60 protein-coding genes and 1 tRNA gene are annotated in these 86188 nt (G+C 48.6%); 25 read left to right on the top strand and 36 right to left on the bottom strand.

Translation table 11 applies throughout. From position 1 onward, the window contains the following. Window positions 1–184 (top strand): hypothetical protein (locus tag DXT99_RS27395; protein ID WP_220273428.1); only part of this gene is annotated, 184 nt, incomplete at its 5' end. Window positions 185–952: 768 nt separating this feature from the next. Here DXT99_RS27395 and DXT99_RS21305 read toward each other — a convergent pair. Genes DXT99_RS21305 through DXT99_RS21290 form a run of 4 tightly spaced genes read right to left on the bottom strand, consistent with a single transcriptional unit; the run spans window position 953 to window position 5286 of the window. Continuing rightward, window positions 953–2236: an adenylosuccinate synthase gene (locus DXT99_RS21305; protein ID WP_115567614.1), complete on the bottom strand. Its 1284-nt coding sequence runs from the start codon at window positions 2234–2236 to the stop codon at window positions 953–955. 8 nt (window positions 2237–2244) lie between these two features. Further along, window positions 2245–2595, bottom strand: a complete 351-nt coding sequence (locus DXT99_RS21300) for an STAS domain-containing protein (protein ID WP_115567613.1) — start codon at window positions 2593–2595, stop codon at window positions 2245–2247. After that, the gene (locus DXT99_RS21295) at window positions 2567–3067 is read right to left on the bottom strand and encodes a Fur family transcriptional regulator (protein WP_115567612.1); all 501 of its coding nucleotides are present in this window, start codon (window positions 3065–3067) and stop codon (window positions 2567–2569) included. Before DXT99_RS21295 ends, DXT99_RS21300 begins: the two co-directional genes overlap by 29 nt. A 23-nt stretch (window positions 3068–3090) precedes the next feature. After that, on the bottom strand, window positions 3091–5286 hold the full coding sequence (locus DXT99_RS21290; RefSeq protein ID WP_115567611.1) for a RelA/SpoT family protein: 2196 nt from the start codon (window positions 5284–5286) through the stop codon (window positions 3091–3093). A gap of 264 nt (window positions 5287–5550) precedes the next feature. Here DXT99_RS21290 and DXT99_RS21285 point away from each other — a divergent pair. The 4 genes from DXT99_RS21285 to clpX all read left to right on the top strand — a co-directional run bounded on the left by DXT99_RS21285 (window position 5551) and on the right by clpX (window position 9559). Beyond that, window positions 5551–5632: transfer RNA gene (locus tag DXT99_RS21285), tRNA-Leu, on the top strand. 240 nt (window positions 5633–5872) lie between these two features. Next, window positions 5873–7198 carry a trigger factor gene (gene tig, locus DXT99_RS21280; protein WP_115567610.1) on the top strand — a complete coding sequence of 442 codons (1326 nt, stop codon included), beginning with the start codon at window positions 5873–5875 and terminating at the stop codon, window positions 7196–7198. A gap of 86 nt (window positions 7199–7284) precedes the next feature. Beyond that, a complete protein-coding gene (locus DXT99_RS21275) occupies window positions 7285–7983 on the top strand; it encodes a ClpP family protease (protein WP_115567609.1) in 699 nt (232 codons plus the stop codon). Window positions 7984–8335: 352 nt separating this feature from the next. Then, window positions 8336–9559 (top strand): ATP-dependent Clp protease ATP-binding subunit ClpX, encoded by a 1224-nt coding sequence (gene clpX / locus DXT99_RS21270; protein ID WP_115567608.1) that lies wholly within the window; start codon window positions 8336–8338, stop codon window positions 9557–9559. A 151-nt stretch (window positions 9560–9710) separates the two neighbouring features. On the opposite strand, the gene DXT99_RS27770 is transcribed toward clpX, so the two are convergent. From DXT99_RS27770 to DXT99_RS21250, 5 genes are all read right to left on the bottom strand, one after another. Continuing rightward, window positions 9711–9842 (bottom strand): hypothetical protein, encoded by a 132-nt coding sequence (locus DXT99_RS27770; RefSeq protein WP_262511375.1) that lies wholly within the window; start codon window positions 9840–9842, stop codon window positions 9711–9713. 143 nt (window positions 9843–9985) lie between these two features. After that, on the bottom strand, window positions 9986–11113 hold the full coding sequence (lpxB, locus tag DXT99_RS21265; RefSeq protein ID WP_115567607.1) for a lipid-A-disaccharide synthase: 1128 nt from the start codon (window positions 11111–11113) through the stop codon (window positions 9986–9988). 86 nt (window positions 11114–11199) lie between these two features. Further along, a complete protein-coding gene (locus DXT99_RS21260) occupies window positions 11200–11622 on the bottom strand; it encodes a 6-pyruvoyl trahydropterin synthase family protein (RefSeq protein ID WP_115567606.1) in 423 nt (140 codons plus the stop codon). Beyond that, the gene (locus DXT99_RS21255; RefSeq protein ID WP_115567605.1) at window positions 11623–12630 is read right to left on the bottom strand and encodes a FecCD family ABC transporter permease; all 1008 of its coding nucleotides are present in this window, start codon (window positions 12628–12630) and stop codon (window positions 11623–11625) included. It abuts the gene before it with no gap. Beyond that, on the bottom strand, window positions 12627–13532 hold the full coding sequence (locus DXT99_RS21250) for an ABC transporter substrate-binding protein (protein ID WP_246000914.1): 906 nt from the start codon (window positions 13530–13532) through the stop codon (window positions 12627–12629). The genes DXT99_RS21255 and DXT99_RS21250 overlap by 4 nt, the downstream gene beginning before the upstream one ends. Before the next feature lie 98 nt (window positions 13533–13630). On the opposite strand from DXT99_RS21250, the gene rfaD reads away from it, so the two are divergent. Then, window positions 13631–14596, top strand: coding sequence for an ADP-glyceromanno-heptose 6-epimerase (rfaD, locus tag DXT99_RS21245; protein ID WP_115567604.1), 966 nt, complete (start codon window positions 13631–13633; stop codon window positions 14594–14596). Between the two features lie 273 nt (window positions 14597–14869). Here the strand turns inward: rfaD and DXT99_RS21240 are convergent, their stop codons facing one another. From DXT99_RS21240 to DXT99_RS21155, 18 genes are all read right to left on the bottom strand, one after another. After that, window positions 14870–18358 (bottom strand): hypothetical protein, encoded by a 3489-nt coding sequence (locus tag DXT99_RS21240; protein ID WP_147294270.1) that lies wholly within the window; start codon window positions 18356–18358, stop codon window positions 14870–14872. Between the two features lies 1 nt (window position 18359). Continuing rightward, window positions 18360–22061: a sensor histidine kinase gene (locus tag DXT99_RS21235; protein WP_246000906.1), complete on the bottom strand. Its 3702-nt coding sequence runs from the start codon at window positions 22059–22061 to the stop codon at window positions 18360–18362. 446 nt (window positions 22062–22507) lie between these two features. Continuing rightward, complete coding sequence (locus DXT99_RS21230) at window positions 22508–22774, bottom strand: hypothetical protein (RefSeq protein WP_181885210.1); 267 nt, start codon at window positions 22772–22774, stop codon at window positions 22508–22510. Between the two features lie 32 nt (window positions 22775–22806). Continuing rightward, window positions 22807–23367 (bottom strand): DUF420 domain-containing protein, encoded by a 561-nt coding sequence (locus tag DXT99_RS21225; protein ID WP_115567602.1) that lies wholly within the window; start codon window positions 23365–23367, stop codon window positions 22807–22809. Then, entirely contained in the window at window positions 23345–24007 is a 663-nt protein-coding gene (locus tag DXT99_RS21220) for an SCO family protein (RefSeq protein ID WP_115567601.1), read from the bottom strand. The genes DXT99_RS21225 and DXT99_RS21220 overlap by 23 nt, the downstream gene beginning before the upstream one ends. Window positions 24008–24019: 12 nt before the next feature. Then, on the bottom strand, window positions 24020–24361 hold the full coding sequence (locus DXT99_RS21215; RefSeq protein WP_115567600.1) for a cytochrome C oxidase subunit IV family protein: 342 nt from the start codon (window positions 24359–24361) through the stop codon (window positions 24020–24022). 84 nt (window positions 24362–24445) lie between these two features. Next, window positions 24446–25195, bottom strand: a complete 750-nt coding sequence (locus DXT99_RS21210; protein WP_115567599.1) for a cytochrome c oxidase subunit 3 — start codon at window positions 25193–25195, stop codon at window positions 24446–24448. 23 nt (window positions 25196–25218) lie between these two features. After that, complete coding sequence (locus tag DXT99_RS21205) at window positions 25219–25803, bottom strand: cytochrome c oxidase subunit 3 (protein WP_115567598.1); 585 nt, start codon at window positions 25801–25803, stop codon at window positions 25219–25221. Window positions 25804–25814: 11 nt separating this feature from the next. Beyond that, window positions 25815–26711, bottom strand: a complete 897-nt coding sequence (cyoE, locus tag DXT99_RS21200; RefSeq protein WP_115567597.1) for a heme o synthase — start codon at window positions 26709–26711, stop codon at window positions 25815–25817. Then, the gene (locus DXT99_RS21195; RefSeq protein ID WP_115567596.1) at window positions 26711–27787 is read right to left on the bottom strand and encodes a COX15/CtaA family protein; all 1077 of its coding nucleotides are present in this window, start codon (window positions 27785–27787) and stop codon (window positions 26711–26713) included. The genes cyoE and DXT99_RS21195 overlap by 1 nt, the downstream gene beginning before the upstream one ends. An 8-nt stretch (window positions 27788–27795) precedes the next feature. Then, window positions 27796–29622 (bottom strand): cytochrome c oxidase subunit I, encoded by a 1827-nt coding sequence (locus tag DXT99_RS21190; RefSeq protein WP_115567595.1) that lies wholly within the window; start codon window positions 29620–29622, stop codon window positions 27796–27798. Between the two features lie 19 nt (window positions 29623–29641). Further along, the gene (locus DXT99_RS21185; protein ID WP_115567594.1) at window positions 29642–30712 is read right to left on the bottom strand and encodes a cytochrome c oxidase subunit II; all 1071 of its coding nucleotides are present in this window, start codon (window positions 30710–30712) and stop codon (window positions 29642–29644) included. Between the two features lie 27 nt (window positions 30713–30739). Continuing rightward, window positions 30740–32011, bottom strand: a complete 1272-nt coding sequence (locus DXT99_RS21180) for a quinol:cytochrome C oxidoreductase (RefSeq protein WP_115567593.1) — start codon at window positions 32009–32011, stop codon at window positions 30740–30742. A gap of 24 nt (window positions 32012–32035) precedes the next feature. After that, entirely contained in the window at window positions 32036–32722 is a 687-nt protein-coding gene (locus DXT99_RS21175) for a c-type cytochrome (RefSeq protein WP_115567592.1), read from the bottom strand. Then, the gene (locus DXT99_RS21170) at window positions 32722–33246 is read right to left on the bottom strand and encodes a DUF3341 domain-containing protein (RefSeq protein ID WP_115567591.1); all 525 of its coding nucleotides are present in this window, start codon (window positions 33244–33246) and stop codon (window positions 32722–32724) included. Before DXT99_RS21170 ends, DXT99_RS21175 begins: the two co-directional genes overlap by 1 nt. Next, a complete protein-coding gene (gene nrfD, locus DXT99_RS21165; RefSeq protein ID WP_115567590.1) occupies window positions 33239–34669 on the bottom strand; it encodes an NrfD/PsrC family molybdoenzyme membrane anchor subunit in 1431 nt (476 codons plus the stop codon). The genes DXT99_RS21170 and nrfD overlap by 8 nt, the downstream gene beginning before the upstream one ends. A 19-nt stretch (window positions 34670–34688) precedes the next feature. Continuing rightward, entirely contained in the window at window positions 34689–37682 is a 2994-nt protein-coding gene (locus DXT99_RS21160; protein ID WP_115567589.1) for a TAT-variant-translocated molybdopterin oxidoreductase, read from the bottom strand. A gap of 45 nt (window positions 37683–37727) precedes the next feature. Then, on the bottom strand, window positions 37728–39065 hold the full coding sequence (locus tag DXT99_RS21155) for a c-type cytochrome (RefSeq protein ID WP_115567588.1): 1338 nt from the start codon (window positions 39063–39065) through the stop codon (window positions 37728–37730). 552 nt (window positions 39066–39617) lie between these two features. Here DXT99_RS21155 and rpsF point away from each other — a divergent pair. The 7 genes from rpsF (at window position 39618) to DXT99_RS21120 (ending at window position 48053) form a co-directional block, all read left to right on the top strand. After that, window positions 39618–39986: a 30S ribosomal protein S6 gene (gene rpsF, locus DXT99_RS21150; protein WP_115567618.1), complete on the top strand. Its 369-nt coding sequence runs from the start codon at window positions 39618–39620 to the stop codon at window positions 39984–39986. Continuing rightward, on the top strand, window positions 39986–40237 hold the full coding sequence (gene rpsR, locus DXT99_RS21145; RefSeq protein WP_115567587.1) for a 30S ribosomal protein S18: 252 nt from the start codon (window positions 39986–39988) through the stop codon (window positions 40235–40237). Before rpsF ends, rpsR begins: the two co-directional genes overlap by 1 nt. Before the next feature lie 12 nt (window positions 40238–40249). Beyond that, window positions 40250–40693 (top strand): 50S ribosomal protein L9, encoded by a 444-nt coding sequence (rplI, locus tag DXT99_RS21140; protein ID WP_115567586.1) that lies wholly within the window; start codon window positions 40250–40252, stop codon window positions 40691–40693. Between the two features lie 116 nt (window positions 40694–40809). Continuing rightward, the gene (locus DXT99_RS21135; RefSeq protein WP_115567585.1) at window positions 40810–41787 is read left to right on the top strand and encodes a GSCFA domain-containing protein; all 978 of its coding nucleotides are present in this window, start codon (window positions 40810–40812) and stop codon (window positions 41785–41787) included. Window positions 41788–41863: 76 nt separating this feature from the next. Continuing rightward, window positions 41864–42223 carry a hypothetical protein gene (locus tag DXT99_RS21130; RefSeq protein WP_115567584.1) on the top strand — a complete coding sequence of 120 codons (360 nt, stop codon included), beginning with the start codon at window positions 41864–41866 and terminating at the stop codon, window positions 42221–42223. A gap of 111 nt (window positions 42224–42334) precedes the next feature. Next, a complete protein-coding gene (locus DXT99_RS21125; protein WP_115567583.1) occupies window positions 42335–44398 on the top strand; it encodes a thioredoxin domain-containing protein in 2064 nt (687 codons plus the stop codon). Between the two features lie 358 nt (window positions 44399–44756). Then, window positions 44757–48053, top strand: a complete 3297-nt coding sequence (locus tag DXT99_RS21120) for an amidohydrolase family protein (protein WP_246000905.1) — start codon at window positions 44757–44759, stop codon at window positions 48051–48053. A gap of 203 nt (window positions 48054–48256) precedes the next feature. Here the strand turns inward: DXT99_RS21120 and DXT99_RS21115 are convergent, their stop codons facing one another. Together DXT99_RS21115 and DXT99_RS21110 are read right to left on the bottom strand one after the other, a co-directional pair. Further along, entirely contained in the window at window positions 48257–49414 is a 1158-nt protein-coding gene (locus DXT99_RS21115; protein ID WP_115567581.1) for an MFS transporter, read from the bottom strand. A 242-nt stretch (window positions 49415–49656) separates the two neighbouring features. Continuing rightward, a complete protein-coding gene (locus DXT99_RS21110; RefSeq protein ID WP_115567617.1) occupies window positions 49657–50844 on the bottom strand; it encodes a serine hydrolase domain-containing protein in 1188 nt (395 codons plus the stop codon). A gap of 124 nt (window positions 50845–50968) precedes the next feature. Between DXT99_RS21110 and DXT99_RS21105 the strand changes: the two genes are divergently transcribed. Beyond that, window positions 50969–51565, top strand: a complete 597-nt coding sequence (locus tag DXT99_RS21105) for a DsbA family oxidoreductase (RefSeq protein WP_115567616.1) — start codon at window positions 50969–50971, stop codon at window positions 51563–51565. 20 nt (window positions 51566–51585) lie between these two features. Here the strand turns inward: DXT99_RS21105 and DXT99_RS21100 are convergent, their stop codons facing one another. From DXT99_RS21100 to DXT99_RS21090, 3 genes are all read right to left on the bottom strand, one after another. Then, window positions 51586–52404 (bottom strand): tellurite resistance TerB family protein, encoded by an 819-nt coding sequence (locus DXT99_RS21100; RefSeq protein WP_115567580.1) that lies wholly within the window; start codon window positions 52402–52404, stop codon window positions 51586–51588. Window positions 52405–52470: 66 nt separating this feature from the next. Further along, window positions 52471–53418 (bottom strand): NAD(P)-dependent alcohol dehydrogenase, encoded by a 948-nt coding sequence (locus tag DXT99_RS21095; RefSeq protein ID WP_115567579.1) that lies wholly within the window; start codon window positions 53416–53418, stop codon window positions 52471–52473. A 497-nt stretch (window positions 53419–53915) separates the two neighbouring features. After that, window positions 53916–60833 (bottom strand): PKD-like domain-containing protein, encoded by a 6918-nt coding sequence (locus tag DXT99_RS21090; protein ID WP_115567578.1) that lies wholly within the window; start codon window positions 60831–60833, stop codon window positions 53916–53918. A 523-nt stretch (window positions 60834–61356) separates the two neighbouring features. Between DXT99_RS21090 and DXT99_RS21085 the strand changes: the two genes are divergently transcribed. After that, window positions 61357–62133, top strand: a complete 777-nt coding sequence (locus DXT99_RS21085) for a PepSY domain-containing protein (RefSeq protein ID WP_115567577.1) — start codon at window positions 61357–61359, stop codon at window positions 62131–62133. Window positions 62134–62297: 164 nt separating this feature from the next. Then, window positions 62298–64886, top strand: a complete 2589-nt coding sequence (locus DXT99_RS21080) for a M14 family metallopeptidase (protein WP_115567576.1) — start codon at window positions 62298–62300, stop codon at window positions 64884–64886. 81 nt (window positions 64887–64967) lie between these two features. Here DXT99_RS21080 and DXT99_RS21075 read toward each other — a convergent pair whose 3' ends face one another. After that, window positions 64968–65909 carry a PorP/SprF family type IX secretion system membrane protein gene (locus DXT99_RS21075; protein WP_115567575.1) on the bottom strand — a complete coding sequence of 314 codons (942 nt, stop codon included), beginning with the start codon at window positions 65907–65909 and terminating at the stop codon, window positions 64968–64970. Window positions 65910–65939: 30 nt separating this feature from the next. Further along, entirely contained in the window at window positions 65940–67259 is a 1320-nt protein-coding gene (locus tag DXT99_RS21070) for a T9SS type B sorting domain-containing protein (RefSeq protein ID WP_115567574.1), read from the bottom strand. A 557-nt stretch (window positions 67260–67816) separates the two neighbouring features. On the opposite strand from DXT99_RS21070, the gene DXT99_RS21065 reads away from it, so the two are divergent. The 7 genes from DXT99_RS21065 to DXT99_RS21035 all read left to right on the top strand — a co-directional run bounded on the left by DXT99_RS21065 (window position 67817) and on the right by DXT99_RS21035 (window position 79046). Continuing rightward, window positions 67817–68356: a hypothetical protein gene (locus tag DXT99_RS21065; protein ID WP_115567573.1), complete on the top strand. Its 540-nt coding sequence runs from the start codon at window positions 67817–67819 to the stop codon at window positions 68354–68356. Window positions 68357–68380: 24 nt separating this feature from the next. After that, window positions 68381–68806, top strand: coding sequence for a DUF2721 domain-containing protein (locus DXT99_RS21060; RefSeq protein ID WP_115567572.1), 426 nt, complete (start codon window positions 68381–68383; stop codon window positions 68804–68806). 285 nt (window positions 68807–69091) lie between these two features. Next, the gene (locus tag DXT99_RS21055) at window positions 69092–71716 is read left to right on the top strand and encodes a gliding motility-associated C-terminal domain-containing protein (protein ID WP_115567571.1); all 2625 of its coding nucleotides are present in this window, start codon (window positions 69092–69094) and stop codon (window positions 71714–71716) included. A 6-nt stretch (window positions 71717–71722) separates the two neighbouring features. Further along, window positions 71723–72733 (top strand): PorP/SprF family type IX secretion system membrane protein, encoded by a 1011-nt coding sequence (locus DXT99_RS21050; protein WP_115567570.1) that lies wholly within the window; start codon window positions 71723–71725, stop codon window positions 72731–72733. Window positions 72734–73272: 539 nt separating this feature from the next. After that, on the top strand, window positions 73273–76485 hold the full coding sequence (locus DXT99_RS21045) for a gliding motility-associated C-terminal domain-containing protein (RefSeq protein WP_115567569.1): 3213 nt from the start codon (window positions 73273–73275) through the stop codon (window positions 76483–76485). 5 nt (window positions 76486–76490) lie between these two features. Next, window positions 76491–77495 carry a PorP/SprF family type IX secretion system membrane protein gene (locus DXT99_RS21040; RefSeq protein ID WP_115567568.1) on the top strand — a complete coding sequence of 335 codons (1005 nt, stop codon included), beginning with the start codon at window positions 76491–76493 and terminating at the stop codon, window positions 77493–77495. A gap of 339 nt (window positions 77496–77834) precedes the next feature. After that, window positions 77835–79046 (top strand): S-adenosylmethionine:tRNA ribosyltransferase-isomerase, encoded by a 1212-nt coding sequence (locus DXT99_RS21035; RefSeq protein WP_181885209.1) that lies wholly within the window; start codon window positions 77835–77837, stop codon window positions 79044–79046. A 160-nt stretch (window positions 79047–79206) separates the two neighbouring features. Here the strand turns inward: DXT99_RS21035 and DXT99_RS21030 are convergent, their stop codons facing one another. After that, a complete protein-coding gene (locus DXT99_RS21030) occupies window positions 79207–80607 on the bottom strand; it encodes a M20/M25/M40 family metallo-hydrolase (RefSeq protein WP_394851338.1) in 1401 nt (466 codons plus the stop codon). A gap of 183 nt (window positions 80608–80790) precedes the next feature. Next, window positions 80791–81765 (bottom strand): DUF1028 domain-containing protein, encoded by a 975-nt coding sequence (locus DXT99_RS21025; protein WP_115567566.1) that lies wholly within the window; start codon window positions 81763–81765, stop codon window positions 80791–80793. Between the two features lie 265 nt (window positions 81766–82030). Between DXT99_RS21025 and DXT99_RS21020 the strand changes: the two genes are divergently transcribed. Both DXT99_RS21020 and DXT99_RS21015 read left to right on the top strand, forming a co-directional pair. Further along, window positions 82031–82855 (top strand): NYN domain-containing protein, encoded by an 825-nt coding sequence (locus DXT99_RS21020; RefSeq protein ID WP_115567565.1) that lies wholly within the window; start codon window positions 82031–82033, stop codon window positions 82853–82855. A 340-nt stretch (window positions 82856–83195) separates the two neighbouring features. Beyond that, entirely contained in the window at window positions 83196–85985 is a 2790-nt protein-coding gene (locus DXT99_RS21015) for an outer membrane beta-barrel protein (RefSeq protein WP_115567564.1), read from the top strand. Window positions 85986–86188 lie beyond the last annotated feature (203 nt).

Below are 86188 nucleotides of genomic sequence, written 5' to 3'. Positions count from 1 at the left end.
ATTGACGCAGTTGATTTCTCAATCACCCGCGCGGATTACCTTAAATTTCTGTCTCAATCAATCTCTCAAAGAACGTAGTGAAAAGAACATCTTTCTTTTCCTTGTGGCAGTACAACTGCCGGTGTTTCTCTCTTGTTTCCCGCAAGGCCTATCACCTTGTTTCTGGAAGCGGATGCAAAGGTAAGAACTTTTTCTCAATCCGCAATGGAAAAGAAGATTTATTTTCCCGCCTCTTTTTCCTTCTCAATCTCCCGGCCTCCTTCTGAAGCGGGTTGCAAAGGTACGAAACACTTTCCTTTCCGCAATACCCGAAGAGAAGTTTTTTCTTTCTGCCTTCTTTAGTTCGTGGAGCCTGTGTTAGCAGCCCTCTCACTGACCGCCTCCTTCCGAAACGGGATGCAAAGGTAAGAAGCTTTTCTGGCTTTGCAAGCAGTGAGGACAACTTTTTTTTCTCTGCGCCTTCACTCCCACTCTCTCTTTCCCGTCCCTGCCGAACGGGGATGCAAAAGTAGGAATTTCTTATTAATCCGCAAGCACTGCCTGGTGAATTTAGCACCAGACTATCACAAGTACCTGAGGCTTTGAGGGAAAATATTTATATAGATTTCAGGCTTAATCAACCTGCTGCCTTTCCTTATCTCTTTAGGCACTGGCGCTGATACTGTATATCAAGAGACAATGCCGGCGTATGCTTTAGTTTCTTTATTGTTTTAACTTCAGTATTGTTTTAACTTCAGTGTCCGCGGCATGGGCACTGGAGGATAACACCCTCACAGGCTTTTGAAATACCACTTATCAAGAGATTTCTGTTAGGTCTTTCTTTAACCCTACCTCCGTGTCGGAAGAATTTTATACACTCTTTCTGCCTATAATGTTACACTTCACCAGAAAAAAATAAGGTCCAGGCAACATTGCCTGGACCTTATTTTACATGCTAATCGCTTTCTGCGCCTTAAGCTGTTACTGCGTCACGCTTCAGAGTACTTTTTCTATCCGGGCCAACTGATACTATCGTAATCGGCACCTGCAGGTGTTCTTCCAGGAAAGTCAGGTAATTCTTGAATGGCTCAGGTAGCTCTTCTACAGAATCAATCTTATTCAGATCCACTTTCCAGCCTGGCAGCTCTTCGTAAACCGGCTCCAGTTTTACTGTATCTAAATTGTGCGGCACCTGATCTGTTACTTCTCCTGACTCCAGTTTATAATGCGTGCAGACTTTTATCGTCTCAAATTCTGTCAGCACGTCTGCTTTCATCATGTTCAACTGCGTTACGCCATTCAACATGATAGAGTACTTCAGGCTTGGCAGATCTACCCAACCACAACGGCGTGGACGACCAGTGGTGGAACCGAACTCCCGTCCAGCCTGACGAATCTCCTCCCCTACCTCATCTAACAACTCTGTTGGGAAAGGACCGCTGCCTACGCGGGTACAATAAGCTTTGAATATGCCGTATACGTCGCCGATATGCCGTGGCGCCACACCTAAACCGGTGCAGGCACCTGCCACCAGTGTAGTCGAGGAAGTCACAAACGGGTATGTGCCAAAATCAACATCCAGCAAAGCTCCCTGAGCTCCTTCCGCTAAGATTTTCTTTCCGTCCCGGATGGCATTGTTGATCATATATTCAGAATCTACCAGTTGTAGCGTACGCAGGTAATCTACAGCCTCAAAGAAAGCCTTTTCCTGTTCTCCAACTTCAAGCTCCTCTCCATAGAATTTCACAATGCTGCGGTGGCGCTCTAACAGTCTGTTATAATCCTCCTGGAAATCATCTGAAAGAATATCTCCTACCCTCAAACCTACACGCCCGATTTTATCCTGATAAGTAGGGCCTATACCTTTTAATGTAGAGCCAATCTTACCGCTACCTAAAGCTTCTTCTGATACCCTGTCCAGTACTCTGTGAGATGGCAGGATAAGGGATGCCTTTTTAGAGATAAACAGGTTTTTCGCTGCGTCTACGCCTCTGTCGGTTAGCTTCTGCATTTCGGTGCGGAACACGATAGGGTCCAGCACCACCCCATTACCGATGATATTCTGAATATGCGGATGGAAGATACCGGAAGGAATCTGGTGCAGCACGTGCTTTGTACCTTCAAACTCTAATGTATGCCCTGCATTCGGACCGCCCTGGAAACGGGCTACGATGTCATAGGTCGGGGCCAGTACGTCAACGATTTTTCCTTTTCCTTCGTCGCCCCACTGCAGACCTATTAATATATCAACTGCCATTTAAGTATTTAATAAATTGATTCTTTTAAGAATTGCGCCGCAAAGTTATCATTTTCTGCGATAGTGAAAATCGCATTTAGCTTTGTCACGATTAAAAGCTTGCGGATGTGGTCGGATGGTTTGATGAGCACGAGCTCGCCGCCACGGTTTCGGAACTTAGTGAGCAGCGATACCAATACGCCCATACCACTGCTGTCCATGAAGCGCACATTGGAAAGATCGATGGCGCAAAGCAGCGACACAAGCGGTTTCCCGCCATCTATGTCGTCAATCATGCGCTGCGTATCCGGGCCGGCTATCAGGTCTCCTTCCAGCCTAACGAATAAGATGTCATCTTTGAGCTCTGTCTGATACTTCATGTTGCTTTTCCTCTGTCGCTTTTTTGGCGCGGCAATCGCCGCAGATACCGTATAGGTTAAGGGAATGATGCAAGATATGAAAATTTAGCAGGTCCCCTACCATGGTCTGTATATTATGGATACGCGGATCGCAGAACTCCACCACCTTGTGGCAATCCGTGCAAATTACATGGTCGTGCTGCCGGAAACCGTATGATTTCTCGTACTGCGCCAGGTTACGGCCAAACTGGTGCTTGCTCACCAGGTCGTTCTCCACCAGCAGGTCCAGTGTATTGTATACGGTGGCGCGGCTGACGCGGTAATTCTTGTTTTTCATGCTGATGTAGAGCGATTCCACATCAAAATGCCCGTCGCGGGAGTAGATTTCTTCTAAGATAGCATAGCGCTCTGGCGTTTTACGCAGGCCTTTGCTTTCTAAATATGCCGTGAAGATTTTTTTTACTTCTTCGAACTTTACTGTATTTAATGCCATATCTGTTTTAATAATAGCCTCACTTAATCGAAACGCTCAACGGTGAGCACTCCGTTCACTTTGCCCATGCGCTGCATCAGCATATCGAGGTGGCCGGTATCGTTTACGAAAACCATAATGTTCCCCTCAAAAATCCCATCATTGGAGTCGATGGTGATGGAGCGCATGTTTACTTTTAAGCTGGTGGAGATAACCTTTGTCAGGTCGTTTACCAGGCCCACCCGGTCTGTACCCTTGATACGGATACCCGCCAGGAAAGCAAGTTCCTTCTGGTCTGTCCACTTCGCCTTGATAATGCGGTTACCATAATTAGACATCAGTTCGATGCCCCGATTACAGTTTGTACGGTGAATTTCGATGCCTCCGTCTTCGGTCTGGAAACCAAACACATCGTCGCCCGGTATCGGGTTGCAGCATTTGGCCGCAGTATAATTTTCCATGTTCGCGGTATTCTCCCCAATCACTAACATGTCGGAATTGATACCCCTGATCTTCTGCACCTCCTTATCAAAAGACTTCGGCTCCAGCATAGAAGCCCCCTTCTCGGCAGTAGCCGTAAAAATAACTTCTTTGATACTCTTTATATCTATAAACCCAGTGGCAACTCTATAGTATAAATCCTGCACCGAAGGCACGTTAAAGTAAGCCTGCAGTTTATTGATATTGTTTTGTGTGGCTGCTATCTCCAGTTGCTCCAGGCGGTTCTCCAGCATCACCCTGCCCAGTTCTGCCTTGCTTTTGCGCTCTTCGCGCAAGGCTTCCTTAATCCGGGAACGTGCTTTGGAAGTAACGGCATACTGCAGCCACTCCTCGTTGGGCTTCTGCTTTTGCGAGGTCAGGATCTCTACCTGGTCACCGTTCTTCAGCTTATAACTCAGCGGCACCAGCTTCTGGTTTACCTTAGCGCCCAGGCACTGCAAGCCAATGTCCGTGTGAATCTCAAAAGCAAAATCAAGCGCTGTTGCCTTATCCGGAAGTATAATCAGTTCTCCCTTCGGTGTAAACACAAACACCTCCTCCACAAACAGGTTCTTGCGGAACTCATCCATGAACTCGAGAGCGTCGGAGTTATTCGCTTCCAGCATATCACGCACCTTGTTAATCCACATCTCAAGGCCTGACTCACCGGAGGCGACACCCTCTGTTTTATACTTCCAGTGGGCAGCATAGCCTCTCTCGGCAATTTCATCCATTCGCTTGGTCCGAATCTGCACCTCTACCCATTGCCCCGACCTACTCATCACCGTGGTATGCAACGACTCGTAGCCATTTGCCTTCGGTGTGTTCACCCAGTCGCGCAGGCGGTCAGGGTTCGGCTGGTAAAAGTCTGTTATAATAGAGTACACCTGCCAGCAGGCTGCCTTCTCGTTTTCTAAAGGCACATCTAAAATTATGCGGATAGCAAAGAGGTCGTAAATCTCATCAAAGGTGATGTTCTGCTTCTTTATCTTCTTCAGGATAGAGTAGATAGACTTCGGCCTGCCCTTGATCATGAACTTAAACCCATACTTGCGCAACTCCTCCTCTATGGGGTGCAAAAAGTCTTTTATAAACTTGTTGCGGGCACTGCGCGTCTGCCGGATTTTATTTGAGATGTCCTTATAAGTATCGGTGTCGGTATACTTGAGGTACAGGTCCTCCAGTTCCATTTTAAAGGTATACAAACCAAGGCGGTGCGCCAGCGGGGCGTACAGGTACATGGTTTCGGATGCAATTTTGAGCTGCTTGTGGCGGGGCATGCTGTCGAGGGTACGCATGTTGTGCAGGCGGTCAGCCAGTTTGATGAGTATCACCCGCACATCGTCGCTCAGCGTGAGCAGCATTTTACGGAAGTTCTCCGCCTGCTGTGAGGTACCGTAGTCGAACACACCTGAAATCTTGGTAAGCCCTTCTATGATCTTGGCCACACTCGGACCAAACTCCCGTTCCACATCCGAAATCTCCATCTCGGTGTCCTCCACCACATCGTGCAGCAGCGCCGCCACAATGGAGGTGGTACCTAACCCGATTTCCTCAACCGCGATCTGTGCCACCGCCAGGGGGTGTAAAATATAAGGCTCCCCGGATTTACGGCGCATGCCACCATGCGCTTCCAGCGAAGTATTAAAAGCTTTCTTTATGATCTTGGCATCGTTGTCCTTCAGGAAAGGCTTGGCGTACCGAAGTAATCTTCTATAATGTCTTAAGATCTCCTTGCGTTCTGCTTCTGGATCGTTCATGTTAAAAAGTCTGGGAACAAATAAGTTGATACCCTAAAAAGAGCACACTTACCTCCTGTATTTTATTTATACAATACTGTAGCTGCTTTATAGGTTCAAATATAGCTGAATATAAAATGCAACCAATAACCTGCTGCAGCAAAGGCCCCGGAGTGATCCGGGGATACGTAAGTTAAAAAATATTTAAGAAAATTTTATGCCAGGTATTGCATTTAAAAAATCAGGTAGTAACTTTGCACCACTATTACAAACAAGCACAATCAAGCGGATGTGGCGAAATTGGTAGACGCACTAGACTTAGGATCTAGCGCTGCGAGGCATGGGGGTTCGAGTCCCTCCATCCGCACAAAACTCAAACCCTCAACAGCCATGTTGGGGGTTTGTTTTTAGAGCTTGTTTGGGTTTTATTTTTGCAGGCGAGAATGGTTCAGGCAAGGTTCTGCGGAAGCGTTTTTGGAGTCACATAGCAGCGCTACGTGGCGAGAAAAAGGCGAACGCAGGTTCTTGCTTAAACCGTTCGTAGCTTAAAATATAAAGCCCATACAAGCTCTTGGTAGATATTTCAAAAAATTAAAACTTATAAGCCTTGAATATTACATTAAACCAAACCGACAGCACCAACGCACAACTGAAGGTGGTACTGGAAGAGGCCGACTACGCTCCGAAGGTAGACCAGCAGGTAAAAGAATACAGCAAGAAAGCTCAGATAAAGGGCTTCAGACCTGGTAAAGTGCCTGCAGGGCTTGTAAAGAAAATGTATGGCAAGAGCATCCTGGTAGAGCAAATCAACAAGACGCTACAAGAAGAGATCTCCAAATACATCCGTGAAAACGATGTAAAGCTGCTAGGTGAGCCGCTTCCGGAGCCAAGCCAGGAGCAAATTGACTGGGATACGCAGAAAGAGTTTGAGTTTAACTATGCGGTAGGCCTGCTTCCTGACTTTAACCTTCCGCTGGATAAAAGCGTAGAGGGTTACACCATTGAAGTAGACGAGAAGACACTTGACGAAGCATATACCAACCTGAAGCGCCAGTTCGGCAAAACAGTCAACCCTGAAACATCTGAGCAAGGCGATTTTATCTCCGGCGAGTTAAAAGCTGTAGAAGGTGAGTTTCTGTCTAAAACACTTATCCCTACAAACCGTGTGGTAGAAGGACAGGAGCAGTTTGTAGGTGTGAAGGAAGGTGATGTAATCCGCTTCGACATCCGTAAGACTTTCGGCGACGACGATTCGGCACTGGCACACGTAACAGGCCTGAGCAAGGATGAGGTGGCTGACCTGAATGGCGAGTTTGAGTTTACAGTAGATAAAATCAACCGTACGGAGGAGGCCGAGTTAAACCAAGAACTTTTTGACAAGCTTTTCGGTAAAGACGAAGTAACAACAGAAGAGGCCTATCACGAAAAGATCCGCGAGACCATCAAGGAGAACTACGAGCGTGAGGCTGACAACCTGTTGTATCGCAACATCATCGATACCCTGACAGATAACGTGGAGGTAGAACTACCAACTGAGTTTTTCAAGCGTTGGCTACTGGTAACAAACGAAGGCAAACTAACACAGGAGCAGATAGAAGAGAACTTCGACAAGTACCTGCGTGAGCTGAAGTGGTCGATGATTAAAAACAAGGTGGTAGAGGAGAACGAACTGAAAGTAAGCAACGAAGAAGTAGTGAACGCTACAAAGGAAAAGATGCTTGCCCAGTTTAACATGCCAGAGATACCTGAGGAACTGGTGGAGAGCATGAACAACTATGCAAACCAGTACCTGCAGCAGGATAACGGCCGTAACTACATTCAGGAGTACGAGCAATTGCTGGCTGAGAAGGTGCTCGCTAAACTTAAAGAGCAGGTAACTGTTGTAGAGAAGACAATTACCGCAGAGGACTTCAAAAACAATTCGTTTGAATAACCGAACGAAAAAACTATATTAGCAAAAAGGTCCTTTTTTTAGAGGACCTTTTTCATTTTTGAATAAACCGTAAACCTAAACAAGATATGTTTAACAAAGACGAGTTCCGGAAATTTGCCGTAAAAGGCCAGGGCATGAGCGGCCTGGGCGTAGACCAATACATTAACCACGTGGAGGGCAAAGCCATGCATACCATCGAAAGCATGACACGCTCCGTGATTGAGGAACGCCCTACTAACTTCCGTGAGATTGACGTATTCTCCCGTCTGATCATGGACCGCATCATTTTCCTCGGCACACAGGTAGATGACTTCATTGCCAACATTATTACAGCGCAGCTGCTGTTCCTGGAGTCAGCAGACGCGAAGAAAGACATCCTGTTGTACATCAACAGCCCGGGTGGCTCGGTATATGCCGGCTTGGGTATATATGACACCATGCAATATGTGAACCCGGATGTGGCTACTATCTGCACAGGCCTGGCTGCCTCTATGGGAGCTGTATTGCTGGCCGGTGGTGCCGCCAACAAGCGCTCTGCCCTGCCGCATTCCCGTGTTATGATTCACCAGCCAATGGGTGGTGCCCAGGGACAGGCTTCTGACATCGAGATTACAGCCCGCGAAATTATGAAGCTGAAGAAAGAGCTTTATGAGATCCTGGCATCCCACTCTGGTAAATCTTACCAGGAAGTGTATGACAACTCTGACCGCGACTACTGGATGAAAGCAGACGAAGCAAAAGAGTATGGTTTGATTGACGAAGTATTAGTGCGCAAGAAAGCATAAGTACTATCCCAATTTAAAATTGAACAGAACCCACTTCGGAAACCGGAGTGGGTTTTTCTTTTCCTCTCTTACCTTGCTATATGCAGGCTTTCCCACTCCTTTTCTTATTAAAATCTCATAATATTAAAATAATTATCAACATGAAAATGTGGATATATACCACACATAAGAAATTGATAATAAGGTATTTACCTAATAATATAAAAATATACATCTTAAAATCTATGAAGGTATTTTAATGCTTTCGTAACATTTATGATAAAAAAATTGTGCCCGTATAAATTTTCAATTTTGTACCTTTGCTACAGGCCTTGACATTCAAGGTTGGATTAAAGTGAATCAACTGGTTCTTATGGCAGAAATTACTTGCTCATTTTGCGGCAAAAACAAGAAAGATGTATCGGTGATGATATCTGGTATCAACGCGCACATTTGCGACCGTTGTATCGGACAGGCACAGCAGATCCTGAACGAGGAGAATAAAATACGCGCTAACAGCCGTACTCCAAAGTTCAACCTGATGAAGCCGAAGGAAATGAAGGGATATCTTGACCAGTTTGTCGTGGGGCAGGATGAGGCGAAGAAGGTGATGTCGGTGGCTGTTTACAACCACTACAAGCGCCTGATGCAACCTACCGAGAACCAGGATGTAGTGATTGAGAAATCGAACATCATTATGGTGGGCGAAACAGGCACAGGTAAAACCTACCTGGCGCGTATGATGGCCGGAATCCTGCAGGTGCCTTTCTGTATTGCTGATGCCACCGTACTGACAGAAGCCGGTTATGTGGGCGAAGACGTGGAAAGCATCCTGACGCGCCTGCTGCAAGCCGCTGACTATAATGTAGAGGCTGCCGAGCGTGGTATTGTGTACATAGATGAGATTGATAAAATAGCCCGCAAGAGCGATAACCCGTCCATTACCCGCGACGTAAGCGGCGAGGGAGTACAGCAGGCGCTACTGAAACTCCTGGAAGGAACCCATGTAAACGTGCCGCCGCAAGGAGGCCGTAAGCACCCGGAGCAGAAAATGATCTCCGTGAACACGGAGAACATCCTGTTTATTTGCGGAGGTGCCTTTGTCGGCATCGACAGACTGATTAAAACCCGCCTGAACACCCGCCCTATCGGCTTCTCAAAATCGAAGCAGGATGAGGCCGAAGACAACGAAAATTTCCTGAAGTACCTTACAGCGCAGGACCTTAAGAGCTTTGGCCTGATACCAGAACTCATCGGACGCCTGCCGGTGCTCACGCACCTGGACCCGCTAGACAAAGAAACGCTACGCCTGATACTGATTGAGCCTAAGAACTCTATCGTGAAGCAGTACAAGCGCTTGTTCGAAATGGAGGATATTATTCTCAGCTTTGACGACAGCGCATTGGAGTATATTGTGGAGAAAGCAGCGGAATACAAGCTTGGTGCCCGTGGCCTGCGCTCTATCTGCGAAGGCATCATGACGGATGCCATGTTCGAACTGCCCTCAGAAGAAGGCACAAAAGAACTGATGATTACAGGAAAGTACGCCCGCGAGAAATTTGAAAAATCGACCCTGAAGCAATTAAAAGTAGCGTAAACCGATAGGCCAGCGCCTGCATTCAGCAAACGAACAAAATCTATAGAACGAGAAGAGGTAGCCTGTTACGGGCTACCTCTTCTCGTTTGTAATTAACCTGTCTTGCTACTGTAAAAAGCAGGAAAGGCCAGGTCCACAATCAAATCTTTACTCAGGCACGGGGTTTGGGTATGTATGAGTCATCGTCCAGCAGGTTATTATCATCAACCGAGGAGGCAGTGGTAATCAGCAAGACAGCAATCGCAATACCGGTAAGCCCTAAGGCAATCATGATAGATTTCATAGTTATTCATGTTTATGTAGTGGAACATTAGCGGCTTTAAAAGCTACTAATATCCTATACGGTTCCCTACTGGTAACGAGTTGTATGAGCTCTTGCTGACTGAGTATATGAAATTCTTATTGTGACACCTGATACCGGTTTACTTACCCCGGCTGTTGCTCCGCCTGCAGGTACTGTACCATCAGCTGTGCTGCCCGCTCTGCTGTTCTGAAATCACCAATTTTCTGGCGCACCAGGGCGTACCCCTCTTCCTGCTTTTTGATGAAGTGTTTGTCGAACAGCACGTTCTTGAGCTCGGCGATGATCTTTTTCGGCGTGAAGTCGTCCTGTATCAGTTCGGTGACAACAGGCTTGTCTGCAATCAGGTTAACCAGCGAGATGTAGGGCACTTTGATCACCATCTTGGCGATGGAGTAAGAAATAGCGCTGGTGCGGTAGCAAACCACCTGTGGCACGCCAAAAAGCGCTGTTTCCAAGGTAGCCGTACCCGAAGTTACCAATGCCGCCTGCGCATGTGCAAGCAGATCATAGGTTTGGTCGTAAATAACCTTGATGTTAGAATCTTTATTGTATTGCTCGTAGTAGGCCTTAGAAAAGTTTGAAACGCCTGCCACCACAAACTGATAATCCCGGAAAGACGGCAGCACGCTCAGCATAACATGCAACATGCCCTCTATTTCCTGTTTGCGGCTACCTGGCAATATGGCAATGATAGGCTTGTTGTTGTAAAGCCTGTTTCTGGTTCTGAAATCCGGCGTACGCACATGGTCTGTTACGGAGTCATTTACCGGGTTGCCCACATAATCTACTTTGTAGTCGAAACGGGCGTAAAAGTCCTCCTCAAAGGGCATGATCACGAACATGCGGTCTACCACCTTTTTGATTTTATGCACGCGGCCCTGGTTCCAAGCCCAGATTTTAGGGGATATATAATAATATACCTTCAGCCCCCGTGCTCTGGCAAACTTGGCAATGCGCATGTTAAAGCCAGCATAATCCACCAGTATCACCACATCAGGTTGGTAAGCTTTTATGTCGGCTTTACACTCTCGCAGAAAACCCAGGATCTTAGGCAGGCTCTTCAATACCTCCGCAAAGCCCATAAAGGCCATTTCCTGGTAGTGATGCACGAGCTCCATACCAGCTTGCTGCATCATATCGCCGCCCCAGCCTCTTATCTGCGCCTCCGGGTCTTGTTTCCGTAGTTGCCTGATGAGGTTAGACGCATGTAAATCACCGGAGCGCTCCCCGGCTATAATATAATATTTCATGCAGTTTGTTTCTGTTAAGGCTCCCGTACAAATGCAGGAAGGATAGCAGGTAGGTTATCTATAACACTGCCTGCTTCAGAGTTGTTTTATTCGCCGAAATACTCTACGTAATTGCGCGGGGTTTCGTAAAGCTTCAGGCTGTGTAGCTGCGCATTTTTGTTGGAGATGTCAAGAATACGGGGCTCCAGAATCTTCCAGAACTCCACGATCAGGTTCTCTGTGCTGGCCAGCTTATCCTCCATAAAAGCCACATCAAGGTTCAGGTTCTTGTGATCTACTTTTTCGATGATGTGGGTACGGATGAGGGTGCTGAGTTTTTTAAGGTCAATTACAAAGCCTGTGTCCGGATCAGGTTTTCCTTTCACGGTCACGATCAACTCGTAGTTATGCCCATGCCAGTTGGTATTCGCACATGGCCCGAATACCTCCTTGTTCTTCGCCAACGACCAGTTCGGGTTGTGCAGCTTATGTGCTGCGTTAAAGTGCTCTAACCTGCTTACGTAAATCATCTAACCTTTAAAATTGTAATTCTTTCTGATTAGCAAATATACAAAGAAAGGAACACCAAAGAACGAAGTAATGATTCCAATCGGCAAACCCGCCGGCGGATATAACAAACGCGACAGCAAATCGCAGAGCAGCATGAAGAAGCCCCCCACAAAAGCGCAGAAAAGCAAGTTTGAGCGTCCGGTGGTTCCCATCAGCCCACGGGTAACATGCGGAATAATCAAACCCACAAAACCGATTGGCCCGGAAGTAGCCACGGCAAAGCCAGTTACGACAGATACTGTAATCAGAATCACCCAGCGCGTGCGCGCTACCTGCACGCCCAGCGCCTGTGCCCGCTCCTCCCCCAGCAACAGAATGTTCAGGTGCTTCTGGTAGTATACGAACAATAGCAAAGCCAGCAGCAATGCCACGGCAGGATAAGGCAACATCGCCCAGCTGGCGCGCTCAAAGCTTCCCATCGACCAGAAAATCACTGTCCTTAATTTACTTTCCGAATCAGAGAGAAAAGTAAGCAAACCCACAATGGAGGTTCCCAAGGCACTGATAGCAATACCCGCCAGCAGCAACTGCGACGGAATGAGCTGTCGTTTCCGGTAACCCAACATCACCACCACCAGCGTCACCAGAAAAGCACCTGCCAGCGCAAAAATGGGCGGCATATAAATACCAAGCAGCGTTATGGGCACAAAACCGAAGAACACGATAATGGCTCCTAAAGACGCTCCCGAAGCAGTGCCTAACAAGTAAGGATCGGCCAGGCCGTTGTTTACCATCGCCTGCATCAGGTAGCCTGCCAAAGCAAGAGAAGCCCCCACCACCAACGCTAAAAGCAGGCGCGGCAGGCGCAGATGCACTAACACAAAATGTGTGGTGTCGTTGGGGTTATAATGCAGCAAGGCTTCGGTTAAGGTACCTAAATCAGACTCAAAGGAGCCCACCTGCAGCCCCAGCACCAGTACCACCAGAATTAAAAAGAAAGCAAAGAGAAAGTATAGCGCCCTGCTCATGGATAAAGAAACCTCTCCAGTTCGCGTATAGATTCGACTACGCGCGGTGAAGGCCGTGCCATCAAATCAGTCGTTGGAGCGTAAAGCCGCCTGTTCTGGTAAGCGTTTGTTTTGCGAAGCTCCGGGTATATGCTGAAGAAGCTCTCCTCCAGTTCCTGCGGCGTTCCGCCCAGCACCACATCCGGGTTGCTTTTGAGAATATACTCTCTGGTCAGCGGCTCATAGGTTTCCTCCACGACATTCTCAGCACCTAAAATGCGTAGCTTATCAGTGATAGCCGTATTATGGCCATATACATAAATCGGATCATAGCCTGCCAGGCCCAGCACACGCAAGGGTTGTTCCTGTTGCTGATGGCGGGCTTTGATCTGCGCTACCTGCTCTCTTAGAGAATCCGCCAGGTGTTCTGCCTGTTGTTCTCTGCCCATCAACTGGCCTATGTCCTCCAGCGCAGTAAAGATGTCCTCTACCGTTTCGTAGCGCTGATAAAAAACCGGTATGCCTAATTCCTCCAGCCGTGCCGCCACATCCAGGGGTGTAATGCCTTCCACAGTAAAAATGAGGTCCGGCTTCAGGCGCAGCACCTGCTCATAATCCACCGGATAGTTGTTCACGACCGGCTTGGTAAGCGCGGCTGCAGGATAATCGTCATTCTGGGTGCGGCCAACAATGGTACTGGTATCGAGCACGGCGAACAGCATCTCTGTCATTGATGTGGCCAGTGCCATCACGCGCTTAGGCTGCCTGTTCAGCTTTACCTCCCGCCCCAGGTCATCTTCCAGCACAATTTGCTTCTGCGTTACCTGGTCTGATTGGTTACAGGCTGCCAGCGCCAGTAGCAGGCAAAGGCACAGCTGCCATTTTATTTTACAATACAAGCTTACGTTTTGCTTCTGTTTCAAACTCCTGATTTTGATTATGCCGCCTGTATACAACAAGGCGGCTCCATTTATTTTCGTAAATTTAACCGAAATTTCGTTAGAGGTTTAAAAACTGAAATATGATCATAGTAACCGGCGCCGCAGGTTTTATTGCCAGCTGCCTTGTCAGCAGGCTGAACCAGGCTAATTTTAATGATATTGTGGTGGTAGACAATTTTTCTATCTCCAAAAAAGAGCGAAACCTACAGGGCAAAAAGATAAAAGAGTTCGTAGACCGCGATGGCTTTTTTGAGTGGCTGGATGAAAACTACGAAGAGGTGGAGTTTATCTTCCACTTAGGTGCCCGCACCGATACAACAGAGTTTAACAAAGACGTATTTGACCTCCTGAACCTGGACTACTCCAAAAAAGTATGGAATGCCTGCTGCGAATACCAGATTCCGCTGGTGTATGCTTCTTCTGCAGCCACCTACGGAGCCGGCGCTTTAGGCTACGACGACGATGAGGCTATTATTCCGTTGCTGAAGCCACTGAACCCTTACGGCGAATCGAAAAACGACTTTGACATATGGGCCCTGGAGCAAACGGCGAAGCCTTTCTTCTGGGCTGGTCTAAAATTCTTTAACGTGTACGGCCCGAACGAGTACCATAAAGAAAGAATGGCCTCGGTTATTTACCATGCTTATAATCAGATTAGAGAGAAAGGAAGACTGGCGCTGTTCCGCTCACACAACCCCAATTATGCTGACGGCGAGCAGATGCGGGACTTTATATATGTGAAGGATGTGGTGGATGTATGCCTGTTCCTGATGCACCACCGCAAGAACTCCGGCATTTACAACCTTGGCTCCGGCAAGGCGCGCACGTTTATGTCGCTAGCCCTGAACACTTTTGATGCCATGGGCGCAGAAGTCAACATCGACTTTATGGACACACCGGAAAACATCCGTGATAACTACCAGTATTTTACGGAGGCTAACATGAGCAAGCTTCGCTCCATCGGGTATGACAAACCGTTCTATACCCTAGAGGAGGGCGTACAAGACTACGTGCAGAACTACCTGGTTCCGGGAAAGTTTTATTGAGAATTATGGATTATGAATGCTGAATTATGTATGTGTTTTGTGATTCAGCTGCTATACTTAAAGCCCACTTGCATTGCGTGAGTGGGCTTTTCTTTTTACTGTGGGTATAAGCTAAACAGCAGGAAAGAAGCACATTCCCAAGTATACCTTTTTTGCCGCTGTTGGTGTTTTTCACCACAGCAAAACGTATTAGCAGAGGCTAATGAATTGTTGGTGAAAAACACCAACAATGGCGGAGTGACAAGAGAGTCATCAAACAAAGATGTTGAGAACCTAAAACAGCACCGAAACCTGCGTTCTTCCTGTGTGCACAGCGCCGATGCCATTCGCCTTGCGGCCGTCGTAGTTCAGGGAGATGTTGAGGCCGTTGCTGAGGCGCTGCTGCAGGTTCAGGGACCAGGTCATGTTATTGCCGGGGCGCAACGCGTTTAAAATCTCGTAGCCCACGTAGGAGAACTCATCTCCTGCAAAATCAATATTCACATACTTCAGGTTGCCTGTAAACGTGCGCTTGCTTACCTGGCTCAGTTTGGCTTCCACACCAAATTCATGAAACAGCCCCTCCTGCTCTGCCTCCGGCGAGGTCAGTGCATCCTCCCGTAGCGCGTACTGGTACTTTCCGGTAAAGCGGAACCGCGTGTTAGGCTGATAGGATAATTCCGGCGAAACTTCCCGACTCTCAATCTTGAAGTTTTTGGAAATAAGAAAGTTGGACTGGTTCTCCCGTACATTTAGGCCTAGGATAAGCTGGGAACTGAGCACCTCATTCAGGTTCAGACGCCCTGTCAACAGCTGGCTACTTACATTCCGGGTTTCGGAGCCATTTGTTAACAGAGACTTCTGCTGGTTTTGCTGCACCGTGTACTCCATACCATACAGCGGATTACTGCGGTTAAAGTACACCGTATGCCGCATTGCCTTCACCAATGAAATCAGAAACTGATCGGCTATATCGTCTGCAAAAGGGTTGAAACGCTGCTTCAAATCTTCGTCCGTTGTTTTCTTATCGATGCTGACAAAGGTGAGCATAGAGAAGCGGGACATTTGTCCTTTTAACCCTTTCTCTGCTCTCCAGCTGCGGGGCGTGTTGCTGGTGAGGCGGTAGGTGAAGCGGTTGGTATAGGCATTGATGTACTCGTCTGTTGGCAGGAATATCTTGATGTAGCGCCGCTGGTCTACCGTCTGAGCCTCCAGGTAATCATTTAGGTTATTAGGATTTGCGCCATCGCGCAGGTAATGTGTTCCCTGCCCTGGCAGTGTCTCCTGGAAAATATAGATGCGCCGCAGTTCACGGCCCGTACCCGTAGCGTAACTCAGCTCCGAACGGAAACTGCCATCTAAAAAGCCCGCGTTCCAATCCACCCGCGACTGAACCGTTTCCTCATCATCACCGGTCACAACTTTTAGTTTGCGATAGGTACCTTGCAGAGCCAGGTCGTTTTCTGCGCCCAGGCGTGTTTGCATCACCGCATTATAGGTCTGCCCTACTTCCGGCTGCCCCATGGTGCCGGCCCCTGTCGGACGCTTGTCGGTGCGGTGGCTATAGTCCAGCCGGAACTTTGTACTGGCAGAGTCGCCGCTCTCCACATACACCAGGTGCTCCTCGAAATACATGGCAGAGCCGACAACAGAATCTGTTTCCAGGGAGGTCAATCTGTTTTTATCAAAGCGGTAGACATAACCAGGTGTTACTTTGCCCAGTTTATACTCCGCTCCCAAATCGCCACGATACCACTCGGATTGCCGTTGCCCCTGCTCGCTGTTCAGCATGAAAAGGTGATTGCGCAGCACCAACTTTCCCACTGTCTTCAGCACATCTACGTAATGCTGCACCCCATCCAGCTGTGCCTCCCGAAAACGTCTGCTGATGCGGTAGTTAATCAAATTCGCTACATCCTGCGTGGCTCCTACTGAAAAGTTCAGAATATGATCCTCTGCTTTTTCGGTTGTCAGTAAACTCCAGTCGCGGTCAAACTCGATGGGGCGGTAGCGGTCTATCGGCACAAAGTTCTGGTCTGTGTACTCGTAGTTGAGCGTGCTGTTCAGCCTATATTTCCCCAGCAGAGGCACCTCCTTGTCCTGCACCACATACCCTACCCGCACTGCTTTTCCCTGGTCATCTTCGGAGTCTATATCAGAAAACCGGTTAATGTCGTTTTCAGAGGCAGCACCTTCCATAAAGACACTGACGCCCTTTTGCAGTTCATAGCTGCTGCCCAGCGTCATCAGCTGTTTCTTTTTAGGCGTAGGCAGCACCCGGAGCGGTGCATAGCTTCCCTGTGGCCTTCCGTCTATAGGTGCCACCCAGCGGTACATACGCCCGTTTACAGCGCTGTTCGCCAGTACGTAGTCTCCGTTATTCAACCCGACTTCTGTAAAGCTCACATTGTAAAAAGCAGAATCAGGGGAATTAGAATAGACGAAAATAGAGGCTGCGGTTTGCCCATCGTTGTAAATGGTATCACGCTTGGCATAAAGCACGGCTGTAGGGTCGAAAGCGACGCTGTCTGCGCCGGTGCTCACTGCTAAATTCAGGCTATCGCCCACACTTGCCAGCAAGCGCTTTTCCTCGTTCTGCAGGTTCAGGTTGATGAGGTTGTTCGGGTTATCGGACTCGTTGTAGTAGTTACCATATATCTTCAGCTTGCCCAGGTTCTGGTAATGGTTGAGGTGGTAGATGCCCCGGCTATAGTTTTGGTCAAAATACTCGAAATCTACTTTTACACGGGTATTCTTCGTGATGACGTGGCGGGTGGTGAAGGTAATTTCCGCCTGGTTATAGTCTATGACATAGTCATAGTCGTAGCCGCGCACCAGCAGCCTGCCATCCAGAAACACCCGTTCTGAGTTTGCCAGCACAATGATAAAACGCTCGTTATTCGGGCCGCGCAGCCTGTAAGGACCCAGCACCCCCTCCTGCGGCTGGAGGTTTTGGGAGGCAAACTTACCCTTGGCCACAGAGGCTGCTACTGTGGTCACACCTTCGCGCCCTGGCCTGCTGCCAAACTTTGTTTCAAAAGCACCGCCCTGCACGTTCTTGTAGAACTGCAGAAAGTAAGAGGGCTTGTTCTGCAGCACCACATCTCCGGCTGTCAACTGCCAGAGCCGGTGTTTGAGGGTGATGTATACTTTGTCAAACTCCTGTAGCTGCTGCGTGTTCCCCTCCGGCTGAAAAGGAATGTTCTGGTCTGTGATGGCTGCCGTAATGCTGATATCCTCTGTTAGCTTGCCGTCCAGCTGCAGGTTCAGAGCAGAATTCACGAACACGTTCTGCGTGTTTCCGAAGGAAATCCCCCTTGAGATGCTTCCTGTCTTGTTCAGCCCCGGAGTCTTAAAAATCTCTTCTTTGGTGGCTATTTCCTCCTGGTAAAAACGGTCCTGAAAGGAGCTCATCTCCAACTTGGTGATGTCGCGTCTGAAAGCGGGCTTCGTCAGGTTCAGGGGCATTACCCGAAAACATACCAGCACAGAATCACGCAGAGCCTGCATAGTGCCCAGCGTATCTATTGCCACAGAGTCAGGACCCGGGAAACGGGTGAGGGTAAACTCGTTCAGGCTGTAGTTATAGTCAAAGGAGAATTCCTCTTTTTTAGGATGGGAAAAGGTAACAGAGCCGGGGTCCAGCGTGAGCGAGTCGAGTTGCTGCGGCATGTCGGTAAGGGGCATCCAGCGGCAGCGTTGGTTGTTTACAGGCGACTGTGCCAACAGCGGCAAACTCAGCCCGAACAAGAGCAACATGATATAAACCCCTCTCCTGCTCATGCTAGGCCAGCGGTAACGAGATAAAAAACGTGGTGCCTTTCCCCTCTTCTGATTCAAACCAAATACGGCCTCCTGCGTTTTCGATACCCCGTTTGGCTACAGCCAGCCCTATACCAGAACCTGTATACTTTGTGCTGAAGTTAGGTATAAACACTTTACTGCGGACATCCTCCGGTATGCCACTGCCATTGTCACGGATAGCAATCAGCACCTCCTTGTCATCCTGCTTCTCTAATTTCACCTCAATATGTGGTTTACGGGTGGCCGGCACGGCCTGTATCGCATTCAGCAACAGGTTATTGAAAGTGCGCACCATCAGGCTTTCATCCGCCTTCACAATCACCTCTTCCTCCGGTATGCATTTCTTCATTACGGCGGTAGCCGGATCGTTGTGCAAGTCGGCGGCTTTGTGCAGGGCAGCAGCCACATCCATTGGCTCCGCCTTTGGCTCCGGCATGTTGGTAAAGCTGGAAAATGAGGTGGCGATATCGCTGAGGATGTTGATTTGTGTTATCAGCGTATGCGATATCTTTTCAATCATCTGCTCCGTGTTCGGACGCTTCTCGGAAATTGCTTTCTGCAGGTACTGCAGCGAGAGTTTCATCGGCGTGAGCGGGTTCTTTATTTCGTGCGCCACCTGCCGGGCCATCTCGCGCCAGGCCGCCTCTTTCTCCTGCACCGCCAGGTCCTGCTTGTTCTGCTCCAGGGTGAGCAGCATCCGGTTATACTCGTTCACCAGCATGCCGATTTCATCCGCGCCTTCGTAGGCCAGCATTTGGTTTTTACCGGTTAAGGATGTCCGCTTCAGTTTATCGGCCAGCATGCGCAGGGGTACCGTCAGTGTTCGTGATGCAAAAAATGTTAACACCATAAACGTAATAAACATTACCGTAAAAATGTTCATTGTGGTCGTAATCAACTCAATAAGTTTCAGGTCGAGCTCATTTTCCGAGTCAAAAAACGGAATACCGATGAAGCCCGCTAATTCCCCAGGGGAGTCTTCGTCCTGCAGCGGCAGGTATACCACATTAAAGGAGAGGCTGGCAGTTTGCTCCTCCAGCAGCACCCGAAGGGCCTGCCGCTCTGAAATGGCAGCAAAAGCTCTTGGGTTAACCAGCTTCGACAACAGCCCGGCCTCAAAAATTAAAGGCTGACTTGTTACAAGCAGTTTGCCATTGCGGTTATAGAGGTTAATATCTGTTTTGGAGATAGCTGCAATCTCTGTTATCAGGCCCTCTAGCCTGCGCCTGTTCTGTAGCGTTCTGTCACTAAGCTGCCGCGATAATGCCTCCTGCACGGCTTCTCCCCGTTGTTCGTACGTTTCCATTAAATCCTTTTTATAGGATGCCGTAACCAGGCCTGCCGTGGCGATACTCACCATCAGCAAAGGCAACAGAATACCGAAGTTGAGGAATATCTGGATCTTGGTGCTGAAATTGGGGCTGAACTCCTGCAAACGGTGGCGCTGCAGCAAAAGGTAAACCAGCCCTCCCAGTACCAACCCCGCCACAAACACTAGAAACAGGAAAGAGAAATTGGATAGAATCTCCTGCGCACCATACTGCTCTGTGGAAATAACAAGCGTCTGGCCATTGGCACTTCGCACCCCGAAGTGATGGAAATCGTTCTGGTTCGCGCCCTGCTTGTAAAGCTCCTGCCGCCGCAACAGGCGCCGGTCAAAGTTGGTGGCATAATCATAATCGCCCTCACTGTAGAGCAGTTTGTTGTCGCTGTAGTACGCATAGCTCAGCATGTCGCGCCGGAACGGCTGCGTATACCGCTGATCAACCAGTAGCTTTGGCACCAGGCTGTTCGGCTGTAGCTTTTTAAGGGTTAACTGTAATGCAATGGTACCTACATGAAAATTCTGAATAGGCACTTTTATCAGCTTGAGGTAAACACGGGCATCGGCACGGGTAGGCTCCTTTAGCAGAAACAGGTCCTCATGTTCTGTCTGCGATTGAGGTGTATCAAAACGCGCCCGCAGTTCCCGCAGGCTTGTGGCCGCTGTATCGGCACTTTCCAAGGCATTTCCCTGACTATCGAACAGCATCACCGAAACCTCATACTTGTTGAAGTGACTCGGCAGGTACTGCTTTGTTATTTTTCGTTTAATGAAGGAGACATCCACATAAGGGCTTATCAGTTGCATCTGAATCATTTCATCAGAGGCAACCCTATCCGACACCTCTTCAACCAGCAGGTACTCCCCCAGCACATCATTGTCCTGCAGCATGTTATAGGCAAATTCCTGTTTATACAGTTTCAGTTCGCTGTGATAGTGCGAATAAAGCGCCAGAGCACCTGTAAAGGCACTCACAATAAGCACCAGGAAAAAGAAGAGGTAGGTACGGTAGGCCAGGCTTACGGCATTGCGGTGTTGCGCGGCCAGAATAATAATCAACCAGAAAAAGAAGCCTACCAGAATAACGATGGAGAGCTCCTGAAAAAATACGCTTGTGAGCAGCAGTAAAGTACCGCCTACTCCTCCAAGCAATTTTAAGCCCCACAGCCCTTTATCCTTATGCAGCAGCACCGATACCACTGTTGCCAGCATATAGGTGAACATGCACAAAGCAACTGTCTGCAGCAGCATAATGCCGAACAGCACCATTTTATACTTCGTCAGCTCCAGTGAGCGGCTGATGTCCAGCGTAAGCGGGGTATTGTGGTATATGTTAAAGTAAAACTGGAAAAGCAGCAGCAACAGCAGGTAAAAAATCACCATACAGCTGACTTGCAGCACCCGTGCCTGCTTTCGGTGCATAACATGAAGCTGAGCTACTACGCTGTTGCGGACAAACAAGTACAAACCTGAGCCGGCAACAGTAACCAGCAGGAGCATGTTCAGCGCCAGGTCGCCTATGGAGGGAGACCAGAAGGAGGCGGCATACAGCTTTGGGTCGAAAAGCTTTATTTCAGCGATGGCGTAAGGCAGGTCCAGCAGCAGCAGCGCCAGGCGGAAAACCGCCAGCAACACAAGAAAAAGCAATATTCCTTTACTGTACTGTTGCCGACTGATGTAATGCTTTGCAACCGCTATACTAAACAGGATGAAGAAAACCCCACCCGCTGCCAGCAGAATGAGCTCAAGTGTGTCGAAGGGTGTCTTCTCTGCTGCCTGACTAAAATCCACGGCAAACAGGAAGTTACCACTCCTGCTATATACTTTAGGAAGATCTGCCGCCGGGTCCCACACTAGATTGCCGCTGACTGTGTTAAAAACCCCTTTCTCCAGCTCCGGGCTTAAGTGAGCAGTACTTATCTGGTTACTTAACTGCAGGGGAATGTATACCTCTATGTTGAAATCATAAGCCTGATGTGGGACGACAATAAAACTACCATACTGATTCCGGACGGCCATGAGCCGGTTTGCAGGTGAAGGGAAGTCAAGCTCAGGCGCTATCGCGTGGTTTGACCAGAAAACAAGCCTGTTTCCCCGGTACACAAAGACAGGGTAATCTGCTGTGTGCAGTAAAGAAGTGAATGAAACGTTGCTTTTGCCTAATTGACGGCCAATGGCCTCGGCATTTTGATGTGCTTTATCTATATCCTGCTGAACATGCGCTGCAATGGTAGCTATCTCGCTGCTATGGTCTGTAGCAGGCGCGGCAAAAGGTATATTCAGATGTAATGCGGCAGCTGCTAAAAAGCACAGCAGCGACACAGCAAAAAGAACTAAAGGGGTGTATTTCCGATTCAAAACAGCGTAGTTTATCTACGAATTTAAGCAAAACGCAGGATATCGCCTATAGATTCAAAAACCGTGCTATCGTTTGCTGTAGCCGGGCCTGTATTTAACTCTGGAAAAGAAACAAAGCATCAGGATACGGACGTATCTGAAAAGAGTGGCGGTAGACAATGATAGTTGCTACCACTGTGAGTAATAACCACATGGGTGAGTCGTTCGTTTGCCAGGTAGAACAGCATCATACCAACTGCCGGCAAAATGGCTCCAGAATAACCTTAACTGATGTACATCGCTCCAGAACAGCCCCACTTCTACCTCATAATACAATCCACAGACAGTGCAGGTGGTATATATCTGGTTAAACTTCTGCAGATTTAAGCAAGAGTGAATAAAAACCTCTCCCTGCCTGCACCGGGTGCACCGGCAGGCAAGAATGGCTCCTGCAATAGAGGGTTGACTTACGCCTTTTTGCGGCTGTTTTTATACCATAGGAAGCCAACCGTGCCAATCAGCAGGTAAGGTATCACCATCAGGTAAAGGATACCTGTGTTCAGGCCTGAACCAACTTCTGACTCTGGTTCATGATTATGCCCTTTACCGGTGCCCACATTAGATTCAACAGTGGCACGGCACATGGCACATTGGCTATAGGCATCGGTGCCGGCAAAAACCAGCATCAGGCTCAACACTACAGCAGCGAATATTTTATTTATCTTCAGTCTCATCTTATGAAAAACAGTTAAGGGTACTGAGAAGTTTAACTATAATACGGCGATATCAGCAGATAAACTAATACACCAGTCACGGCGACGTACAGCCATATCGGGAACGTCCAGCGGGAAATGCGGCGGTGACGGGCCAATTGGTTGGAGATACCAAAATAGACAGATAGCAGCACCAGTGGCACAATAACGACAGCCAGCACAATATGCGTCAGGAGTATGAAGTAATAAATAAACTTTAAAGCTCCCTCTCCGCCATAGGTCGTGCGCTCTCCCAGAAAGTGGTACGTCACATAAGATACAAGAAAGATGGCCGATAAGCTAAAAGCCGCCAGCATGGCCGCTCTGTGCCCCTTTACATTCTGCCGCTTCACGTTATAGTAGCCTATCACCAGCGCAATAGCTGTCAATGAGTTTAGGATAGCATGAAAAGCCGGCAGATAAGATACATCTACTGAACTGCCGCCCTCTTTGGGCATAAAAAACAGCGCAGCCACCACAATGGGTATCAGTACAGACAGTACTGCAATGAGGGTCAGAAACTTCTTGTCTGCACCACTCGTCAACCTGTTATTACTTTCTTTTACTGTATTCATCCAGCAACACGTTTATTTCTGTCTTTAACCGGTCTATCTCCTTTAGGTCTGTACCTTCGTATACACCTCTTATTCTTCCTTCCTTATCTACCAGCATCAATTGCTCACTATGTGTAAGCCCCTGCTGCGACTCGGCCTCAGGCAGGAAAAAGCCTTCTTTGGCCAATCTGAAAATCTCCTGTTTGTCACCTGTTAAAAAGTACCACTTACCGGCCTCTGCACCATAATTAGCAGCATAGTTTTGCAGCGCTTCTACAGAATCTTTTTCGGGTTCAACTGTAATGGATACAATCTTAACTTCAGGTTTGTCCTCAAAAGTTTCCTGTATACGCACTAACTGCGAGGATATATTTTTACAGGCCGGCGGGCAATCAGTGGAAAAGAAATGTGTTACATAAATATCTCCCTGCAGTTCTGCTTCTGTAATTACCTTGCCTTCGTTAGAAAGGAGTGTAAAATCGGGAATCTCATGGAAAACAGTATCGCCCTGTGCTGTATACTGCACTTGACCGGTGGCGTCAAGCTTCGGATAGTAGTTTGGCAGCGTGAAATGATGTTCTCCAAAAACAGCTATAAAGCCTAAAATAAGAATAGGCACTAATAGTAGGGTTCCTAATATTAGTGCCTTTAAATTACTCATATTGATTTTAACTTATTCGAAGTAGCTATTAATCGAATTAAAGTAGTAACTACCTTCAGAAAGCAACGCTACCATCAGCCACACTATCAGCGCTAATGGAATGATGATGGTCCATATCAGCGCTTTTGTTTCATGCTTCAGGTGCATGAATTCCGCTACGATATAGAAAGCTTTAAATAGCGTCAGGATAATAAAGATAACGTTACGGGTAGTACCTGCATCCATAAAGAAAGCAAACACGAACTCAAGTGCCGTAATAGCTACAAGAATGAAAAATGTTTTCCAGATACCTCTGGTTTGTGCCTCAGGAATATCACCAGTATGGTGCATGTCGTTATTAGGATGATGTGCCATATGATTCGAATATCTATAGTTCTACAGTAAATTGCTCTTGTATATGTATACTAAAGCAAACGCTGTAAGTTATTTTCTTTAAGATTAGATAAGGTAGAAGAATGTGAATACGAATACCCACACCAGGTCTACAAAGTGCCAGTAAAGGCCTACTTTTTCCACCATCTCATAGTGCCCCCGCTTATGGTAAACACCATTCACTGTGTTGATGAAAATCATAATCAGCAGCACAACCCCTGAAAACACGTGTGTACCGTGGAAACCCGTAATAAAGAAAAACAGGTCGGCGAACAAGGGAGGTCCGTATTGGTTTACGGTCAGGTTAGCGCCAAAAATACGCGAACCATCAGCTAAAAGCATACCTTCTTCATCACCTGTAATAAAGTGACCCCACTCCCACGCCTGGCAACCTAAGAAAGTAGCACCAAACAGGATTGTCCACAGCAACCACTTCTGGACATCATTCTTGTCCATTCTATGCCCTGCCTCTACCGCTAACACCATGGTTACGGAACTTAAGATAAGTATCATGGTCATCAAGGCCACGAAGGCAAGCGGAAGATCTACCCCATGAAAACCAGGGAAGGCATTGAAGACTTTCTCTGGTATCGGCCACCACTGGGTGGAGTAGGCAAAAGCCTCCGGATCACCTGTGTAAGGCAAGTGCGTGTGGCGGGATAAACCATAGACAATTAGAAAAGCTCCAAAGGTAAACGCATCAGAGAGCAGGAAAAACCACATCATGAGTTTACCATAGCTCGCCTTCAAGGGCTCGTTACCACCGTCCCATGTACCTGAATTTGGTTTTTCCAGTGTAGTTGAAGTAGAAGACATAGTTTATGTATTGAAAAACGTGTTTAGTGATTTACTCTTAAGAATATATACAAATATAGCCAAAGTCCTCCCAAAAAGTGCCAGTAGGTGGTACACAATTGTATGCGGAGCATATTTTTAGAGTGCACTTTGTACTTTAAACTGCTGAAGAACGTGATAGCCACGAATATCAACCCTGTTATCAGGTGAAATCCGTGCACTCCTGTTAGCACATACAGGAATGAGCCGGCAGGGTTACTTCCTGTTCCTCCAAAGTATATATTATTCTGCACCAGGTCAGCCCATCCATTCCACTGCCCTATCAGGAAAGCGACCCCTAAAATCAGGGTGCCCAGTAGCATGAACTTAAGCTGCTTCAGGTTATTCTTCTTAGCCGCATTGTGCGCCATTTGCATGGTAACGCTGCTAAGCACAATGATGACCGTGTTTATCAGAAGGATGTTGGGCAGGTCAAATTCCAGCCAGTTACCTTCTTCCCGTCTTACGATGTATGCGCTCGTAAAAGCTGCAAACATCATGATAATACTTATAATAATCAACCACAGGGAGAATTTTAATGGGTGCACCCCTGTCGTGGTGTTAGATTCTTTTATTTGCTCGTTAGCCATGGCTACCCCTCTTATAACTTATCTAATACAAATGCTATCTGCACAATAGGCAGATACAGAAAAGACCCAAACATGATGCTCATGGCTGCCTTCTTTGAGCAGGTCCGCATCAGGTAAAATGTTTGGGCCAGGAACAGCACACCACATACCACCGCTATCATAGCTGATGTAACACCTGTCATACCGAACTGCAAAGGCAGCAGGCTCAATGGTATTAGCATCAGGGTATATATCATGATTTGTATGGCTGTTTTGAGGTTCTTGCCTCCTTCCATCGGGAGCATCTTGAACCCAGCCTTCTTGTAGTCGTCGTCCAGCACCCAGGCTATCGCCCAGAAATGCGGAAACTGCCATATAAACTGAATACCAAAAAGTATCCATGCCTCGGCACTTAAAACACCTGTAGCCGCAACCCAACCGATAAGCGGTGGCATACCTCCTGGTATGGCACCTACAAACACACAAATAGGGCTTACTCGCTTCAGGGGTGTATACACAAAACCGTAAAGGACAAGAGACAGAAGCGAAAGCGCTGCTGTTAGCCAGTTAAAGTAAAAGCCAAGTAAAGTTAAGCCTGCAACACCCAGCAACACACAGAAAATAACAGCCTCTGTTACCGATACCTCTCCTGTAGGCAAGGGTCTTTTTGCTGTTCGCTTCATATGCTTGTCCAGGTCTTTCTCAATTACCTGATTAATGATATTAGCAGAGCCTGTTACTAAAAGCCCACCTAACATCACCAGGGCGATACTGAGGTAATGGGCTCCCGGGTAACCTAATATAAAACCAATAGCACTGGAAAAAGCCACAGTAAAGCTTAATCTGAACTTCAAGAGTTTAAAATACGCTTTTGCTTTTTGTGCCATAGACGACGCAGGCAGTAACGACGAAGTTTGCTGTACTAACATTATCGATGAACTACTACTGACTTTTTAATAGCCTCACGAGAGGCATAATGATAAACTATCAACAATTGAAACTGCAGACCAAACAGTAAAGCGGCAAAGGTTAAGTGCAGCGGTTGTAGCACCGGGGGTATAGCAAAATAAGCCAAACCTATACCTAGCACTATTTCCAAGGCTACTATTGCCAGCATAAAGTGAGTCATTTTCCTAATGGCCCTGTCTTTTAGCCCGTAAAGCAGGAAAGCAACATATAGGTGCAGGCCCAGCACCAGAATAGAAAAGGAACGGTGTATATAAAAATTGATACCTAGCTCTCCAATCCATTGCTCTCTGTTTGCGTCTCCTAACACAGACGCTATAATATCTACCTCTTCCCGTACCTGTGTGCCCAATAGTATCTGCCCGAAAGTTATCAGACCCAGCAACCACAAAAGCCCGTTTATCTTTGGTGAGTAGACAAAATGACTGTTAAAATCATCTTTTTGCGCACGTGCAACAGCATATTGCAGCATTGCCACCAACACCAGCGCCAGTGCCATGTGCACTGTTACTGTAATTGGCAATAGATTAGTAGAGACAACAATAGAACCTAACCAACCCTGCAGCCCCACCAGCACAAAACTTCCCAGCGCTAAATAGAAAACGGCTTTGTCGCGCCTGAGATACGGGACAGCATACACAACTGTCAGAAAAACAAAAATACCTATCAGTACACCTACTAAGCGATTCACGTACTCGATCCAGGTCTTGGTTGCATTGAACTCTGTTTCGATGTACTGACTTGGATGGGAGAAGATAGAGGCGGCCAGTTGTTCAAACCCAAGTTTGTCTAAATTAGCAGCTAACTTCTCGTTTTTCTCTATTCGCTTCTGTTTGTATACCTCCAGGTAATCTTCTGGTAATTGGCTGACATCAGTCGGAGGAACCCAACTGCCGAAGCATTTCGGCCAGTCTGGGCAACCCATTCCGGAACCTGTGCTTCGTACGATTCCTCCGACTAATATCAGGAAGTAAACAGCAAAAACTGTTACTAAGCCAATATTTCTAAATCTTGTACTGTAAAATGACTTTTTAGCCATTAATAAATTTATTCAAAATCTCGCTCCTGCGGCAGGTTTGATGACTGCGTTTGAGAGAAAGGTATGTTTTGTGGAATATAGTCTTCAACAGAACCAGGCTTGCTATAGTCGTAAGGCCATCTGTAAACAGCAGGAATCTCTCCTGGCCAGTTACCATGCCCTGGCAACACCGGTGTTGTCCACTCCAGCGTGTTAGAGTGCCATGGGTTAGCAGTTGATTTACGGCCACGTATAATGCTGTAAACAAAGTTGAACAGGAAGATGAACTGTGCAGTAAACCCAAGAATGGCAGAGATACTGATAAACGTGTTCATATCCGCGAATCCACTGAATGCCTCAAAACCAGTCCAGGCGTAATATCTTCTTGGGAAGCCTGCAATACCGATGTAGTGCATCGGCATGAACACCAGGTAAACAGACACGAATGTCAACCAGAAGTGAACGTAGCCTAGTTTCTCATCCATCAGGCGGCCGAACATCTTAGGGAACCAGTGGTAAACACCGGCAAACATACCGAAGAAGGCAGCTGCACCCATTACAAGGTGGAAGTGAGCCACTACGAAATAAGTATCGTGCAACTGAATATCCAGCGCAGAGTTACCCAAGATAATACCTGTCAGACCTCCTGAGATGAACAGGGATACAAAGCCAACAGCAAACATCATGGCAGCTGTAAAGCGGATGTTACCTCTCCAGAGGGTTGCCAGCCAGTTAAATACTTTTACAGCAGAAGGTACTGCAATAATCAGCGTCAGGAACATGAACACCGAGCCAAGGAAAGGGTTCATACCGGTTACGAACATGTGGTGCGCCCACACTACGAAAGACAGCAGAGAGATACCAATCAGGGAACCAATCATCGCTCTGTAACCAAAGATTGGCTTGCGTGCGTTTGTCGCGATTACTTCAGACACGATACCGAAAGCCGGCATAATTACGATGTATACCTCCGGGTGACCCAGGAACCAGAACAAGTGCTGGAAGAGGATTGGACTACCACCTGTGTTAGAAAGTGCCTCACCTGCGATGAAGATATCAGACAGGAAGAAGCTTGTACCGAAGCTTCTGTCAAAAATCAACAGAAGGGCAGCAGAGAAAAGAACCGGGAAGGCAAGCAAACCCAGGATAGCTGTCAGGAAGAAGGCCCAAATAGTTAGAGGAAGCTTCGTCATGGACATACCTTTTGTTCTCAGGTTGATAACTGTCGTGATATAGTTCACACCACCTAGCAGCTGCGATACAATAAACAGGGCCATACTGATAAGCCACAAAGTCATACCGCCTTTAGAGCCTTCCATCGCTTGTGGCAAGGCGCTTAGTGGCGGGTAAACTGTCCAGCCACCAGATGCAGGACCTGTTTCCAGGAACAGGGAAGTGAACAGGATAACACTTGCCAAGAAGAATATCCAGTACGACAGCATGTTCATGAAACCGGATGCCATGTCGCGGGCACCAACCTGCAATGGAATCAGGAAGTTACTGAAGGTACCACTCAGTCCTGCTGTTAACACAAAGAACACCATGATGGTACCGTGCATGGTTACCAAAGCCAGGTAGAACTCCGGGTTCAGCTTTCCGTTTTCAATCCAGCCGCCCAGGATTGGCTCCAGGAACGTGAACGTCGCCTCTGGCCAGCCCAGCTGCAAGCGAAACAGAATCGACAGGAATCCACCTATGAAAGCCCAGAAAATACCGGAAAAAAGGTATTGTTTGGCAATGGTTTTATGGTCCTGGCTAAAGATATACTTCTCAAAGAAGTTTTGGTCAAGATGGTGATCATGCTCATCATGCGCATGATGTATATCGTGATCGATGTGAATATCTGTACTCGACATAGTCAAAAGTATTTAAATGCTACAACTCTGTTTTTACTTCTTCTGCTTTCTTTTCAGTTGATTCCCCAAGCACAATTTGTTCAGGGGCTTCAGTCGAGAATTTAGCTAGCACGTCAGGGTTTTGCTCAACAAAAGGTGTCTGTGCAGCTAACCATTCTTCATATTCCTCCTCCTCATCTACTACAAGTATAAAGCGCATGGCAAAGTGACCACGTCCGCAAACTTCTGTACAGGCCAGTTCATAGTTGAAATCAGGGTTACCTGTTTCATTGCGCATATCCTGGGTGGTTTTGGTAGGCACAAACCAAAACTTGGTAGGCATACCAGGCACTGCATCCATCTTCACGCGGAAGTGAGGCAGGAACACACTGTGAATCACGTCTCTGGAACGGATTTTAAACAGCACCGGCTTACCCTTTGGCACGTGAATCTGCATCGGCATAAAGTCATCCATCGCGTTTCTGTCTGAGAAATCAACGCCGAACTCATTTGTAGCAGTAATCAGTGTAGTTTTTGCTACACCTAATTCGCCGTCAGGGCCCGGGTAGCGCACCATCCAGTTAAACTGCTTCCCCATCACTTCCACCACAATGGCTTCCTGAGGGGCAGCACTCGTGATTTTGGTCCAGGTCTGCCAGCCTCCGAATACAAGCAGCGCCATCACGATAGCTGGAATCATGGTCCAGACAATTTCGATCTTGTTGTTATGCGGATAGTAATAGGCTCGTTTGTCATCCTTGTGCTGGTACTTGTAAGAGTACAGGAACAGCAGAATCTGCGTGATAACAAACACGATACCGATGATGATCATGGTCGTCCAGAACAGGCTGTCCGTCCAGTCTCCATGCACAGAGGCAAGTGGCTGGTTCATTTCATCCCATGAAGCAATGAAAGACCAGGCAAAAGCGGCTCCGCCACCAAAAAGGAAAAGCAGGAGCAATGTACCGTTTACACGGTTACTTGTTTTAGTAGTACCTGCAGCTCGTTCCGATGAACCTCTGAAAATTGAGGCCAGCGTCCCTATCCTGAAAAGGAGAAACAGGATGACTAATAAAAGAACTATGGATAAAACTATGGCGATTGTAATCATTATAGAACGCTTTTAGTATAATCTCTTCTAAACATGATGATGAACACTCTCCTCCACAAATGGATGGTTCAAGGGAACCAGGGAAGCCTTCGTTAATCCTTTTGTGAATGCCAGCAGGAAAATCCCCAGGAAAAGCAGTGCTGTACCTATTTCAATTAAACCGATACCTGCACCTTCGCGCATTGTTCCTGGCATCATCATCAGGTAAAAATCAAGCCAATGACCAACAAGAATGGCGATTGTCACAAGTTTTAGCATGATCATCTGCCGCTTCGCATCTCTCGTCATAAGAACAAGGAAGGGGAACACAAAGTTTATTAATAAGTTGGTAAAAAAGATCCACTTATAGTGTCCTCCGTTACCGCCTAATCTCTCCAGGTAATAGATGGATTCTTCAGGAATGTTGGCATACCAGATCAGCATGAACTGGGAAAACCAGATGTAGGTCCAGAAGATGGAGAAGGCGAACACAAATTTTCCTAAATCGTGCAGGTGGTTCGCATTTACCATACGCAGGTATCCGTTCTGCTTCAGGATGATAACTGTCAGCGTGATGGCTGCAAGACCTGATACCCACCAGCTAGCGAATACATACCAGCCAAACATGGTAGAGAACCAGTGTGTGTCAATTGAAAGTACCCAGTCCCAGGCTGAAGTAGACGAAGTGATACCAAATACCACCAAGAACATCGCTGAAATGCGGATACTCTTGTGGTAGTAAGCTGTACCACCGTATAAATCCTCATTGATTGATTCTCTTCTCAACCACATGAAGAAGAAAATCCAAAGGGCGAAGTAAACTACCATGCGAATCAGGAAAAACGCCGTGTTCAGGTATCCTGATTTACCCGCTATGATAGGGTCATAACGCGGGTCGTTTACATCGTAAAGGTATTCGTGTGTCCAATGGAAAATGTCATGGGAACCGAAAAGGTAAATAAGCAGCATCAGTACCCCTCCGATAGGAAGGTAGTAGCTGAGCGCTTCCGGGATACGCTTGATGAGTACAGACCATCCCGCATAGGCTACATATTGTACCGCCACGAAGAATGTTCCTATCAATGCTATACCTGTGAAATAAACATTATTCATCCACAGGTTCACGAATAAACGCTTGCTCCAGGAAGCTGCTTCATGGCCAGCTGCAGCGGCCTCATGCCCTCCTTCTGCTCCATGCTCAGCTCCTCCGCCTGCAGCTGCAAAGATGATACCTGCTATAAGTAAAACTGCACCTACAGCTATCATTATGAAAAACCTGTTATTCGTTTTCCTGCTAATGATGAGTCTTTCTTCTGTCATTATCCTAAAATATTATGCCTAGACTTAGTTTTGAGGAGTATCGTTAGCTGGAGCATCTCCCGTTACAGGATTGTCCGTATCAGGATTACCCCCGGCTTCATTTTCTGTTTCTTCGTCTGTAACAACAGTCGCTCCTTCTCCTTGCTGCAACTGCTGCACGTACATCACCACTTGCCAGCGCTCCATAGGATTAAGCTGTGATCCGTATGGCATCATACGTCCTCTACCCTCTGCTATTACATGGTAGATGTGGCCTTCAGGAAGTTCAGCAACTCTACCAGCCTGGAAAGCAGGAACGCCTTTGTACTTCACTCCTACCAATCCCTGACCATCCCCTTGCTCTCCATGGCATGGCGCACAGAAACGAGAATACAAAACTTTACCCTCTGCCAGGTGTGCTTCAACGTTCTGCTGCGCCCGCAATGGGTTTGTGAGCTCCACACCAGCCACCTCAGCCGTGTCTGTTGATAAGTACAAATTGTACCCTTGCTTACCACGTGCTACAGAGCCTTTTGCCGGCTCGCGCATGTTTAGACCTCCTGGGTTAAACTTATTTTCCTTGATTTGAGAATAAGGGTCCAGGGGAATTGAATGATACATATCGGGGGCATATTCCAGACCCGGGTTCTGTTCATCGCTGCAGGCAAACAGTATTGCAGACGAGAAAAGTACAGCAGAGGCTTTGAGGCCTATATTTGTAAATCTTTTCATTATTTTACTACCTCCTTCTCATTAACTTCCACTGCGCCATTCGTGCGAAGTAGTTTGTTCAAAGCTGAAAGATCCGTTACACCATCCTTTACTTCGATTGCCATCACAAACTTATCGTCTGTAGAACGCTTGTCAAAAACATTCACCCGCAAGGACGGTTTCAGCCTGCTCACAATAAAGAAGGTTATCACCATTCCGAATGCGGCAAATAGTACTGTCAGTTCAAACGTTACCGGAATAAATGCCGGAAGCGCAATATGCGGCTTACCACCAATAATCATAGGCCAGTCAAATCCCAGCATCCAGATCTGCATCCAAAGGGCAAACGATGTTCCTGTTATACCGCAGAAAAAGGCTACAATAGGTAATCTTGAACGCTTTATACCCAATACGTCATCAATGCCGTGTACAGGATAAGGAGAAAATACATCGTATATCTTAGTACCGGTAGCCCGGATATTCTCGATGGCGTGCAACAGCACATCCTCATCGTCATATATACCTAGAACAAATTTCTTATTCATCTCTGTGCTCTGGATTAGTAGTGTTCAAACCTTTATCAGTACCATGCATGGTGTTTGCAGGTGTATGTGTCACCTCTGAAGATGACTTTAAGATAGCCTTTACTTCTGCCATGTTCACCACTGGGAAGAACTTGCAGAACAACAGGAACAGGGTGAAGAACAGTCCGATTGTTCCGACATAGATTCCCACGTCAATGATAGTCGGAGAGAACATAGCCCATGAAGAAGGTAGGTAGTCTCTGTGTAGCGAGGTTACAATAATCACGAATCGCTCGAACCACATACCGATGTTCACGAAAATGGAGATGATGAACGTCAGGACCAGGCTTCTTCTGATTCTTCTGAACCAGAAAAGCTGTGGTGTAATTACGTTACACGTCATCATGGACCAGTAAGCCCACCAGTAAGGACCTGTTGCACGGTTAATGAACGCGTACTGCTCATACTCTACTCCTGAATACCAGGCGATAAAGAACTCTGTTGTATAAGCGACACCCACAATAGAACCTGTCAGGATGATTACCTTGTTCATCGACTCCACGTGCTCCAGGGTAATATAATCCTCTAAGTGGAACAGCTTGCGCGTGATAATCATCAGGGTAAGCACCATCGCGAATCCGGAGAAAATCGCACCTGCCACAAAGTATGGAGGGAAGATAGTAGTGTGCCAGCCCGGAATAACGGACGTTGCAAAGTCCATGGATACGATGGTGTGTACAGAAAGTACCAGTGGCGTTGCAAGACCTGCCAGAATAAGAGACACTGTCTCGTAACGTGACCAGGCTTTTGCGGAACCCGTCCATCCCATAGACAGCACAGCATAAGCTCTTCTGGCGATGGGCCCTGTAGCACGGTCACGGATGGTTGCAAAGTCCGGAATAAGACCGATGTACCAGAAAACCAGTGATACTGAGAAGTAAGTTGAAATCGCGAATACGTCCCAGAGAAGCGGTGAGTTAAAGTTCACCCAAAGCGAACCGAATGTGTTTGGCAAAGGGAGCACCCAATATGCCAGCCAGGGACGGCCCATGTGCAGTACCGGGAACATGGCGGCACAGATTACGGCGAAAATAGTCATCGCCTCTGCTGCGCGGTTAATGGATGTTCTCCATTTCTGACGGAATAGCAGGAGGATAGCGGAAATAAGCGTACCCGCGTGGCCGATACCTACCCACCATACGAAGTTGGTAATGTCCCAGGCCCATCCTACAGTTCTGTTCAGACCCCATTCACCAATACCGAACCAAAGCGTCCGGTAAACTGAATATATAAATATGGCTAAACCTACCAGTGCAACAGCAAGGCCGGCGGCCCAACGTGGGTTAGGTCCTGCCTCCACTTGCCTGCAGACATCTTCTGTGATGTCGTGGTATGTTTTGCCCCCCGTTACTAGAGGCTCTCTTATCGGAGATACATGCTGCATAACGCTCTCGATTTATTTATTAAGCTAAGTTTCTAATTTTAGTCAGGTACGTTACGTTCGGCTGCGTATTAAGCTCTTCCAGCACGTGGAACGCACGCTCACCCTGCTCACGATACAGTATCTGCGAGATGCGGCTGTTCGGATCTTTCATATCACCGAATACAATGGCCTCTGTTGGGCAAGACTGGGCGCAGGCACTTACAGCTTCCCCATCACGTGGTCTTCTGTTTTCGCGCTTCGCTTCGAGTTTTGCAAGCTGCACACGCTGCACGCAGAATGAACATTTCTCCATCACACCTCTGGCTCTTACCGTAACATCCGGGTTCAACACCATTTTACCGAGGTCGTTGTTCATCATGTAGTTCTCAGTGGCGAACTTGTCGTTGTTGAAGTAAGCGAACCAGTTGAAACGACGTACTTTATAAGGGCAGTTGTTTGCACAGTAACGGGTACCTACGCAGCGGTTGTACGCCATCTGGTTCATACCTTCCGAGCTGTGCATGGTAGCGGCAACAGGGCAAACTGTCTCACAAGGAGCATGGTTACAGTGCTGGCACATCATTGGCTGGAAGATAACAGATGGGTTATCTGCCGGATCCTCCATGGTTGCGTAATCCTTCTCCTCGTGCTCTACCGCGCTGTAGTACCTGTCGATACGCATCCAGTGCATATCACGGCGGTTCAGCACTTCGGCCTTACCTACTACCGGTACGTTGTTCTCTATATGGCAACTTACGCTACAGGCACCGCAACCAATACAGGAGTTCAGGTCTACAACCATACCCCAGTGGTGGTTCTTATACTCGTAGTCATCCCAAAGCGAGATAGTGGCCGGCTTGGCAGGTCCTTCGTGCGTTGCGATGCGAATATATTCTGTTACCTCCTTTGGGTTCTCCTTATACTTGGCCAGCGTGTTCTCCTGCACTACCAGGCGGTCCATAATAGTATGGTGCGTCTGAAGTTGTGCAATTGGTGACGTTGCGCCTGTTTTTTCTAATGTTACCGGGCCTGTGTAAAGAACGGTGTTATCTACTACTGTTGCGGCAGGATAAGCGTTTGCGCCCAATCCGTTTGCAACAGGCATCATGTCTGATTTGCGTCCGTAACCAATCGCGATACCAACTGTGCCGTTTGCCTGTCCTGGCTGCATCAAAGCAGGCAACTCCATTGATGTTCCGTTGGCCAGCGTTACTAGTAGTACATCACCTTGTACGATTTCCATTTCTACGGCCATGCTACGCGGCATGGCAACATAGTTACCCCAGGTTGCTTTAGAAATAGGGTCTCCCATTTCCTGTAGCCATGGGTTGTTCACACCATCACCTGTACCAATGCCAACTTTCTCATACAGAACCGCCTCAATGGCAGCAGCACTTACCGGTTTAGCAACAGGAGAAGCGGCTGTGAAAGTATTATTCACAGTCAGCATGGTAGTGCCATTTTCTACTACACCATCATGCACAGCCTGCTCCCAGAACTGGTTAAAGTCGCCTGTTGCTACTTTTCTCCAGTTATTGCGGATATATTCGTAATAGTTGGTATTGCTGCCACTCCAGGTCAGCAGGCTATCCTGCATCTGGCGTGTCAGGAAGATAGGGCTGATAGTAGGCTGCGTTAGGCTCAGGAATCCTCTTCTTGGCTCATTGTCGTTCCACGACTCCAAGTAATGATGATCTGGCGTTATGAAATCGGCTAATTGTGATGTTTCCTCCACTCTGTCAGAAAAAGACACTTTCAGAGGGACTCTCTCTAAACCGCTTACTACTTCCGCGGCAAGTGGATGATCATAAACCGGGTTTGAATTGTAGAAGAAGACAGCACCTACAGTACCTGCGTTCATCTCACGAATCAGGCGAATCATGTCCGCATCGTTACCCTGCTTGGTATAGAAAGGTGCATTGGTATCAATTGTTGTGCCTTCAGCGCCCAGGGCTCTGTTGATGGCAGTAACCATCGCCTGCGTGCCCGGGTCGTTAGAACCGGCTACTACAAGTGCTCTGCCCTGGCTTGCTCTCAGTTCTGTGATAGCAGCTGCCATTGCATCAGCAGCGGCAGCAGGAACTTCGCCTCCGCCTCCCTGGCCCGTAATACCATTGTATAACGCAGTTATTACCGCAGCCTCCTCAGATGGTCTGATAGGCACACGAATGTCTGCGTTAGCACCAGTCAGCGAGTAATGCGTCTCGAACTGATAGTGCTTTGACATAGTCGGGTTTTCAGCCGAAACCTTTCTGTTCTGTATATATTGCTTTGCAAAAGGAATCGGAGCAATCCAGGTTCCCAGGAAGTCAGCATTAATACTTACGATAACCTGTGCTTGGCTAAAGTCATAGCCTGGCACAGTGCCACCGTTTGCACTTAACAAGCCAGAGGCTGAATTAGCATCATAGGTTACGTGTTCGAAGTTGCCGAAACGGGAGCCGAACTCGTTGATAAGCTGCTTGGTAGAAGGGCTGATGATGGTAGAGGAAACAAAAGCCACCTTGCCTGTTACATTGCCCAAGCGTGAGGCTATTTCGTTGTCTACCTGCTGCCACTGTGCCTCTTTACCACCAATAAGCGGCGTTCTCAGCCTGTTATGGTCATACACTCCCAGCACAGAAGCCTGGGCACCCGGGCTTGTACCGTAGGGTGTAAGTGTCGACATTGGGTTAGGCTCAATCTTGATAGGCCTGCCCTCCCGGGTTTTTACCAGGATGCTGTTATAGTTACCATTCTGGTAGTAGGTAGAAGCATACCAGTTGGCCACTCCTGGCTCTACATCCGCTGGTTTGTTCAGGTAAGGGATTGCTTTTCTTACGGGTGCTTCGCAGGAAGCCAGCGATACAGCAGCCACGCTGAAGCCCATCAGCTTCAGGAAGTCTCTCCTTTTGGTTTTACCACCTAAAGAGCTTTCCGCACTGGTTTCCTTTACAGGCAGGAATTCTGGAAACTCGTTATGAGCATGCTTAGCGAATTCCGGAGTATTTTCTAACTCCTCAATTCCTCTCCAGTATTTTATTCTGTCTTGCATATTATATTTAGAAAACTCGAATCTGTATTGATGAAATAGAATAAATTAGTAGTGACACTTGTAACACTCTGTACCACCATTGGATGACACCGTGAACGCGCCTTTAGAAGTTGCCTCGTGCAGCTCTACCAGGTTATCGTAATAGCCATTGCCTTCTGTGTTAAGCGGAGTTTCGCGGTGGCAGTCAATACACCAGCCCATTGTAAGTGGAGAATACTGGTACACGACATCCATTTCCTGAATCGGACCGTGACATGTCTGGCACTCTATCCCACCAACCTGCGTATGCTGCGAGTGATTGAAGTAAGCCAGGTCAGGCAGGTTATGAACACGCACCCATTCAATTGGCCTGTTGCGCTCTATTGCTCTGTAAATCTTTTGAATCTCAGGAGACTCTGTCTGTATCTGGCTGTGGCAGTTCATACAGATATTGGCGGAAGGAATACTGGCACTCTTGCTCTTATATACAGTAGTGTGGCAGTAGTTACAGTTAATCTGGTGCTCGCCGGCATGCAGCTTGTGCGAGAAAGCAATTGGCTGCCGCGGCTGGTATCCTTGCTGAATACCAATACCCATTGCTGTATCCAGCGTCAGGTCAAGGAGCACCACCACAAAGATGAGTACCACCAGGGTGCGAACAGCCTTGGATTTGTAAATCTTGGAAAAGTCGAAACGCTGGTTAACTACCTCGTTGTCATACTCGTTCAACTTACGGTTAGCGTTCAGGTAGTTCTTCAGGAGCGACGTAATCAGCAACAAGGTTACCACCAACACAATCAGCACAACAATCAGCACCACCAGGATAATATCCAGGTAACCGCCTACCGCGCCAATTGCATCTGTACCAACACCTTCACCGGGAGTCTGCGACCCATCTGAACCAACAGTTGTTGGCACTGCTGCAACCTCTGCCTCAGCAGAAGCGATATAAGTAAGGATAGCGGTGATTTCCTCGTCAGTAAAATTGAACGAAGGCATCGCCTGCTTGTTATACTCATTATAGACAGCAACTGCCTCAGGGTCACCTGCCTGTATTAGTGCCTGCGAGTTCTTTATCCATCGAATCAGCCAGTCATGGCTTCTTCTCTCGTTTATACCCGCAAGGCCAGGGCCAACAATTACATCAGAACCGGCAGAGTGACAAACGGCACAGTTGTTCTTGAACAGTGCATCTCCTGCAGTCACTACGGCTTGATCATCAATAGGGAGTCCGCTTGTATTTGCAGCCGCTGCAGCTCCTTCTGTCGCTCCAGGCGTTACTCCCTTTTGTGATACTTCTGCCTGCTCGCTTTCTCCCTGGGCATAGGCGCCGAAGGAAACAACCAAAGCGATCAGGAAGGCGAGGAAAACTTTGATTTTTGTTTTAACTATACAGCTAATCATAGCCAAGATCTCTTGAGTGAGTGTTTAGTTGTGGTAAAAATGCTTAACGGCCACAAATCTACTATGCGAATTCCATTAATCAAACAGAATAAGTTTATTATTTGGCCTTAGAAGAACCTATGCTTATGCTCGAACCTTCTGTTCAATATAATGCCCTCTCCGATGATATTACAGGCTTTTTATTTAGAATTATTATAAATAGAACAATCCTATACACGCCTCCTCTTGTATAAATTTTTTCATATTTTTTATACTCATTATCTTAACAAGATATTGCCGCACTTGTTTTGAACAGATACAAAATAACAGTACAATTCCATATTATATATGAGTTAATGAACACACGTGCAGAAGTTCTCCTATACCGTTCGTGTGCTTTCTTAAATGACTCCTTATATATAGGAGTTAGCAGACCAGCTTCCGGTTCTGTTAATTAACTTCCTGTTCAGGTAGTTACGCGCTGTCTTCATCATAAATTATATGACAATAACTTGCTTTCAAGAGATTTAACTTCTACCTTTGCAGGCTAAAATTAAAATCATAATCGAACCGATGGAATTGAAAAATTACGAAACGGTCTTCATCCTGACGCCTCTGTTGAACGAGGCGCAGATGCAAGAAACGGTCGAGAAGTTCAGACAGGTGCTTAAGGAAAATGGCGCCGACATTATTCACGAAGAGAACTGGGGTCTTCGTAAGCTTGCTTACCCAATCCAGAAGAAATCGACAGGTTTCTACCACCTCGTTGAATTTAAGGCACCCGGCACTGTTGTGGATGTTCTTGAGCTGGCTTATCGCCGTGATGAAAAAGTTGTTCGTTTCTTGACTACTGCCCTTGACAAGCACGCTGTGACTTACAACGAGCGCAGAAGAAACGGTGAATTCAAGTCTCAAGCTAAAAAAGAGGAGGTTAAAGCATAATGAGCTTAGTTAACGAAAGAGTACACAAGCAAGAGAATCGTCAGAAATACTGCCGTTTCAAGAAAAGCGGTATCAAGTATATCGACTACAAAGATGGTAACTTCCTGCTGAAGTTTGTGAACGAGCAGGGCAAGATTCTTCCTAGAAGACTTACAGGTACAAGCCTGAAGTTCCAGCGCAAAGTATCTCAGGCAGTTGCCAGAGCAAGACACCTTGCGATTTTGCCTTATGTTGGAGATTCTTTAAAATAAGGAGGGAACTAGATGGAAGTAATACTTAAAGACGACGTAAAAAACCTGGGTTACAAGAACGACACCGTAACTGTAAAGCCAGGTTATGGCCGTAACTACCTTATCCCGCAAGGGCTGGCAGTTATCGCTGATAAATCAAACAAGAAAGTTGTAGCGGAAAACATCCGTCAGGCTGCTCACAAAGCAGAGAAAGTTAAAACGGACGCGCAGGAGCTGGCTAACAGCATCAGCAATGTTACGTTGGAAATTCCTGCTAAAGTAGGTGAGTCCGGCAAAATTTTCGGTTCAGTTACAACGCTTCAGATCTCTGATGCTCTAAAAGCTAAAGGATTCGATGTAGACCGTAAGCGTATCTCTTTTGACCAGGATGTGAAATCAGCTGGCGAGTATACTGCTACAATCAACCTGCACAAAGAAGTGAAGCCACAGGTTAAATTCAACGTGGTTGCTGAATAAGCACAACGAATCATCATTAAAAGCGTCCTGCCCCACAAAGGCAGGACGCTTTTTTTTATAGCTGCCTTCGTATAAATAAGTGACTATATTCGACTCTTCCATAACAGATAAAGACTATGTTCCGGACAGAAATACAGGTAGCTCCCACAAACATACAGCTCACCCTTCAGGACAAGGTGCTCACCATCGGCTCCTGCTTTGCAGAAGTTATTGGCTATAAGCTACAGCAGAACAAAGTGGATGTATTGGTAAACCCGTTTGGGACCATCTTTAACCCGCTGTCGGTTTGCCTGTTGTTACAAGCTGCAGTTGGTAAGGCCTATGACTTCGGGCAGCACCTGGTGGAGCAAAACGGCATCTGGTACGCCTACGACCTCCACTCCTCCCTCTCCTCCCCTGACAAAGACAAATTACTGCAACAGATTGAGGAAAGCCTGCAACGCACCAGGCAACAACTGCAGCAGGCATCGCTCCTCATTGTTACGCTGGGCACCGCAGTGGCTTATAAGCTGCACGAGGGAGGGAAAGTAGTGGCAAACTGCCATAAACTGCCTGCAAAGAACTTTGAGCGCGTGCTTTTGTCTTCTGAAGAGATGGAACAGGCTTTTGAGCAGGCACTACCGTTGCTTAGGGAAACTAACCCTAACTTAAAGGTGCTGCTAACCGTGAGCCCGGTAAGGCATGTAAAGGAAACGCTTACCATGAACAGCGTGAGCAAATCAACCCTGCGGGTATTGTGCCACCAGTTAGAGGTAGCGCATGATAACGTGCAATACTTCCCGGCCTTCGAAATTATGATGGACGACCTGCGGGATTACCGTTTCTATAAGCAAGATATGCTGCACCCCACCGAAGTAGCAGAAGACTATATATGGCAGAAATTTGTGGGGGCTTATTATGATAAGAGCTTTCATGTTTTTCTGGAAACCTGGCAGAAAATGCAGCGAGCGGTGGCGCACAGGCCGTTTCACCCGCAGTCGGAGGCGCACCAGGCTTTCCTGCGCAGCACGTTGCAGAAGCTGTCAGAATTGGCCGGCAAGTATGGTCTTGAGACATCGGCAGAAGAGAAGGCGCTGCGTGACCAGTTGCTCTAGTATACCCGGCGCCATATGCGCAAAACTAAGGGTTCTTACAGGCAGTATACAGGATAACGACCTAATCCTAAAGCCAATGAAAACGCTGTACCTTGCCTTTGTATTATTCCTTGCAACACTTGTTAATGTAAGCGCGCAGGCACCAGTTAATGACCTGAGCAAATTTTTAGGAAAGCTGCAAACGTACGTAGCCACGCATCCAAGACATATAAAGCCAAACATGCCAATCGCAAAGCCTGAGCCAGAGAATCCTCCTGCTGATATGCCTTCTCTTGATGTATCGGGCTACATGGAAGACCCTGAAACCGGGTTACGCTACTATGCTATATACGACAAGATAGTGGACCCCGAAACAAAATACTCCTTTCATGTAGCTACCGGAAAGATAACGTTAGAGCCAATCAAGGAAAAAGACACAGCCTACAACGGGCAATAGGAATTGCCACAGCAAACTGGCTATAAAGCCAACACACTATTTAAGAACCTGAATCCTATATAACCTGCTGAAGCGCTCCTCAAGAGTGCTGCAGGAATTACCCCTATAACTATGGAAGAAGACAAAAAAGCAAACCGACTCTTAAACGAAAGTAGCCCCTACCTGCTGCAGCACGCCTATAATCCCGTAGACTGGTATCCGTGGGGTGAGGAGGCGCTGCAGAAAGCGAAGCAGGAGGATAAGCCCATTATTGTGAGCATCGGCTACGCCGCCTGCCACTGGTGCCATGTCATGGAGCACCAGTCGTTTGAGCAGGAGGATATTGCCAAAGTGATGAACGAGCACTTCGTGTGCATTAAGGTAGACCGTGAAGAGCGCCCGGACGTGGATGCGGTATACATGGATGCGGTGCATGCCATGGGTCTGCAAGGTGGCTGGCCGCTCAACGTGTTCCTGAATCCGGATGCCAAGCCTTTTTACGGGGGCACCTATTTCCCGCCACAGCAATGGGTAGGGCTGCTGCAAAACATAGCCGTAGCCTACCAGAAAAACCGCGAGGACCTGGATGAATCGGCGGAGCAGTTTGTGGAGCACCTGAACCGGAGCGAGTTGGATAAATATGGGCTGCGCGAGAGCAACTTCCATGTGCGGGAAGAGGACTTCAAACTAATGGGCTACAACTTCAGCACACGCTTTGATAAAAAGCTGGGCGGCTTAGGACAGGCGCCCAAGTTTCCGATGCCTACGAACTATCTATTTTTGCTGCGCTACCACCACCACACCTCCGACCAGTCTGCGCTGAACCAGCTACACCTGACGCTCCACGAGATGGCCTATGGCGGTATATACGACCAGGTTGGCGGTGGCTTTGCCCGCTACTCCGTAGATGCCGAATGGCTGGTGCCGCACTTCGAGAAGATGCTGTACGACAACGGCCAGTTAGTATCCCTTTATGCCGAAGCGTATCAGGCGACACGTGAAACATTATACCATGAGGTGGTATATGAGACCATCGCTTTTGTGGAACGGGAGCTGATGAGCCCCGAAGGCGGTTTCTACTCTTCGCTGGACGCCGATAGTGAGGGCGAAGAAGGAAAGTTCTATACCTTCACGAAGGATGAGTTGCAGGAGATTTTAGGGGATGAAGAGCCGCTCTTCTCGAAATACTACCATGCCACGGCAGCAGGCAACTTTGAGCATGGCCGCAACATCCTGCACCGCCGCAAGAGCGATGAGGAGTTTGCCCAAAAGCATGAGCTGGAGTTGGAGGTACTGCAGGAAATGGTACAAAACTGGAAGCGCAAAATAATGGAGGTACGGGCCACACGCATCCGGCCGGGGCTGGATGACAAAATCCTGACCTCCTGGAATGCCCTGATGCTGAAGGGGCTGGCCGACGCCTACTATGTTTTCGGCAACGAGCACTTCCTCGAACTTGCGCTGCGCAACGCTAACTTCCTGCTCCAGAACCTGAAGAAAGGCGATAAGCTTTTCCACAACTATAAAGAAGAGAAAGCTACCATCGATGGCTTCCTGGAGGATTATTCTTACCTCATCCGTGCCTTCACCAGGTTATACGAGGTGACTTTTGATGAGCAATGGCTACAGGAGGCAAAGCGATTAACGGATTATACGCTGGAAAACTTTTTTGATGAAAAAGAAGGCATGTTCTTCTTTACCGACCAGCGCTCAGAAAAGCTCATTGCCCGCAAAAAAGAGATTATCGATAATGTAACTCCCGCCTCAAACTCTGTCATGGCTAGTAACCTGCACTTCCTGGGGCTGTATTTTGATGAAGAACGTTACTCCACCTTGTCTAATGATATGCTTGCCAGGGTAAAAGATTTGCTGATAAAAGAACCCTCACACCTGAGCAACTGGGCCGCACTCTACTACCACAAGCTCACGCCAACTGCCGAAGTAGCCATAGTAGGAGAAAATCCAGGTAAAATGCGGAGTGAACTCAGCGCTTTCTACCATCCTAACATGTTACTGCTGGGTAGCAGCGACGGGCAAAGCAACCTGGCCTTGTTAGAAGACAAACTGGCCATCAACAACAAAACCACTATCTACGTCTGCTACAACAAAACCTGCCAGCTGCCCGTGCACGATGCCGCCTCCGCGCTGGAGCAACTACAGGGGATGCAGCAAAACACGAAGTTTCCGCCGCTGTAGTTAGACAAAGGACTTTTGGAGAAAAGACAAAGTACGTTCTGCCTTTGTTATGCCTTCTGTCCTGTAAAAGGAGCTGGCATTTCTCCGCTCGCCTTTGCTGCGTCTTTTGACCAGCAAACTGTTGTTGGTGAAAACACACAACAACGGCAACGGTTGTTGCTAGCACCCATTCTTAAAGCGGTAACACATTAACACAAGAAAAGCCTCACCTGCCCCAGCATCAGTGAGGCTTTTTTCTTTATCCCTGAACTTGTACTATCCTCTAGGTGTCCTATACTCATCTGGCACAGGTAGAACACTGTTTTTTCTGCGGCCAAACTCCTAAATTTGATAATCTAATCTAACATTCAACCTACACATGAATAAACGTACTTATCTGAGTATGTTACTGGTTGCCACGCTGGCGCTCCCTATCGGCGCGGCACATGCCCAGGACAAAAAAGAAGAAGCCAAATGGAAAGTGGAAGAAAACCACGGCCCGCAGAAAGAAGTCACCGTTACCACCAACGAAGGCACCTGGATGAGCGTGGACGTGAGCCCGGATGGCAAGGAGATTATCTTCGACATGCTCGGTGACATCTACAGCATGCCAATGACAGGTGGCAAGGCAAAGCTCATCAGAAGCGGCCGTGCCTACGAGGTACAGCCCCGTTTCAGCCCGAATGGCCAGTACATCTCCTTCACATCTGATGCAGGCGGTGGCGACAACGTGTGGATTATGAAGCGCGATGGCTCTGATGCGAAGCAAATCACGAACGAGAGCTTTCGCTTGCTCAACAATGCTGTCTGGACACCGGACGGAGAGTATATTGTAGCGCGCAAGCACTTCACCAACACCCGCTCACTAGGTGCCGGCGAAATGTGGATGTACCACAGAAGCGGTGGTGCAGGTGTACAGCTGACAAAGCGTAAAAATGACCAGCAGGATGCCGGGGAGCCGTTTGTTTCGCCTGATGGAAAGCACGTGTATTTCTCCGAAGACATGAGCGGCGGTTCTAACTTTGAGTACAACAAAGACCCGAACGGCCAGATTTACGTGATTCGTCGCGTAGACCGTAACACAGGAGAAATTGAAAACGTGGTGACCGGAAACGGTGGCTCTGTGCGCCCCGTTATCTCCCGCGATGGAAAGCAAATCGCTTTTGTGCGCCGCGTGCGTACCAAATCTGTGCTTTTTGTGCACGACCTGAAGACAGGTGAGGAATGGCCGGTTTACGATAAGCTGAACCACGACCAGCAGGAAGCCTGGGCCATCTTTGGAGCATATCCTTACTTCTCCTGGACACCAGACAACAAGAACATCGTGTTCTGGGCTGATGGTAAAATCAACAAAGTAGATGTGGCCACCAAGCAGGTGAGCAATATCCCGTTTGAAGCGACCGCTAGCCACCAGATTACGGATGCTGTTCGCTACGACCATAGCAAAACCGGTATATCGCCAAAGCAGTTTGAGGCAAAAGCCATCCGCCACGCTGTGACCTCTCCTGATGGAAAAACACTCGTGTTTAACGCGGCCGGTTATATCTATAAGAAAGAACTGCCAAACGGAAAGCCGGAGCGCATCACCAAAGGGCAGGATTTTGAATTTTACCCTTCCTTCTCGCCAGACGGTAAGTCTATTGTATATGCTACCTGGAACGACGATAACTTCAGCGGCCTCTACAAACTGGACATCCGCAGAAAGAATGCGAAGCCAACCAAGCTGACGACAGAGAAGGGCTTTTATACAGAGCCTAAATTCTCTCCCAACGGCAAGTTCATCGTGTACACCCGCGAAGGCGGCAACCACCACCAGGGCTACGTGCACAGCAAAGAGAAAGGCATTTACTATATGCCGGCTGATGGCGGCAAAGCAACATTGGTACAGGAAAAGGGTTCTTCTCCACAGTTCAACGCCACCTCCGACCGTATTTTTTTTACAGCGCGTGAAGGAGACAAAAACGCTTTCAAGAGCGTGGACCTGAATGGCAAAGAAGAACAGACGCACTATACGTCCAAGTATACAGACCAGTTCTACCCAAGCCCGGACAACAAATGGATTAGCTTTGTAGAACTGTTCAACGGCTACGTGGCTCCTTTTTCCACGAACGGTAGTGGCCTTGACTTAAGTGCTGATACGAAAGCCGTGCCTGTTGCCCGCTTCACCCGCGACGCCGGTACCAGCATCCACTGGTCCGGAGACAGCAAAAAAGTAAACTGGGTGCTGGGCGATGAGTATTTCTCCAACGACCTGAAAGACCGTTTCGCCTTTGTACCTGGTGCGCCGGATAAACTGCCGGCCATCGACACAACCGGAATGAAAATCGGCCTGGTGCTGAACACCGACATTCCGGAAGGCAAAGTAGCCTTCACTAACGCCCGCATTATTACGATGAAAGGTGATGAAGTGATTGAAGGCGGAACAGTTATAGTAGATGGAAATCGTATTGTAGCGGTTGGTAAAGACGTACAGGTACCAAAAGATGCCAAAGTGATTGATGCAGCTGGTAAAACCATTATGCCCGGTATCGTGGACGTACACGCGCACCTAGGCACTTTCAGGTTAGGTATGAGTCCGCAGAAGCAGTGGGCCTACTATGCCAACCTGGCCTACGGCGTTACCACCACCCATGACCCTTCTTCTACTACCGAAATGGTATTCAGCCAGTCAGAAGCGGTGAAGTCGGGCGCTATGATTGGTCCGCGCATCTACTCTACCGGTACGATTCTGTATGGAGCTGATGGTAATTTCAAAGCTGTCATCAACAGCCTCGACGATGCCCGCTCGCACCTGCGCCGTCTGAAAGCGGTCGGAGGCTTCTCAGTGAAGAGCTATAACCAGCCACGCCGTGAGCAGCGCCAGCAGGTGATTCAGGCTGCCCGCGAACTGGACATGAGCGTGTATCCGGAAGGTGGTTCTACTTTCTTCCATAACATGACCATGATCCTGGACGGCCACTCCGGTGTAGAGCATAACATTCCGGTAGCACCACTTTACAAAGACGTGATCGAGGTATGGAAAGCTTCTCAGTCTGGCTACACTCCTACCCTGATTGTGAACTATGGTGCTGTAAACGGGGAGTACTACTGGTACCAGAACACCAATGTGTGGGAGAAAGACCGCCTGTTGAAGTTCACACCGCGCTCTGTTATCGATGGCCGCGCACGTTTTGTGACGCAGGTACCGGATGAGGAGTACAAGAACGGCTATTTCAAAACGTCAGAAGCCTGTAAAGTACTAACCGACAACGGTGTGAAAGTAAACCTCGGCGCACACGGACAGCTGCAGGGCTTAGGCGCACACTGGGAGCTGTGGATGCTGCAGCAAGGCGGTATGACAAACCATGAGGCGCTTCGTGCTGCTACTCTGAACGGTGCCGAGTACATTGGCATGAGCAAGGAAATCGGTTCGCTGGAAGCAGGCAAACTGGCCGACCTGATTGTGCTGGACGCCAACCCGCTGGAGAACATCCAGAACTCGGAGCACGTGAAGTATACGATGATGAACGGCCGCCTGTACGACGCCGCTACCATGGCTGAAACCGGCAACTATGATAAGAAGCCTGGCAAGTTCTGGTGGGAAAACGACCGTTACGCCACCGCCTTTGACTGGCATGAAGGCACCGACACCCGCTTCGAAGGCATCGCAGGAGAACACTGCACCTGCCGTCATTAAGAAGTAAAAAAATAATAAAACAAGAAGAGCCACCTCGTAAGGGGTGGCTCTTCTTGTTTGTACGGCTCTAGCTCAAAAACCTCGCAGCGTGCGCAGCTCCTGCGAGCGTTTGATGCAACGGCTTTTGCCTTGTAGCTGGCAAGACACTCGCGGGAGCTACGCACACCGCGAGGTCATAGCTGATTCTTTTCCAAGGTTATGAACTACGCTATCGACTTAGATTTTGTAGCAACTACAGCAACAGCCAATCCCATCGCCGCAATAACAGTAAAAGATATCCGCAGGCTGGTGGCCCCTGCTATAAACCCGATGAGCGGCGGCCCTATCAAAAACCCAAAGAATCCAATAGTAGATACAGCAGCCAAGGCCACACCCGGCGACATAACTTTTGATTTTCCGGCGGCACTGTATACCAACGGTACTACCGCCGAAACACCCGCACCAACAAAAAGGAAGCCGACAATAGCGGTAAATAAATGGGGGAGCAGCACAGCAATCAATAGTCCGGAAGCGGTTAATACACCACTTGCCTGTAAGATGCGCTGCATTCCAAAGCGTCTTGTAAAGAAGTCGGCTACGAAGCGGGTGCCCGCCATCGTGCACATAAAGGCAGTATAACCTGCGCCAATCCAGGCTCCTTCGGCGCCTATAACCTTTCTGAAGTACACGCCACTCCAGTCGAACATCGCTCCCTCGCATATCATCGCAAAAAAGCAGATAACACCGAGGTCAATCAGCGACTTATCTGGCATAACAAAGATGGGCTTGTCGGTATCCGCATTCACATCCGTGCGCAGCACATACCGTGACGCTACTGCAATGGCTATATAAGACAGGAACATAATCAGGAGGAAGTGGTGAAAGGGGCGAACACCTTCCCCAATCATCAGGGTACCGATGGCTGCGCCGGTAAACCCGGCAAGGCTCCACATCCCATGGAAAGAAGCCATAATAGACTTCTGGTACAAGTCCTCCACACCTACTCCCTGCGTGTTAACGGAGATATTCATCAGGTTTCCGGCAAAGCCGAAAACGAACAAAGCCATTACTAATTGCACTGTGCTCTCTGAATAGCCGATGGCTACCAGTGTTGTGCTGTAAAGTATGCCTGAAAAGATAAGAATGCTGCGGCTCCCGACTTTCGCTATCGCCCAGCCTGCCACAGGAAGCGAAAGCAGCAGCCCAACCGGAAGTGCCAGCAAAACACCACCCAACTCAGCTTCTGATAAGCCCATCTGCTGCTGAATGGTGGGAATGCGGGAGCCCCAACTGGCAAAGGAAATTCCCTGCAGAAAATAAAAGCAGCCCACCGCAACACGGTAAACAAATTTTGAGTGGCTTTTAGTGGTGGAGGTAATCATTTATCAATTAACGTTTATCAGTTTCCTATATCAGCTGATATTATGAATGAGGTGCACATCTGTGAGAAGGTCCCCTTCGAAGGGGTGGGGGGATGAAAGGCCGCCAATAATTCTAGACAGCTGTGGATTAGATTAAAGCAAATTCAGAAAAGAAGTCTGTTAATTGATTGTCTGCAGGTGTAATCATCCCCCTCACCCCCTTCAAAGGGGGACAAAACTACCCTTAACTAACAACGAATAACCTACTTCACCGCCTCCAGCACCCGCTGAAAAAGCTCATCCTGATTGCCGTTGTGCCAGCGCCACACAATCACGATGTCATGCTCCGGGTCTACCCAAATAGTGTTTTGGCCTGCACCCAGGGCGGCATAGCTGGTGGTGGGCGCGCTTGGCCAGGCTTTCCCTTCGGTGTTCAGCCACCAGAGGTATCCGTAATCCGGTCCAACGGAACCACGATTTGTGGTAGCTTCCTCTATCCATGCCTCTGACACCACCTGCTTGTCTTCCCAGCGGCCGTTGCGCAGGAACAGGTATCCAAAGCGCGCCTCGTCGCGGGCGTTAATCCAGAGACCGCCGCCCCAACGGGTACCACCACTCACCGATGGCATCTCCTGGCCGTTTATCATCACCTTAGAGTTACGGTAAGGCACCCAGCGCCAGGTGTCTGAGGCATTTATCGGGTCCATCACCGCATCCTCCAATACTTCCGGCAAAGGCTTCTCCCACACACGCAGCAACGACAGCGCAAAGCGGTTGATACGCACGTCATTGTATTCATAAAAAGTGCCGGGCTCCTGCAGCTCCCGTGGCTTGCGTTCTCCGCGGCCATACTCGGCTGTGCCAACAAAATCGCTGTTCTTGCCCCACAGTTCCCCTTCCCACTCCGTCGTCTGACGGGCATGATGCTCCCAGGTTACCTTGCGGTTCTGCTCCGACTCATAACCACCGTCCTTTATATATTTCGCCACCGGGTCATGGATACTCTCTATCATACCCTTGTCGATGGTGATGCCCAGTATGGTGGAGAGAAAGCTTTTTGCTACGCTGTAAGTTGGGTCGGGTCGTTTTGTGTCGCCCCATTCTGCCACGATATAGCCGTTCTTCAGGATGATACCGTTTGTTTCAGCCCTGTCAGCAGGTAATGGCCCAAGCATCTTGCCAAAGATTTCCTCCTGCGTGGAGAAGTCTTTTGGCATCTGCTCTGTTTCCTGAGTCCTGGCCCATGCCACCGCCTCCTGCAGCTTTGCCGCATCCAGGCCTAGCTCCTCCGGGTCGCGGTGTTCCCAGTCATCGCCTGCACCGGGGTAATAAAATTCTGCTTCAGCTGTTGAAGTAGTCTGTGCGGTAACAGTAGAAGTCTGCTGAGGTTGTTGCTGGCATGAAAGCAGGCTTACAGCCAGCGCCAGTGATAATATAGTAGTACGAAGCATAAAGGAATCAAAATTTGAAGGGTTCAATCTACTAAAAAAATAGCTGTATATACTTCTATGTTTAAACAAAGGAAAACAAATTACTGGTTAACTGGTACAATAATCCAGACAAATGAGCCTACACATGCTACAGATAAAAGTATACTCTGACTATGTATGCCCCTACTGCTTTTTTGGAGAGGTAGTGCTGGAACGGGCACTGCAGGGAATGGAAGACAAGGTGAAGATAGAATGGATGCCTTTCGAGCTCCGCCCATACCCTACGCCCACGCTAAAACCGGAAGAAGACTACCTGCAAACAACCTGGCAAAACTCAGTTTATCCTATGGCAGAGCAATTGGACATTAAGATAGTACTGCCCAAAGTATCGCCCCAACCTTACACGCACCATGCTTTCGAAGGCTATCAATACGCGAAAGAGAAAGGCCTCGGCGACGCCTATACACACCGTATGTTCACCGCTTTCTTTCAGGAAGAGCAGGATTTAGGCGATTTGAATGTATTGACTAACCTGGCGAAAGAAGTCGGCCTGGATGCGGAGGAGTTTAAAACAGCAGTTGAGTCAGGCAGATACAAAGAGGCGCACCTGAAAGCGCTGCGCCATGCCTATGAAGAAGTAGGTGTATCGGCGGTACCCACTTTTATCATTGGAAACAAAAAAGTGCGCGGGCTGCTGCACGGAGAAGACCTTAGAAAGTTAATAGAGCAGGAACTGGGGTAAGCTCCTGCTCTGAAATTTGCTTACCAGCCTGTGCCGCCGCGTCGGCCACCACCGAGTATCCCTCCCAGTAAACCGCCCAGTCCACCGGAATTCCGCATGTTGCCATAGCCCCTGCGGCCGTTCAGGCCGCCCAGGATGGAGATGATAGAACCGAGTCCGCCACCGCTGCGGTACATGCCTCCGCCCATTCCGCCTCCCATCATACCACCGCCTAAGAGCCCACCGAGCAGGCCGCCGCCCATTCCGCCCATCATACCACCACCATACCGTCTGCGACGCCCGCCGCTCAATAGTTTAGCAATCACCAGAGGAGCAGCTATGCCTATAATGCCCTGTACCATCTGCGGGGAGATGCCGGCATTCTTAAACATATCGCCAAAGCCGTTCTTGTTCAGAAACGACTGCGAAGTTGGATCCTCCCCCTGCTTCTGCGCCTCGTCGGCTTTGTTTACATATTGCTCTAGTATGCTGTACTGCTTCTGGTTTACCTGCAGGTAATCAGCCATCCGCTGAATCTCCTTTTGCTCTTCCGGAGAGTAATGCCCGTCAGCTTTCGCAAAGCTGATGATATCGGTGATAAAGGAAAACCGCAACTGGCTGCCTTTCAGCACATCCAGGCACTTCTGCACGTTTATCTGCGACGGGTTTTTAGCGATATGGATAACCTCCTCCTGTACATTTTCCGGAAGCTCTGCAGCTTCGCTCATCAGGCTCAAAAACTCCAGCTCTTCCTCTGTTGTCTTTCCGTCTGCCGACGCCATGGTGGCCAAAGCACCAAAGTAGGCGCCTTTTTCCTCCATTGAATAGTCTTTCAATAAATTAGTCTGTTCCTGTTCCATTGCTTTTTGTGGGTTTTGTATAGTATACCTCTTGTTAATGTATGCTCTTTACTATCAATGCTGCCACTACTCCACCACCAGCACGATTTTACCGGCGGCATGTCCTCCTTCGCTGTAGCGATGTGCCTCCGCTGCCTCACGTAACGGAAACTCCTTATCTATTACTGGCCATACCTTTCCTGTCTCTATCCAGGCACGAATCAGTTCCAGGTCCTCTCCTTTTTCATCCGCCACCAAAAGCCTCAGCTTCTTGTCAGAAAAAACTGACAAGGCATACCCAAGGGCGATGTCCTTGGGGTTAGGCACGGTGGTAACATAGCGCCCGTTTTGGCAAAGGCTGTCTTTGCTGTCCAGGTAGGTACTTTTAGCCACAGCATCAAAGATGATGTTGTAGCAGTCTTTCTTTTCTGTAAAATCTTCTTCCGTATAATCTACAACCCGGTCTGCGCCCAGGCTCTTTACCAGGTCAATATGGTCGGTGCTGCATACACCTGTTACCTCGCCAGCTCCTAACGCTTTGGCAATCTGTACGGCAAAAGAACCTACCCCACTGGAGGCACCGTTTATCAGCACCCTCTCTCCCTGTGCCAGTTCCCCCTTGTCGCGCAGCGCCTGCAAAGCGGTGAGAGCCGTCAGCGGCACGGCAGCAGCCTGCACATAATTCAGATTTTCCGGCATCAGTACTGCCGCCTTCTCCGAGATAACTGCATACTCCGCAGCCGCTCCTCCCAGGCCCGTGTCCAGCATCCCAAACACGCGGTCTCCGGGTTTAAAAGTTGTCACGTCTTGTCCTACCTCTACTACCTCGCCTGCCATATCATGTCCCGGTATCTTCGGGAAATTCAGGCCGGACACCGGAAGCAAGTGCCCGGAGCGGACTTTCCAATCGACAGGATTCACACTGGAGGCATGCACGCGCACCAGTAGTTGGTCTTCTTTCACTTCCGGGGTTGGTTGCTCTCCATACTGCAGTACATCGGCTTCTCCATACTTTTCATAATAAATTGCTTTCATACGTTTTCGGGTGTCTGTTCGAACTCTGCTTTACGGCCTGTAGGTCTGTGTGTTTTGGCTGTGAGGGGATGGCCACTTAAAATGAGGAGCAGAGTCCTTGTGCGGATATTTCAGTTCTTAATTTAATAGAATAAGTGGAAGGGCTAATTAATGTTGTTATGTAAAATTGATTCTTCCTATGCTGCCGCTGCATTGTTTCTCTCTGAGCTCTTAAGGCCGAGAGGCCTCGTCGTGGGGGTAGGGGCCCTCTTAAGGGCATCGCGCTGTGCATTTGAAGCTGCCGGGGGAAGGGGCCCTCTTTAGCTCCGCTGCGGGCTGCCTCACTGCGTTCGGCACCGCATCAAATACAAGGCGCTCAACCCAAAGACTGGAAACACATCCACTCCGTGCTGAAGGAGTAAGTATGCTATGCTTATTCTTAACATATATAAAAGCAAAAGAGCCGGGTAAAATACCCGGCTCTTTCAGCTTTAAACCCTATTAGTTTCTTGTATGCATTATTCTTTAACCATTTTAATAAACTGGGTGAAACCTCCAATCTGCGTTCTGATGATGTAGAGGCCTCTCGGTAAGCCAGCGCCAAACTTCATTTTTTCAGTTGTGAAGCCTTTCTCTACCTGCACCTTGCGCTCTATCAGTTGTTTACCAACAGCGTCGGTTATCACGACCAGCATTTCACCATCTGTCTCCGAAGAAATGTCAAGCGTTATCTCGTCATTGAATGGGTTCGGGAAGGCAATCACTTTACTTGCTACACTGCCAAACGTCACCATTTTCGGACCGAAGAACTCAAAGGTTCCGGCATGGTCAATCTGCTTCAGACGATAGTAGCGTGTGCCATCCTTGCCATTCTCTTTGTCCGTGAACGCATACACCTGCTTCGTATTGGAATTGCCGTTCTTGCTTGGCACGAATTCCAGCAGTCTGTAATCTAAGCCATCCTCCGACACCTGCACTTCGAAACCTTTGTTATCTGTTTCAGAAGCCGTCGCCCACTCCAGCAACACATTGTTGCCTTGCTTGCTGGCGGTCAGGTAGATGATTTCTACTGGGAGAGGGGTGATATCACCGGTGACAAGCTCATACGGAATATAGCAGTTTGTTCCATCATTTCTTGGCGTAATCACCACTACCACATCAAAGTCACCTTCTTCTACCTGGTCTATGGTGAGAACATCGGTTGGAGAACTAACTGTGTGGGTTTCTTCTAATATCCAATCACCTGTTGATTCATCTCCTATATACCACTGATACAAGACTTCTACTCCCTCTGCTATGTCAGTATTAACAGTAAATGTAGCTGCCTCATCAATCATTATAGTGTCTGGATCAGATACAAGTTCAGCTGTTATGGTTAGTAATTGATTTACCGTTAATGTTCCCAAGCTAACTGTCTGCTGGTTACATGCTCCGGTGACTTCAACAGTATACACACCGGTTTGCTCTGGTTGAGCATTTTGTAAGCCAAGTGTACTGCTGTTATTGCCAATGGAAGCACCATCTCTGAACCACTCATAAGTAACGTCTCCACCATCAACTCCAGTACCTGTTGCCTCTACGCTAAGGGTTATGTTTTCTCCCTGACAGTACGTTCCAGCAGGTTCAGCTGATGCTACTATAGGCTGATTCACTGTTAATAGTGCACCCTCAGAAGTTATATTGTCACAAGCAGTTGTACCAGTGACACGAACACTATAGGTAGCTTCATCCTCTTCAGTTGGAGTAGTTATAGTAAGGGTGCTTCCTATTTCACTAGGTATATCAATACCGTCCTTCATCCACTGGTATCCTATACCTGAACCAGTTGCTGTTACAGTAAATGTTGCGTTTGAGCCATCACCTTCACAGACTGTTACTGCACTTGGCTGCGCTGAAATTATTGGCGGAGCATTAACAGTGATGGAGCCCAACGCGATGGCGTCAGTAACTTCACATCCATTATTATCAACAACTACACTTACTGGGTAAGCAACATCTGGCGTGAAAGTTCCATCAGTAACTATAGTCAGTTCTGCAGTTTCTGTTTCGATTGTTCTAACATCAGGCGCGACACCAACTGTCCAGGTATAAGTTACTGTGGCAGGCCCTGTCGTTGTAACAGGAGCTGTAAATATTTCTGTATCTCCCACACATACTACCGGGTTTTTGAGTGCTGGGGTAGCAGTTATGATATCATTGACCTGGATTGTAACAGGACTGGATGAAGGGCCTTCAATGCAATTGCTGCTAGGAAGGTAGCTTTCAATATTAGATGAGAATCGTGCCGACACTTTATCACCGTTCACAAAACCACCAGCTGCAGCAGCATCGGTAGTAAATGTAATAGTGTTTGAACCAGTGTAGGTGAAGCTAGTAGGATTCAGCACTACATTACCCCGTTCTAATACAAAGTCCAGTTGCAGGTTGGCTACGTTCCAAGGGAATGCTGCGCCTAGCGTAGCTGTAAAGGTAACAGCTGCTCCCTGGCAAATTGGGTTTGGATTGGCAGACAGTGTAACTGTATAGCTCTCCAAAACAGCACTGTACATCCTATTAGATTCCAGACTTACCGGTGCACACAGGCGATTAGACGTTACTTCAACTTCATAGTAATCCTGTGAAGAGAGACCGGCATCCGAAGTTTGCCAATCATCGTTCTTCCTGTTCACTTCATCATTTTTACCCCACTGGTAATTAAACAGACTCTGGTCAATTTTCCTTGCTGCCAGCGCATCACTCACGACAGGCTGAAAAAAGCGGAAAGCCATCGCTTTGATAGATTCTGGTGTTCCAGCAGGATAAGGATAATCAGGATTTGGAACAGGATAGCTTTCGGCTCCTTTTGGAATAGCGTTACCATCTTCATCTACTGGGACGCCATCTGCATCCACCAGGTATGGATAAATAATTTCACCCGGCTGAACATCCCTATAAACAGCAGAAGTATAATCTGTACCACCACCACCGCGGCAGAATGGATGCGGATTGGCGGTTATTACAGCTCTGTAGGTAGACTGCATAACTGTAACAGTCTTAGAAACAGTGCTGGTGCAGCTTCCTGTGCCGCGTGTATAAGTTATAGTGTGTTGTCCTGCCCCTGCATCACATGGGTTGAAGGTACTACCACTTACACCTGCCCCGGAGAATGTTCCTCCTGTTGGTTCGGCTGTAAGTGTAACAGATTCTTGACCTGTATAGAAGACACTGTTGTCAGCAATCTCACCTGTAAAGCTAACTGCTTGGTTCGGATTCACCGTCACGGTAAAGGTTTGCGGAGTTCCAGGGCAGTCGGCGGTACTAGGCGTCACCGTCACGGTGGCTTCTATAGCGGCCGCAGTCGTGTTGGTGGCCGTGTAGGCCGGGATGTCGCCCTCGCCTTCGGTGCCGAAGCCCACGTCAGCCGAAGAGGTCCAGGTGTATTCAGTCCCGCTCACCGGGCCGCCGAAGCTGATGGCCGCGCCATCAGCCCCGTTGCAGTAGGTGGCGTTGGCGATGGCGTTCACTGTCGGCGTCGGGTTCACCGTAATGGTGAAGGTCTGCGCAGGGCCTTCGCAGTCGTTTGCCTCGGCTGTCACCGTCACAGTGGCGGTAACAGGGGCATTGCCTGTGTTGATTGCCGTGAAGGCGTCAATGTTACCCGTGCCGTTCAAGCCGAAGCCCACATTGGCAGTCGAGCTCCAAGTGTAGGTGGCATCGCTCACAGAGCCGCTAAAGGCGATGGCCGCGCCAGGAGCCCCGTTGCAGTAGGTGGCGTTGGCGATAGCGTTCACCGTAGGCGTCGGGTCCACCGTAATGGTGAAGGTCTGCGCAGGGCCTTCGCAGCCGTTTGCCTCGGCTGTCACCGTCACAGTGGCGGTAACAGGGGCATCGCCTGTGTTGATTGCCGTGAAGGCGTCAATGTTACCCGTGCCGTTCAAGCCGAAGCCCACATTGGCAGTCGAGCTCCAAGTGTAGGTGGCATCGCTCACAGAGCCGCTAAAGGCGATGCCCGCGCCAGGAGCCCCGTTGCAGTAGGTGGCGTTGGCGATGGTGTTCACAGTAGGTGTTGGGTTCACCGTCACTACCACATTCTGCTCTGGGCCTTCGCAGCCGTAGGCGGTAACTCTGTAGACATAAGTTACATTAATTGGAGCCGAAGTTTCATTTACCAGTGTCTCGCTTACAGTCGCGGTTTCACCACTTGCCGCTGCGTTACTGATTCCTGTCACAGCCGCACGTGACCATGCAAAGGTTGGGGCTGGCAAGCTTCTTGTAGCCGTTGTAGCTGTATAAGTAAATGGTGCATTGCTACAAACTGCCACTTCCGTATCTGTGTTGCTTAATACAGGGCGAGGATTAACCACAACTGTTACATACTGTAAGGCGCTTTCGCAATCCTCTTCCGTAGTTATTTGGTAAACATAAGTAACTTCAAGCGGATTAGGTGATGTATTGGTCAGTACCTCACTAATAGTTCCTGTACCACTGGCTTCTGGATTACTTATGCCAGCAACATCAGCCCGTGACCAGGAATAAGTGGAATTAGCTGGAGCATTGCTTGTTGGCGTATAAGAGAAAGTTTCGCCGCTACAAATAGCATCTGGTGTTGTTGTTCCAGGAGTTAATAATAGCTCTGGTTTTACAGATATATGAACTGTTTGAGGGCTTAAATTTGTGCAACTACCTACAATAGCCATTCTGCGGTACCATCTATCGGCAGTATGAGCACCTAGCTGAGCTCGGGTAAGACTAACACCTGTAGCACCAGTTAATGGCTCAAAAGTTGTGTTATCATCACTTACTAACCATTGGTATGTTAGTGTACCTACTCTTGCTTCTGCTTCCTCTCCAACAATTTCCTGAGGTAACGCACCATAGCACACTTCCTGATTACCATTCTCAACACCGATAATGTTGTTATTAACCACCGTCTCCTGTACTGAAATAGTAGCTGATTCATTTACACAACCGGTGTTGTCGTTGGTAACCACTACATAATACGTCCCCTCTACTCCTACATTAGCAGTTCGGGTTTCTGCCACAAGCTCAACATTATCACTATCTATAATTCTAAACCAATCGTACGAGTAGGTTCCTACTTCCTCTTCAGCAGACAATAGCGCCGTACCTGGCGAGCAGAAGTAAGTAACTCTTCCTTGGGTGATGGTAGCTATAGGAAGTGGATTAACTGTAACTGAAACTACATCGGTGAAACTAACACAGTTATCTGCCTCTACTCTCCTTCGATATTCAATTGTAGAAGAACTTGTTACAGTTCTTGTCGCAGGCTGGTAGTCTTCATCAGTATTTGCACCATCTGCATTTTCCCAAGTAGTTGTTCCAGCAGTCCTTTGCTCCCAAAAGTACTCCACCTGCAAGTCGCCTGCAGTTGCTGCGGCACCGTCTAATAAGGCAATGTCCTCGCCAGAACAAATATTTTGGTCAGCTGTATTGATAGTATTATTAACAATGGCTGGTGTTACGGTTACTGCTATTGGGTCAGAAGTAACTGTACAGTTACCAGAAGTAACTGTTCTTCTGTAGTACATGACACCGGCATCTGCAGTAGATGGATTGTAGGATGCTGCATTATTGGTTTCTCCAGCAGGTTCCCATGGCCCCTCCTGGCTTGCACTCTGCTCCCAGAAGTAAATTCTTTCCGCAACTCCACCCGAAACTGTTCCGGTAAGTGTTGTGGTTGCTTCATTCTGGCAGTATTGTGTGTTACCAGTTATAGCACCTTGCGAAAGCGCAGGCGTTACTTCGATTCTAATAGTTTTGGTAGTAGGGCAACTAGTAGTAACACCATCTACAGTATAAGTAATAGTACCAACTACAGTATAAGTAGTTGAAGTGGTTGGAGCCACATCAATTCTTTCACCTGTAGTTTCTGTAGGCAACCCGCCTCCAGACCACACATAAGATTCAGCTCCTTCAGCAAATAGTTCTACTGACTCACCCGCACAAATTGCTGTACTGCTGGCAGTAAGCACAACATCAGGCCTTGCATTAACAGTAATGGTTCTGGTAACTTCAGGACTAGGTTTGAGACAAACGTTATAAGATACTACCGAAAGAACAACCTCTCCCGGCTCCCCAAAATTAATACGAGGATTCCCAGTTGTTCCACCTGAAACTATTTCTGCATTTCCAGATTTTATAGTCCAAAGATAAGAGTCAATATTTGGTCCGGTTTCAACAGTGAAAGCACCAGAATTTTCTGTGCTTGCACAGATTGAATTTGGTCCTTGAATCTCACGAGAGAAAAGGGCTATAACTGCCTTGCCGAATGGTGCAGAGGCTCCATTGCTGCTGGCAGGCAGGGGATTTGTAACTATTACGTTTTTATTACCAGATGTTGCGAATGCAGCTGATGGTAATACAGCTGTTATAGTGGTTGCGTTATTAACAGTTACTGAGCTTGCTGAAACACCTCCAAATGTAACCGTAGCTCCTGATAGAAAATTTTCACCGGTTATAGTTACTGTTGTTTCAGGATCACCTACGGATAAACAGCCGCTTACTTCAGTAATTACAGGTTGTGGATTGTTTACAGTAAAGGCCGTACTGGTTGCGGAGGTTAAGCCACTGCTTGAAGCCACTAAAGTATAGCCTTCTCCTGCTGTATTTATACTAGCACCGGAAAAGGTTACCACACCATTAGAAGTAGTAGCTGTACCAAGTGTTAAAACGCCAGCTGCCGGAGGGTTTGGCCCAATAGCAATTGCTACCGTGTTGGTAGCAGTTGTTACTGTATTCCCAAACCGGTCTTGGATAACAACACTTGGGCTTGGTGAAATTGCGGCGTTAATCTCTACAGTTGTGGGCTGCTGCACAAAAGCCAAATCATTAGGTGCGCCTGGAATGAGCCGAAGAGAAATCGGAGATGATGAAGTAACACTTGTAGGAGTTGAATTTGTTGTGTTCAACACTTCCACATTGATTTCCCTTGGTTGCGGCGAGGAAATTACTCCAGTAGTAGGCTTAATCCTAAGGTTAGAAATAGTTACTATATCGCGCTTATTCTGACTTCCTTGACCTCCACTCAGGTTAAAGGTTAAAGTACTACCATCAGTACTAAAAACCGGAGTTGAGGTTAGTGTAATCTCTCCTCCGTCACCTAAGGTAGCAGCTATATCAGGATTTGAATTAGCTGTTGGAAAAGCCCAGCCTGCGGGAGCCCTTAATACTATACTGTAAGAATTCCGAGAAGCAAAGTCAGCATAATCAGAACTAGCCGAACCTTCACTTACTACTATATCAGTAATAGAAGTAAATGTGCCTGTGGCCGCATTATCCGCTGAAACATCATAAGAAGCATCACCACTTATTGTTATGCCAACAGCCGCCCAAACATAGAGCGACGACGCCAGAAACAGTAATAAGGCACCCGCCGGAACAGTGTACCTCTTTGCACTCAGAAAATGCGCAATCAATTGTGTAAAATTCTTTTGCATAAAAATAGGGTTAGGGTTTTAAAGCTGGTTGCTAGGGTAATAGTGGTACTAATAGGTTCTTATATTTAACAAAAGCTATACTTAGCTTTACAGAGAGGCAAAAGAGGTACTGGTAATGTAATTTCAGCGCGGGTTTAGCGGCTTCCATTGCATTACGAACTGGTATACAGAACGATAGCTGTATTAATTAGGCGGAAAAAGGGGCGAGTTCAGGTAATGCACCTTTGCGCATTGCCTTTTTTGGAGATTCATTTGATTTTTATGCTTGGTAAAACTGTTTTCAAATAGTATATATTTATTTTTATATATAATATATTCCTTTAATAGAATACATGTACAGCTATTAATTTATTTTGTTACACTAAATGCAAAGAAAATACCTCCAAATGTTACAATAAAAAACACCAATAAGTAAAAAACATTGCAGAAGCTGCTATAGAGCATGTAAACGGTCATATAAATTGATGGAAAGAGGTCTGAAATTTTATAGTGACTTCGCTATATTTGTCTAAATACTTACTTCATGAACCGTAGAACACACCTGCGCATCCGCAGAGCGCACCGCTACCTGGGCCTTCTCACTGGCATCCAGTTTATCTTCTGGACACTGGGCGGTTTATACTTCAGCTGGTCAGACATTGACGAGATACACGGGGACTTTCAGCGGAAAGCGCCGGCAAATTTCAGTAGCCAGATGCCTTTGGCCTCCCCGGCACAGGTGCTGGCACAGCTCCCGCAGGCGGACTCTGTGAAGTCGGTGCGGCTGGTGGAGGTTTTGGGTGAGCCCGTCTACCAGGTGGTTTATTTTGCGAGCCATCAGGGGGAAGCTATACCGCAAACGCAACTGGCTGTGGCGCAAGCCGGCACCTTACGGGGTAGCTTAACAGAGCGGGAGGCTGTGCAGATGGCCCGGAACAGCTTTAGCGAAGAAGTAGAAGTGCAGCAGGTAGAGTACCTGACAGCGGGGCAGGTCGGGAAACACCATGAGTACCGCGAGAGCCCCTTGCCTGCCTATGCCGTTACCATGCAGCACCCTACTAACACCACGGTGTATGTAGCGAGTGAGCGGGGCGAAGTAACCAAGTTTCGGAACAACAAGTGGCGCATGTTCGATTTCCTCTGGATGCTACACACTATGGACTACCAGGGCCGCGACAACTTTGGCAACCTGCTGCTGCGCCTGTTCTCTGTGGTGGGCATGGTCACTATCTTGTCTGGCTTTGTTTTATATTTTGTAAGTTCAAAAGGTAATCGCAGAAAAGCAGCTGCCGGCACGACACGCCCTGGTGTAATCCGGTAATTTATTTATGCGCATATACAGCAGAAAAGGCGCCTGGATAATTCAAGTGAAGGGCCTTTTGAGGCTTCCTCCCCCACTCCTATTTTACCGTTTGCAAAAGCCTTCATAAAAGAGGAAATTGCAGGTACAACCTGATCTAAGTAACTAACACTTCACCCTTATACATGAAAAACCTACGTGTACTTGCTGTAGCGGCTATGCTGGGCCTTGGCCCGGTGGCGGTGGCACAGCAAGCCGAAACCAGCCTGTCTTATTATCTGCCGGCTGATGCTTCGTACAGCAACACCATTCCTACTCCTAAAGAAATTCTGGGCTATAATGTGGGCGAGTGGCATGTGAGCCACGACCAACTGGTGATGTATGTGCGCCAGATGGCGGAGCTGTCAGACAGGATGGAAATAGTGGAATATGCCCGCACGCATGAAAACCGCCCCCTGTACCTGCTCACCATCACCTCACCGGAAAACCTCCGCAGCATAGAGCAGCTAAAGGCGCAGCATAAAAAACTGACAGACCCGGCACAGTCGGGCAGCCTGGACATCAGTAACATGCCTGCCGTGGTGTGGATGGGCTACAGCGTGCACGGCAACGAGCCCAGCGGCAGCAACGCGGCACTGCTGGCCCTGTACCACCTGGCAGCAGCGCAGGGCCCGGAAATAGAAAAGTTGTTGAGCGAGACAGTTATTCTACTGGATCCGTCTATCAACCCGGATGGCTTGAACCGCTTTGCCAGCTGGGTGAACACGCACCGGGGCAAGAACCTGGTGACAGATGCCAACAGCGCAGAGTTCGACGAAGCATGGCCACGTGGGCGCACCAACCACTACTGGTTCGACCTGAACCGCGACTGGCTGCCACTGCAGCACCCGGAGTCGAAGGGGCGGCTGGCGAAGTTCCATGAGTGGAAGCCGAATGTGCTGACAGACCACCACGAGATGGGCACCAACTCCACGTTTTTCTTTCAGCCGGGCATTCCGAGCCGTAACCATCCCCTTACGCCGGAAAACAATTTTAAGCTGACACAGAAGATAGGTGATTTCCATGCGAAGGCGCTGGACAAGATCGGCTCTTTTTACTTTACGGAGGAGAATTACGACGACTTCTACTATGGCAAGGGCTCCACTTACCCGGATGTAAATGGCGCTGTGGGCATTTTGTTTGAACAAGCCAGCTCCAGGGGACATGCGCAGGAAAGCCAGAATGGCGTACTCACGTTCCCGTTCACCATCCGAAACCAGTTCACCACCACCCTCTCCACGTTACAGGCCGCACAGGCCATGCGCGAAGAGCTGTTGGCGCACCAGCGCAACTTCTATAAGGATGCGCTGAGCGAATCGAAAAAGGCAGGGACAAAGGCTTATGTGTTTGGCTCAGAAAAAGACAAAGCCCGGGCGTACCACCTGGTGGAGATCATTAAGCAGCACCAGATAGAAGTTTATCGCCCAAAAGAAGCTTTCAAAATCAACAATACGACTTATACGCCGGAGAACGCTTATATCATACCAACGGAGCAGCCACAGTACAAGCTGATCGAGGCGATGTTCGAGAAACGCACGACGTTCCAGGACAGCCTTTTTTACGACATCTCCGCCTGGACTTTCCCGCTGGCTTTTGATTTAGACTATGCTGCACTCTCGTCCAGGAACTATAAGCAAAACCAACTGGGCCAGAAAGTAGAGGACCTCACTTTCCCGAAAGGTGAAATTGCAGGCGGCAAAAGCGACTATGCCTATGCTTTTGAGTGGCATGATTATTACGCCCCACGCGCCCTGAACACCTTGTTTGAGCACGGCATCACGGCCAGGGTAGCCACCGATAAATTCACCACTGCGGAAGGCAGGCAGTATGACTACGGCACCATCCTGATACCTGTCACCGGCCAGTCCATCAGTTCAGAGGCGCTACAACAAGTGCTGCAGGAGGTGGCAACCGATAACGGCATCCGCATACATGCGCTGAACACAGGCTTTAACCCGCAGGGTATTAAACTGGGAAGCCCGATGATGCAGACGCTGGAGCAGCCGAAGATACTCATGCTGATGGGCGACGGCGTGAACAGCTACGATGTAGGCGAGGCCTGGCACCTGCTGGACAACCGCTTTGATATGAAGCCTACGATGGTAAAGACAAACGACTTTAACCGCATCGGCCTGAACCGGTACAATGTAATTGTGATGGCAGAAGGTAACTACAACAGCATCTCAAAGGACAAGCTTCGCAACTGGGTGCTGCAGGGGGGCACTGTAATAGGCATGGGCGAGGCTGCCCAATGGCTGGCAGATAACGGCATCGGCAACACCAGCTTTAAAAGAACAGAACCGGACACAGCAGCCCGGAAACCGTACGCTGACATGGCTAACACCACCGGGGCTCAAGTAATTGGCGGCGCTATTTTCGAAACCACCCTCGACCTGACGCACCCGCTGGCTTACGGCTACACCGATGCACAGCTACCCATTTTCAGAAGCAACACGCTATTTATGGAGCGTTCCAAGAGCCCTTACGCTAACCCGGTAATGTACACTGCAAACCCGCTGATGGCCGGCTATATCTCTAACCCAAACCTGGAGCTGCTGAAAAACTCCGCCGCCGTGGATGTATCGGCAGTGGGTGCAGGCAAAGTGATTGTCATGCCGGACAATCCAAACTTCCGGGCCTTCTGGTACGGCACAAACAAACTGTTCCTGAACAGCATCTTCTTCGGCCAGATCATCAACGGCCGATCTGCCCGTGCGGATGAGGCAGCCCATTAAAAGCGCAGCAGGAGTATTAAAACAGGAAAGCCAGCGCAAATGCGTTGGCTTCTCTGTACATAGTGGGTATAACAGGTTCCATTAATTCAACCGGAAGCCCAGCATAATCTCATGTGAGCCCGCGCTGTAGTTGCTCATGGGCGAGGTGGTGATGTCGTAGGAGTAGCTTAACTCGTACTGCTGCTTAAACTGCAGCCCCATAAGCCCGACCACTGCATCATTCGTGCGGTAAGAAACACCCGCCCACACCATGTTATCATGCTTTGATTTTTCACCATCTGTAAAATGGTAAGCCCCCTTGATGTTAAGGTCTGCCTGCAGCGGGGCTGCGTTCACGTACTTCAGCAGCACAGAAGGCGTAACCACTATATTTCGGTGCACGTCCAGGTTATATCCTCCGGAAACCATTAAGTGGCGGGCAAGGCGGCTTGGGTCCTCCACGTCATCCATTTCAAATATCCTGTTTCCCAGCACCTGGAACAGCGAGACACCTGCAAAAAACTTATCGGAATGAATAAAGGTACCCACACTCAGGTCAGGCATAAATGAGTTAAGGTTGCCGTTCCGGGTAACAGGGTCCCGCTCGTTGGAGCCTTCTGCCAGGTAAATCTTATCTGCATCGAACCTGTACTGCTGGAAACCGGCAAAAACACCGGACGAGAGATATACCTTCTCATTCAAAGGAACATGGTAAGCGTAAGACAGGAGCATACCAGTACGGGTAGTAGGTCCCGTTTGATCTGTGTACACGTAGCCGCCAACTCCATGGTAGGCCTGCCCCTCCTGGATGTCCTTCTTGAACAAAGCGGCTTCCCCGCTCAGGTAGAAGGTTTTGGGTGCCCCCTCAAAGCCAACCCACTGGTTGCGGTAACCTGCTTTTAAATTCCAGTCCTTCTCTATTCCGGCCACTGCCGGATTAAGGAGATAGTAATTGGTCATGTACTGGCTGTACAACGCTTTCTGCTGGGCTACAGCTGCCGATCCCACAAGTAGAAAACAAAATATAAGTATATAATTCTTCATAAAATTCTGATGATAGGTTAAGGACCAATATTACCGCATGATGGTTAATGACTGCTTAAGTGCTGGCGTGGCGTCACCGAATTCAATGACACAGTAGTAGGTGCCATCCGGTAGCATCTTACCTTTGTGGGTGCCATCCCAGGGTTCCTGGTAACCTCTGGATTCGAACACCAGGCTTCCCCAGCGGTTGTACACGGTCACTCTGCAACCAGGGAAAAGCGTAGAGAGGTTCTTAATCGCCAGGCGGTCGTTAATACCGTCTCCGTTTGGCGTAAATCCGTTTGGTACGTCTATTTCATTGTTGTTCTCGATAGTAAAAGTCACTTCTGAAGTACAGCCAAAGCTATCTTTCACCACCAGCGTATGTGTTCCAGCACCTAAGTTGTTGAAGATGGAATCGGCAGTAAAGCCGCCACCGCTCAGTTGGTACGTATAAGGAGCGGCTCCACCACCGATGGCTGTAACCGCAGCGCTGCCACTTTTATCTGGTCCTATGGCTTTGGTTAACGGCGTCACCGTCACTTGTATAGGATAGCCTTCTGTCATTGTCACAGGCACAGCGAGCGTACAGTCGTTTGCATCTTTTACAGTAAGCGTGTAGCTTCCTGGTGCTACACCAGCTATAGTGGTGGAAGCCGTAAAGTTCTCGCCGTCCAGGGAGTAAGTATAAGGAGCTGTGCCACCGGTAACAGAACTCACCTTAATGCCGCCGGAGCTGGCGCTGCAGGAGGCATAGTGTGAAGTGGCTGACACAGCAGAAGGGCCGTCTATACTGGTTACTTCAACCTCCTGCACGCGTTTACAACCCTGCCGATCCACCACCGTTATGCTGTGTGTACCTTCTGCAAAATCGGTTAAGATGTTGCTTGTCTGCAGTGTAGTGCCGCCATCTTTGCTATACCTGTAAGGAGAGGAACCGCCTGTAACTTCGGTAATGGTTATTACACCATTGCTGTTGCCACAGATGGCAGGACTTGCACTTGCAGTAAATTCGCTCGGCCCGGAAGAGTCTTCTATCGTCACGGCTTCTGTGTAGGTGCAGCCATTGGCATCTCTAACAGTTATCGTGTATTCTCCTGCCACTAATGAGCCAAAAGTGTGAAAAGCCTGGAAGGGAGTGCCATTTCTGGCATACATATAGGGAGCGGTTCCACCGGTTACTCCAATTACTCTGAAATAACCGTTGTTCCGGCCGCAGAGAGAGGAGAAAATCTCCAGTTCCAGATCGGTTGGTCCGCAGTCACCATCAGACGTTTGTGCATACAAGCTGTGGGGCGCTACCAGCTGTAGCAAGCTCATCAGGCTAACGGCACATAATAAAATGAGTCGTTGTGTAAAATGTTTGTTCATATAATTAAGGTTAAAATTTTAGCTGTTACACCTATCAATTGTTTCCTTCACTTGCCATAGCAGAGGCCTCCCCTTTTCCCCTTGCCTTTCCAAAGCTTTATCTGCATCTTAAGCCTGCACTTAAACATTACTCTGTAGCACCAAGCCCTTTACAGCATGTTGAAGGTTTACAAAACATATAAAAAGGCATAGGAATAAAAATAAATTTAATGGTATATATACGATAATAAATATATAAACTGTTACATATTCTGGTAAAATTCCTAAACGCACTAAAGGCATCTACTGAGCGAATAAGCGCTGCTTTGCATGACAAGCCCCAGGAGATTCAGCAATCCTGGGAAAAAAAGAAAATAAGGACCCTGCAAAGTGCTATTCCGGGAGAGCATGTAGAAGCCAAACTGCAGCAAGTGCCAGGGAGTGTTTGTTCTGCTCACTGCATAAATTTCAGAAGCAAACGGTAGATACTTCTTGTGCTGCCTTTACCACCAGGCCACCTGTAGGCTAACAAAGTATAAACCACTACCTTTGCACCCTGAATCACACGAAAACAACCTATGAGCGCCAGAGCGTCAGAGCTATTACTCCAAACAGCCTACGAAAGCGAAAAACCACCTGTGCCAGTGGAAGAGGCAGGCAGGATTTACAATGATTTTGAAAAAGCCTATAAAGCGTCCAGAACCTCACCGGGTAAAGCAACTGAAGAACTTAACTACCGCTTTGAGCGCCTGCGCCTGCTGCTAGCTATCGCCTTTGTAAAAGCTTTCACCCGCCTTTCCAACAACGAAAAGAGCAAAGAAGCGCTGGATGTACTGCAGGAAGCCCTGCAAGCCCGAAGCACAAAAGAAATCGACAAGGTTATACAGAAGAAAATAGCTGTGTTCGACCAACTCTACCACGAAATGTTTGTAAACGAGCAGCGTGATCAGGTGCTGCACTTGTTTGAGCAGACGCTGGATGCCGGCACCAGGGAAGAATTGGACGAAATAATTTTTGAGGGTGTGGCCTTACTGCAGGAGGTGGATTGGGAAGCAAACGAGGAGGAAGACCAGGATGATACTGACCCACTGGACGAAGACTTTTTGAAAAACCTGTAAAAGAGCGCCTGTCGCAGCCATACTATGGAAATTTCCCTCACCACACCAGCCCTCTTGTTTCCGGCTATCTCGTTACTGCTGCTGGCCTATACCAACCGCTTTTTGACGTTGGCCAGCCTCATACGCAGCCTGAAAACCCGCTACGCCACTACCCACAGCCACCTGGTGTATAGCCAGATCCAGAACCTGCGCATACGCCTTAATCTGATTAAAAACATGCAGGCCTTCGGCATCTGCAGCATCTTCGGCTGTGTGTTTTGCATGTTCATCCTTTTTGCAGGCTACAGCACACTAGGCAAATATGCATTTGGGCTCAGTCTCATCCTGCTCATGGCTTCGCTGGCGCTGGCGCTACGGGAAACGCAGATCTCCGTAAGGGCGCTAACCCTGGAACTGAATGATCTGGAAGAGGAAGCCGAAGAGGGCAAGAGCAGCAAAAATACACCATAAGCACCTTCCTGCGCATCAGCAGCTTTAAGTAAACGAGGGCCGCGGCATCTGACTAACTCAGAACCGGGGCCCTTGTTCTTTATACCCTGCAGCTATCAGGCCTTCCTGCCATAGCTGCAGGTGCGCTATCTAAAAAGGAATAAAAATCCGAATAAAAGACTCACCTTAAACACTATATAAATATAGAACTAAACGCATATATTCAGATAGTATACTATTTAAAACTTAATCCATCTTGTTACGTTTCAAAAAAATATCTATATGTTCTAACTAATCTCTTTCAGGATGAAGGTACGCTTACTTCTCCTACTCCTCGTGCTCTGTATTTGCCGCCCTGCCGCTGCCACCCACATTGTGGGAGGCGAGATGGAACTACGGCATATCGACGGCTATAACTACCGGCTGTTACTTAACCTGTACTTTGATCAAATAAACGGAACGCCAGGTGCAAAAGACCCCGTTAACTACATCACTATATTTGAGAAAGGCACAAATAAAGCTATCACAACAGTTTCCCTGCCTATCCGGGAAGAAAAGCAGTTGAGTTACACTAACATCAACTGCACAACCGGCGAACTAAAAACCTCCCTGATCCTCTACTATGAGGATATCTTCCTGGATCCTGCCATCTACACACACGCAGCAGGCTACTATGCCTCGTGGGAGCGCTGCTGCCGCAATAGCACGGTCAGCAATATAGTTTCGCCGCAGGATGCCGGTATTACATTTTATCTTGAGTTTCCACCTGTTGTTAAAAACGGCCGCGCTTTCATAAACTCTTCTCCAAAGCTATCTCCCCCTCCTACCGATTATGCCTGCCAGGGAGAGCTGTTCTCCTATAACTTTAGCAGCACAGATGCTGATGGGGATGAACTGGTATATGACCTGGTGACGCCAATAAACGGCTATAGCACGCCGGGCGTACCTGCCCCGCCAGCCTCCAGTGCACCATACCCCGAAATCAATTGGCAGGCAGGGCATGATGCCAATAACCAGATAAGGGGAAACCCCGCTGTCAGGATAGACAGGAACACAGGGGTGCTTGTTGTAAACCCAACGTATGTGGGGCTTTTCGTTTTCGGCGTACGCTGCCAGGAGTTCAGGGACGGCGTGAAGATTGGAGAAGTAAGAAGGGATTTCCAACTCTTGGTAAAGGACTGCCCCCGCAACGAAAGCCCCGAGGTGTTTGCCCAGCCTCCTGGCAGCACCAACTATTACAGTGAAGGGCAGCCTATTCAAATCAACGCAACTGATCCGCGTTGCCTGAACGTCTTCTTCACAGACGGGGATAACGATGAGCCGCTGACGCTTACTGCCAAAGCTGTCAACTTTGATGCTAACAGCTTCTCTTTTACTGGCCTTACCAGCGGTGTTGCAAACGCAGGCGGTGTAAAGGACATGCTGCAGACATCCATCTGCTTTGATCCCTGCCTGGATTCAGAGGGCAAAACTTACTTACTTGATTTGAATGTAAGTGATGACGGCGATGAGGGATGCAGCCTGCCGCGGCAGGATACCCTACGGCTAAGCTTTGTGATTGCCCCTACACCGGAACAGCCTCCTGCTATTTCGTTTTCAACACCGAAGCGGGTGTTTGAAGTAGCTGAAGGAGACATCATAAACTTTGATGTAACAGGCACTGACCCTGACCAGGATAATGTCACGGTGTCGGCTACCGGCAAAGGCTTTGATCTCAGCACGCAGCAAATCAATTTTCCTGCGAATAGCAGTACCGGCCAGGTCACCTCCTCTTTTAACTGGCAGATAGATTGCGCTGCCCTTCAACAGGCAGTATACCAGTTAGAGTTTACCGTTACATCTACAACCTGCGGGAAACCGGTAACCACCACAGAAACAGTGGAAGTGAGAACGAAACAGGATAAGATATTGAATAACCGCATCTCTCAGGATCAAACTGTCTGCTCTGGCACCTCTGCTGCTGCTATTACCGGAACTGCCCCTACCAGTGGGCAGGGCACCTATACCTATCTTTGGGAAATAAGCACTGCAGACGCACCGGGTGTTTTCGTGGCTGCCCCCGGCAACAACAGCCTGCCCGACTATACACCAACTACCCTTACCCAAACCTGCTGGTTCAGGAGAAAAGTAACGGCAGGGGCCTGTTCAGAGGCATCTGTGAGTAACGAGATAAAGATAACGGTAATGCCGCAGCCTCTTGCGCCCTCCTTTACTGATGGCACCACGTGCTCCGGCGCAACAGCAACCTTAACAGCTACTGCTACAGATGCCGGAACAATCCTGGAATGGTACGACCAGCCAACAGGCGGTAACCTGCTGCACACAGGCACTACCTATCAGACCACGCCAGTCAGCACCACCACCCACTATTATGTGCAGGCAGTAAACAGCAACGGCTGTGCGAGTGGCGCCAGGGCCAAAGTAACAGCAGAGGTGCTTGATGCCGCAGCAGATGCCGGTGAAGACCTGACGATTATCATGGGCGGCTCCGCAGGTTTGAGAGGGAAAGGCGGGATAACTTATTCCTGGTCGCCAGCCACAGGCCTTTCTGACCCGAACGACGCGAAGCCTTTGGCCACACCCACTGAGACTACGACCTACACCCTTACAGTCACTACAAAAAACGGCTGTACCTATACCGATGAACTGACCATTACGGTACTTCCCCGTCTCGACCCCACCAACACCATTACGATGAACGGAGATGATATCAACGATAAGTGGCACATCCGCAACATTGAATACTACCCTGACTGCCGGGTGCAGGTATTTACCCGCTGGGGCGCCCAGATTTTCGACTCAAAAGGATACCAGGAACCATGGGATGGCACACACAACGGAAAGCCGCTGCCCATGGCTGCTTACTACTATATTATTGACCCTGGGATGAAGGAGAAACCGATTTCAGGCAGTATCACCCTTATTAAGTAAAGCCGAATGAGAGTATTGTTTTGCATCCTGTTTTGTTTCTGCTCGTATGCGGCTGCATTGGCGCAGCAGCGGCCACAGCACACGCAGTACTTTCAGAACAACTACCTCCTGAACCCTGCTGTGGCAGGCATTGAAAACTACATGGATGTGCGGTCGGGCTTCCGGAGCCAATGGGTTGGTATGGAGGGGGCACCTACCACCTTTTACACCAGCGTGCACACCGCCCTCAACAGGAACGACAGGAATGCCCGCCGGTTTGGAGCAGGCAAGCCACCGTCTTCTCAGGGTGCCCCCGCTGCCAACAAGAACAACCGGTTTTATGTGAGGCCGCACCATGGCGTGGGGGCCATCGCCCAGATGGATAACTCAGGACTGCTGTCTACCTTTACTTTTAACCTGAGCTATGCCTACCACCTGCCCCTCACCAGAAGCATCAACCTGTCAGGCGGTATCTCTGCGGGTATACTGAAGCAATGGATAAGCCAGAAAGACGTAGACGTTCTTATTCAGAACGACCCTTTTCTGAACGGAGAGGCCATCAACAGGAATAAGCTTGACCTGGGTTTGGGGCTCTGGCTCTACAGCCGCGACTTTTATGTGGGTGTATCGGGTATGCAGCTTGTCAGGAGCATCAATGATGTAGGTTCAGACGGCTTGCCCCGGGCGGAGCTCCAACCGCACTATTATGCTACGGCCGGCGTTCGGCTCCCCGTAACTGATGGTATCACGCTCACTCCCTCGGTGATGGCTAAGATGGCAGTTGGAGGCTTATCAGCGGTAGACGTAAACGCAAAAGCCATGTACTACGAGCGCTTTTGGGTAGGCGCCTCTTACCGGCACAAGGATGCTGTCGCCGCCATGGCAGGTATCTATGTCAATCACTTCATAGACGTGAGTTACTCCCACGATTTTACCACTTCTGACCTGAACAGGGTCAGCGCCAACAGCCACGAGGTCGTTGTGGGAATCAAGCTGAACAACCCGCAGAAAACGGTCTGCCCGCAGTGGGTGTGGTAAGCGCCCGGGGAGGCATTCTTGGCAAGTAAAAAATTAAACCGCAATTGCAATCATCCTGAAAGCACACTGCCGCCGCCGTAGTACAACAGGCAAATGTAGCAGCGCAACGGCTCTTGCACCTCTCATACAAGGGAGCAAAATATGCTTGCCATACCGAATATAAAACAACCACAACTATCAGTTCCTGATAATGGCCGCTCTGCCAGAGCTGAATAGCGTTGAAAGAAAGTCACACAGATAAAAATATAAATATTCCACTACTGCACAATACTTTATTTCAACAAAACCGGCACATCAAAATTGCACAGACCACTCTCGATAACTTTTTACCTTTTAGCTCTAATTTTACTACATTAGTAGCATTTATTTTTATCATTGCCTTTAATGCATTCATATCACCAATGTAAAACATAACTAAATAAATATTAAAAGCTTTTTATATCAGAAGTAAAAAAATATTCTCATCCCCGATTTTGAGCACAACATTGTTTAACTATATTTAGAATTCAATACATAGTTTACACCCTTCGCTCAAAAGGATGATACCACGTTTAGCACTGCTTTTTTTAACCCTGTTCCTAAGTTTACAAGCTTCTGCAACACATATTGTTGGAGGCGAGTTTGAGTTGCAGCACCTCTCAGGCAATAGTTACAGGCTGTCTCTGAACTTATACTTCGACGAGATCAACGGGACACAGAACAGAAAGGAAGCCGGCATCAGGGTTTATATTTTTGAAAAGGGCACCGATCTCCCTGTCACAAACACATTGCTGTCACTTAATGAAACAAGCTTATTAAACTACACCAATGTTGGATGCACCACCAGCGGCTTAAAAACTTCCAAGCTCCTCTACTACAACGATATTAACCTTAATCCCACCAGATACACACACCCGGAGGGATACTATGTGGTGATGGAACGCTGCTGCCGCAACAGCACCACCAACAACATATCCTCCACATTCGAGGCTGGCACTACTATTTATATGGAGTTTCCAGCTGTTGTTAAAAATGGCGCCCCCTTTGTGAACTCTACGCCCAGGCTTACACCGCCACCGAGCGACTATGCCTGCCAGGGAGAGCTTTTTTACTACGATTTCGGCAGTACTGATGCGGATGGGGACCAGCTAGTATACGACATGGTTTCTCCACTGAACGGGTATAGCACCGCTGAAGACTGGAGGCCGGCTGCCTCCAGTGGCCCCTACCCTGAGATAAGCTGGCTTCCGGGCTATAACAAAGACAATCAGATACAGGGGGATCCGCCTGTTAACATCGACAGAAGCACTGGATGGCTTACGGTAAGGCCAAGCTATGCAGGCCTGTTTGTATTTGGCGTACGGGTACAGGAGTTCCGGAACGGAGTGAAAATAGGGGAAGTCAGGAGAGACTTTCAACTTGTGGTGAAAGCCTGTCGCTTCAATTATGACCCAGCCGTCTCCATTACGCAGCCCGGCAGCCCCAGCCCTTCTGCTGACGGTGAAATACTGCGCATATCCCCTACCGACTCACGCTGCATTAAAATACTCTATACTGACCCGGACGTAAATGAACCCCTTACCCTGGAGGTAAAGCCCGTTAATTTCACGAACGACAATATCTTTAGCTTGTCCGGCACAACCAGCGGTGTGGCAAACATACCCAATGGAGCTAATACACTTGAGGCCACAATTTGCTTTGAGCAATGCTTTAACACGGGTGATCAGCCTATCCTGCTGGACCTTGTGGTAAGTGATGATGGGGATGATGGATGTGGCCTGCCGCGGCAGACAACCAAACGAATAAGCCTGGTAGTAGAAACGAGCCAGGGTAATGCTCCTGCCCTTTCTCTTTCTACCGGAACAAGAGTCTTTGAGGTCGTTAGAGGAGATCGTATCAGTTTCGACGTGACCGGTACCGACGCAGACCAGGAGGAAGTCACTGTCTCGGCTTCAGGCAGAGGCTTTCAACTGAATGCTCATAACATCAATTTTCAATCGAAAAGAAATAATGGGCGGGCAACCTCTCCTTTTAGCTGGACAATTAACCAGCAGGCCCTGCAACAGCCGTCTTACCTTATTGACTTTCTGGTAACTTCCACTACCTCCTGTGGCAGCACGCTCACCAGAACCGAAACGATAGAAGTAAGGCCGCTAAGACAAGATGACATTGCCAACAACACCATTTTAGCTGACCAGACAGTATGCGCTGGCGAAACACCGGCAACCCTAACGGGGAGTCTGCCTACCGGCGGAAGCGGCTCTTACGACTATACCTGGGAGATGAGCAATACAAATGAGCATACAGGCTTTACACTGGCACCTGGCCCAGGTAACAAGGCGCAGCACTACACACCACCAGTCCTTACCGGACCAACCTGGTTCAGGAGAAAGGTAACTTCTGGTTGGGAGGATGAGCTAATAAGCACAGCAGTGAAGATAACCGTGCAGGATGCTATTGACAATAACACCATCTCCAGCGCACAGGCAATTTGTGCCAATACCGTCCCTAATCTTTTAACCGGGCCGGAACCAACCGGCGAGGTCGGCACCTATACCTATCAATGGGAGTACAGCACGACTGGTCCGACCAGCGGATTTAAAGCCATTACCGAAACAGGTAAAGGGAAAGAAAAGGATTACCAGCCGGGGAGATTAAATCAGACGACCTGGTACCGGCGCGTGATAACGTCTGCCCCCTGCCCTCCTGTGGAAAGCAATGCAGTAGAAATCACCGTTACACCGGATATCAGCCAGAATACTATAAATGGGAACCAGGTAGTTTGTGTGGGGAGTACCCCGGGTAAACTGACCGGGCCTGTACTGACCAGTAGCACCGACAGGTTTTCCCATGAATGGGAGTACAGCACAACAAGCGCCACAGCAGGCTTCTCTCCTGCACCCGGCCTTAACACAGCAGCAAATTATACACCCGGTCAGTTAGAGCAGTCCACCTGGTTCAGGAGAATTGTTCGTACGGCGGCTGCATCCTGCCAGAGCACCAGCAACGCTGTGTTGGTGACGATAGAAGCGCTGCCAGCCACGCCTCAGGCGACAGATGTCACCATTTGCCCGGGCGAAACGGCCACGCTGCAGGGAAACGCACCGGCAGCGGGAGTTATCCTGCAGTGGTATGATAAACCCAGCGGCGGCAGGTTATTGCGCGAGGGTGCCACGTATCAAACCCCGCCACTCCACACCACGACGGATTTTTATGTGCAGGCTGTGACCAGAAACGGTTGCACCAGTACCGGCAGAACAAAAGTTACAGCCACTGTCCGGCCCTCTGTAGCCAATGCAGGCGAGGATGTAACGATCATGGAAGGCCAGTCGGTAAAGCTGCAGGCAACGGGAGGTACCAGTTATTCCTGGTCACCAGCCACCGGTTTATCTAATCCTTTTATCGCGGACCCTAGTGCCAGGCCCCTCAAAACAACGACTTTTACGGTGACGGTGACGTCAGAATTTGGCTGCGCTTACACAGACGAGGTGACGGTGACGGTACTCCCGCACGTGGTGCCTACGAACGCGATTACTGTTAACGGGGACAACATCAACGAAACCTGGTTCATCAAGAACATTGAGCTATACCCTAACTGCCACGTGCAGATTTTCACCCGTTGGGGAAATAAGATATATGAATCAAAAGGATACCAGGAGCCCTGGAATGGCACACACAACGGCATGCCTTTACCTATGGCGTCTTATTACTACATCATTGACCTGGGGATGAATGAAAAACCGGTGGCAGGAAGTATTACCCTTATCAAGTAAAGCTTATGAAATTTTTTACCAGCCTGGCCTTTTTTGCCTGCCTTTGTTTTACCGGCCTCGCCCAGCAGCGGCCGCAGCATACGCAGTATATCCAGAACAACTTCCTGCTTAACCCGGCTGCTGTGGGCACAGAAAGTTATATAGACGTTCGGAACAGTTACCGAACCCAATGGCTTGGCCTGGAGGGGGCACCTACCACCTATTATACCAGCATCAATGCCTCCCTTGACAAAAACGACAGGAACGTACCGCTTCCAAAAACAAAAAGCAGCTACAACGCATCCGGGGTATCTGTTAACAAGAATAACCGCTTCCATGTGAGGCCCCATCATGGCTTGGGAGCTGTCATGCAACTAGATAAGTCCGGGCTGCTGAACACCTTTTCCCTGAACCTTAACTATGCCTATCACCTGCCCCTCACAAAGAAGATCAACCTCTCGGGTGGTGTATCAGCGGGCCTGCTGCAGTACCGCCTGAACAAGCAGGACTTAAACATGCAGATTTCAGAGGACCCTTTCGTGGCAGGAGAAATCCCCAACATGAATAAGTTTGACCTGGGAGTGGGCCTTTGGCTTTACAGCTCTAACTTTTATATAGGATTGTCGAGTATGCAGGTGCTCAGCAGCGAAACGAAAAGTAACAACAACGGACTGCAGGCCGCACTTCAGAACCATTATTATGCTACCGGCGGTATCAGGCTCCCAATAACGAACAGCATTTCTTTCACACCTTCGGTTATGGTGAAAGTAGCAGAGAACGGTTTATATATGGTAGATGTAAATGCGAAGGCCGCTTATGGCCGGCGCTTTTGGGTGGGGGCTTCTTACCGGCAGCGCGATGCAGTTGCTGCTATGGCCGGTCTATTCATCAACCACATGCTGGATGTGAGTTATTCCTACGACCTGACCACTTCTGAACTGAACAGGGTCAGCGCGAACAGCCATGAGGTAGTGGTGGGAATCAAACTAAACAACCCTCAGAAAACCATCTGTCCGCAGTGGGTGTGGTAAGCACCTGGCAAAGTCAGCATAGTGCCTAAATTACATTGGAAGCATTGCATCTAAACTGATGCTACACCAATAGTCCCAGCGGGACGATGTATTGATAGCCTGAAAATTCTGTAGCACCCTTAGCTCTAGCGGAGCGATCTGTAAATTTAACCCAAACAGGCCGCTCCGCTGGAGCTAAGGGTGGTCTAATATTAATTTCTATCAACAGGTCGTCCCGCTGGGACTTTATAGACAACACTGTTCTGCCTTTGAAGGAGCACTTTCTCACAAACGATACACCTTGCGTAAGGCCATTATTAAAACAAGCGCTACCTTTGCAGGAATACCAATACGTTTATCATGATTGACCCGAAGAAGCTGGCGATAAAGGATTTTGTGTACGAGCTGCCAGAGGAGCGCATTGCAAAGTTTCCGCTGCCGGAGCGCGACCAATCGAAGCTGCTGCTTTACCGGCAGGGCCAGATAGTAGATCATACCTTTACAGACCTGCCCCAACTGCTGCCGCCAAACACACTGCTGGTTTTTAACGATACAAAAGTAGTACAAGCGCGCCTGCTGTTTCAGAAAGAGACGGGTGGCTTTGTCGAGATTTTTTGCCTGGAGCCGGTGGCTCCTTACCGGGAGGTACAGCTTGCGATGCAGCAAACCGGTAACTGCGTCTGGAAATGCCTGGTGGGCAACAACAAGCGCTGGAAAAGCGGAAAGATAAGCCTTCGCTTTGATGGCGGTATGCTGCAGGCGGAGCGCGAGGCACAGCAGGAAGGGCATTTTCTGATACGTTTCACGTGGGAACCGGCGGAGCTGCCCTTTGCCGAGGTACTGGAGCGTTGTGGCAAACTGCCGCTGCCCCCCTACCTCAACCGCGACCTCACTCCCGAAGACCACACCCGCTATCAAACTATCTACGCCAATCAACAGGGAGCCGTAGCAGCCCCAACGGCAGGCCTTCATTTCACTGACCGGGTGATGGCAAGCCTGCAGGAGCAAAATATAGCTGCCGCATACCTGACACTGCACGTGGGTGCCGGCACTTTCAGACCCGTGAAAGCCGATGTAATGGAGGAGCACGAAATGCACGCAGAACAGCTCTACCTCACAAAACCTCTGCTACAGCGCTTGCTAAAGCAGTTGGGCAAGCCCATCATACCGGTAGGCACCACCAGCATGCGCTCATTGGAAAGCCTGTACTGGTTGGGCGCGAAAGTGCTGCAACAGCCGGCGCTACCGATGCAGGAACTGCAGGTAAGCCAGTGGCAGGCCTACGAAACAAAGGAACCGCCTGCTGCGGCTGAGGCTTTAAACGCATTGCTCCAGTACATGGAGCGGCAGGGCACAAATTACCTGCACGCCAGCACGCAAATCATTATAGCTCCCGGTTATACCTTCCGGATATGCGGAGGACTAATCACCAATTTCCACCAACCGGAAAGTACCCTGCTGCTTCTGGTTTCCGCCCTCATCGGAGAAGATTGGCGCAAGGTATACCAGCACGCCCTGCAAAACAATTACCGCTTCCTAAGCTACGGCGACAGCTCCCTCCTGCTGCCATAGCTCAAAAGACCTCGCAGCGTGCGCAGCTCCTGCGAGCGTCTGGTGTCAGAAGCTTGGAGATAAGCCAACATACAACAAAAGAGCCAGCCCCGCATCCATGCGAGACTGGCTCTTATTCATTATCACTGCAGCAAAATCAATCACCACATTTTCAAATCAATTACAACCCATACTGAGAAATAAGATAAGCCAGCGATGCCATAGAAGCAGCACCTAGTTGCATCTCGCGGCGGTTCACCTGCTCAAATGTGTCGATTTCTGTATGGTGGTAGTCGAAGTAGCGTTGTGAGTCTGGCCGGAAGCCAATAAGTGCAACGGTACCCTGTCCTTTCAGTGGTCCGATATCGGCACCGCCGCCGCCACGTGTCAGGTCGTGCAGGCCGTAAGGAGCCAGTAGTGCTTTCCAAGTTAATGCTTTGGAATATTGGGCATCTGTGCCATCAATACCAAATCCACGCGGTGTAAAGCCACCTGCATCAGACTCGATAGCGGCAATATGCTTCTCTCCTTTTGCCTTCGCTATTTCAGCATATTTACGCCCGCCGCGCAGTCCGTTTTCCTCATTCATGAACAGCACCGCACGTACCGTACGCTTTGGCTTAATACCGAGCTCATTAAACAGGCGCAGCACCTCAATCGACTGCATACAGCCGGTACCATCGTCGTGCGCACCTTCCCCTATATCCCATGAGTCGAGGTGGCCACCCACTACAATGATCTCATCCGGCTTCTCTGTTCCTTTAAGCTCTCCAATCACGTTGTAGGACAGCACGTCCGGCAGCGTTTCAGAAGTCATACGCATATAAAACTTCAGGTTTGGGTCATCCTTTAACAGGCTGCTTAGTTGCTCAGCATCCCTTGTGCTGATAGCTGCTGCAGGAATCTGCTGCACACCCTCCTCATAGCGGGTGTTGCCTGTGTGAGGCACATCCTGTATTTCGTTTGCCATGGATCGCACCAATACACCCACGGCACCGAGCTTAGCAGCTGCCACGGGGCCTCCGCCACGTTGGTCTACCGCACCACTATAAGCTGCCATGGTATGAATGTGCGTATTATCGAAGGGGCGGTTAAAGAACACAATCTTACCCTTCACCTTTTTTTTGCCCAGCTTCTCCAGCTCTTCGAAGTTCTGCACCTCTACTACCTCAGCACTTAGCCCTTGCTTGCCAGTACCCACGGAAGCCCCCAGCGCCGCGATGTTCATGTCTACCGTTCCCATTAGTTTGGAATTATAGACACGTCCGATCTCTTTGTCACCACGCACCCAATGCGGCACCATCACCTCCTGCAGGTATACTGTGTCCAGGTTCATTTCTTCCATTACCTGGCGGCTCCACTCCACCGCTGCCGCTGCCTGTGGCGAACCACTAAGGCGCGCGCCAATCTTCTTGGTGAGGTAGCGCAGGTTTTCGTAGCTTTCTGTGCTGGAAAGGGCTTCGTTATATAGCTTCTTGATAGTGGCTGAATCGGAAGCGTGATTTTGTTGTGCCATTGCCGGCAGAGCGAGTGCCGTGGCAGCAGCCAGCATCAGGCTGCGTAGGTTCTTTTTAATTAGCATTATTGAATTAAGTGTGATTTGAATTTTCGATTGCTATGTGTTTTAGCGGCTATAAGTTACTAAATTTTAATGAATGACAGGAATGGAGGTAACCTTCGCCATCTGAAGTTCATTTTCACATTAAAAGCAAAAGCGGCAGAAATTAGTTTCTGCCGCTTTTGCTTTTGGTTAATTCCACGTTTTTTATTTAATCCGCATCAGCTTCTCCATGTTCTGCTTGCTCACCGTCAGCAAACCTACTTCAGGTAAACGGCTGGTAAGTTCGCGCCAGTTGTCGTCTTTCTTGTACACTTCGCGCAGTAGTTTAGCAGCTTCTTCCACCTGGCCGCTGTTAGCTAACCCGATCGCGTGCCAGTACTTCATCTCGAGGTTGTTTGGAAACATCGTTTCTGCTTTACCATACTCCTGCATGGCCTGCTGCATCTGCCCTTTCTCTATCGCCAAATCACCAGCGTTCATGTGCTCGTAGGCCCGGTATACTTTCAGGAGGCGGGCCAGTTCGTCCAGCGGCTGGTCGTGGTCATCCACACGCAGGTCTATGGTCCGGTCGTTCCAGGGCTGGTCGTCTTTCTGTCCCTTCACCACTACCAGCGCAGCCGACTGCCTGCCCCGGATATCACCGCCTTCACGCTCTGCTGCCTGCATGGCCAGCAATACGCGCTCTGCCAGCGGCTGCCCTTCGCTCCTTTCAAAAGCTTTCGCCATGGCGGGCCATACTTTGTCCGTCAGCATCATGTTGGCCTGCACTGAGAAGTTTTTTCCTGTGATGTGGCCGGCGTAGCGGATACACTGTTTTCCGGTGTGGGTGGCCACACGGCCCTGGGCGTCCAGTATCGCCACCTGCCGCACCTCCCGGGCTTCGTCGTCAGCCAACAATATGGCGAGTGCTTCTTCCGGAGTTTTCCCTTCCTTTAGAAGTGCCAGGCCACGCAGGCCAAAGGACTTGTTTGTGAACGACTGCGTTGCCACCACGCCAACGCCAGCCTCTACCCAAGGCACTGCAGTACCCACCGAAAACCAATGGCTTTGTACGCCCACGGCCATTTCACCTGTACCTGGGTCGCGGGCTACGATGGAATACGTATGTGCCAACGGCTCCTCTGCCTTAAATACCTGCGCCTTTGCCGTACCCAGCGCGGCCACTAAAGATACTCCCATAGCGAATAATGTTGCTTTCAACTTTATCATGTTATCCTTTGTCTATACTCATATTTTTCGTACTATGCCTAAAGCAGCAACAGAGGCCGATGAAAATGAACAGATTCAGCCGCTGCCATAGTGCACAAACAAATATAAATGTTTTGGTTATACTACTGGTAGACTTTAGTGATAACAACCTCTATTAACAATAGCAGTATAACGATATTAGAAACCACAAAGAAATAGAAAGCTGCTTCCCTGCACCTTTACGCAACCCTAACACATGAAAAACTCAGTACGAGAAAAAAAACCTTCGCGCATGGCCATGCTTATAGATGGCGATAATGCGCAGCCAAGCCTGATTGTAAAATTAATGGCCGAAGCCGGTAAATACGGCGCCACTACCATCCGGCGCATCTACGGCGACTGGACTACGCCACAAATGAACGGCTGGAAAGACTGCCTGAATAACCATGCTATCCAACCCATACAGCAGTTCCGCTACACGGTAGGCAAAAATGCCACCGACAGTGCCCTTATCATCGATGCTATGGACCTGCTGCACAGCGAATATGTAAACGGCTTCTGCATCATCTCCTCCGACAGCGACTATACCCGGTTGGCTACGCGCATACGTGAGGCAGGCATTTTTGTGATGGGCATTGGCCAGCGCAAAACACCAAAGCCTTTCGTGAATGCCTGTAACGTGTTTATCTTCACAGAGAACCTGACGGATGACATTGATGATAAAAAAATAGCGGAGGCTGAAAAGGACCCGGCCAGTAATACGGGTAAAAGTGCACCTAACCCGGTTCCGCTATTGAAAGAAGCCTTTGTTATGTCAGAAGACGAGGATGGCTGGGCGCATTTGGGCGTGATGGGAGTAAACCTGCGCCAGCTCGACCCCAGCTTTGACCCACGCACCTTTGGCTATGGGCAACTGCTGCAGCTCATTAAGGCGCAGAAAGACCTGTTCATCATCCGGAAAGAGGATGACAAAGGCCCTTCAGCGGTTTATGTAAAACGCAAAGACAAGCCAAGAAGTCCCGCCAGGCGTAAGCCGAAGACAGAACCGAAACCGAAGGCAGAAGCTCCAAGCAATAAGTAACTAAGCCGGTTAAAGTATAGCCTAAGCACTTAAATCTATACAATACATATTTTTTGAAAGCCTGACCTGTGAAGGGTCGGGCTTTTTTATTTTCTACAACTCATGCTGCAGTGCAGGAAGCACCTCTATGCACTACTTCCTGCACTGCAGCATGAGTTGTAGTAAAGGTATTTGCTTTGTAATTCCAGCACTATATCAACTCTTTACCCTTAAAAGGCTGAACGTTAAATAAAAGTTAAAGTGCTAACATTGTAACAGATTAGTCCATATTTTTCAGTATTATTAAATAATTAATCTAAAACTATATTCAAGTCCTCCAGTACTGTGAAAACAAATCACTATGAAACATCTCCTACTTATCCTTCTATTCCTGTTTACAGCCTCCTTTCCTACACTGATACATGCTCAAAACTCAAAAGGTGAGTTGGGAGGTAAGGTAGTGGATGAGTCCAGCAAAGAGGCTTTGCCTTATGCCACGGTTTCGGTTTACAATGCACAGGATACGACGCTGCTTACCTTCAGAATGAGTGATGATGATGGGATTTTCAAAATTCCGGGCCTGCCCCTGGAGCGCCGCCTGCGGGTTATTATCACCATGATGGGCTATGGGGTGTACAAGCATGAGTTTACATTGACGGCACCGCAACCGGCTCTTAACCTTGGAGAAATAAAGATGGCTGTTTCCAGTAACCTACTGAGCGAGGTACTGATTGTGGCCGAAACACCGCCTATCCTTGTGCGCAATGACACGGTGGAGTTCAATGCTGCTTCCTTTAAAACCTTGCCTACTGCATTGGTAGAAGATTTGCTGAAGAAGCTCCCGGGTGTGAGTGTGGATGGCTCCGGTAATATTATGGTGAACGGAAAGGCTGTGAGCAAAATTCTGGTAGACGGTAAAGAGTTCTTTGGCAGTGACCCGAAGATTGCCAGCCGCAACCTGCCGGCAAATGTTATCGAGAAAGTGCAGGTGATGAACGACCCGGAGGCCCTGCGCCGCGACCCAGATATGCCGGAAATGAATATTCCGCAGGTCATTAACCTGAAATTTAAGAAGGGGATAAAAAAAGGTATGTTCGGAAAGCTGTATGGTGGCGCCGGAACGGATGAGCGCTATGAAGGAGGCGGTATCCTGAACATGTTTCGGGACACGATGCAGGTAAGCGTATTGGGTTACTCAAACAACCTGAACCGCCCCGGATTTGGCTTTGAGGATATCTCCCGCATTGGAGGCTTTGACAGAAGCGGGTTTAACTCCGTGATGTACAGAAGTGACGGTGGCTTTGCCCTGAATGGCATTTCATTCGGAGGAACCGACGAAGGCATTCAGCAATCGTCTGGTGGTGGCACCAACTTTAACACCGTATTCACAAATGGAATCAAACTGAACCTGCAATATTTTTACGGTGGCATTGACTCTGACCTGAACCAGATAATAAATTCCTCTCAGCTGGTTGAGGAAGACACTATCACTTCCCGCAGGGTACGGAACCAGTTCAGCAAAAGCAACAGCCACAGAATTGGTGGAAAGCTGGACTGGAAACTCGATTCCTTAACAGACCTGAGCATGACCTCTAACGTGACGATTGCTGATAACAGGTCAAGTCAACTTGCTTTTACAAATACTTACCTGAACTACCCGGAACTCATAAACGAAAGCAATAACAACCAGCGCTACAACAGTAATACACTCACGCTGGGGAACAACGCATCGCTGAGCAGGAACTTCCGGAAGAAGGGCAGGAACCTCAACTTTTATGGCGCTTATGAGTACAGCACGCTCCTGCAGGACCAGGTAAACAACGCAGAAAACCTCTTCTACAGGCCCGATCCAGGTGTAACGCTTCTGAACCAACTCCGCGACAATGACACCTACAGCACCAAATTCAACAGCTCTGTGGCTTATAATGAGCCCATTTCAGAGAACATAAGTGCTGTCTTCCGCATCAATTCGGAGTATTTTAATGATAAAAATGCGCTCCATACCTATGATGCTGATCCGGAAACAAACGAATACACGCTGTTGGTACCAGGCCTCTCGAATGAGCTGCAGCGCACTGGCTGGCGAAATTACCTGACAAGTGGTATCAGGTGGAAGATAAAAGAAGTTTCTGTGCAGCCGGCTGTTCGTTTCACATCTCTGGATATAACCAATACGTTCCAGAAGAACCCCACCATAAAGCAGAACTTCTTTTATGTGTTTCCGACACTCAACATTAACTGGAAATCACTTTACATTAACTATAGTGTAAACCTGAGAGAGCCAAACGCAACCGACCTGCAGCCGGTGATTGACAATACCAATCCCTTGTTCATTAACTATGGAAACCCGGAACTGAAGCCTACAGTCTCAAATTCCATCTACCTGAACTACGGCAAGTATGATACGAAACGCTCGCTCCAATACAGTTTTTACATGAACGGCAGTATCAACAACGATGCTGTTACCCGCCAGCGCACCATCAATGAGTTTGGTGTGCAAACTTCCCGGCCAGTAAATACTGACGGCAATTGGCAGCTTAACAGCAGTGTCCGCTTTATGAAGGACCTTAAGTATGATAATAACAGGCAGTACTCGCTGGGAGGCTCCATGTGGGCTGCCTATACACGGACGTTAGTTTTGTTCAACGACATCCAGAGTTTTAGCCAGACCTGGAGCCTGAATCCTACCCTGGAGGCGAAGATGAACCTGGATGATAAATTTGAGTTTAACCAGACTTTTACGCTGCGGCACCAAAGAAGCAAGTATGAGGACAATGCCTTCCGGAACCTAAAGTTTAACACCAGAACCTCCCGCTCTGAAATAGTGATACGGATGCCGAAAAAGCTGGTATGGGAGGCAACGCTTGACTACTGGTACAACTCCAATATGGCTCCTGGCCTTCGGAACCACTATAGCAGGCTAAACGGCAGCGTTACCTTCCTCTTTATGAAGGATGATCGGGCACAGCTTAAACTGTCTGTATACGATGTGCTGGACCAGAACCTGAGCGCTTACAGAAGCATTCGCGAAAACATTATCGAAGACGTACAGACCGTGGTACTGAACCGCTACGGCATGCTCACCTTCACCTATAACATCCGCAATTTTGGGGGTAAAGTTGGAGGCAGTAATTCTATGTTCAGATTTTAAGAATAATGACATTTCGTATCTCGCAGGGACAGGTCGCAATCCAATGCCGTTAACTTAAGAACAACGCTGCCGTTGTTGTGTGTTTTCACCATAGCCGTCAGGCTAAGGATAAAGTATATCATTTGGTGATGGTTTTAGTAGCCCGTTCTTGTCTCTTCTTTTTTCTTTCCTGCCTATCCTGATTACCCTTCTGAGCACTTTCC

The sequence above is a fragment of the Pontibacter diazotrophicus genome (assembly GCF_003367245.1).
Lineage (GTDB): Bacteria > Bacteroidota > Bacteroidia > Cytophagales > Hymenobacteraceae > Pontibacter > Pontibacter diazotrophicus.
This window is presented reverse-complemented; position numbering and strand designations above follow the sequence as displayed.

Coding starts and splice junctions, on each gene's coding strand:
- DXT99_RS21305 (WP_115567614.1), bottom strand. CDS start 2,236: ATGGCAGTTGATATATTAATAGGTCTGCAGTGGGGCGACGAAGGAAAA.
- DXT99_RS21300 (WP_115567613.1), bottom strand. CDS start 2,595: ATGAAGTATCAGACAGAGCTCAAAGATGACATCTTATTCGTTAGGCTG.
- DXT99_RS21295 (WP_115567612.1), bottom strand. CDS start 3,067: ATGGCATTAAATACAGTAAAGTTCGAAGAAGTAAAAAAAATCTTCACG.
- DXT99_RS21290 (WP_115567611.1), bottom strand. CDS start 5,286: ATGAACGATCCAGAAGCAGAACGCAAGGAGATCTTAAGACATTATAGA.
- DXT99_RS21275 (WP_115567609.1), top strand. CDS start 7,285: ATGTTTAACAAAGACGAGTTCCGGAAATTTGCCGTAAAAGGCCAGGGC.
- clpX (WP_115567608.1), top strand. CDS start 8,336: ATGGCAGAAATTACTTGCTCATTTTGCGGCAAAAACAAGAAAGATGTA.
- DXT99_RS27770 (WP_262511375.1), bottom strand. CDS start 9,842: ATGAAATCTATCATGATTGCCTTAGGGCTTACCGGTATTGCGATTGCT.
- lpxB (WP_115567607.1), bottom strand. CDS start 11,113: ATGAAATATTATATTATAGCCGGGGAGCGCTCCGGTGATTTACATGCG.
- DXT99_RS21260 (WP_115567606.1), bottom strand. CDS start 11,622: ATGATTTACGTAAGCAGGTTAGAGCACTTTAACGCAGCACATAAGCTG.
- DXT99_RS21255 (WP_115567605.1), bottom strand. CDS start 12,630: ATGAGCAGGGCGCTATACTTTCTCTTTGCTTTCTTTTTAATTCTGGTG.
- rfaD (WP_115567604.1), top strand. CDS start 13,631: ATGATCATAGTAACCGGCGCCGCAGGTTTTATTGCCAGCTGCCTTGTC.
- DXT99_RS21240 (WP_147294270.1), bottom strand. CDS start 18,358: ATGAGCAGGAGAGGGGTTTATATCATGTTGCTCTTGTTCGGGCTGAGT.
- DXT99_RS21230 (WP_181885210.1), bottom strand. CDS start 22,774: ATGAGACTGAAGATAAATAAAATATTCGCTGCTGTAGTGTTGAGCCTG.
- DXT99_RS21225 (WP_115567602.1), bottom strand. CDS start 23,367: ATGAATACAGTAAAAGAAAGTAATAACAGGTTGACGAGTGGTGCAGAC.
- DXT99_RS21220 (WP_115567601.1), bottom strand. CDS start 24,007: ATGAGTAATTTAAAGGCACTAATATTAGGAACCCTACTATTAGTGCCT.
- DXT99_RS21215 (WP_115567600.1), bottom strand. CDS start 24,361: ATGGCACATCATCCTAATAACGACATGCACCATACTGGTGATATTCCT.
- DXT99_RS21210 (WP_115567599.1), bottom strand. CDS start 25,195: ATGTCTTCTACTTCAACTACACTGGAAAAACCAAATTCAGGTACATGG.
- DXT99_RS21205 (WP_115567598.1), bottom strand. CDS start 25,803: ATGGCTAACGAGCAAATAAAAGAATCTAACACCACGACAGGGGTGCAC.
- cyoE (WP_115567597.1), bottom strand. CDS start 26,711: ATGTTAGTACAGCAAACTTCGTCGTTACTGCCTGCGTCGTCTATGGCA.
- DXT99_RS21195 (WP_115567596.1), bottom strand. CDS start 27,787: ATGGCTAAAAAGTCATTTTACAGTACAAGATTTAGAAATATTGGCTTA.
- DXT99_RS21190 (WP_115567595.1), bottom strand. CDS start 29,622: ATGTCGAGTACAGATATTCACATCGATCACGATATACATCATGCGCAT.
- DXT99_RS21185 (WP_115567594.1), bottom strand. CDS start 30,712: ATGATTACAATCGCCATAGTTTTATCCATAGTTCTTTTATTAGTCATC.
- DXT99_RS21180 (WP_115567593.1), bottom strand. CDS start 32,011: ATGACAGAAGAAAGACTCATCATTAGCAGGAAAACGAATAACAGGTTT.
- DXT99_RS21175 (WP_115567592.1), bottom strand. CDS start 32,722: ATGAAAAGATTTACAAATATAGGCCTCAAAGCCTCTGCTGTACTTTTC.
- DXT99_RS21170 (WP_115567591.1), bottom strand. CDS start 33,246: ATGAATAAGAAATTTGTTCTAGGTATATATGACGATGAGGATGTGCTG.
- nrfD (WP_115567590.1), bottom strand. CDS start 34,669: ATGCAGCATGTATCTCCGATAAGAGAGCCTCTAGTAACGGGGGGCAAA.
- DXT99_RS21160 (WP_115567589.1), bottom strand. CDS start 37,682: ATGCAAGACAGAATAAAATACTGGAGAGGAATTGAGGAGTTAGAAAAT.
- DXT99_RS21155 (WP_115567588.1), bottom strand. CDS start 39,065: ATGATTAGCTGTATAGTTAAAACAAAAATCAAAGTTTTCCTCGCCTTC.
- rpsF (WP_115567618.1), top strand. CDS start 39,618: ATGGAATTGAAAAATTACGAAACGGTCTTCATCCTGACGCCTCTGTTG.
- rpsR (WP_115567587.1), top strand. CDS start 39,986: ATGAGCTTAGTTAACGAAAGAGTACACAAGCAAGAGAATCGTCAGAAA.
- rplI (WP_115567586.1), top strand. CDS start 40,250: ATGGAAGTAATACTTAAAGACGACGTAAAAAACCTGGGTTACAAGAAC.
- DXT99_RS21135 (WP_115567585.1), top strand. CDS start 40,810: ATGTTCCGGACAGAAATACAGGTAGCTCCCACAAACATACAGCTCACC.
- DXT99_RS21130 (WP_115567584.1), top strand. CDS start 41,864: ATGAAAACGCTGTACCTTGCCTTTGTATTATTCCTTGCAACACTTGTT.
- DXT99_RS21125 (WP_115567583.1), top strand. CDS start 42,335: ATGGAAGAAGACAAAAAAGCAAACCGACTCTTAAACGAAAGTAGCCCC.
- DXT99_RS21120 (WP_246000905.1), top strand. CDS start 44,757: ATGAATAAACGTACTTATCTGAGTATGTTACTGGTTGCCACGCTGGCG.
- DXT99_RS21115 (WP_115567581.1), bottom strand. CDS start 49,414: ATGATTACCTCCACCACTAAAAGCCACTCAAAATTTGTTTACCGTGTT.
- DXT99_RS21110 (WP_115567617.1), bottom strand. CDS start 50,844: ATGCTTCGTACTACTATATTATCACTGGCGCTGGCTGTAAGCCTGCTT.
- DXT99_RS21105 (WP_115567616.1), top strand. CDS start 50,969: ATGCTACAGATAAAAGTATACTCTGACTATGTATGCCCCTACTGCTTT.
- DXT99_RS21100 (WP_115567580.1), bottom strand. CDS start 52,404: ATGGAACAGGAACAGACTAATTTATTGAAAGACTATTCAATGGAGGAA.
- DXT99_RS21095 (WP_115567579.1), bottom strand. CDS start 53,418: ATGAAAGCAATTTATTATGAAAAGTATGGAGAAGCCGATGTACTGCAG.
- DXT99_RS21090 (WP_115567578.1), bottom strand. CDS start 60,833: ATGCAAAAGAATTTTACACAATTGATTGCGCATTTTCTGAGTGCAAAG.
- DXT99_RS21085 (WP_115567577.1), top strand. CDS start 61,357: ATGAACCGTAGAACACACCTGCGCATCCGCAGAGCGCACCGCTACCTG.
- DXT99_RS21080 (WP_115567576.1), top strand. CDS start 62,298: ATGAAAAACCTACGTGTACTTGCTGTAGCGGCTATGCTGGGCCTTGGC.
- DXT99_RS21075 (WP_115567575.1), bottom strand. CDS start 65,909: ATGAAGAATTATATACTTATATTTTGTTTTCTACTTGTGGGATCGGCA.
- DXT99_RS21070 (WP_115567574.1), bottom strand. CDS start 67,259: ATGAACAAACATTTTACACAACGACTCATTTTATTATGTGCCGTTAGC.
- DXT99_RS21065 (WP_115567573.1), top strand. CDS start 67,817: ATGAGCGCCAGAGCGTCAGAGCTATTACTCCAAACAGCCTACGAAAGC.
- DXT99_RS21060 (WP_115567572.1), top strand. CDS start 68,381: ATGGAAATTTCCCTCACCACACCAGCCCTCTTGTTTCCGGCTATCTCG.
- DXT99_RS21055 (WP_115567571.1), top strand. CDS start 69,092: ATGAAGGTACGCTTACTTCTCCTACTCCTCGTGCTCTGTATTTGCCGC.
- DXT99_RS21050 (WP_115567570.1), top strand. CDS start 71,723: ATGAGAGTATTGTTTTGCATCCTGTTTTGTTTCTGCTCGTATGCGGCT.
- DXT99_RS21045 (WP_115567569.1), top strand. CDS start 73,273: ATGATACCACGTTTAGCACTGCTTTTTTTAACCCTGTTCCTAAGTTTA.
- DXT99_RS21040 (WP_115567568.1), top strand. CDS start 76,491: ATGAAATTTTTTACCAGCCTGGCCTTTTTTGCCTGCCTTTGTTTTACC.
- DXT99_RS21035 (WP_181885209.1), top strand. CDS start 77,835: ATGATTGACCCGAAGAAGCTGGCGATAAAGGATTTTGTGTACGAGCTG.
- DXT99_RS21030 (WP_394851338.1), bottom strand. CDS start 80,607: ATGCTAATTAAAAAGAACCTACGCAGCCTGATGCTGGCTGCTGCCACG.
- DXT99_RS21025 (WP_115567566.1), bottom strand. CDS start 81,765: ATGGGAGTATCTTTAGTGGCCGCGCTGGGTACGGCAAAGGCGCAGGTA.
- DXT99_RS21020 (WP_115567565.1), top strand. CDS start 82,031: ATGAAAAACTCAGTACGAGAAAAAAAACCTTCGCGCATGGCCATGCTT.
- DXT99_RS21015 (WP_115567564.1), top strand. CDS start 83,196: ATGAAACATCTCCTACTTATCCTTCTATTCCTGTTTACAGCCTCCTTT.